Origin of the sequence: Pseudomonas sp. Pse79 (assembly GCF_024519615.1) — a bacterium.
Lineage (GTDB): Bacteria > Pseudomonadota > Gammaproteobacteria > Pseudomonadales > Pseudomonadaceae > Aquipseudomonas > Aquipseudomonas veronii.
On record NZ_JALJRR010000013.1, the window covers coordinates 56536 to 170993 of the forward strand.

Annotated in this window: 107 protein-coding genes (1 of these 107 running past the window's edge); 61 read left to right on the forward strand and 46 right to left on the reverse strand. The window is 61.2% G+C overall.

Annotated elements, in window-relative coordinates:
* Positions 1-307: 307 nt before the first annotated feature.
* The 23 genes from rpsB to ispD all read left to right on the forward strand — a co-directional run bounded on the left by rpsB (position 308) and on the right by ispD (position 26460).
* Positions 308-1045 (forward strand): 30S ribosomal protein S2, encoded by a 738-nt coding sequence (gene rpsB / locus NR164_RS17520; RefSeq protein WP_017844740.1) that lies wholly within the window; start codon positions 308-310, stop codon positions 1043-1045.
* A 191-nt stretch (positions 1046-1236) separates the two neighbouring features.
* Positions 1237-2100 (forward strand): translation elongation factor Ts, encoded by an 864-nt coding sequence (tsf, locus tag NR164_RS17525; protein ID WP_046384467.1) that lies wholly within the window; start codon positions 1237-1239, stop codon positions 2098-2100.
* A 210-nt stretch (positions 2101-2310) separates the two neighbouring features.
* Positions 2311-3054 (forward strand): UMP kinase, encoded by a 744-nt coding sequence (pyrH, locus tag NR164_RS17530; protein WP_003172271.1) that lies wholly within the window; start codon positions 2311-2313, stop codon positions 3052-3054.
* Positions 3051-3608 (forward strand): ribosome recycling factor, encoded by a 558-nt coding sequence (frr, locus tag NR164_RS17535; protein WP_046384466.1) that lies wholly within the window; start codon positions 3051-3053, stop codon positions 3606-3608. Before pyrH ends, frr begins: the two co-directional genes overlap by 4 nt.
* Before the next feature lie 16 nt (positions 3609-3624).
* Positions 3625-4380, forward strand: coding sequence for a polyprenyl diphosphate synthase (gene uppS / locus NR164_RS17540; protein WP_017844743.1), 756 nt, complete (start codon positions 3625-3627; stop codon positions 4378-4380).
* The gene (locus NR164_RS17545) at positions 4380-5186 is read left to right on the forward strand and encodes a phosphatidate cytidylyltransferase (RefSeq protein ID WP_193039390.1); all 807 of its coding nucleotides are present in this window, start codon (positions 4380-4382) and stop codon (positions 5184-5186) included. Before uppS ends, NR164_RS17545 begins: the two co-directional genes overlap by 1 nt.
* Positions 5183-6373, forward strand: a complete 1191-nt coding sequence (gene ispC / locus NR164_RS17550; protein WP_017844745.1) for a 1-deoxy-D-xylulose-5-phosphate reductoisomerase — start codon at positions 5183-5185, stop codon at positions 6371-6373. Before NR164_RS17545 ends, ispC begins: the two co-directional genes overlap by 4 nt.
* A 53-nt stretch (positions 6374-6426) precedes the next feature.
* The gene (gene rseP, locus NR164_RS17555) at positions 6427-7779 is read left to right on the forward strand and encodes a sigma E protease regulator RseP (protein WP_256823033.1); all 1353 of its coding nucleotides are present in this window, start codon (positions 6427-6429) and stop codon (positions 7777-7779) included.
* 74 nt (positions 7780-7853) lie between these two features.
* Positions 7854-10241 carry an outer membrane protein assembly factor BamA gene (gene bamA / locus NR164_RS17560; RefSeq protein WP_046384464.1) on the forward strand — a complete coding sequence of 796 codons (2388 nt, stop codon included), beginning with the start codon at positions 7854-7856 and terminating at the stop codon, positions 10239-10241.
* 44 nt (positions 10242-10285) lie between these two features.
* Positions 10286-10789, forward strand: a complete 504-nt coding sequence (locus NR164_RS17565) for an OmpH family outer membrane protein (RefSeq protein WP_003172279.1) — start codon at positions 10286-10288, stop codon at positions 10787-10789.
* Positions 10790-10792: 3 nt separating this feature from the next.
* Positions 10793-11848 (forward strand): UDP-3-O-(3-hydroxymyristoyl)glucosamine N-acyltransferase, encoded by a 1056-nt coding sequence (lpxD, locus tag NR164_RS17570; protein ID WP_017844748.1) that lies wholly within the window; start codon positions 10793-10795, stop codon positions 11846-11848.
* A 110-nt stretch (positions 11849-11958) separates the two neighbouring features.
* Complete coding sequence (gene fabZ, locus NR164_RS17575; RefSeq protein WP_003172281.1) at positions 11959-12399, forward strand: 3-hydroxyacyl-ACP dehydratase FabZ; 441 nt, start codon at positions 11959-11961, stop codon at positions 12397-12399.
* The gene (lpxA, locus tag NR164_RS17580; RefSeq protein WP_046384462.1) at positions 12396-13172 is read left to right on the forward strand and encodes an acyl-ACP--UDP-N-acetylglucosamine O-acyltransferase; all 777 of its coding nucleotides are present in this window, start codon (positions 12396-12398) and stop codon (positions 13170-13172) included. Before fabZ ends, lpxA begins: the two co-directional genes overlap by 4 nt.
* A 2-nt stretch (positions 13173-13174) precedes the next feature.
* Complete coding sequence (gene lpxB, locus NR164_RS17585; RefSeq protein WP_017844750.1) at positions 13175-14314, forward strand: lipid-A-disaccharide synthase; 1140 nt, start codon at positions 13175-13177, stop codon at positions 14312-14314.
* Positions 14311-14943, forward strand: a complete 633-nt coding sequence (gene rnhB / locus NR164_RS17590; RefSeq protein ID WP_256823034.1) for a ribonuclease HII — start codon at positions 14311-14313, stop codon at positions 14941-14943. The genes lpxB and rnhB overlap by 4 nt, the downstream gene beginning before the upstream one ends.
* Positions 14944-15019: 76 nt before the next feature.
* Positions 15020-18541 carry a DNA polymerase III subunit alpha gene (dnaE, locus tag NR164_RS17595; RefSeq protein ID WP_046384461.1) on the forward strand — a complete coding sequence of 1174 codons (3522 nt, stop codon included), beginning with the start codon at positions 15020-15022 and terminating at the stop codon, positions 18539-18541.
* Between the two features lie 138 nt (positions 18542-18679).
* On the forward strand, positions 18680-19627 hold the full coding sequence (locus NR164_RS17600) for an acetyl-CoA carboxylase carboxyltransferase subunit alpha (RefSeq protein ID WP_017844753.1): 948 nt from the start codon (positions 18680-18682) through the stop codon (positions 19625-19627).
* Between the two features lie 161 nt (positions 19628-19788).
* Positions 19789-21108, forward strand: coding sequence for a tRNA lysidine(34) synthetase TilS (tilS, locus tag NR164_RS17605; RefSeq protein ID WP_256823035.1), 1320 nt, complete (start codon positions 19789-19791; stop codon positions 21106-21108).
* Between the two features lie 273 nt (positions 21109-21381).
* Positions 21382-23013 (forward strand): CTP synthase, encoded by a 1632-nt coding sequence (locus NR164_RS17610; RefSeq protein ID WP_026139768.1) that lies wholly within the window; start codon positions 21382-21384, stop codon positions 23011-23013.
* 5 nt (positions 23014-23018) lie between these two features.
* On the forward strand, positions 23019-23864 hold the full coding sequence (gene kdsA / locus NR164_RS17615) for a 3-deoxy-8-phosphooctulonate synthase (RefSeq protein WP_010563535.1): 846 nt from the start codon (positions 23019-23021) through the stop codon (positions 23862-23864).
* A gap of 152 nt (positions 23865-24016) precedes the next feature.
* The gene (gene eno, locus NR164_RS17620; protein ID WP_017844757.1) at positions 24017-25306 is read left to right on the forward strand and encodes a phosphopyruvate hydratase; all 1290 of its coding nucleotides are present in this window, start codon (positions 24017-24019) and stop codon (positions 25304-25306) included.
* 171 nt (positions 25307-25477) lie between these two features.
* Positions 25478-25756: a cell division protein FtsB gene (ftsB, locus tag NR164_RS17625; protein ID WP_003172294.1), complete on the forward strand. Its 279-nt coding sequence runs from the start codon at positions 25478-25480 to the stop codon at positions 25754-25756.
* Positions 25753-26460: a 2-C-methyl-D-erythritol 4-phosphate cytidylyltransferase gene (gene ispD, locus NR164_RS17630; protein WP_017844759.1), complete on the forward strand. Its 708-nt coding sequence runs from the start codon at positions 25753-25755 to the stop codon at positions 26458-26460. The genes ftsB and ispD overlap by 4 nt, the downstream gene beginning before the upstream one ends.
* A gap of 111 nt (positions 26461-26571) precedes the next feature.
* Here ispD and NR164_RS17635 read toward each other — a convergent pair whose 3' ends face one another.
* On the reverse strand, positions 26572-27474 hold the full coding sequence (locus NR164_RS17635) for a LysR substrate-binding domain-containing protein (RefSeq protein ID WP_046384458.1): 903 nt from the start codon (positions 27472-27474) through the stop codon (positions 26572-26574).
* A gap of 109 nt (positions 27475-27583) precedes the next feature.
* Between NR164_RS17635 and NR164_RS17640 the strand changes: the two genes are divergently transcribed.
* From NR164_RS17640 to rpoS, 8 genes are all read left to right on the forward strand, one after another.
* Positions 27584-28696 (forward strand): S-(hydroxymethyl)glutathione dehydrogenase/class III alcohol dehydrogenase, encoded by a 1113-nt coding sequence (locus NR164_RS17640; RefSeq protein WP_057004721.1) that lies wholly within the window; start codon positions 27584-27586, stop codon positions 28694-28696.
* Between the two features lie 8 nt (positions 28697-28704).
* Positions 28705-29550, forward strand: coding sequence for an S-formylglutathione hydrolase (fghA, locus tag NR164_RS17645; RefSeq protein WP_017844762.1), 846 nt, complete (start codon positions 28705-28707; stop codon positions 29548-29550).
* Between the two features lie 54 nt (positions 29551-29604).
* A complete protein-coding gene (gene ispF / locus NR164_RS17650; RefSeq protein WP_017844763.1) occupies positions 29605-30078 on the forward strand; it encodes a 2-C-methyl-D-erythritol 2,4-cyclodiphosphate synthase in 474 nt (157 codons plus the stop codon).
* The gene (gene truD, locus NR164_RS17655) at positions 30075-31133 is read left to right on the forward strand and encodes a tRNA pseudouridine(13) synthase TruD (RefSeq protein WP_256823036.1); all 1059 of its coding nucleotides are present in this window, start codon (positions 30075-30077) and stop codon (positions 31131-31133) included. Before ispF ends, truD begins: the two co-directional genes overlap by 4 nt.
* The gene (gene surE, locus NR164_RS17660; protein ID WP_017844765.1) at positions 31121-31870 is read left to right on the forward strand and encodes a 5'/3'-nucleotidase SurE; all 750 of its coding nucleotides are present in this window, start codon (positions 31121-31123) and stop codon (positions 31868-31870) included. The genes truD and surE overlap by 13 nt, the downstream gene beginning before the upstream one ends.
* Positions 31871-31911: 41 nt before the next feature.
* Positions 31912-32547: a protein-L-isoaspartate(D-aspartate) O-methyltransferase gene (locus NR164_RS17665; protein WP_169850588.1), complete on the forward strand. Its 636-nt coding sequence runs from the start codon at positions 31912-31914 to the stop codon at positions 32545-32547.
* 209 nt (positions 32548-32756) lie between these two features.
* Positions 32757-33593 (forward strand): peptidoglycan DD-metalloendopeptidase family protein, encoded by an 837-nt coding sequence (locus tag NR164_RS17670; protein ID WP_026139769.1) that lies wholly within the window; start codon positions 32757-32759, stop codon positions 33591-33593.
* Between the two features lie 105 nt (positions 33594-33698).
* The gene (rpoS, locus tag NR164_RS17675; protein ID WP_017844767.1) at positions 33699-34703 is read left to right on the forward strand and encodes an RNA polymerase sigma factor RpoS; all 1005 of its coding nucleotides are present in this window, start codon (positions 33699-33701) and stop codon (positions 34701-34703) included.
* Between the two features lie 190 nt (positions 34704-34893).
* Here rpoS and NR164_RS17680 read toward each other — a convergent pair whose 3' ends face one another.
* Positions 34894-35103 (reverse strand): cold-shock protein, encoded by a 210-nt coding sequence (locus NR164_RS17680; RefSeq protein ID WP_002554837.1) that lies wholly within the window; start codon positions 35101-35103, stop codon positions 34894-34896.
* Between the two features lie 399 nt (positions 35104-35502).
* Here NR164_RS17680 and dcd point away from each other — a divergent pair, with 399 nt between their 5' ends.
* Positions 35503-36069, forward strand: a complete 567-nt coding sequence (gene dcd / locus NR164_RS17685) for a dCTP deaminase (protein ID WP_017844768.1) — start codon at positions 35503-35505, stop codon at positions 36067-36069.
* Positions 36070-36176: 107 nt separating this feature from the next.
* Entirely contained in the window at positions 36177-36383 is a 207-nt protein-coding gene (locus NR164_RS17690) for a hypothetical protein (protein WP_017844769.1), read from the forward strand.
* A 232-nt stretch (positions 36384-36615) separates the two neighbouring features.
* On the opposite strand, the gene NR164_RS17695 is transcribed toward NR164_RS17690, so the two are convergent.
* From NR164_RS17695 to NR164_RS17740, 10 genes are all read right to left on the reverse strand, one after another.
* Positions 36616-37380: an ABC transporter ATP-binding protein gene (locus NR164_RS17695; RefSeq protein WP_177031366.1), complete on the reverse strand. Its 765-nt coding sequence runs from the start codon at positions 37378-37380 to the stop codon at positions 36616-36618.
* Positions 37381-37393: 13 nt separating this feature from the next.
* Positions 37394-38512, reverse strand: a complete 1119-nt coding sequence (locus tag NR164_RS17700; RefSeq protein ID WP_256823037.1) for a succinylglutamate desuccinylase/aspartoacylase family protein — start codon at positions 38510-38512, stop codon at positions 37394-37396.
* Between the two features lie 9 nt (positions 38513-38521).
* On the reverse strand, positions 38522-39232 hold the full coding sequence (locus tag NR164_RS17705; protein ID WP_017844772.1) for an ABC transporter permease: 711 nt from the start codon (positions 39230-39232) through the stop codon (positions 38522-38524).
* On the reverse strand, positions 39229-39957 hold the full coding sequence (locus tag NR164_RS17710) for an ABC transporter permease (protein WP_079442994.1): 729 nt from the start codon (positions 39955-39957) through the stop codon (positions 39229-39231). The genes NR164_RS17705 and NR164_RS17710 overlap by 4 nt, the downstream gene beginning before the upstream one ends.
* Before the next feature lie 57 nt (positions 39958-40014).
* Entirely contained in the window at positions 40015-40794 is a 780-nt protein-coding gene (locus NR164_RS17715; protein WP_046384451.1) for a transporter substrate-binding domain-containing protein, read from the reverse strand.
* Between the two features lie 263 nt (positions 40795-41057).
* Positions 41058-43499 (reverse strand): penicillin acylase family protein, encoded by a 2442-nt coding sequence (locus NR164_RS17720; RefSeq protein ID WP_256823038.1) that lies wholly within the window; start codon positions 43497-43499, stop codon positions 41058-41060.
* A gap of 102 nt (positions 43500-43601) precedes the next feature.
* Positions 43602-43802 carry an SEC-C metal-binding domain-containing protein gene (locus NR164_RS17725; protein WP_003189235.1) on the reverse strand — a complete coding sequence of 67 codons (201 nt, stop codon included), beginning with the start codon at positions 43800-43802 and terminating at the stop codon, positions 43602-43604.
* A complete protein-coding gene (locus NR164_RS17730) occupies positions 43799-44281 on the reverse strand; it encodes an LEA type 2 family protein (protein WP_046384449.1) in 483 nt (160 codons plus the stop codon). Before NR164_RS17730 ends, NR164_RS17725 begins: the two co-directional genes overlap by 4 nt.
* A 21-nt stretch (positions 44282-44302) precedes the next feature.
* A complete protein-coding gene (locus tag NR164_RS17735; protein ID WP_017844777.1) occupies positions 44303-44773 on the reverse strand; it encodes a YchJ family protein in 471 nt (156 codons plus the stop codon).
* Between the two features lie 4 nt (positions 44774-44777).
* Complete coding sequence (locus NR164_RS17740; protein ID WP_256823039.1) at positions 44778-45275, reverse strand: DUF6231 family protein; 498 nt, start codon at positions 45273-45275, stop codon at positions 44778-44780.
* Between the two features lie 191 nt (positions 45276-45466).
* Here NR164_RS17740 and NR164_RS17745 point away from each other — a divergent pair, with 191 nt between their 5' ends.
* Positions 45467-46162, forward strand: a complete 696-nt coding sequence (locus NR164_RS17745) for an OmpA family protein (RefSeq protein ID WP_026139770.1) — start codon at positions 45467-45469, stop codon at positions 46160-46162.
* 171 nt (positions 46163-46333) lie between these two features.
* Positions 46334-47092, forward strand: coding sequence for a hypothetical protein (locus NR164_RS17750; RefSeq protein ID WP_046384447.1), 759 nt, complete (start codon positions 46334-46336; stop codon positions 47090-47092).
* A gap of 102 nt (positions 47093-47194) precedes the next feature.
* Here NR164_RS17750 and NR164_RS17755 read toward each other — a convergent pair whose 3' ends face one another.
* Positions 47195-47659, reverse strand: coding sequence for a CopD family protein (locus tag NR164_RS17755; protein ID WP_079442997.1), 465 nt, complete (start codon positions 47657-47659; stop codon positions 47195-47197).
* Between the two features lie 99 nt (positions 47660-47758).
* Here NR164_RS17755 and dinG point away from each other — a divergent pair, with 99 nt between their 5' ends.
* From dinG to pdxH, 5 genes are all read left to right on the forward strand, one after another.
* On the forward strand, positions 47759-49903 hold the full coding sequence (gene dinG / locus NR164_RS17760) for an ATP-dependent DNA helicase DinG (RefSeq protein WP_017844782.1): 2145 nt from the start codon (positions 47759-47761) through the stop codon (positions 49901-49903).
* 98 nt (positions 49904-50001) lie between these two features.
* On the forward strand, positions 50002-52299 hold the full coding sequence (locus NR164_RS17765) for a beta-galactosidase (protein ID WP_256823040.1): 2298 nt from the start codon (positions 50002-50004) through the stop codon (positions 52297-52299).
* Positions 52300-52381: 82 nt separating this feature from the next.
* Positions 52382-53527: an EstA family serine hydrolase gene (locus NR164_RS17770; protein WP_017844784.1), complete on the forward strand. Its 1146-nt coding sequence runs from the start codon at positions 52382-52384 to the stop codon at positions 53525-53527.
* Between the two features lie 142 nt (positions 53528-53669).
* Complete coding sequence (locus NR164_RS17775; protein ID WP_256823041.1) at positions 53670-54914, forward strand: OmpA family protein; 1245 nt, start codon at positions 53670-53672, stop codon at positions 54912-54914.
* Between the two features lie 27 nt (positions 54915-54941).
* Positions 54942-55589 carry a pyridoxamine 5'-phosphate oxidase gene (pdxH, locus tag NR164_RS17780; RefSeq protein WP_046384443.1) on the forward strand — a complete coding sequence of 216 codons (648 nt, stop codon included), beginning with the start codon at positions 54942-54944 and terminating at the stop codon, positions 55587-55589.
* Positions 55590-55643: 54 nt separating this feature from the next.
* Here pdxH and NR164_RS17785 read toward each other — a convergent pair whose 3' ends face one another.
* Complete coding sequence (locus tag NR164_RS17785; protein ID WP_017844787.1) at positions 55644-55886, reverse strand: hypothetical protein; 243 nt, start codon at positions 55884-55886, stop codon at positions 55644-55646.
* 157 nt (positions 55887-56043) lie between these two features.
* Between NR164_RS17785 and NR164_RS17790 the strand changes: the two genes are divergently transcribed.
* The gene (locus NR164_RS17790) at positions 56044-56508 is read left to right on the forward strand and encodes a glycine zipper 2TM domain-containing protein (protein ID WP_003189251.1); all 465 of its coding nucleotides are present in this window, start codon (positions 56044-56046) and stop codon (positions 56506-56508) included.
* A gap of 76 nt (positions 56509-56584) precedes the next feature.
* On the opposite strand, the gene nhaA is transcribed toward NR164_RS17790, so the two are convergent.
* The gene (gene nhaA, locus NR164_RS17795; protein WP_057004729.1) at positions 56585-57760 is read right to left on the reverse strand and encodes a Na+/H+ antiporter NhaA; all 1176 of its coding nucleotides are present in this window, start codon (positions 57758-57760) and stop codon (positions 56585-56587) included.
* A 215-nt stretch (positions 57761-57975) separates the two neighbouring features.
* Between nhaA and NR164_RS17800 the strand changes: the two genes are divergently transcribed.
* Positions 57976-59070 carry a PLP-dependent cysteine synthase family protein gene (locus NR164_RS17800; protein WP_177031361.1) on the forward strand — a complete coding sequence of 365 codons (1095 nt, stop codon included), beginning with the start codon at positions 57976-57978 and terminating at the stop codon, positions 59068-59070.
* Between the two features lie 58 nt (positions 59071-59128).
* Here NR164_RS17800 and NR164_RS17805 read toward each other — a convergent pair whose 3' ends face one another.
* From NR164_RS17805 to NR164_RS17815, 3 genes are all read right to left on the reverse strand, one after another.
* Positions 59129-60742: an NAD(P)/FAD-dependent oxidoreductase gene (locus NR164_RS17805; RefSeq protein ID WP_256823042.1), complete on the reverse strand. Its 1614-nt coding sequence runs from the start codon at positions 60740-60742 to the stop codon at positions 59129-59131.
* Between the two features lie 106 nt (positions 60743-60848).
* Positions 60849-61520, reverse strand: coding sequence for a COG3650 family protein (locus tag NR164_RS17810; protein ID WP_017844791.1), 672 nt, complete (start codon positions 61518-61520; stop codon positions 60849-60851).
* A gap of 96 nt (positions 61521-61616) precedes the next feature.
* Positions 61617-62216, reverse strand: coding sequence for a short chain dehydrogenase (locus NR164_RS17815; protein WP_256823043.1), 600 nt, complete (start codon positions 62214-62216; stop codon positions 61617-61619).
* Between the two features lie 104 nt (positions 62217-62320).
* On the opposite strand from NR164_RS17815, the gene NR164_RS17820 reads away from it, so the two are divergent.
* The gene (locus tag NR164_RS17820; protein ID WP_079443003.1) at positions 62321-63229 is read left to right on the forward strand and encodes a LysR family transcriptional regulator; all 909 of its coding nucleotides are present in this window, start codon (positions 62321-62323) and stop codon (positions 63227-63229) included.
* On the opposite strand, the gene NR164_RS17825 is transcribed toward NR164_RS17820, so the two are convergent.
* The 9 genes from NR164_RS17825 to NR164_RS17865 form a co-directional block, all read right to left on the reverse strand.
* Positions 63226-63711: a DoxX family protein gene (locus NR164_RS17825; protein ID WP_046384439.1), complete on the reverse strand. Its 486-nt coding sequence runs from the start codon at positions 63709-63711 to the stop codon at positions 63226-63228. The two genes, NR164_RS17820 and NR164_RS17825, sit on opposite strands and share 4 nt — an antisense overlap.
* The gene (locus tag NR164_RS17830) at positions 63708-64484 is read right to left on the reverse strand and encodes a DUF2063 domain-containing protein (RefSeq protein WP_256823044.1); all 777 of its coding nucleotides are present in this window, start codon (positions 64482-64484) and stop codon (positions 63708-63710) included. The genes NR164_RS17825 and NR164_RS17830 overlap by 4 nt, the downstream gene beginning before the upstream one ends.
* On the reverse strand, positions 64481-65359 hold the full coding sequence (locus NR164_RS17835) for a DUF692 domain-containing protein (RefSeq protein WP_046384437.1): 879 nt from the start codon (positions 65357-65359) through the stop codon (positions 64481-64483). Before NR164_RS17835 ends, NR164_RS17830 begins: the two co-directional genes overlap by 4 nt.
* 23 nt (positions 65360-65382) lie before the next feature.
* Positions 65383-65688, reverse strand: a complete 306-nt coding sequence (locus NR164_RS17840; protein WP_017844797.1) for a DUF2282 domain-containing protein — start codon at positions 65686-65688, stop codon at positions 65383-65385.
* A 226-nt stretch (positions 65689-65914) separates the two neighbouring features.
* Complete coding sequence (locus tag NR164_RS17845) at positions 65915-66616, reverse strand: ABC transporter ATP-binding protein (RefSeq protein WP_017844798.1); 702 nt, start codon at positions 66614-66616, stop codon at positions 65915-65917.
* A gap of 1 nt (position 66617) precedes the next feature.
* Positions 66618-67385: a high-affinity branched-chain amino acid ABC transporter ATP-binding protein LivG gene (gene livG / locus NR164_RS17850; protein ID WP_012722652.1), complete on the reverse strand. Its 768-nt coding sequence runs from the start codon at positions 67383-67385 to the stop codon at positions 66618-66620.
* Positions 67382-68635: a high-affinity branched-chain amino acid ABC transporter permease LivM gene (locus NR164_RS17855; RefSeq protein WP_017844800.1), complete on the reverse strand. Its 1254-nt coding sequence runs from the start codon at positions 68633-68635 to the stop codon at positions 67382-67384. The genes livG and NR164_RS17855 overlap by 4 nt, the downstream gene beginning before the upstream one ends.
* On the reverse strand, positions 68632-69555 hold the full coding sequence (gene livH / locus NR164_RS17860) for a high-affinity branched-chain amino acid ABC transporter permease LivH (RefSeq protein ID WP_003231100.1): 924 nt from the start codon (positions 69553-69555) through the stop codon (positions 68632-68634). Before livH ends, NR164_RS17855 begins: the two co-directional genes overlap by 4 nt.
* A gap of 228 nt (positions 69556-69783) precedes the next feature.
* Complete coding sequence (locus NR164_RS17865) at positions 69784-70911, reverse strand: branched-chain amino acid ABC transporter substrate-binding protein (protein ID WP_017844801.1); 1128 nt, start codon at positions 70909-70911, stop codon at positions 69784-69786.
* Between the two features lie 341 nt (positions 70912-71252).
* On the opposite strand from NR164_RS17865, the gene NR164_RS17870 reads away from it, so the two are divergent.
* The gene (locus NR164_RS17870; protein WP_017844802.1) at positions 71253-71555 is read left to right on the forward strand and encodes a DUF2288 domain-containing protein; all 303 of its coding nucleotides are present in this window, start codon (positions 71253-71255) and stop codon (positions 71553-71555) included.
* Between the two features lie 221 nt (positions 71556-71776).
* On the opposite strand, the gene NR164_RS17875 is transcribed toward NR164_RS17870, so the two are convergent.
* The 3 genes from NR164_RS17875 to NR164_RS17885 all read right to left on the reverse strand — a co-directional run bounded on the left by NR164_RS17875 (position 71777) and on the right by NR164_RS17885 (position 76926).
* Entirely contained in the window at positions 71777-73954 is a 2178-nt protein-coding gene (locus NR164_RS17875) for a hypothetical protein (protein WP_057004734.1), read from the reverse strand.
* 205 nt (positions 73955-74159) lie between these two features.
* Positions 74160-76424 (reverse strand): bifunctional diguanylate cyclase/phosphodiesterase, encoded by a 2265-nt coding sequence (locus NR164_RS17880; protein WP_256823045.1) that lies wholly within the window; start codon positions 76422-76424, stop codon positions 74160-74162.
* A gap of 133 nt (positions 76425-76557) precedes the next feature.
* Complete coding sequence (locus NR164_RS17885; RefSeq protein WP_057004735.1) at positions 76558-76926, reverse strand: YkgJ family cysteine cluster protein; 369 nt, start codon at positions 76924-76926, stop codon at positions 76558-76560.
* Between the two features lie 253 nt (positions 76927-77179).
* Here NR164_RS17885 and NR164_RS17890 point away from each other — a divergent pair, with 253 nt between their 5' ends.
* Positions 77180-78532 (forward strand): MFS transporter, encoded by a 1353-nt coding sequence (locus tag NR164_RS17890; protein WP_017844805.1) that lies wholly within the window; start codon positions 77180-77182, stop codon positions 78530-78532.
* 167 nt (positions 78533-78699) lie between these two features.
* On the opposite strand, the gene rapA is transcribed toward NR164_RS17890, so the two are convergent.
* Entirely contained in the window at positions 78700-81546 is a 2847-nt protein-coding gene (rapA, locus tag NR164_RS17895; RefSeq protein WP_057004737.1) for an RNA polymerase-associated protein RapA, read from the reverse strand.
* 218 nt (positions 81547-81764) lie between these two features.
* On the opposite strand from rapA, the gene NR164_RS17900 reads away from it, so the two are divergent.
* Positions 81765-82106 carry a hypothetical protein gene (locus NR164_RS17900; RefSeq protein ID WP_046384432.1) on the forward strand — a complete coding sequence of 114 codons (342 nt, stop codon included), beginning with the start codon at positions 81765-81767 and terminating at the stop codon, positions 82104-82106.
* Here NR164_RS17900 and NR164_RS17905 read toward each other — a convergent pair.
* The 3 genes from NR164_RS17905 to NR164_RS17915 all read right to left on the reverse strand — a co-directional run bounded on the left by NR164_RS17905 (position 82103) and on the right by NR164_RS17915 (position 84518).
* Complete coding sequence (locus NR164_RS17905; protein ID WP_256823046.1) at positions 82103-83284, reverse strand: aminotransferase class V-fold PLP-dependent enzyme; 1182 nt, start codon at positions 83282-83284, stop codon at positions 82103-82105. The two genes, NR164_RS17900 and NR164_RS17905, sit on opposite strands and share 4 nt — an antisense overlap.
* The gene (locus NR164_RS17910; RefSeq protein ID WP_079443008.1) at positions 83281-83556 is read right to left on the reverse strand and encodes a RidA family protein; all 276 of its coding nucleotides are present in this window, start codon (positions 83554-83556) and stop codon (positions 83281-83283) included. The genes NR164_RS17905 and NR164_RS17910 overlap by 4 nt, the downstream gene beginning before the upstream one ends.
* A gap of 89 nt (positions 83557-83645) precedes the next feature.
* The gene (locus NR164_RS17915; RefSeq protein WP_046384429.1) at positions 83646-84518 is read right to left on the reverse strand and encodes a LysR substrate-binding domain-containing protein; all 873 of its coding nucleotides are present in this window, start codon (positions 84516-84518) and stop codon (positions 83646-83648) included.
* Between the two features lie 132 nt (positions 84519-84650).
* Between NR164_RS17915 and NR164_RS17920 the strand changes: the two genes are divergently transcribed.
* Entirely contained in the window at positions 84651-84812 is a 162-nt protein-coding gene (locus NR164_RS17920) for a hypothetical protein (RefSeq protein ID WP_017844811.1), read from the forward strand.
* A 143-nt stretch (positions 84813-84955) separates the two neighbouring features.
* Positions 84956-85072 carry a cytochrome c oxidase subunit CcoM gene (gene ccoM / locus NR164_RS30400; protein WP_017844812.1) on the forward strand — a complete coding sequence of 39 codons (117 nt, stop codon included), beginning with the start codon at positions 84956-84958 and terminating at the stop codon, positions 85070-85072.
* Between the two features lie 176 nt (positions 85073-85248).
* On the opposite strand, the gene NR164_RS17930 is transcribed toward ccoM, so the two are convergent.
* Together NR164_RS17930 and NR164_RS17935 are read right to left on the reverse strand one after the other, a co-directional pair.
* Positions 85249-86724 (reverse strand): inorganic phosphate transporter, encoded by a 1476-nt coding sequence (locus tag NR164_RS17930; protein WP_017844813.1) that lies wholly within the window; start codon positions 86722-86724, stop codon positions 85249-85251.
* Between the two features lie 333 nt (positions 86725-87057).
* The gene (locus NR164_RS17935) at positions 87058-87258 is read right to left on the reverse strand and encodes a hypothetical protein (RefSeq protein WP_003189295.1); all 201 of its coding nucleotides are present in this window, start codon (positions 87256-87258) and stop codon (positions 87058-87060) included.
* A gap of 541 nt (positions 87259-87799) precedes the next feature.
* Here NR164_RS17935 and pcaR point away from each other — a divergent pair.
* The 11 genes from pcaR (at position 87800) to pcaC (ending at position 98488) form a co-directional block, all read left to right on the forward strand.
* Positions 87800-88642 carry a pca regulon transcriptional regulator PcaR gene (gene pcaR / locus NR164_RS17940; protein WP_017844814.1) on the forward strand — a complete coding sequence of 281 codons (843 nt, stop codon included), beginning with the start codon at positions 87800-87802 and terminating at the stop codon, positions 88640-88642.
* A 144-nt stretch (positions 88643-88786) separates the two neighbouring features.
* Complete coding sequence (locus NR164_RS17945) at positions 88787-90127, forward strand: MFS transporter (protein WP_046384428.1); 1341 nt, start codon at positions 88787-88789, stop codon at positions 90125-90127.
* A 171-nt stretch (positions 90128-90298) separates the two neighbouring features.
* On the forward strand, positions 90299-91156 hold the full coding sequence (locus tag NR164_RS17950; protein ID WP_256823047.1) for a CoA transferase subunit A: 858 nt from the start codon (positions 90299-90301) through the stop codon (positions 91154-91156).
* Positions 91156-91935 carry a CoA-transferase subunit beta gene (locus NR164_RS17955; RefSeq protein WP_256823048.1) on the forward strand — a complete coding sequence of 260 codons (780 nt, stop codon included), beginning with the start codon at positions 91156-91158 and terminating at the stop codon, positions 91933-91935. The genes NR164_RS17950 and NR164_RS17955 overlap by 1 nt, the downstream gene beginning before the upstream one ends.
* Complete coding sequence (gene pcaF, locus NR164_RS17960; protein WP_177031383.1) at positions 91932-93137, forward strand: 3-oxoadipyl-CoA thiolase; 1206 nt, start codon at positions 91932-91934, stop codon at positions 93135-93137. Before NR164_RS17955 ends, pcaF begins: the two co-directional genes overlap by 4 nt.
* Positions 93138-93154: 17 nt before the next feature.
* Complete coding sequence (gene pcaH, locus NR164_RS17965) at positions 93155-93859, forward strand: protocatechuate 3,4-dioxygenase subunit beta (RefSeq protein ID WP_017844819.1); 705 nt, start codon at positions 93155-93157, stop codon at positions 93857-93859.
* A 1-nt stretch (position 93860) separates the two neighbouring features.
* A complete protein-coding gene (gene pcaG, locus NR164_RS17970; RefSeq protein WP_046384425.1) occupies positions 93861-94427 on the forward strand; it encodes a protocatechuate 3,4-dioxygenase subunit alpha in 567 nt (188 codons plus the stop codon).
* Between the two features lie 185 nt (positions 94428-94612).
* Positions 94613-95908, forward strand: a complete 1296-nt coding sequence (locus tag NR164_RS17975) for an MFS family transporter (protein WP_017844821.1) — start codon at positions 94613-94615, stop codon at positions 95906-95908.
* Between the two features lie 10 nt (positions 95909-95918).
* A complete protein-coding gene (locus tag NR164_RS17980) occupies positions 95919-97283 on the forward strand; it encodes a 3-carboxy-cis,cis-muconate cycloisomerase (protein WP_256823049.1) in 1365 nt (454 codons plus the stop codon).
* 10 nt (positions 97284-97293) lie between these two features.
* Entirely contained in the window at positions 97294-98085 is a 792-nt protein-coding gene (gene pcaD, locus NR164_RS17985; RefSeq protein ID WP_046384423.1) for a 3-oxoadipate enol-lactonase, read from the forward strand.
* A 10-nt stretch (positions 98086-98095) separates the two neighbouring features.
* Positions 98096-98488: a 4-carboxymuconolactone decarboxylase gene (gene pcaC / locus NR164_RS17990; RefSeq protein WP_017844824.1), complete on the forward strand. Its 393-nt coding sequence runs from the start codon at positions 98096-98098 to the stop codon at positions 98486-98488.
* 88 nt (positions 98489-98576) lie between these two features.
* On the opposite strand, the gene NR164_RS17995 is transcribed toward pcaC, so the two are convergent.
* The 7 genes from NR164_RS17995 to NR164_RS18025 form a co-directional block, all read right to left on the reverse strand.
* Positions 98577-100043, reverse strand: coding sequence for a M91 family zinc metallopeptidase (locus NR164_RS17995; protein WP_256823050.1), 1467 nt, complete (start codon positions 100041-100043; stop codon positions 98577-98579).
* A 137-nt stretch (positions 100044-100180) separates the two neighbouring features.
* Complete coding sequence (locus NR164_RS18000) at positions 100181-101080, reverse strand: polysaccharide deacetylase family protein (protein WP_256823051.1); 900 nt, start codon at positions 101078-101080, stop codon at positions 100181-100183.
* A 111-nt stretch (positions 101081-101191) separates the two neighbouring features.
* Positions 101192-102733: a M91 family zinc metallopeptidase gene (locus tag NR164_RS18005; protein WP_256823052.1), complete on the reverse strand. Its 1542-nt coding sequence runs from the start codon at positions 102731-102733 to the stop codon at positions 101192-101194.
* 91 nt (positions 102734-102824) lie between these two features.
* On the reverse strand, positions 102825-104075 hold the full coding sequence (locus NR164_RS18010) for an OprD family porin (RefSeq protein ID WP_079443014.1): 1251 nt from the start codon (positions 104073-104075) through the stop codon (positions 102825-102827).
* 192 nt (positions 104076-104267) lie between these two features.
* Entirely contained in the window at positions 104268-105725 is a 1458-nt protein-coding gene (gene adeC / locus NR164_RS18015; protein WP_057004745.1) for an AdeC/AdeK/OprM family multidrug efflux complex outer membrane factor, read from the reverse strand.
* The gene (locus NR164_RS18020) at positions 105722-108883 is read right to left on the reverse strand and encodes an efflux RND transporter permease subunit (RefSeq protein ID WP_256823053.1); all 3162 of its coding nucleotides are present in this window, start codon (positions 108881-108883) and stop codon (positions 105722-105724) included. Before NR164_RS18020 ends, adeC begins: the two co-directional genes overlap by 4 nt.
* Positions 108884-108886: 3 nt before the next feature.
* Entirely contained in the window at positions 108887-110035 is a 1149-nt protein-coding gene (locus NR164_RS18025) for an efflux RND transporter periplasmic adaptor subunit (protein ID WP_017844834.1), read from the reverse strand.
* Positions 110036-110321: 286 nt separating this feature from the next.
* Here NR164_RS18025 and NR164_RS18030 point away from each other — a divergent pair, with 286 nt between their 5' ends.
* Positions 110322-110954 carry a TetR family transcriptional regulator gene (locus NR164_RS18030; RefSeq protein ID WP_046384415.1) on the forward strand — a complete coding sequence of 211 codons (633 nt, stop codon included), beginning with the start codon at positions 110322-110324 and terminating at the stop codon, positions 110952-110954.
* Positions 110955-111250: 296 nt separating this feature from the next.
* Here NR164_RS18030 and NR164_RS18035 read toward each other — a convergent pair whose 3' ends face one another.
* The 3 genes from NR164_RS18035 to NR164_RS18045 are packed head-to-tail and all read right to left on the reverse strand — an operon-like array spanning position 111251 to position 113840.
* Complete coding sequence (locus NR164_RS18035) at positions 111251-112306, reverse strand: alkene reductase (protein ID WP_017844836.1); 1056 nt, start codon at positions 112304-112306, stop codon at positions 111251-111253.
* A gap of 27 nt (positions 112307-112333) precedes the next feature.
* Positions 112334-113500, reverse strand: a complete 1167-nt coding sequence (locus tag NR164_RS18040) for an MFS transporter (RefSeq protein ID WP_256823054.1) — start codon at positions 113498-113500, stop codon at positions 112334-112336.
* 13 nt (positions 113501-113513) lie between these two features.
* Positions 113514-113840 (reverse strand): helix-turn-helix transcriptional regulator, encoded by a 327-nt coding sequence (locus NR164_RS18045; protein WP_017844838.1) that lies wholly within the window; start codon positions 113838-113840, stop codon positions 113514-113516.
* Positions 113841-113994: 154 nt separating this feature from the next.
* Between NR164_RS18045 and NR164_RS18050 the strand changes: the two genes are divergently transcribed.
* On the forward strand, positions 113995-114458 hold the 5' portion of the coding sequence (locus tag NR164_RS18050) for an ACP phosphodiesterase (RefSeq protein WP_046384414.1). 121 nt of this gene lie beyond the right edge of the window; the window shows 464 of its 585 coding nt (coding positions 1-464); it begins with the start codon at positions 113995-113997; its stop codon lies beyond the right edge, outside the window.

A 114458-nucleotide genomic window follows, 5' to 3' on the forward strand; every position in this document is an offset into this window, starting at 1 on the left:
CCTGAAAAACGCGATTCTACCAGACGCGGGCGGCAAACCATGAGCGTCTGGCCATCGGTTATCTCTATAAGGTGGGGCTATAGTGGCGCGATTCAAAGGGTTGCGCAAAAGTCGTTGGCGGCAAATGTGATTGCGGGTTTCGTTTTTTCCCTTCGTGTGGTATAAAATGCGCCGCTTTCCGGGGATACCCCGCGAAGCTTAAATCCACACACGTGTCGACACGATGACCTGGGTGCCGGAGGCCTTGATGCCGCTGGTTGGTCATTGGGATGCGTGGAGGCCAAACCCGACTTATTAAGGAACTATCATGTCCCAAGTCAACATGCGCGATATGCTGAAGGCCGGTGTGCACTTCGGTCACCAGACCCGTTACTGGAACCCGAAAATGGGTAAATACATTTTCGGCGCGCGTAACAAGATCCACATCATCAACCTTGAAAAAACCCTGCCAATGTTCAACGAAGCTCTGACTTTCGTAGAGCGTCTGGCCCAGGGCAAAAACAAGATTCTGTTCGTCGGCACCAAGCGTTCCGCTGGCAAGATCGTTGCTGAAGAAGCAGCACGTTGCGGTTCGCCGTACGTCGATCACCGCTGGTTGGGCGGCATGCTCACCAACTTCAAAACCATCCGTGCTTCCATCAAGCGTCTGCGTGACCTTGAAGTGCAAGCCGAAGACGGTACTTTCGCCAAGCTGACCAAGAAAGAGGCGCTGATGCGTACTCGCGACCTGGAAAAGCTCGATCGTTCCCTGGGTGGTATCAAGGACATGGGCGGGCTGCCTGACGCACTGTTCGTTATCGACGTTGATCACGAGCGCATTGCGATCACCGAAGCCAACAAGCTGGGCATCCCTGTTATCGGCGTAGTCGATACCAACAGCAGCCCAGAAGGCGTTGACTACATCATCCCAGGCAACGATGACGCCATCCGCGCTATCCAGCTGTACATGGGTTCGATGGCTGACGCTGTCATCCGCGGTCGCAACCACGTTGCTGGTGGTACCGAGCAGTTCGCTGAAGAAGCTCCGGTAGCCGCAGCTGAGTAATTGACGCCCTGGCGTTGACTCAGTAAGCAAAAAGGGGGCTTGGCCCCCTTTTTGCCCCCTCGAAAACCATTTGTCGGCAGCGCAGCTACAACATCTGTAACGTGCAGCGGCCTACAAGGGTGATTCGGGAAGAATTGATCGCCCGTTTGATCGGGTGGAATGGTTGAAAACCTATCCAAGAGGATTTTGAAATGGCAGAGATTACTGCAGCGTTGGTTAAAGAACTGCGTGAGCGTACCGGCGAAGGCATGATGGATTGCAAAAAGGCCTTGACCAAGGCTGGCGGCGACATCGAAAAAGCCATTGATGACATGCGTGCTTCGGGCGCCATCAAGGCTGCCAAGAAAGCAGGCAACGTTGCTGCTGAAGGCGCCATCGCGCTGAAGGAAGACGGTAAATCCGCAGTTCTGCTGGAAGTGAACTCGCAGACCGACTTCCTGGCTCTGCAGGACGACTTCAAGGCATTTGTTGCTGCCAGCATTGAGAAAGCGTTCGCTGACAAGCTGACTGACGCCGCTCCGCTGATCGCCGCTCAAGAAGCTGATCGCCTGGTACTGGTCGGCAAGGTTGGCGAAAACGTCAACATCCGTCGCCTGGCTCGCGTTGAAGGTGATGTTGTCGGTGGTTACCTGCACGGCAACAAGATCGGCGTTGTGGTTGCCCTTAAAGGCGGCAGCGTTGAGCTGGCCAAAGACATCGCTATGCACGTAGCGGCCAGCAACCCTGAATTCCTGCTGCCATCGGAAGTGTCCGCTGAAGCCATCGAACGCGAAAAAGCCGTGTTCCTGAGCCTCAACGCTGACAAGATCGCGGGCAAGCCAGAAAACATCGTTGAAAACATGATCAAAGGCCGTATCAGCAAGTTCCTGGCTGAAGCGAGCTTGGTTGAGCAGGCGTTCGTCAAGAACCCTGAAATCAAGGTTGGCGAACTGGCCAAGAAAGCCGGTGCTGAAATCGTTTCCTTCACTTACTACAAAGTAGGCGAAGGCATCGAGAAGCCGGTCGACAACTTCGCTGAAGAAGTTGCTGCCCAGCTGGCTGCCGCCAAGCAATAAGACGGTTTTCAACTGTCGCCCGAAAGAGGCTGCCCGCTCACGCGCGCAGCCTCTTTTCAAATGGGAAGGCTAATTTTATTTGGCTTCCCTTCGGAACTGGCTTACAAAGCCGTGTTCCGATGGCGCTGTGATAGCGTCCAGCTAGAGTGAACGCAAGCCGTAAACGGCTCGCCAAGAATTTTTTAAAATACGCCGCAGGAGAGATTCGCAATGGCTCAGCAGGGCAGTGGTTATCAGGCTCGCTATAAACGCATTCTACTCAAGCTCAGCGGCGAGGCCCTGATGGGCTCGGAAGAGTTCGGGATCGATCCCAAGGTACTCGACCGCATGGCGCTGGAAGTTGGCCAATTGGTCGGCATCGGCGTGCAGGTCGGCCTGGTGATTGGCGGTGGCAACCTGTTCCGCGGTGCCGCACTGAGTGCGGCGGGCATGGACCGGGTCACCGGCGACCACATGGGCATGCTGGCCACTGTGATGAACGCCCTGGCCATGCGCGATGCCCTGGAGCGCGCCAACATCTCGGCGATCGTGATGTCGGCTATTTCCATGGTAGGCGTGACCGATCACTATGACCGTCGCAAAGCCATGCGCCACCTGAACGCCAAGGAAGTGGTCATCTTCGCCGCCGGTACCGGCAACCCGTTCTTCACCACCGACTCGGCCGCATGCCTGCGTGCGATTGAAATCGATGCTGACGTCGTGTTGAAAGCGACCAAAGTCGACGGCGTATACACTGCAGATCCATTCAAAGACCCGCATGCCGAGAAGTTCGATCATCTGACCTACGATGAAGTGCTGGATCGCAAGCTGGGCGTGATGGACCTGACGGCAATTTGCCTGTGCCGCGACCACAAGATGCCGCTGCGCGTATTTAACATGAACAAGCCCGGCGCCCTGCTGAACATCGTACACGGCGGCGCGGAAGGCACTCTGATCGAGGAAGGCCAACAATGATCAACGAAATCAAGAAAGACGCCCAAGCGCGTATGCACAAATCCCTGGAGTCTCTGGCCCATGCATTCGGCCAGATTCGTACAGGCAAGGCGCACCCCAGCATTCTGGGTAGCGTGATGGTGCCGTACTACGGTGCGGACACCTCCATCACCCAAGTGGCCAATATCACCGTAAAAGACTCGCGCACCCTGCAAGTCGTTGCCTTCGAGCGCAACATGCTCGCGGCGGTCGACAAGGCGATCCAGAGCGCCGGCCTGAACCTCAACCCGACCAACCTGGGCGAGTTGCTGCTGATTTCCATGCCTGCCCTGACTGAAGAAACCCGCAAGGGCTTCACCAAGCAGGCGCGCAGCGCAGCAGAAGATGCACGTGTTGCCGTGCGCAACATCCGTCGCGATGCCCTGGGCGAGCTGAAGAAGCTGGTCAAGGACAAGGAAATCAGCGAAGACGAAGAGCGCCGTGCGGCGGCTGACATCCAGAAGCTGACCGACAAGGCCGAAGCTGATATCGATGCGGCCACCAAGCAAAAAGAAGCGGACTTGATGGCCGTATAAGGGTCAGGGCGCTTTCATGGAAAAGACCAAGCAGACTGTGCCCTCCGTGGTGCCGCGCCATGTCGCGATCATCATGGATGGGAATAATCGCTGGGCGAAAAAACGCTTCCTGCCTGGCGTCGCCGGGCACAAAGCGGGTGTCGATGCGGTACGGGCAGTGATCGAGGTGTGCGCCGAGGCCAAGGTCGAAGTGTTGACCTTGTTCGCGTTTTCCAGTGAAAACTGGCAGCGCCCGGCCGAGGAAGTCAGTGCCTTGATGGATCTGTTCTTCAGGGCCCTGCGTCGTGAGGCCAAGCGCCTCAACGACAACAACATCACGCTGCGCATCATTGGTGATCGCTCGCGGTTCCACCCGGAGCTGCAAGCGGCCATGCGTGAGGCTGAAGCCATTACCGCCGGCAGTAACCGTTTTGTGCTGCAGATTGCCGCCAACTACGGTGGCCAGTGGGACATCGCCCAGGCTGCGCAACGGCTTGCCCGCGAAGTGCAGGCCGGCCACCTGCAGCCGGACGAAATCACGCCCGAACTGTTGCAGACCTGCCTGGTTACCGGCGACCTGCCGCTGCCGGACTTGTGCATCCGTACCGGTGGCGAGCACCGCATCAGTAATTTCCTGTTGTGGCAGTTGGCCTATACCGAGCTGTATTTCTCCGACCTGTTCTGGCCGGACTTCAAACACGATGCCATGCGTAAAGCGCTGGCCGATTTCGCTTCCCGTCAGCGTCGCTTCGGTAAAACGAGCGAGCAGATCGAAGCTGGAGCCCGGGTTTAATGCTTAAACAACGAATCATCACTGCACTGATCCTGCTGCCGATTGCCTTGTGTGGCTTTTTTCTGCTCGACGGATCCGGCTTTGCGCTGTTCATCGGCCTGGTCGTGACGCTCGGTGCCTGGGAATGGGCGCGCCTGGCCGGCTTCAGTGCGCAGTTGCCGCGGGTGGTGTATGCCGCCATCGTGGCGCTGTTGCTGTTCCTGATGTACATCCTCCCGGATCTCGCTCCTTGGGTGTTGGGTGCGGCAGTGCTGTGGTGGGCGTTGGCGACCTTCCTGGTGTTGACTTATCCGCGCACCAGCAGCCAGTGGTCCAGTGTTGCCTGCAAGCTGGTGATCGGCTTGTTGATTCTGCTGCCGGCCTGGCAAGGGCTGGTGGAGATCAAGCGTTTTCCGATCGGCAATGAGTTGATCCTGGCGGTGATGGTGTTGGTCTGGGGTGCCGATATCGGTGCCTACTTCTCCGGTCGGGCCTTCGGCAAGCGCAAGCTGGCGCCGGCGGTCAGCCCGGGCAAGAGCTGGGAGGGCGTGTACGGCGGCCTGGCCTTGACCTTGGTGATCACGCTCGTGGTCGGTGTTGTGCGTGGCTGGTCGGTGAAAGAGGTGTGCCTGGCCTTGCTGGGCGCGGCCATCGTCGTATTGATCTCGGTCGTGGGCGACCTCACCGAGAGCATGTTCAAGCGCCAGGCCGGGATCAAGGACAGCAGTAATCTGTTGCCGGGCCATGGCGGCGTGCTGGACCGTATCGACAGTCTGACCGCTGCGATCCCGATCTTTGCCGTGCTGTTGTGGATGGCTGCGTCGTGAGCCGCCTGCAACAGGTCACCGTGCTGGGCGCGACCGGCTCGGTAGGGTTGAGCGCCCTGGATGTGATCGCGCGCCACCCGGAACGCTATCAAGTTTTCGCATTGACCGGCTTCTCTCGCCTGACTGAGCTGCTGGCGCTGTGCGTGCGCCATGCGCCACGTTTTGCCGTCGTGCCTGGGGTCGCCGCCGCGCGAGGCTTGCAGGATGACCTGCGCGCCGCCGGCCTGGCTACTCAGGTGCTGGTGGGCGAGGAAGGGTTGTGCCAGGTGTCGGCCGATGCCGAGGTGGATGCCGTGGTGGCGGCCATCGTCGGCGCCGCTGGCTTGCGCCCGACCCTGGCCGCCGTCGATGCGGGCAAGAAGATCCTGTTGGCTAATAAAGAAGCGCTGGTCATGTCCGGCACACTCTTTATGCAGGCGGTGCGCAAGAGCGGGGCGGTATTGCTGCCGCTCGACAGTGAGCACAACGCGATTTTCCAGTGCATGCCCGGCGATTTTGCCCGCGGCCTGAGCCAGGTCGGTGTACGCCGGATTTTGCTGACAGCATCCGGTGGGCCTTTTCGCAAAACTCCGCTGGCGGACCTGGAGCATGTGTCTCCGGATCAGGCGTGCGCCCATCCGAACTGGTCCATGGGGCGCAAGATCTCCGTGGATTCGGCCAGCATGATGAACAAGGGGCTGGAGTTGATCGAGGCCTGTTGGTTGTTCGATGCGCGGCCCGATCAGGTCGAGGTGGTGATTCATCCGCAAAGTGTGATTCATTCCCTGGTCGACTATGTGGATGGCTCGGTGCTGGCGCAGTTGGGTAACCCCGACATGCGGACGCCGATCGCCAATGCCCTGGCCTGGCCTGAGCGGATCGATTCTGGTGTTGCACCGTTGGACCTGTTCGCGATTGCACGCCTGGACTTCGAGGCGCCGGACGAGCAGCGCTTTCCATGCCTGCGCCTGGCGCGGCAAGCTGCGGAGGCGGGCAACAGCGCGCCAGCGATGCTCAATGCGGCTAACGAGGTGGCGGTGGCGGCGTTTCTCGAACAGCGCATCCGCTTTCCGCAGATCGCGAGTATCATCGAGGATGTCCTGAGTCTTGAACCCGTGGTGGCTGTGAATGATCTGGGGGCAGTGTTCGAGGCGGATGCCAAGGCCCGCGCCCTGGCCGAACAATGGTTGAACCGCAACGCGCGTTAGTCTTTGGGCGTGTTTGCGTCTTCAGGCACTGGATTGGAATGCGGAGAAATTAGATGAGTGCGCTTTACATGATTGTCGGCACCCTGGTTGCTCTGGGTGTGCTGGTTACCTTCCACGAATTCGGCCACTTCTGGGTGGCGCGTCGTTGCGGCGTCAAGGTACTGCGCTTTTCCGTTGGTTTCGGCATGCCGTTGCTGCGTTGGCACGACCGCCGCGGCACCGAGTTCGTGATCGCGGCCATCCCCTTGGGCGGCTACGTCAAGATGCTCGATGAGCGCGAAGGCGAAGTGCCGGCGGATCAACTGGATCAGTCCTTCAATCGCAAGACCGTTCGTCAGCGCATCGCTATTGTCGCCGCCGGCCCGATCGCCAATTTCCTGTTGGCCATGGTGTTCTTCTGGTTCCTGGCCATGCTCGGCAGCGAACAGATACGCCCGGTGATCGGAGCGGTTGAAGCGGACAGCATGGCGGCGAAGGCGGGATTGGTCGCCGGGCAGGAAATTGTTTCCATTGATGGCGAACCAACCACCGGTTGGGGCGCGGTCAATTTGCAGTTGGTACGTCGCCTGGGCGAAAGCGGCACCGTCAAGGTGGTGGTGCGCGAGCAGGACTCTTCCGCCGAGCCCCCGCGTGAACTGGCCCTCGACCATTGGCTCAAGGGGGCCGATGAGCCGGACCCGATCAAGTCCCTGGGCATTCGCCCATGGCGCCCGGCCTTGCCGCCGGTGCTCGCCGAGCTCGACCCGAAAGGCCCGGCCCAGGCCGCAGGTCTGAAAACCGGCGACCGCCTGCTGGCCCTCGATGGCCAGGCGCTGGGCGACTGGCAGCAAGTGGTCGACCTGGTGCGTGTACGGCCTGATACCAAAATTGTGCTGAAAGTTGAGCGCGATGGTGCTCAAATCGACGTCCCCGTAACCCTGGCGGTTCGCGGGGAAGCCAAGGCGGCCGGGGGTTACCTCGGTGCCGGCGTGAAAAGCCCGGAGTGGCCGCCGTCGATGATGCGCGAAGTCAGTTTCGGGCCGTTGGCGGCAATTGGCGAGGGTGCGAAACGCACTTGGACCATGAGCGTGCTGACTCTCGAATCGCTCAAGAAAATGTTGTTCGGCGAGCTCTCGGTAAAAAACTTGAGTGGGCCGATAACCATTGCTAAAGTGGCGGGCGCTTCTGCCCAGTCGGGTGTCGCGGATTTCCTGAATTTCCTGGCTTATCTGAGTATTAGCCTGGGTGTTCTGAATTTGTTGCCCATTCCAGTATTGGATGGGGGGCATCTGTTGTTTTATCTGGTCGAGTGGGTGCGTGGTCGCCCCTTGTCGGATCGGGTGCAGGGTTGGGGGATACAGATCGGTATCAGTTTGGTGGTCGGGGTGATGTTGTTAGCCTTGGTCAACGATCTGGGACGACTGTAACGCTTCGCTGAATTGCGAATCTGCCGCATTTTGCGGCAGTTTGTTTATTGCCAGTTGGAATAAGAAAGGACTTCATGAAACGTCTGCTGCTAACTGCGGTTCTCACCGTATTGATGATCGCCGAAGTTCACGCCGAGTCCTTCACTATCTCCGATATTCGCGTCAACGGCCTCCAGCGGGTTTCCGCGGGTAGCGTCTTTGGTGCCTTGCCGTTGAACGTCGGGGAACAGGCTGATGACCGTCGCCTGGTGGAATCCACTCGTGCGCTGTTCAAAACGGGGTTCTTTCAAGATATCCAACTGGGTCGCGAAGGTAACGTCCTGGTCATCACCGTCGTCGAGCGACCTTCAGTCGCCAGTATCGAGATCGAGGGTAACAAGGCGATCTCCACTGAAGACCTGATGAAGGGCCTCAAGCAATCCGGCCTGGCCGAGGGCGAGATCTTCCAGCGCGCCACCCTCGAGGGTGTGCGTAACGAGCTGCAACGCCAGTACGTTGCCCAGGGCCGCTACTCCGCGACCGTGGAAACGGAAGTGGTCCCGCAGCCTCGTAACCGTGTCGGCCTCAAGGTCAACATCAACGAAGGCACCGTGGCGGCCATTCAGCACATCAACGTGGTGGGCAACACCAAGTTCCCTGATGAAGACCTGATCGGCCTGTTCGAACTCAAGACCACCAACTGGCTGTCGTTCTTCAAGAACGACGACAAGTACGCCCGTGAAAAACTCTCCGGTGACCTGGAGCGCTTGCGTTCCTACTACCTGGACCGTGGCTATATCAACATGGATATCGCTTCGACCCAGGTGTCCATCACCCCTGACAAGAAGCACGTGTACATCACCGTCAACGTCAACGAGGGTGAGAAGTACAAGGTCCGCGACGTCAAGCTCAGCGGCGACTTGAAAGTGCCTGAAGACCAGGTCAAGGCCCTGTTGCTGGTGCAGAAAGACCAGGTGTTCTCGCGCAAGCTGATGACCACCACGTCCGAACTGATCACCCGTCGCCTGGGTAACGAAGGCTATACCTTCGCCAACGTCAACGGCGTGCCGACCCCGCACGATGACGACCACACCGTGGACATCACCTTCGTGGTCGACCCGGGCAAGCGTGCCTACGTGAACCGCATCAACTTCCGTGGCAACACCAAGTCTGCGGACGAAGTGCTGCGTCGTGAAATGCGTCAGATGGAAGGTGGCTGGGCGTCGACCTACTTGATCGACCAGTCCAAGACCCGTCTTGAACGCCTGGGCTTCTTCAAGGAAGTCAACGTCGAAACCCCGGCCGTACCGGGTGTGGACGACCAGGTTGACGTGAACTACGCCGTTGAAGAACAAGCCTCGGGCTCGATCACCGCCAGCGTCGGTTTCGCACAGAGTGCCGGCCTGATTCTCGGTGGTTCGATCACCCAGAACAACTTCCTCGGTACCGGTAACAAGGTTTCCATCGGCCTGACCCGCAGCGAATACCAGAGCCGCTATAACTTCGGTTATGTCGACCCCTACTGGACCGCTGACGGTGTGAGCCTGGGCTACAACGCCTTCTATCGCACCACCGACTACAAAGACCTCGACGTTAACGTTGCCAGCTATGCGATCGACAGCCTGGGTGCCGGCGTCAACATCGGTTACCCGATCAGTGAGACCTCGCGTCTGACCTTCGGCCTGACCGCGCAGCAGGATGAGATCAAGACCGGTGTGTACACCGTGGATGAGATCTTCGACTTCACCCGTCGCGAAGGCGACAAGTTCCTGAACTTCAAGGCGTCTGCCGGCTGGTCCGAGTCGACCCTGAACAAAGGCGTACTGGCCACTCGCGGTCACTCCCAGAGCGTGACCCTGGAAGCCACCACGCCGGGCAGCGACCTGTCGTTCTTCAAGCTCGACTACCGTGGCCAGTTGTTCCAGCCTTTGAGCGACAACTACACCATGCGCCTGCACACTGAACTGGGCTATGGCGACGGTTATGGTTCGACCAACGGCTTGCCGTTCTATGAGAACTACTATGCAGGTGGTTTCAACTCGGTTCGCGGCTTCAAGGACAGCACCTTGGGTCCTCGTGGTACCCCTAGCCGTGGCGCTGGCGTGACCGGTAACACCGGTACCGTGGCGGATACGGACACTAGCGCACTGCCATTCGGTGGTAACGTGCTGATCCAGGGTGGTGCCGAGATCCTGTTCCCACTGCCGTTCGTGAAAGATCAGCGGTCCCTGCGTACTTCGGTTTTCTGGGATGTGGGTAACGTATTCGACTCCAAGTGCGATCAGGTCACCAACCCGACTGGCGTGAAGTCCAATACCCAGTGTAACGAAGTAAGCCTCAGCAACCTGGCGAGCTCCGTAGGTGTTGGCGTGACGTGGGTGACTGCGCTTGGTCCGTTGAGCTTTGCTCTGGCTATGCCAATCAAGAAACCGGATAACGCTGAAACCCAGATTTTCCAATTCTCCCTCGGCCAGACGTTCTAAGCGTCTGACCCAAGATAACGACAACGGATCTGTAGGAGTACATCGTGCGTAAGTTGACTCAATTGGTTCTGCTGGCCACTGTGCTGGTAACCACCCCGGCCTTCGCCGAGATGAAAATCGCTGTCCTGAACTATCAGATGGCCCTGCTGGAATCCGACGCGGCCAAGAAGTACGCGGTGGATGCCGAGAAGAAGTTCGGTCCGCAACTGACCAAGCTCAAAACGTTGGAAAGCAGTGCCAAGGGCATCCAGGATCGTCTGGTAGCCGGTGGCGACAAGATGCAGCAAGGCGAGCGCGAGCGCCTGGAGCTTGAATTCAAGCAAAAGGCCCGTGACTACCAGTTCCAGTCCAAGGAGCTGAACGAAGCCAAGGCTGTTGCCGACCGCGAAATGCTCAAGCAGCTCAAGCCGAAACTCGACAGCGCTGTGGAAGAAGTCATCAAGAAAGGTGCCTTTGACCTGGTGTTCGAGCGCGGCGCCGTGATTGACGTCAAGCCTCAATACGACATCACCCGCCAGGTGATCGAGCGCATGAACCAGCTGAAGTAAGCCATGACCGCGACTATCAAGCTCGGCGAGTTGGCCGAGTTCCTGGGAGCCACCTTGCGTGGTTCCCCGGAGAAAGAAATCACTGGGCTAGCCACCTTGCAGGAGGCTGGCCCATCTCAGTTGAGCTTCCTCGCAAATCCCCAATACCGTAAATACCTGGCCGATAGCCAAGCCGCAGCCCTGCTGCTGAAGGCTGCTGACGCCGAGGGTTACGCCGGGGATGCGCTGGTGGTGCCTGATCCGTACCTCGCTTATGCGCGGGTATCCCACCTGTTCGATCCGAAACCCAAGGCGGCTGGAGGGATTCACCCGACGGCGGTGATCGCCGATGATGCCCAGGTTGATCCTGCGGCGAGCATTGGCGCCTTTGCCGTGATCGAAAGTGGCGCGCGCATTGGCGCCGGTGTCACCGTGGGCGCTCAGTGCTTTATCGGCGCACGCTGTGAAATCGGTGCCGATGGCTGGTTGGCGCCCCGCGTGACCCTGTACCACGATGTGCGTATCGGGCAGCGGGTGGTCATTCAGTCGGGCGCGGTGATCGGTGGCGAAGGCTTCGGTTTTGCCAATTCGAAAGGTGTTTGGCACAAGATTGCCCAGGTCGGCGGCGTATTGATCGGCGACGATGTGGAAATCGGCGTCAATACCGCTGTTGATCGCGGGGCTTTGGCCGATACCGTGATCGGTAATGGCGTGAAGCTCGATAACCAGATCCAGATTGCCCACAACGTACAGATTGGCGATCACACCGCCATGGCGGCCTGCGTAGGCATATCCGGCAGCACCAAGATCGGCAAGCATTGCATGCTCGCCGGTGGCGTAGGGCTGGTTGGGCACATCGATATTTGCGACAACGTCTTCATCACCGGCATGACCATGGTCACCCACTCGATTACCGAGCCCGGTGCCTATTCGTCCGGTACCGCCATGCAGCCTGCGGCTGAATGGCGCAAGAGTGCGGCGCGTTTGAGGCACATCGACGACATGGCTCGACGTCTCAAACAGCTGGAAAAGCGTGTTGGGGACGTGACCCCTGGCGGTAATGCTTCATCAGAAGGCTGATACCATTTCCATATCAAGTGTGCACAGCCGCTAGACTGCCTCCTTGATTTGCTAGCGGGGCGTGCGTTTAGTCGCCCGCCCCCAATCTTTATTACAGGCTTCCCCCCGAAATGATGGACATCAACGAGATTCGCGAATACCTGCCTCACCGTTACCCGTTCCTGCTGGTGGACCGTGTAGTGGACCTCAATGTTGAGGAAAAGCGCATTCGTGCCTACAAGAATGTCAGCATCAACGAACCGTTCTTCAATGGTCACTTTCCCGCGCATCCGATCATGCCGGGCGTGTTGATCATCGAAGCAATGGCCCAGGCTGCCGGTATCCTTGGTTTCAAAATGCTCGACCTCAAGCCTGCCGACGGCACGCTTTATTATTTCGTGGGCTCCGACAAGTTGCGTTTCCGCAACCCGGTCACCCCGGGTGACCAGTTGATCCTGGAAGCCAAGTTCATCAGCTGCAAGCGCCAGATCTGGAAGTTCGAATGCCAGGCCTCGGTGGATGGCAAGCCGGTGTGCTCCGCCGAAATCATCTGCGCGGAACGCAAACTATGAGTTTGATTGACCCTCGCGCAATCATCGATCCGTCGGCCGTACTGGCCGCCGACGTTGAGGTCGGCCCTTGGTCGATCGTCGGCGCAGGTGTGGAAATCGGCGAGGGGACTGTCATCGGGCCGCACGTGATCCTCAAGGGACCGACCCGCATTGGCAGGCACAATCGCATCTATCAGTTTTCCTCGATAGGCGAAGACACCCCCGACATGAAGTACAAGGGGGAAGAAACACGCCTGGTAATCGGTGATCACAACATCATTCGTGAAGGCGTGACCATTCACCGTGGCACCGTGCAGGACCGTGCCGAGACCACGTTGGGTGATCACAACCTGGTCATGGCTTACGCGCATATCGGCCACGACAGTGTGATCGGCAACCACTGCATCCTGGTCAACAACACCGCGTTGGCAGGCCATGTACACGTTGACGATTGGGCGATCCTGTCCGGTTTCACCCTGGTGCATCAGTACTGCCACATCGGCGCCCATAGTTTTTCCGGCATGGGCACGGCTATCGGCAAGGATGTCCCGGCGTTCGTCACGGTGTTCGGCAACCCTGCCGAAGCCCGCAGCATGAACTTCGAAGGCATGCGCCGTCGGGGTTTCAGCGACGATGCGATCCACGCCCTGCGTCGCGCCTACAAGGTGGTTTACCGCCAGGGCCTGACGGTTGAGCAGGCATTGGCTGAACTGACCGAGCCGGCAATGTTGTTCCCGGAAGTCGCGGTGTTCCGTGACTCGATCCAGGCGTCGACCCGCGGCATCACGCGCTGATCATGGCCAATCTGCGTATCGCATTGGTCGCCGGGGAAGCTTCCGGCGATATCCTGGGCGCGGGGCTGATGCGGGCGCTCAAGGCCCAGCATCCGGCGGTCGAGTTCATTGGCGTGGGCGGCCCGTTGATGCAGGCTGAAGGCCTCACCTCCTACTTCCCCATGGAGCGCTTGTCGGTCATGGGGTTGGTGGAAGTGCTGGGCCGTCTGCGTGAGCTGCTGGCACGGCGCAAGCTGCTGATTCAGACCCTGATCCAAGAAAAACCTGACGTGTTCATCGGAATCGACGCGCCGGATTTCACCCTCAATATCGAACTCAAGTTGCGTCAGGCCGGGATCAAGACCGTGCATTACGTCAGCCCATCCGTGTGGGCGTGGCGGCAGAAGCGCGTGCTGAAGATCCGCGAAGGCTGTGATTTGATGCTGACCTTGCTGCCGTTCGAAGCCCGTTTCTACGAAGAGAAGGGCGTGCCGGTGCGGTTTGTCGGGCACACGCTGGCCGACACCATCCCGCTGCACGCCGATCGTGCTGCGGCGCGTGCCGAACTGGGCTTGCCGGACGGCCCGCTGGTCGCGCTGATGCCGGGCAGTCGGGGTGGCGAAGTGGGCCGCCTGGGCGCGCTGTTTTTTGATGCCGCCGAGCGCCTGCTGATCATGAAGCCTGGCGTGCGCTTTGTGTTGCCGTGTGCGAGCCCGCAACGTCGCGCACAGATCGAAACCTTGCTGCAAGGGCGCAACCTGCCGTTGACCCTGCTCGATGGTCAGTCGCACCTGGCCCTGGCGGCGTGCGACGCGGTGCTGATCGCTTCGGGTACCGCGACCCTGGAGGCGTTGCTGTACAAGCGTCCGATGGTCGTGGCTTACCGCCTGGCGCCGCTGACCTTCTGGATTCTCAAGCGCATGGTTAAAAGCCCCTACATCTCCTTGCCCAATCTGCTGGCCCAGCGCCTGTTGGTGCCGGAATTGTTGCAGGACGATGCAACGCCCGCAGCCCTGGCGCAGACGCTACTCCCCTTGATCGACGGCGGCGAAGAGCAGACCCGCGGCTTTGACGAGATCCACCGCACCCTGCGGCGCGATGCGTCAAACCAGGCGGCGGATGCCGTGTTGACCTTGATCGGCCATAAACAGGAAGCCCTATGACGACGCAAATGGGGCTGGATTTCAGCCTGGTCGCGCAAGCCCACGAACTGGTGGCCGGCGTGGATGAAGTCGGGCGCGGCCCGCTCTGTGGTGCCGTGGTGACGGCGGCGGTGATTCTTGACCCGAACCGGCCGATCCTCGGCCTCAACGACTCGAAGAAACTCACCGAAGCGCGTCGGGAAAAACTCTTCGACGAGATCTGTGAAAAAGCCCTGAGCTGGCATATCGCCCGGGCCGAAGTCGAAGAAATCGACGAGTTGAATATCCTCCACGCCACCATGCTTGCCATGCAGCGCGCCGTCGAGGGCCTGCATATCACCCCGAAACTGGCGATGATCGATGGCAATCGCTGCCCGAAACTGGCGATGCCGGCTGAAGCGGTGGTCAAGGGTGATAGCAAGGTGCCCGCCATCGCGGCCGCCTCGATTCTGGCCAAGGTCAGCCGTGACCGTGAAATGGCTGCGTTCGAATTGATCTACCCCGGCTACGGCATTGCGGGCCATAAAGGCTACCCGACGCCCGTTCATCTGGAAGCGCTGGCCCGTCTCGGCCCGACGCCGATCCACCGCCGCTCGTTCGGCCCGGTGCGCCTGGCTTACGAACAGCGCGAGAGCCTCAGCGAGGTTTAGTCGCGAGGCTGATGTTTTTGCCCAGGCCCGGTACAATCCCGGGCCTTGTTGTTTCTACGTTTAAGACAGGATCACTATGCCGGCTTCATTCGTTCACCTACGCCTGCACACTGAATACTCCCTGGTCGACGGCCTGGTACGGATCAAACCGCTGGTCAAAACCCTGGTGGGCATGAACATGCCTGCCGTCGCGGTCACCGATCAGAACAACATGTGTTCCCTGGTCAAGTTCTACAAGAACGCCATGGGCGCCGGCATCAAGCCGATCTGCGGCGCCGACCTGTGGCTGTCGAACAAAGACCCGGATAACCCTCTGAGCCGCATCAGCCTGTTGGCGATGAACGGCGTCGGTTATCGCAACCTCACCGAACTGATTTCCCGTGGCTTCATCGACGGCCAGCGCAACGGCGCGGTGATCATCGAGCGTGAGTGGGTGGCCGAGGCCAGCGAGGGCGTGATCATGCTCTCGGCGGCCAAAGAGGGTGAGATCGGGATCGCGCTGCTGGGCGGCAACCCGCAGGAAGCCGAAGTGCTGGCCCGCGAGTGGATGGCCGTGTTCCCTGACCGCTTCTACCTGGAAGTCCAGCGCACCAACCGCCCCAACGATGAAGAACATCTGCACGCCGCCGTGGCCCTGGCCGACAAGCTGGGCGCGCCGCTGGTGGCGACCAACGATGTGCGCTTCATCAAGAAAGAAGATTTCGAAGCCCACGAAACCCGCGTGTGCATCGGCGAAGGGCGGGCCCTGGATGACCCGCGCCGCTCGAAAAACTACAGCGAAGAGCAATACCTCAAAAGCGCCGAGGAAATGGCCGAGCTGTTCAGCGACCTGCCCGAGGCCCTGGAAAACTCCGTCGAGATCGCCAAGCGCTGCAATATCGAAGTGAAGCTGGGCAAGCACTTCCTGCCCAACTTCCCGATTCCCGAAGGCATGACCATCGATGAGTATTTCCGCAAGGTATCGTTCGATGGCCTGGAGGAACGCCTCTCGGTCCTGCTGCCCAAGGACACCACCGAAGATTACGAAGCCAAGCGCCAGGTCTACGTCGATCGGCTGAATTTCGAGCTGGATATCATCATCCAGATGGGGTTCCCCGGTTACTTCCTGATCGTGATGGACTTTATCCAGTGGGCCAAGAGTAACGGCGTGCCGGTCGGTCCAGGCCGGGGCTCGGGTGCCGGCTCGCTGGTTGCCTATGTGCAGAAGATCACCGACCTCGACCCGCTGGAATATGACCTGCTGTTCGAACGCTTCCTTAACCCGGAACGGGTCTCCATGCCCGACTTCGACGTCGACTTCTGCATGGACGGTCGCGACCGCGTGATCGAATACGTGGCCGATAAGTATGGCCGCAACGCCGTGAGCCAGATCATCACGTTCGGTTCCATGGCGGCCAAGGCGGTAATCCGCGACGTGGCCCGGGTGCAGGGCAAGTCCTACGGGCTGGCGGATCGCCTGTCGAAGATGATCCCGTTCGAAGTCGGCATGACCCTGGAAAAGGCCTACGAGCAGGAAGAAATCCTGCGCGACTTCATCAAGGTCGACGAAGAAGCCGCCGAAATCTGGGAGATGGCGCGCAAGCTCGAAGGCGTGGTGCGTAACGTCGGTAAACACGCCGGTGGCGTGGTGATCGCGCCGACCAAGCTCACCGACTTTTCGCCGATCTATTGCGACGAAGAAGGCGATGGCCTGGTGACCCAGTTCGACAAGGACGACGTGGAGGCGGCCGGCCTGGTGAAGTTCGACTTCCTCGGCCTGCGGACTCTGACGATCATCGACTGGGCGCTCAAGACGATCAACCGCGACCGTGCCAAGGTCGGCGAAGCACCGCTGGACATCGCGTTTATCCCGCTGGATGACAAGCCGACCTACAGCCTGCTGCAAAAAGCCGAAACCACGGCGGTGTTCCAGCTGGAATCCCGCGGCATGAAAGAGCTGATCAAAAAGCTCAAGCCCGACTGCCTGGAAGACTTGATCGCACTGGTCGCCCTGTTCCGTCCGGGCCCGCTGCAATCGGGCATGGTGGATGACTTCATCAACCGTAAGCACGGTCGCGCCGAACTGGCCTACCCGCACTCGGACTACCAATACGAAGGCCTCAAGCCGGTGCTGGCACCGACCTACGGCATCATCCTGTACCAGGAACAGGTGATGCAGATCGCCCAGGTCATGGCCGGTTACACCCTCGGTGGTGCGGACATGCTGCGTCGCGCCATGGGTAAGAAAAAGCCCGAGGAAATGGCCAAGCAGCGCGGCGGTTTCATCGAGGGTTGCGCCACCAACAATATCGACGCCGACCTTGCCGGTAACATTTTCGACCTGGTGGAAAAATTCGCCGGTTATGGCTTCAACAAATCCCACTCCGCTGCCTACGGCCTGGTGTCGTACCAGACCGCCTGGCTGAAGGCCCACTACCCGGCGCCGTTCATGGCCGCGGTACTCTCGGCGGATATGCACAACACCGACAAGGTCGTGACCTTGATCGAGGAAGTGCGAACCATGAAGCTGCGCCTCGACGCGCCGGACGTGAACGCCTCGGAGTTCAAGTTCACCGTGAACGACGAAGGCCGCATCATCTATGGCCTGGGGGCGATCAAGGGGGTGGGCGAGGGCCCGGTGGAAGCGATCACCGAGGCGCGCCAAAACGGCCCGTTCAAGGATCTGTTCGATTTCTGCGCGCGGGTCGACCTCAAGCGCATCAACAAACGTACCCTCGATGGCTTGATCCGCAGCGGCGCCCTCGACCGTCTCGGCCCGTATTTCCATGATGAGCCGAAGGCCTACCAGGCGAATATCGACCGCAATCGCGCGGTGCTGCTGACCGCCATGGAAGAAGCGATCAAGGCCGCCGAACAGACCGCCCGCACCCACGACAGCGGTCACGCCGACCTGTTTGGCGGGTTGTTCGTCGAAGAAGACGCGGATGTCTACGCCAACCATCGCAAGGCCAAGGAGCTGACCCTCAAGGAACGCCTCAAAGGTGAGAAAGACACCCTGGGCCTGTACCTGACCGGTCATCCGATTGACGAATACGAAGGGGAAATCCGTCGTTTCGCCCGTCAGCGCATCATCGACCTGAAACCGGCGCGCGACACCCAGACCGTCGCCGGCATGATTATCGCCCTGCGGGTGATGAAAAACAAAAAGGGCGACAAGATGGGCTTTATCACCCTCGACGACCGCTCCGGCCGGATCGAGGCGTCGCTGTTTGCCGATGCGTTCCATTCGGCGCAGTCGCTGTTGCAGACCGACGCCATGGTGGTGGTGGAGGGGGAGGTCAGCAACGACGACTTCTCCGGCGGCCTGCGCCTGCGGATCAAGCGCGTGATGAGCATGGAAGACGCGCGCACCAACCTGGCCGAAAGCCTGCGCTTGAAGGTCAAGACCGAGGCGCTCAAGGGCGATCAGCTGCGCTGGTTGGGGGACTTGCTCAAACGCCACCGTGGCGCATGCCCGGTGACCATGGAATACACCGGTAACGACGCCAAGGCCATGCTGCAGTTCGGCGAGACCTGGCGAATTGATCCCGCTGATGGCTTGATTCAAGCATTGCGTGACCAGTTCGGTCGTGACAACGTCTTCCTCCAATACCGTTGACGATCAGGTGATGGCAAATAGCCTGATCTCGACCAAACATTTAATCTCGACCTAGACGCGCCTCTCCCTTAAGGTAGGGCGCGAATAGACAACCGGCTGGCCAGGCACTCCTTGGCCGTCGACCCAAGACGGACGCTTATGAACCCGAATTTTCTTGATTTCGAACAGCCGATCGCTGACCTGCAAGCCAAGATCGAAGAACTGCGCCTGGTCGGCAATGACAACTCGCTGAATATCGGCGATGAAATCGCTCGCCTGCAAGACAAGAGCAGCTCGCTCACCGAAGACATCTTCGGCAAGTTGACCAGCTGGCAGATTGCGCGCCTGGCCCGCCATCCGCGCCGTCCGTACACCCTGGACTACATTCAGCACATCTTCACCGAGTTCGACGAGCTGCACGGCGACCGCCACTTCTCCGACGACGCCGCCATCGTGGGCGGTATCGCTCGCCTGGACGACCAGCCGGTGATGGTGATCGGTCACCAGAAAGGCCGTGAAGTGCGCGAGAAAGTCCGCCGTAACTTCGGCATGCCGCGTCCGGAAGGCTACCGCAAGGCTTGCCGCCTGATGGAAATGGCCGAGCGCTTCAAGATGCCGATCCTGACGTTCATCGACACCCCGGGCGCGTACCCGGGTATCGACGCCGAAGAGCGCAACCAGAGCGAAGCGATCGCCTGGAACCTGCGCGTCATGTCCCGCCTGAAAACCCCGATCATTGCCACCGTGATTGGTGAAGGTGGTTCCGGCGGTGCGTTGGCCATTGGTGTCTGCGACCAACTGAACATGTTGCAATATTCGACCTACGCGGTGATCTCGCCAGAAGGTTGCGCCTCGATCCTGTGGAAAACCGCCGAGAAAGCGCCGGACGCTGCCGAAGCGATGGGCATCACCGCCGATCGCCTCAAGGGCCTGGGTATCGTGGATAAAGTCATCGCCGAACCATTGGGCGGCGCCCACCGCGATCCGGCCGCCGCTGCCGCGACCATCCGTGCCGAACTGGGTTCGCAACTGGCGATGCTCAAGAAGCTGGATACCGAAGCACTGTTGGCCCGGCGTTACGAGCGCCTGATGAGCTACGGTCTCTAAACCGCAGCCGTAAAAAATGTGGGAGGGGGCTTGCTCCCGATTGCCGAGTGTCAGTCAATGCATCTGGTGACTGACCTGCCGCAATCGGGAGCAAGCCCCCTCCCACATTTGCTTTGTGTATGCTTGGCCAACGTATTCCAGGTTTGCGGCGGTAACATCTGATGAAACCATTACTCTCCGCCAAACTCCTGCAAACCCTGGCGCCCTGGCGCAACGCTCCGGTCTGGCATATCGCTTTTTCCGGCGGGCTTGATTCCACCGTCCTGCTGCACCTTCTGGCAAATCTCGCCAAAACTGAGAAGCTTCCTACGCTCGGCGCTATTCATGTCCACCATGGCCTGCAAGCTGCGGCCGATGCCTGGCCCGCTCATTGTCAGTCGGTCTGTGACGCCCTTGGCGTGCCGTTGCGGGTGATGCGCGTGCAGGTGCGGGCTGGCGCAAGCCTGGAGCGTGCGGCCCGTGATGCGCGCTATCAGGCATTCAGTGAGGTGGTCGGGGCAGGGGAAGTGTTGCTCATCGGCCAGCACCGCGACGATCAGGCCGAAACCTTGCTGTTTCGTCTGTTGCGCGGCGCGGGGGTGCAAGGGTTGGCGGCCATGCCGATGCAGCGTGCGCTGGCGGGCGGTCATCTGCTGCGGCCGTTGCTGCGCAGTTCACGCGCGCAGCTGCAGGCCTACGCCGAGGAGCACCAGTTGACGTGGATCGAAGACCCTTCCAACGCCGATCCCCGCTTTTCGCGCAATTACCTGCGCCATCGTGTATTCCCGCGCCTGACCGAGCGCTGGCCCCAGGCCGTGGCCAACCTGGCCCGCGCCGCTGAACATTTGAGCGAAGCCCAAGGCCTGTTGGACGAGTTGGCGCACATCGACCTGCAAACCGCCGAGCAGCCTTCGCCTTTTCCGTGGCTGCCCTTGCCGTCCTTGGCCCTGGCGCCGCTGTGTGAGCTTTCCGACGCGCGTCAACGCAACGCCCTGCGCCATTGGCTGAGCCCGCTGACGCGTTTACCCGACAGCGACCACTGGGCCGGCTGGCATTCCCTGCGCGACGCCAAGCTCGATGCACAACCCCTGTGGCGCTTGGCCAACGGCGATCTGCACCGTTGCGGCGAGCGCATCTGGTGGCTGCCCTCCAGTTGGTCGGAGTTTTCCGACGCATCGGTGAGCTGGGCGCAGCCGCAAAACCCGCTAGAGTTACCGGGTAATGGCCAACTCCGGTTGATCGGTCGGGTTCCCGAGGGCGTGTTGCAGGTTCGCTATCGCCAGGGCGGCGAAATCATCGACATTCCGGGGCGCGGTCGGCGCGATTTGAAGCGTCTGCTCAACGAAAGTGGGCTGCCGGGTTTTGTCCGTGGCAGATTGCCGCTGCTGTATCGGGGCGAGCAATTGCTGGCTGTGCCCAGCCTTGCAGGGCTTTGGAAGACGTCGAATGACGGCTGGCAATTACATTGGATGCCACAGACCTGCGATCAAGGTTTGAGCTGATAGCGCCTTTCCGGTAGACTACGCTCCCTTCTTGATACAACTTCTGTGGATTCGCCTGAATCGCAGCAGTTGCCGATTACCAAGCAGTCTTTGCTGGGCGATTCCAAAAAATGTGTAGCGATCAACGTACCGGTGTTTCATTGCTGGTCTGTCACCACGCGGCGGTTTTTTTGAAAGGTGCACTGTGATTAATGCAGGTGATCGGGGGCTTCGGCCTTCCTTCGCTTTCCCCGGCGGCTCGGACCGCTTTAACGCAGACTTCTAGGGTTTTTCATGACGCGCTACATATTCGTCACGGGCGGTGTTGTTTCTTCATTGGGGAAAGGCATTGCCTCCGCTTCATTGGCGGCCATCCTGGAGGCGCGGGGACTTAAGGTCACCATGCTCAAGCTGGACCCGTACATCAACGTTGACCCGGGCACCATGAGCCCGTTCCAGCACGGTGAAGTGTTCGTCACCCACGACGGCGCCGAGACCGACCTGGACCTGGGCCACTACGAGCGGTTCATCCGCACGACCATGACCCAGAACAACAACTTCACCACCGGCCGTGTCTACGAACACGTGCTGCGCAAGGAGCGTCGTGGTGACTACCTGGGTGCAACCATCCAGGTGATCCCGCACATCACCGACGAAATCAAGCGCCGCATCATCAAGGGCGCGGGCGATGCCGACGTGGCGATGGTCGAGATCGGTGGCACCGTGGGTGACATCGAATCCCAACCGTTCCTCGAAGCCATCCGCCAGTTGCGTTTCGAAGTCGGCGCCAAGCGCGCGATGCTGATGCACCTGACACTGGTGCCCTACATCGCCACCGCCGGCGAAACCAAAACCAAGCCAACCCAGCACTCGGTCAAGGAACTGCGTTCCATCGGCCTGCAGCCGGACGTGCTGGTGTGCCGTTCCGATCACCCGATCGATATTTCCTCGCGTCGCAAGATCGCGCAGTTCACCAACGTTGAAGAGCGTGCGGTGATTGCCCTGGAAGACGCCGACACCATCTACAAGATCCCGGGCATCCTGCATTCCCAGGGCCTGGACGATTTTGTGGTCGAGCGTTTCGGCCTGCAATGCGGCGGCGCGGATCTGTCCGAGTGGGAAGCCGTGGTCGACGCCAAGCTCAACCCTGAGCACGAAGTCACCATCGCCATGGTCGGCAAGTACATGGAGCTTTTGGACGCGTACAAGTCGCTGATCGAAGCGATGAGCCACGCCGGCATCAGCAACCGTACCAAGGTCAACCTGCGCTATATCGATTCCGAAGACATCGAGAACCAAGGCACCGCGCTGCTCGAAGGCGTCGACGCGATCCTCGTTCCAGGCGGTTTCGGCCTGCGTGGCGTGGAAGGCAAGATCACCGCCGTGCAGTACGCTCGTGAGCACAAGGTGCCGTACCTGGGGATCTGCCTGGGCATGCAAGTGGCCGTTATCGAGTTCGCTCGTAACGTGCTGGGTTGGAAAGACGCCAACTCCACCGAGTTCGATCATTCCAGCGGCCACCCGGTCGTAGGCCTGATCACCGAGTGGGAAGACGCCACCGGCGCCGTTGAAACCCGTACCGAATCGTCTGACCTGGGCGGCACCATGCGCCTCGGTGCGCAAGACTGCCTGCTGGAGCCGGGTTCGCTGGTCCACGACTGCTATGGCAAGGACGTGATCGTCGAGCGTCACCGTCACCGCTACGAAGTGAACAACAACCTGCTGCCGCAGATCAAAGCAGCCGGCCTGAAAGTCTCCGGTCGCTCCGGTGACGGCAAGCTGGTCGAAGTGGTCGAGGCGCCGGATCATCCATGGTTCGTGGCCTGCCAGTTCCACCCTGAGTTCACCTCGACGCCGCGCGACGGTCACCCGTTGTTCAGCGGTTTCGTTAAAGCAGCACTGACGCAACATCAGAAGAAGGCGTGAAGCTGATGGCCCAGAAGATCATTCGCGTAGGCGACATCGAGATTGCCAACGACAAGCCCATGGTGCTGTTCGGCGGCATGAACGTGCTGGAAAGCCGCGACATGGCGATGCAGGTCTGTGAAGAGTACGTCAAGGTTACCCAGAAACTGGGTATCCCTTATGTGTTCAAGGCCAGCTTCGACAAGGCCAACCGTTCGTCCGTGACCTCCTATCGCGGCCCGGGCCTTGAAGAAGGCATGCGGATCTTCCAGGACATCAAGCAAGCCTTCGGCGTGCCGATCATCACCGACGTTCACGAGCCTGAACAGGCTGCCGTGGTCGCCGAGGTGTGCGACATCATCCAGTTGCCGGCCTTCCTGTCGCGCCAGACCGACCTCGTGGTCGCCATGGCCAAGACCGGTGCGGTGATCAATATCAAGAAAGCCCAGTTCCTCGCGCCCCAGGAAATGAAGCACATCCTGAACAAGTGCGTGGAAGCGGGTAACGACCAGTTGATCCTCTGCGAGCGCGGTTCGAGCTTCGGCTACAACAACCTCGTGGTGGACATGCTCGGTTTCGGCATCATGAAACAGTTCGAATACCCGGTGTTCTTCGACGTGACCCACGCGCTGCAAATGCCGGGTGGCCGCGCCGACTCCGCTGGCGGGCGTCGTGCCCAGGTATTGGACCTGGCCAAGGCCGGCATCAGCCAGTCCCTGGCCGGCCTGTTCCTGGAAGCCCACCCGGACCCGGACAACGCCAAATGCGACGGTCCTTGCGCCCTGCGCCTGGACAAACTGGAGCCATTCCTGGCCCAGCTCAAGCAGTTGGACGAACTGGTCAAGAGTTTTCCGACGGTAGAGACCGCGTAAGCGCCATTTCTCCGTGTAGGAGCCGAGCTTGCTCGCGATGAGGCCCGAGAGGGCACTATTACTGGCAAGTTCGTTCCAAATATTGCAATGTGCGCGACAAGTTAAATCGAGCGGTATAGAGCATTTTCGTCAACTTTGGAGTGTTTACAACAATGGCAAAAATCGTCGACATCAAAGGTCGTGAAGTTCTCGACTCCCGTGGCAACCCCACCGTCGAAGCCGACGTGCTTCTCGATAACGGCATCATCGGCAGCGCTTGCGCGCCGTCCGGTGCTTCCACAGGTTCCCGCGAAGCGCTGGAACTGCGTGATGGCGACAAGAGCCGTTACCTGGGCAAGGGTGTCCTCAAGGCGGTAGCCAACATCAACGGTCCGATTCGCGACCTGTTGCTGGGCAAAGACCCGCTGGACCAGAAAGCCCTGGACCACGCGATGATCAAACTCGACGGCACTGAAAACAAAGGCAGCCTGGGTGCCAACGCCATCCTCGCCGTGTCCCTGGCCGCCGCCAAGGCCGCCGCGCAGGACCAGGACCTGCCGCTGTACGCCCACATCGCCAACCTCAACGGCACTCCGGGTGTGTACTCGATGCCGGTGCCGATGATGAACATCATCAACGGCGGCGAGCACGCCGATAACAACGTCGACATCCAGGAATTCATGGTGCAGCCGGTTGGCGCCAAGACCTTCTCCGAAGGCCTGCGCATGGGCACCGAGATTTTCCATCACCTCAAGGCTGTGCTGAAGGCCCGTGGCCTGAGCACCGCCGTGGGTGACGAAGGTGGTTTCGCGCCGAACCTGGCGTCCAACGAAGATGCACTGAAAGTCATCTCCGAAGCCGTGGCCAACGCCGGTTACACCCTGGGCACCGACGTGACCCTGGCCCTGGACTGCGCCGCCAGCGAATTCTACGAAGACGGTAAGTACAACCTGTCCGGCGAAGGCCAGGTGTTCAACTCCGAAGGGTTTGCCGAGTACCTCAAGGGCCTGACCCAGCGCTACCCGATCATCTCGATCGAAGACGGCCTGGACGAGTCCGACTGGGACGGCTGGAAAATCCTCACCGACAAGATCGGCGAAAAAATCCAGCTGGTGGGCGACGACCTGTTCGTGACCAACACCAAGATCCTGAAAGAAGGCATCGACAAGAAGATCGCCAACTCGATCCTGATCAAGTTCAACCAGATCGGCACCCTGACCGAAACCCTGGAAGCCATCCAGATGGCCAAGGCTGCGGGCTACACCGCCGTGATCTCGCACCGCTCCGGCGAAACCGAAGACTCGACCATTGCCGACCTGGCCGTGGGCACGTCGGCGGGCCAGATCAAGACCGGCTCGCTGTGCCGTTCCGATCGCGTGTCCAAGTACAACCAATTGCTGCGTATCGAAGAGCAACTGGCGGGTAAAGCCAAGTACAACGGTCGCAGCGAGTTTCGCGGCTGATCAGTAAATGGTAAAAAGTCGGCAGATTGTGTCGGAAAAATCACGAGAGTGTGAAATTCGACGCTAATCTGATGACGATCAAGCACAAGCCTGGGTCTTCCAGGCTTCGTGCTATCCGTTGCTGCAAAAGTTTTGTATGGCGGTCTTTTTTCACTGGATACCCGATATTCGATGCGCAGTCCCAATTGGTTGTTCCTCGTCTTGCTCTTGTTGCTGGCTGGCCTGCAGTACCGCCTATGGGTGGGTAATGGCAGCTTTGCGCAGGTAAAAGACCTGACCCAGCAAATTGCCGACCAGCACGCCGAAAACGAACGCCTGCTGGAGCGCAATCGCGTTCTCGATGCCGAGGTGCTTGAGCTGAAAAAAGGCACGGAGACCGTCGAAGAGCGGGCTCGCCATGAGTTGGGCATGGTCAAGGAGGGCGAAACCCTCTACCAGTTGGCCCAATGAATCACCGTTTGCCGGCCTTCTGGGCCGTGATTCCTGCCGCGGGCATCGGTGCCCGTATGGCTGCGGACCGTCCCAAGCAGTACTTGCAACTGGGCGGGCGCACTATTCTCGAACACAGCCTTGGCTGTTTTCTCGACCACCCCTCGCTCAAGGGCCTGGTGGTCAGTCTTGCTGTTGATGACCCTTACTGGCCTCACCTCGCGTGTGCCGCTGACCCGCGTATCCAGCGGGCGGACGGTGGCTCGGAGCGTTCGGGCTCGGTACTCAATGCGTTGCTGCAGCTCAATGCCCTGGGTGCCAGCGATGATGATTGGGTCTTGGTGCATGATGCGGCGCGGCCTAACCTGAGTCGTGACGATCTCGACAAACTGCTCGCCGAACTCGCGGACGATCCGGTGGGTGGCCTGCTGGCTGTGCCGGCCCGCGATACCCTCAAGCGTGTAGACAAGCATGGTCGCGTCATCGAGACCGTTGACCGCAGCTTGATCTGGCAGGCCTACACGCCGCAGATGTTCCGCCTGGGTGCGCTGCACCGTGCGCTGGCCGACAGCCTTGTGGCCGATGCGGTCATTACCGACGAAGCGTCGGCCATGGAATGGTCTGGCCAGGCGCCGCGCCTGATCGAAGGGCGCTCGGACAATATCAAGGTGACCCGGCCCGAGGACCTGGAATGGCTGCGACTACGCTGGGCCAATCGGCTGTAGGAGCGAGCTTGCTCGCGAAAAACGTCAACGATAACGCGGACAATCTGGATTGAAGCGGCGCTCTCAAGTTTTTCGCGAGCAAGCTCGCTCCTACATAAACGATAAACGCCATCAATGCTCAGTACCGTACTCCGGCCGTTCGGCCAACCCTGCCTTTAAATAATCCACCAGCTTCCTGACCTTCGGCGACAAATGCCGCTGCTGCGGATACAACGCCCACACCGCCGTATTCGGCGGCTGATGCGCTTCCAGTAACGACACCAGCGCGCCACTGTGCAAATGCTCGAGCACGTAATAGTCCGGCAACTGACACAAGCCCACCCCTTGCAACGCCGCGTCCAACACCGCCTGCCCACTGTTGCAGCGCCAGTTGCCCTGCACCCTTTGGGAAAATTCGCGCCCGTCCTGGGCCAGTTGCCAGATGTCCGAGCTGCCGATCAGGCAGTTGTGCCGAGTCAATTCCGACAAACTGTGCGGCCGCCCATACCGCGCCAGGTAGGACGGCGACGCGCACAAGTACATGCGGCGCGGCGCCAGGCGGCTGGCGACCATGCGCGAGTCTTGCAGGCGTCCCAGGCGAATCGCCAGGTCGAGGCCTTCGTGTACCAAGTCCAACTGACGATTGCTCAGTTCGATGTCCACCCGCAGTTGCGGGTAAAGCCCCATGAACCGCGTCACCAGCGGCACGATGAATCGTTCGCCATACGCCACGGCGCAGGTCATGCGCAGCATGCCCTTGGGCTCGCTGGCGAGGTCGCCGACGGCGCGCAGGGCCTCTTCGCGGCCATCCTGCAGGCGCTGGCAGTGTTGCAGAAAGGTCTGGCCGGCTTCGGTCAGGGTCACCTTGCGCGTACTGCGATACAGCAAGCGCGTTTGCAGCCGTTCTTCCAGGCGAGCCACTTGCCGGCTGATGTGCGACGAAGACACCCCAAGGCGTTCCGCCGCCGCGGTGAATTGGCTGCATTCAGCGACGGCGACGAACTCATCGATGCCTTCCCAGCGGTTTTCCAGCATGGCGATTATCCCTGTACAGCAATAAAGTTTTGCTTTTGCCTGGATTATTAATCAGCGGGGCATGTTTTACACTCGCCGTCTTAGTTTTTAACTCCCAGGAGAAACCCGGATGATCAAGTCCCGCGCCGCCGTAGCCTTCGAAGCCAAGAAGCCCCTCGAGATCGTAGAAGTGGATGTCGCCATGCCCAAGGCCGGCGAAGTGCTGTTGCGCGTGGTTGCGTCCGGCGTGTGCCATACCGACGCCTACACGTTGTCGGGCGCCGACCCGGAAGGCATCTTCCCGTCGATTCTCGGCCATGAAGGCGGTGCGGTGGTTGAGGCGATCGGCGAGGGCGTGACCTCGGTTGCGGTCGGCGACCATGTGATCCCGCTCTACACCCCGGAGTGCGGCAAGTGCAAATTCTGCCTGTCGGGCAAGACCAACCTGTGCCAGGCGATTCGTGCCACCCAGGGCAAAGGCCTGATGCCCGATGGCACCACGCGTTTCTCCTACAAGGGTCAGCCGATTTTCCACTACATGGGCACCTCGACCTTTTCCGAGTACACCGTGCTGCCGGAAATTTCCGTGGCGAAGATTCCTAAAGACGCGCCGCTGGAAAAAGTCTGCCTGCTCGGCTGTGGCGTCACCACCGGCATCGGTGCGGTGATCAACACTGCCAAGGTCAAGCCCGGCGATACCGTCGCCATCTTCGGCTTGGGCGGTATCGGCCTGTCGGCGGTGATCGGCGCGGTAAAAGCCAAGGCCGGTCGCATCATCGCCATCGACATCAACCCGGCCAAGTTCGAAATCGCCAAGCAACTGGGCGCCACCGACTGCATCAACCCGAAAGACTACGATCGCCCGATCCAGGACGTGATTGTCGATTTGACTGACGGCGGCGTGGACTTTTCCTTCGAGTGCATCGGCAACGTGCAACTGATGCGCGCCGCCCTCGAGTGCTGCCACAAAGGCTGGGGCGAATCGGTGATCATCGGCGTTGCCGGTGCTGGTCAGGAAATTTCCACCCGTCCATTCCAGCTGGTGACCGGCCGCGTCTGGCGCGGTTCGGCCTTTGGCGGCGTGCGTGGTCGCAGCGAGCTGCCCAGCTACGTGGAAATGGCCCAGAACGGCGAGATCCCGTTGGACACCTTCATCACCCACACCATGGGCCTGGAAGACATCAACAAAGCGTTTGATCTGATGCATGAAGGCAAGAGCATTCGTACCGTCATTCACTTTTGAGGTCGGCCATGAGTCTGGAAAACCTGTCGTGCCAGAAGAGCTTCGGCGGCTGGCATAAACGCTACAAGCATCATTCCGAGGTGCTCGGTTGCGACATGACCTTCGCCGTCTACCTGCCGCCGCAAGCGGAGCAGGGCGGCAAGCTGCCGGTGGTGTACTGGCTGTCCGGGTTGACCTGCACCGATGAAAACTTCATGCAGAAAGCCGGCGCCCAGCGCATGGCGGCCGAACTGGGGCTGATCATTGTTGCGCCGGACACCAGCCCGCGTGGTCCTGGGGTGCCGGGCGATCCGGACAACGCCTGGGATTTCGGCCTGGGGGCCGGTTTCTATCTGAATGCCACCCAGGAACCCTGGGCCAAGCACTATCGGATGCATGACTACGTGGTGCAGGAATTGCCGGCGTTGGTTGAGGCGCATTTCCCGGCTTCGCAGAAGCGCGGTATCAGCGGCCACTCCATGGGCGGCCACGGTGCGCTGGTATGTGCATTGCGCAACCCCGGGCGTTACCTATCGGTGTCGGCGTTTTCGCCGATCAACAACCCGATGGATTGCCCATGGGGCCAGAAAGCCTTCTCCCGTTACCTGGGCGAAGAGCGCTCGAAGTGGCGCGAGTGGGATGCTTGCGTGCTGATCAGCGAAGCCGCGGAAAAGCTGCCGTTGCTGGTGGACCAGGGCGACCGCGACGACTTCCTCGCGGTGCAGCTCAAGCCCGAAGCCCTGCAGCAAGCGGCGAAAGCGGCCAACCATCCGCTCGAACTGCGCCTGCAACCGGGCTACGACCACAGCTACTTCTTTATCGCCAGCTTCATCGAAGATCATTTGCGACATCATGGCCGTGCTTTGCTCGGTTAATATGCGACAAAAGTAGGTAGAATCACGCCCTGAATTAAATCGGGGCGTTTTTTTATGCGTATTGGCCACGGCTACGATGTGCACCGTTTCGCTGAAGGCGATTTCATCACCCTGGGCGGCGTGCGGATCGCGCACCACCATGGGTTGCTGGCTCATTCCGACGGCGATGTCCTGCTGCACGCGTTGAGCGACGCCTTGCTCGGCGCCGCGGCGCTCGGCGATATCGGCAAGCACTTTCCGGACACCGACCCGACCTTCAAGGGCGCGGACAGCCGGGTATTGCTGCGCCATGTGGTCGGCCTGATCCACGCCAAAGGCTGGAAGGTCGGCAACGTCGATAACACCATCGTGGCCCAGGCGCCGAAAATGGCCCCCCACATCGAGTCGATGCGCGCGCTGATCGCGGCGGATCTGCACATTGAATTGGATCAAGTGAACGTGAAAGCCACCACCACCGAAAAGCTCGGGTTTACCGGTCGTGAAGAGGGCATCGCGGTACATTCCGTCGCTTTGTTGCTGCGCGCATGAACGACTTGCAACTGCTGGGCCCGCGGGCCTATGGCGAGGCCTTGGGCAGCGCCGTGCTGAAGGCTACCGCGGAAGATTTCCAGGTCGACGAAGTGCTCGATATCCCGCTGAGCGGTGAGGGTGAGCACCTGTGGCTGTGGGTGGAAAAGCGTGGCCTCAACACCGAAGAAGCCGCGCGCCGGATCGCCAAGGCCGCCGGCGTGCCGTTGCGCACCGTCAGCTATGCCGGGCTCAAGGATCGCCAGGCGTTGACCCGCCAGTGGTTCAGTGTGCAACTGCCGGGCAAGGCCGATCCGGACCTGAGCGGCGCGGAAAACGACACCCTCAAGATCCTCAAGACCGGCCGCCACAAGCGCAAGCTGCAACGCGGTGCTCATTCGGCCAACGGTTTTACCTTGCGCCTGACGCAACTGGCGGGGGATCACGCGGCCATCGAAGCGCGCTTGCAACTGATCGCCCAGCACGGCATTCCCAATTATTTCGGCACCCAGCGCTTTGGCCACAACGGCGGCAATGTGGTGGATGCGCGTGAGTGGGCGGCCCGCAAGGCCTTGCCGGAGCAGCGCAACGTGCGTTCGCGGTTGCTGTCGACGGCGCGCAGTTACCTCTTCAACAAAGTGTTGGCGGCCCGTGTCGCGGACGGTTCCTGGCAGCGTGCGCAGGTCGGCGATCTGCTGGCCTTCACCGACAGCCGCAGTTTTTTCCCGGCGGGGGAGGCTGAATGCAGCGATCCGCGCCTGGCGATCCTCGATCTGCACCCCACCGGACCGCAGTGGGGCGAAGGCGATTCGCCAGCCAGCGGTGCAACCCATGCGCTGGAGCAGGCGGTTGCCGCCAGTGAGGCCGACCTGCGCGATTGGCTGGTGAATGCCGGCATGAGCCAGGAACGTCGCATTCTGCGACTGCCCATTGGCGGGTTGACGTGGCATTATCCCGGGCCTGACATTCTGCAATTGGAATTCGTCCTGCCGGCCGGATGCTTCGCCACTGTCTTGGTGCGCGAGCTTGTTGATCTGGTGCCGGTGGGGCAGACGGACAGCCCATGCGTATTCTGATATCAAATGACGACGGTGCCACCGCACCCGGCCTCGCCGCGCTTCATGCTGCGCTGGCGGATTACGCCGAGTGCGTGGTGGTTGCCCCCGACCAGGACAAGAGCGGCGCCAGCAGTTCGCTGACGCTCGACCGTCCGCTGCACGTGCACGTTCTGGCCAATGGCTATATCAGCGTGAACGGCACCCCCACCGACTGCGTACACCTGGCGATCAACAGTTTGTTGGATCAGGAGCCGGACCTGGTGGTGTCGGGCATCAACCTCGGCGCCAACCTGGGGGATGACGTGCTGTATTCCGGCACGGTGGCGGCGGCCCTGGAAGGGCGTTTCCTGGGGCGGACCTCGTTTGCCTTTTCGTTGACCTCGCGTCAATTGGACAACCTGCCGACGGCCGCGCATTTCGCGCGCAAGCTGGTGGAGGCCCACGGTTCCCTCGATCTGCCGCCCCGGACGGTGCTTAACGTCAATATCCCCAACTTGCCCCTCGAGCATATTCGCGGTATCCAGCTCACGCGCCTGGGCCATCGCGCCCGCGCGGCGGCGCCGTTGAAGGTGGTCGACCCGCGTGGCAAGGAAGGTTATTGGATCGCCGCTGCGGGCGATGCCGAAGACGGTGGGCCGGGCACTGACTTTCATGCGGTGATGCAAGGCTATGTATCGATTACCCCGTTGCAGCTCGATCGCACCTTCAGTGATGCCTTCAGTAGTCTCGATGGCTGGCTGGAGGACTTGCGCTGATGGCTCGTGAACAAGACGACCTGTTGCGTCGCGGCATCGGGATGACCTCCCAGCGCACCCGCGAGCGTCTGATCCAGCGCCTGTACGAAGAGGGCCTGTCCAACGCCCAGGTACTGGAAGTGATCCGGCGCACGCCCCGGCACCTGTTTGTCGATGAGGCCCTGGCCCATCGCGCCTACGAAGACACGGCGTTGCCGATCGGGCATAACCAGACCATTTCCCAGCCGTATATGGTTGCGCGCATGAGCGAGCTGCTGCTGGCGGCGGGCCCGTTGGACAAGGTGCTGGAGATCGGCACCGGTTCCGGCTACCAGACTGCCGTGCTGTCGCAGTTGGTGGAGCGCGTGTTCTCGGTGGAGCGCATCAAGGTGCTGCAGGATCGCGCCAAGGAACGCCTGGTGGAACTGAACCTGCGCAACGTGGTGTTCCGCTGGGGCGATGGCTGGGAAGGCTGGCCGGCGCTGGCGCCGTATAACGGCATCATCGTCACCGCGGTCGCCACCGATGTACCGCAGGCGTTGCTCGATCAACTGGCCCCCGGCGGTCGGCTGGTGATCCCGGTGGGTTCCGGCGAAGTGCAACAATTGATGCTCATTATCCGTGAAGACGAAGGCTTTTCCCGGCATGTGCTCGGCGCCGTGCGCTTCGTGCCGTTGCTCAATGGCCCGCTGGCCTGATCATTTATTCGCGAGCAGTGAATTCTGTTGGCGGCGATGTGTCTTACGGCGGGGTCTATAGAGTCAACATGATCGGTCGTTGGTTTTAAACGCGATGAATCTTTCGTTTCAGTCGTGTGCCAGTAAAAAGCCAATGCCCAGTTATACTTACGACATATTTCAAGCCTGATACAGGCATTCATGTTCAGCCACCACAAAGGGAGCGGCGGGTGAGTCTCACAGGTCTTGCGCAGCGTATGAGTAAAACAAGCTTTCAGCGACTGGTGCTTGGCCTTGTCTTGAGTTCCTTATTGGCGGCTTGTTCGAGCACGCCTTCCGGGGGCGCGAGGGTGGTTGATCGCACGAATGCCGCGCCGCAGAAGCCGACCGTGACCACGGGGCAGTATGTGGTGCGCAAGGGCGATACGCTGTTTTCGATTGCCTTCCGCTATGGCTGGGACTACAAGGCGCTCGCCGCGCGCAACAATATTCCGGTGCCCTACACGATACATCCGGGTCAGACGATTCGCTTCGATGGACGCACCGGTTCAACACCGACGTCAGTGGTGACAAACACCACATCTTCGCCCTCGTCCTCGAGCAAAACCACGATCATCACGCGGCCTGCAGGCAGCGCCGCGCCTGCGGTTGCGAGCAAACCGGCAGCCGCGCCGCTGCCGCCTGCGGGGCCTGCGCCGACCGGCTGGGGATGGCCGTCGAACGGCGTATTGATTGGAAAATTCTCTTCAAACGGTAGTTTGAATAAAGGCATTGATATCGCCGGGGATTTGGGACAGCCTGTTTTAGCTGCATCTGATGGGACAGTGGTGTACGCCGGGAGTGGTTTGCGGGGCTACGGCGAGCTGGTCATCATCAAACACAGCGATACCTACGTCAGTGCTTACGGCCACAACCGTAGGCTGTTGGTTCGGGAGGGGCAGCAGGTCAAAGTCGGACAGACAATTGCCGAAATGGGGTCAACTGGTACAGACCGGGTGAAACTGCACTTTGAGATTCGCCGCCAAGGGAAACCTGTAGATCCTCTGCAATTCCTACCCCGTCGTTGATGTGTTGCCAGCCTGTTCCCTCACGTAGAAGGAACAGGCTCCAGCGTTGCCAAGGATAAAGGCGTCGCTTGAGCTTGAGGTCGAACTCACCAAAGGACTATAACAATGGCTCTCAGTAAAGAAGCGCCGGAGTTTGACATCGACGATGAGGTTCTCCTTACGGAGACCGGCATCGCTATGGAATCGATGTCGAATGAGGGAATGGCTGTACCTTCAGTTCGCACCAAATCCAAGAACTCCACTGCGTTAAAGCAACATAAGTACATTGACTACACGCGGGCGCTCGATGCGACCCAGCTGTACCTCAATGAAATCGGCTTTTCCCCTCTGCTGACTCCCGAAGAAGAAGTCCATTTTGCGCGCTTGTCGCAAAAGGGTGATCCGGCTGGGCGCAAGCGCATGATTGAAAGCAACCTGCGCCTGGTGGTGAAAATCGCCCGACGCTACGTCAATCGCGGGCTGTCCCTGTTGGACCTGATCGAGGAGGGCAACCTGGGCTTGATCCGGGCGGTGGAGAAGTTCGACCCCGAACGCGGCTTCCGCTTCTCGACCTATGCCACCTGGTGGATTCGTCAGACCATCGAACGGGCGATCATGAATCAAACCCGCACGATCCGGTTGCCGATCCATGTGGTCAAGGAGCTCAACGTCTACCTGCGGGCGGCGCGTGAGCTGACACAAAAACTCGATCATGAACCCTCTCCCGAAGAAATCGCCAACCTGCTGGAAAAGCCGGTGGGCGAGGTCAAGCGCATGCTCGGTCTTAACGAGCGCGTGTCTTCGGTCGACGTCTCGCTGGGCCCGGATTCGGACAAAACCCTGCTGGACACCCTGACGGATGATCGCCCGACAGACCCTTGCGAGCTGTTGCAGGACGATGATCTTTCCCAAAGCATTGACCAGTGGTTGTCGGAGCTTACGGACAAGCAGCGCGAGGTGGTGATTCGCCGCTTCGGCCTGCGCGGTCATGAGAGCAGCACCCTGGAGGATGTAGGCCTGGAGATCGGCTTGACCCGTGAGCGGGTGCGGCAGATCCAGGTAGAAGGGCTCAAGCGCTTGCGTGAGATCCTGGAGAAGAACGGCTTGTCGAGCGAGTCGTTGTTTCAGTAACGACGCAGTCTGAATGTGGGAGGGGGCTTGCTCCCGATGGCAGTGGATCAGTCACTGGATGTATTGACTGACCCACTGCCATCGGGAGTAAGCCCCCTCCCATATTTTTTGCGCTCATGCATGCCCAAATCCCAGGCATAAAAAAACCCCGCTTTTAAGGGCGGGGTTCTTTCGACTGAGTCAGTACAAGTTAGATAACTTGAACTTCTTCAGCTTGCATGCCTTTCTGACCGCGGGTAGCGATGAAAGAAACCTGTTGGCCTTCTTTCAGGCTTTTGAAGCCGTCGGATTGGATAGCTTTGAAGTGAACGAACAGGTCGTCACCGGATTGTGGAGTGATGAAGCCGAAGCCTTTTTCATCGTTGAACCACTTAACGGTACCAGTTTGGCGATTAGACATGGTGTATCTCCTTGGACAAAGTTAACTGCGACTCAGGAAAAGCCCTGGCCGAGACTGAGTGCAAAGAGCAGGAAAAATTCTTGGAGATGGTTGGATCGAAATTCAACATATCGTGTAGAGATTCTCAGTGACACAAGCAGCACAGTGGCGCCACCTTAACCCTTTTTCCGGAACGTGCCAATGGTATTTCCGAAGGTTTCTCTAATTTCGTGACTGGCGGTGGTATTTACGTCCGTCGTGCACGCCGATTCGGGTCCCGGCCCCAATGGGCGCGGCTTGTACAAGGCGGGCATTGATCAACACATTCGTCAACAAAAGCCCCACGCCCTTTGAACCCCAACGCCTGCCCCGGTAAGATGCCCAACAGAATTTTTCCACCTCGCTATCAGGACACCCGCCATGAGCATCAAATCGGACAAGTGGATTCGCCGCATGGCGCAAGAGCACGGCATGATCGAACCGTTCGTTGAGCGCCAGATCCGTGGTGACGACGCCGATCGCGTGATTTCGTATGGTGTTTCCAGCTACGGCTACGACGTGCGTTGTGCCGATGAGTTCAAGGTGTTCACCAATATCAACTCGGCGATCGTCGATCCGAAGAACTTCGACGAAAAGAGCTTCGTCGACGTCAAGAGCGACGTGTGCATCATCCCGCCCAACTCCTTCGCCCTGGCGCGCACCGTGGAGTTCTTCCGTATTCCCCGCGACGTGCTGACCATCTGCCTGGGTAAAAGCACTTACGCGCGCTGCGGCATCATCGTCAACGTGACGCCGCTTGAGCCTGAGTGGGAAGGTCACGTCACCCTGGAATTCTCCAACACCACCACCCTGCCAGCGAAGATCTACGCCAACGAAGGCGTGGCGCAGATGCTGTTCCTGCAGTCCGATGAGGCCTGTGAAGTGTCCTACAAGGACCGTGCTGGCAAGTACCAGGGCCAGCGCGGCGTCACCTTGCCACGCGCTTGATCGAAAGCTCCTACGCGTAAAGGGAATTAGTCTGCGGAAAGTGACTCTATTGGGTGTACTGCTTCGGTGCGTGCAATGCGCGCCGAGCCACGCTTGAGGAGTACCTTATGAAACTCGACCCGCGAATCAGCGCCGAACTCGCCCGGCTTGAACCCAACCAGATTGGTGTTCTGGCCTGGTCCCTGATGGCCGACCCTGCTTATGCGGGTGGTATCCCCGGTCAACCTGAGCCCGATTCCCCGTACCCTACCGAACCCGACGAACCTGGCGAACCGACCCTTCCGGACGAGCCGCCACCCGCGCCGATGGCCTGATGCCTGCAGATTGGAATGTGGTCAGTCCTTCCGCGGGCTGGCCATTTCTCCTGGCGGCCGATCACAAATATCCGCCGTGTTGCACTCAGTATCCCCAGCAAAGCCCCAAAACGCGGGCAGCGGGCTGCCTGCGCGCTTATCGTGGATTGCCGCGCTCAAGCGCATGGGCCGGCTGGGCGGGCTCTCAGAGCGCTTAGGCGGCGCTGGGGCGTGTGGGAAGATCAGCGAAGGCTTACTTCAGATTGCCACTCAGGAACTGTTGCAGGCGCTCACTTTTCGGGTTGCCCAGCACATCCTCCGGCGTGCCTTGCTCTTCCACCAGGCCCTTGTGCAGGAACAGCACCTGGCTCGACACCTTGCGCGCAAAGCTCATCTCGTGGGTCACCATGATCATGGTGCGGCCTTCCTCGGCCAGGCCCTGGATCACCTTCAGCACTTCGCCCACCAGCTCCGGGTCGAGGGCCGAGGTGGGTTCGTCGAACAGCATCACTTCCGGTTCCATCGCCAGGGCGCGGGCGATGGCCACGCGTTGCTGCTGGCCGCCGGAGAGAAATGCCGGGTATTGATCGGCCACGCGGGCCGGCAGTCCGACTTTGTCCAGGTAGCGACGGGCACGCTCTTCGGCGTCTTTCTTACTGCAGCCCAGCACCCGGCGCGGGGCCATGGTGATGTTTTCCAGCACGCTCATGTGGCTCCACAGGTTGAAGTGCTGGAACACCATCGCCAGGCGTGTGCGCAGGCGCTGCAGCTCGTCATCGTCGGCCACACGCATGCCGTGGCGGTCGCTGACCATGCGGATCGGCTTGTCATCCAGGGTCATCGCGCCGTCGTTGGGGGTTTCCAGAAAGTTGATGCAGCGCAGGAAGGTGCTCTTGCCCGAGCCGCTGGCGCCGATCAGGCTGATCACGTCACCGGTCTTGGCCTTGAGCGAGACGCCTTTGAGCACTTCATTGTCGCCATAGCTTTTATGCAGGCCTTCAACGGTCAGTTTGTACATGGGGCGTGCATCCTCAAGGCGAAAGTAGGTAGCCGCTGCGGTAGGCCTCTGAGCCTGCGACATGGCCGATGACCATCCCCGCAGTGGCCATGCGCCGTAGCGAACGGGCGTAAAGCAGGCCGGCGTTTTGACAATGCACAGGCGTTACGCGGTCAGTAATGGGGTCGATGATTTCGGCGATCAGTTGCCCGGCTTCGAGGTACTCGCCGGGCAAGGCGCTGAACACCAGCAGGCCGCCGACCGGCGTCGCCACCGGTTCGACTCCCGCCAGCGGGGTGGCCGGGTAGGGCAGGGCGGGCAGCGGTGCCACGTCGCCGGCAATCGCGCCGAAGTGAATCAGGTAGTCGATGATCGCCTGGCAGTCGAGGCCGGCCAGGCCGTGGTTGACGTCACCCTGGCCGCGCAGCTCGACGGTCACCGAAAAGCTGCCCACGGGGATCGGGAAGCGCTCGCCGAAGCGTTGCTGCAATTGCCACCACACCAGGCTGAAGCACTCATCGAAAGATTGCCCGCCGGAATCGGTGGCCAGCAAGTTGGCCTCCGAGCCGATATAGCGCGCCAACGGCTCCACCTGCGGCCAGGCCTCGGGCGTGGTGTACAGGTGCGCCACGGCTTCGAAATCGCAATGCAGGTCGAGCACCATGTCGGCATCGCAAGCCAGGCGTTGCAGCACCAGGCGCTGGGACTGCAACTGCGTCGCGGCGGTTTGTGTGGCCAGCGCGGTGGACAGTGCCGTGCGGATCAATTCGACGTTGCGCTGGGGATCATCCCCGAGCACATCCTCGACCCGATCGCCCACCTCTTCACTGAGGTCGACAAACAGGCGATTGAAGTTCTGCCCGCTTTCCAGCTCATAGCGGCCCAGCGGGATGTCCATCAACACTTGTTCGAGGCCCGCCGGGTTGGCGATCGGCACCAGCACGATCTCGCTGCGCAAGCGCCCGGCGGCGGCCAGTTGCGCCAGGCGCGCCTTGAGGTGCCAGGCCACCAGCATGCCCGGCAATTCATCGGCATGCAGTGACGACTGGATGTAGACCTTGCGTTCGGCCAGCTCCGGGCCGAAGTGGAAACTGTGAATCTGCCGTGCCGTGCCAGGCACGGGCGCGATCAGTTCATGAACCTGATGACGCATGAAGGCTCCTTAGTGGCTCGGCCCGAGGAAGGCCAGCCAGCGGCGCTCCGCCAGACGAAACAGACCGACCAGGGCAAAGGTCACGGTCAGGTAGATCAGCGCAGCGATGCCGAACGATTGAAAGGTGAGGAACGTGGCCGAGTTGGCGTCCCGGGCCACTTTGAGAATGTCCGGGATCGTCGCGGTAAACGCCACTGTCGTCGAGTGCAGCATCAAAATCACTTCGTTGCTGTAGTACGGCAATGAACGGCGCAGGGCCGACGGCATGATGACATAGGCGTACAGCTTCCAGCCGCTGAGGCCGTAGGCTTTGGCCGCTTCGACTTCGCCGTGGGCCATGCTGCGGATCGCCCCGGCGAAAATCTCCGTGGTGTAGGCGCAGGTGTTGAGGGCAAACGCCAGGACTGTGCAGTTCATCGCATCGCGAAAGAACGCATCCAGCACCGGTTGGGCGCGCACGGCGGCGATGCTGTAGATACCGGTGTAACAGATCAGCAATTGGATATAGAGCGGCGTGCCGCGAAACAGGTAGGTGTAGAACTGCACCGGCCAGCGCACCAAGGGATTGCGCGACACCCGGGCGATGGACAGCGGAATCGACACCAGGAAGCCGATCACCAGCGAGGCGCTGAGCAACCACATGGTCATGGCCAGGCCGGTGATGTGCTGGCCATCGCTGTAAAGGAATGGGCGCCAGTATTCCTGCAAGAGTTCGATCATCGCACGGCCTCCCGCGAGCCTGCCGAATAGCGACGTTCAAGACGGCGCAGGACAAAGTTGGACGCACTGGTGATCAGCAGGTAGATCAATGCGGCGATCACCAGGAAGTAAAACAGCTGATAGGTGCTCTTGCCGGCGTCCTGCGCGGCCTTGACCAGATCCGCGAGGCCGATGATCGACACCAGTGCGGTGGCCTTGAGCATCACCATCCAGTTGTTGCCGATGCCCGGCAGGGCAAAGCGCATCATTTGCGGGAAGGTCACGTAGCGAAACCGCTGCCCGCGCTTGAGGCCGTAAGCCGTGGCGGCTTCCAGTTGACCACGGGGCACCGCGAGGATCGCGCCGCGAAAGGTTTCGGTGAAGTACGCACCGTAAATAAAGCCCAGGGTGATCACCCCGGCGCTGAATGGGTCGATTTCGATGTATTCCCATTCCATGAAGTCGGTAAGACCGGTCAGCCAGGTTTGCAGGCTGTAGAAAATCAGCAGCATCAGCACCAGGTCGGGCACGCCACGAATCAACGTGGTGTAGAGCTGGGCGGGAATGCGCAGGAACGGCAGGCTGGACAGTTTGGCGCTGGCGCCGAGCAGGCCCAGCAACACGCTGACGGCCAGGGACAGCACCGACAACTTGAGGGTCATCCAGGTGCCTTGCAGCAACAGCGGGCCGAAACCCTTCAAACTGAACGCGCTCAGCCCGAGGGTTTGCAACAGTTCTTCGAACATAAATCAGGACCTATGGCGATAAAACAGCGCCCCTCCCGGGAAGGGGCGCCCCAGGCATTATTTGCCGCTGTACAGGTTCAGATCGCCAAAGTGTTTCTTCTGGATGCTGGCGTAGGTGCCATCATCGTGTAACGCTTTGATACCTTTATCCAAAAGGGCCTTCAGCTCAGTGTTACCTTTTTTGATACCGACCGCGGTTTTCGACGGCAGCAATGGGTCGTCGATGGCCGCGCTGACTTCGTAACCGGCACCGGCCGGCGACTTCAGGAAGCCCAGTTCGGCTTGCAGCATGTCCTGCACGGAGGCGTCGAGACGGCCGGAGGTCAGGTCAGCGTAGACCTGGTCCTGGTTGGCGTAGGCCTTGGTGGTTACACCGGCTTTATCCAATACGGCCTTGGCATAGGCTTCCTGGATGGTGCCTTGCTCGTAGCCCACGGTTTTGCCCTTGAGCGACTCAGGTGTGGAGTAGCCGGCGCCCTTCTTGAATACCAGCGAAGTCGGGCCGGAGAACAGCTCGTTGGAGAAGTCGATGGCCTTCATACGGGCTTCGGTGACGGTCATGGACGAAATCACACCGTCGAATTTGTTGGCTTTGAGGCCTGGAATCATGCCGTCGAAGTCGCTTTCGACCCACTTGCACTTGACCTTCAGCTCGGCGCAGATCGCATTGCCCAGGTCGATGTCGAAGCCCACCAGGCTGCCGTCAGCGGCTTTGGACTCGAACGGCGCGTAGGAAGGATCGACACCAAAACGCAATTCCTTGTATTCCTTGGCCAAGGCGGAACCAGCGGCCATGCACAGAGCCAGTGCAGAAAGGGTCAGCAATGCTTTTTTCATTATGTAATCCCTGGAAACCAAGATAAGCGCTTGTGGCGCGTTTAGGACTGTTACTGAACGGTGTCAGACGGATCACAAGTAGCAATTTCTGCACCATAGTTCCGAATGCAGCTCCGAATGATCGTTTTAAAAGGTGGGAAGAGGGAGCTATGAGTATAGGAGGTGCCCGAAAATGGGCATGAAAAATAGGCTGCACTATTTTGGATCGAGCGCAGATTAAAAAATGTGGGAGCAGTCTTGCCTGCTCCCACCTGTTGGTACGGTTATTTGCCGGGCGTGAGGGTCAGCCTGGCTTTCCCATACACCTTGTCAAAGTTCTGCGGCTGCATCGGGAAGCTCAGGTATTGCGCCTTGAGCGACGGATCGATGCCATTGGCATAGTTCGGGCTGACCGGGTTGCCGGACTGGCCGATACCGCCCTGGCCCGTCATCGGTTCTGCCTGGCCGAAGTCGACAATCATGCGCAGTGCCGGCACTTGGGTGGTGTCGAAACTCTCTCCCCAGTTGTACGGCGCCGGGTTCAGGGTGTTGTGGTCGCCGCCGCTGGCCAGCGGGCCGCGGATCACCTGGCCATTGCGGTTCTTCCAGGTGGTGCTGTGCAGTTTGCCCCACTGCCAGGCCTTGTGATCGGTACCCAGTTGGCTGTCGCCGGCAGTGATCGCAGCGGCCAGGCTGCGGGCGAGGATCGTCGGCTTGTCTTCTTTCTGCGCGGTGCGGACATCGTCCCAGAACGGGCTGTCTTCACGGCCCAGCAGGTGGTCGGCCTGGGCGGCGTAGGACAGGCTCGCGTTGCTGACAAAGGCTTTCCAGCTGGCGCTGTTTTGCGGGCCGAGTTCGTCGAGGAAGATCTGCTTGCTGCTTTCCTGCAGGAACAGCTCATACATCGCTGCGTCGGCGGACGTCGGCGCCAGGCGGCCGTCAAACGCCATCAGACGATTCAACGCTTCACGGGCCTTGGTCTGTTCGGCCGCGGGCAGCGCAGCGATCGCCTGTTTCAGCGGCTGTGCCATGCCCGGCGCCTGGAACATGTTCTTGAGCTTGGCGGCGAACGTGGTGGTCTGGTCGTATTGCATGGCGATCATGCTGCGGCTGTCATGCTTGCCGGCATTGGCCAATTGCGCCAGGCGCTCGCTGCGCTCCGGAGCGTCCCAGGAGTTGGACAGTTGCATGCCATAACCGCGCGGCGCGGTACGTTGGTTGGCGGTGCCGATCCAGCCTTGGGCCGGGTCCTGGTCATAAGGGTGCAGCATCGCGTCGGCGTAACCGTCCCAGTCGAAGCGCGCATCCCAGCCCGGCGAGGGCAGCAGGCCTTCGCCTTCGCGGCGGTTGGGGAAGCGCCCGGTAACCTGCCAGCCGATGTTGCTGGCATCGGCGAACACCATGTTCAAGGCGATGGCGCGGATTTCCCGGGTCGCATCCGAGGCCTTGGCGGCGTTTTGCGCGCGGGACAGGTCGAAGAACGCATCAAGGCTCTTGTCGTCCTTGAAGTCCGCCGTTTGCAGGGCCAGGCCCAGCCCGCTGGTCAGCGCCTGGCTGCTGTTGAGCAGGGCGCCGTGGCGGGTTTCGTACACCACCTCACGAATCGAGCGTTGGCCTTTGATGAAAAAGGTCTCGTTGCGCACAGCGGCCGGTAGCCATTTACCGTTGTTCTCGTAGTACAGCGCGCTGCCCTGGCGTTTGACCTTTTCCAGGAACAGGTCCTGGGTGTCGCCCTTGACCGTGCTCATGCTCCACGCCACTTTGCCGTTGAAGCCGGACAACAGGGTCGGCAGGCCGGCGATCGAGGCGCCGACGGCCTGGTATTTCGGTGCGCGGATCTGCACGTAGTTCCATGGCGACGGGGCTTGCGGCTGGGCGGCGAGGTCGTTGGCCAGCAGGCTCTTGCCGCTGCGGCTGCGTTGCGGGCCGATGGCCCAGTTGCTCGAAGTGGTCACCGCCAGTGAGTTGAGGCTGCTCAGTTGCTGGCTGACCGTGTCCAGCCCGGCCAGGCCGGTGATCTGGCTCAGGTTCACGCCCTTGAGCTTGTCGGCTTCGGCCAGGGGGATCGGCTCGTCCGGCGCGCTTGGGGTGAGCCAGGCGAGTTTGTCGACACCGACCTTTTGCGCCAGCACCAGCGATGACAATTCTTCCTGCAGGTTGGCCGACTCGCTGAAATTCAGCAGGCAGAACAACAGCGCCGAATCTTCCGGCTTCCAGTACTCGGGTTTGTAGCCGGTCTGGGCCAGGTCCGGCGGCAGCTTGTCGCGGTAGCGGAACAGGTAGGCGTTGACGCCGCGGGCATACACTTCAAAGAAGCGCTTGAGGCGCGGCGACGAGGCGTTGTAGAGCTCGCCGGCGCTTTTTTTCAGGTTGACCGCGCGCATGAAACGGTCGACATCCAGCACCTCGGGGCCGGACATTTCCGCCAGACGGCCCTGGGCCAGCAGGCGCAACGTGACCATCTGCGTGATGCGGTCGCTGGCATGCACATAGCCGAGGCTGAACAGCGCGTCGTGGAAGGTATTGCTTTCAATCAGCGGCATGCCCTGGGCATTGCGGCGTATCGAAACATTCTGCGCGAGGCCCTTGATCGGCTGGACGCCGGTAACGGGGGGCAGGGTGTCCTGGGTGCTCTGGAGCTGGCAACCGGCCAGGCTTAATGCACTGGCCACTGCCGCGGCAACGCCGAACCGGGGAAGAAAATGTGAAAGGGCTGGCGAGGCCATGGCAAAGCTCCTGCGGGGGGTAGCGTCAGTAAAGGCGCTACGTTAGTGAGCGCGGTGAAACGACGCAAGCAGGAGCTAAAGCTTATTTTCAGTAGCCAGGTTTCAAGCGCCGTGGCACTTCTTGAATTTCTTCTCGCTGCCGCACGGGCATGGATCGTTGCGGCCAACGTCTTTCAGGGCGTTGCGCACCGGCTCCTGGTGAGCGTGGCCGCAGTTCGGGCCGTGGACATGGCCGTGGTCGTGATCATGGTGATCGTGATCGTGGTTGCAGTCAGGACCATGGACATGGGGTTGCTGAGTCATCGATGTCGCTCCGGAATAAAATCGCCGGGGATTATCTCGCCATTGTGGTCCACGCGCACGTCATTACCGATGAATAATCCGGTTTTCAGCTCGCCTTCCAGCCGATAAGGCACGGGCCGGTCGGGGTTTTTCAGCATCTGCACGACGTCACGGATCTGCGGCCAGAGGTTGGTGCGTACCGAGATCTTGAAAAAGGCGTGGCCACGCGGCGGCACGGTGAGCCATTCGTTGGATTCGCCTTCGGTCAGCAGCAAGCGACCCAGGGTGACCTTGTAGATCAGGCCGCGCACCGTGAGGTCGGCGTCGTCGCGGTTATCCACGCGGAAATACAGCTTGAACTTCTGTTCGAGCAACTTGGCCCGCACCACTTCGACCTTCACCAGGGCGACGTGGGGCGGTGGGGCGTCGTCCTCGAACCATGAGGCGCAGCCACTCAAGCCAAGGGTCAACGCCAGCAACAAGCTGTAAGTGCGGAGCATGGCGCGATCCCTGTGAGGTGGTTAGAGGTAGCTGGAGCAACACTTCTTGAACTTCTGCCCACTCCCGCAGACGCATGCATCGTTGCGTCCGGCCTTCACTTCCACGGTGGGGTCGATGAAGTACCAGTGTCCCTCATTCTGTACGAAAGAGGACTGTTCGCGGTGGCTGTGTTCGCCGGTGCTGTCATGCCAGCGCGCGGTAAACGTCACGAACGCATGTTCCGGCTGGCCGCCGAACACCTCGGAGCTTTCCACTTCCAGGCCGAGCCAGGTGCTCTGGGCGCTCCAGGTGGCGATGGCATCACGGTCCAGGCCGGCCTGCTGCGCAGGCAACGTGGTAGCCACCAGGTAGTCCACCAGGCCCAGTACGTAGGCGCTGTAGCGCGAGCGCATCAGCGCGGTGGCGCACGGCGCCGGGTGGCCGGCGTGATAATGGCCGCAGCACGCGTCCAGCAGGTTGCCGCTGCCACAGGGGCAAATGGATGTACTCATCGGGTTACCACCAATACTTTCCGAAGTTTTCCGGGTTGGCCCAGAAGCGGGCGTTGAGCCAGTCCGGCACCTGTTTATAGTCAAGCAGATCATAGGTAAACAGCGTCAGTACCTGCTCATCGCGCTGGAAGCGCTCGCCGGCCTGCAGGGCCAGGGAGAAGAAGTCAGTGTCTTTCCAGTCGCAGGCAGCCAAGTCGACCAGCACCGCAATGCGGCTGGCATTGAGGTTGCGGATGCCGCCCAGCAGGGTCAGGCCTTGTGGTTTTGACAGGTGCTCCAGGCAATCGACCACCAGCGCCAGGTCAAAACGCTGCGCCGCGAGGTCCGCCGGCAGCGCGCCAGGCCTCGCGACGGACACCTGAGTCTCAGGGTGCGCCTTTTGAAAGGCCTCCAGCGCCGGGAACTGGCTGGCACCCAACAGCAACAGGCGTTTGGGCTGGTGCAAATCGAGCAAGGCAGCCAGGGCTTGCTGGGGTGTACGGGAAGAAATACCAGCGGTCATCAGAGATCCTCACATCAGGACCCTAGAGACTAGCGCGGCTGAGCGTGCGGGCCTAGAGCGGGTGGTTGCGAAAAGTCCTTCAAGTGCGCCCATCCTCAATGAATCCGGGGGGTGTGGCGTACTGGCGCAGTTGAAAGGAGCGGTCTTTACTCCACCCATCGGCCCCTGCCGATCCCCTCAGGAGAAATCAAATGAGCATCATGCGGACAGCTCTACCCTTGGTTCTGCTCACCGGAGTATTGACAGGTTGTGCAGGTTTGCAAAAAACCGATTGGCCCACCTGCGCCGCCGTGGGCGGCGTGACCGGTGCGGCGATCGGTGCGACGGAAAGCTCAGCCTATGCCGGCTACGGCGCGTTGTTGATCGGCGGCATGGCCGGCGCCTATTGCTGGGTACACGGCGATGGTGACGAAGACGGCGACGGCGTGCCGGACAGCCGCGACAAGTGCCCCGGCACGCCGAAAGGCGTACAGGTCGATGCCAATGGTTGCCCACCTGCGCCACCCGCGGCGGTGGTTGAAGAGGTGGTTGTGGTCAAGGAAGAAACCATCGTGATTCGCGATGTCCACTTCCAGTTCGACTCGGCGAAGCTGACGGCGGCGGATAAAACCGCGCTCGACACCATCGCCACCCGCCTGAAACGCGAAGCCCCGAGCGCCCAGTTGCGGGTCAGCGGGCATACCGACAGCGTCGGCAAGGACGCCTACAACCAGACACTCTCGGAAAAACGCGCACATTCGGTGACGGACTACCTGATCGGCGCCGGTGTGCCTCGCAGTAACTTCGTGTCGGTGACCGGTGCGGGCGAAAGTCATCCGGTGGCTGACAACAAAACCGCTGAAGGCCGTGCCCTGAACCGCCGCGTAGAAATCCAGATCAACCGCTGACAGGCCTTGCCCCTGTGGGATTCCACAGGGGCATCGTTGGCGATCCTCGCTGAAACCGCCGCCTTCTCAAGTTTTTTGATCCTTCACTGGCAAATCGCCTGTAGAAGTCGTTACTGTGCGCTCAAAGAAAAATTTGAAATAACAAATTCCCCATCACTCAGGAGCCCCATGATGCGTAAGGTTTTTCTGTTGGCCCTGTTGGTCAGCCCCGTTGCCCTGGCCCAGAGCGTGAGTGTTGAAACCAACTCGTTGATGCGCTTGCCCAGCAGTACCAGCGTATTGCAGTTGGAACGCCTGGACGTCGCGGACTACGGCACGTTGCTCATCCCGGCCACGATCAGCCAGGTCTCGGTGGATGAGTTGCACCTGGGCCGCGAAGCACGCATCGCCATCGCTCCTGGGAGCACCGGGCTGCAATTGCAGGCGCGGCATGCGCAACTGGAACATGGCAGCCAGATCACCTCGCGTGGCGCTCCCGGTACCCACGAAAAACCAGCCAGGGCCGGACGTGACCTGACCTTGCGCATCAATGCCCTGACGGCGCAGGAACTGTCGGTGGATGCCCGTGGTGGCGCTGGCGCCCAAGGTTATGCCGGGCTGGACGGCGCCAACGGCGAAGACCCGGGTTGCACTTGGGGCTCCGCTGGGCGCGGCGCCAACGGTGATAACGGTGGCGACGGGTTGCCTGGCGCGGCGGGTGCGCAGGTGCGGGTCGAACTGCCGCAGGACTTCCCAAGCGACAAGATCAAGGTCTGGGTCGATGGCGGCGCGGGCGGTTTGGCGGGGACGGCGGGCAAGCCTGGGCGTGGCGGGCAATCCAAGGGTTGCCTGGTGTACCGCGCCGATGGTGGCGAGAAAGGCCGGCCAGGGGTGGAAGGGCAGCCGGGGCCGGCCGGGCCTGCGGGAACTGTGACCATTCAGCGACTTTGAGTCGTTCGATCTGACGTCATCGGGAGCACGCCCCCTCCCACATTTGGAATGCATTTCAAATGTGGGAGGGGGCGTGCTCCCGATGGCCGTTTAAGGCACGTCTCAGAACATCGGCCGCGCCGAAGCAATCGCGACCAGCACCAACCCAACGAGCAGGTTAATGCCCACCAGCTTGCGGATCTGCCCCAGCACCGCCGCCCCGGCCGGCCAGTTTTCAGCCGCCACCGCTGCGCGCAATTCGGGGAACTTCAACGCCTGGATGCGGATGAACAGCGCCGTCATCACCACATACAAGCCCATCATCACCTGCACGTAACGCGGTGCGGTTTCAAACCCGCTGAAGCGCAGTTGCAGCAGGCCGACACCGCTGATCGGCAAAACCAGCACCGCCACCCAAACCCACACGAAAAAACGTTGAAACACATTCGCCCACAGCTTGAGCCGGGCAGGGCCCTCGAGGGCCGCCACAGCGGCCGGGCGCAGGATCATCCAGGCGAAAAACATGCCGCCGACCCAGATCAGGGCGGCCAATACATGCAGGGTGTAAACGAGGCTGAACACGGTCATTGCGGTACTCCGTTCTGCGCGGGATTAATTAGCGGGGTATGATAGCGGTCGATCCGAACCACTGAAAATTTATCCAGCGTTTTTTGCGCCCGACTATCCATGATCAGCACTGAACTCAAAACCACGATCCAGGGCGCCTATTCGCGTTTTCTCGAAGCCAAGAGCTTGAAACCGCGCTACGGCCAACGCCTGATGATCGCCGAAGTGGCCAAGGTCCTCGGGGATATCGACACCGACGACGAAGGCCGGCGCAGCGGTGACCCCGCGGTCGTGGCCGTCGAGGCCGGCACCGGTACCGGCAAGACCGTGGCCTACAGCCTGGCGGCGATTCCCACCGCCAAGGCCGCTGGCAAGCGCCTGGTGATCGCCACCGCCACCGTCGCCCTGCAGGAGCAGATCGTCTACAAAGACCTGCCCGACCTGATGCGCAACAGCGGCCTGAACTTCACCTTCGCCCTGGCCAAGGGCCGTGGCCGCTATATGTGCCTGTCCAAGCTCGACGTGCTGCTGCAGGAAGGCCACGCGCAAACCGCCACGGCCTCCTTGTTCGAAGAAGAAGGCTTCAAGATCGAAGTCGATGAAGTCAGCCAGAAGCTGTTTACCAGCATGATCGAAAAACTGGCCGGGAATAAATGGGACGGCGACCGCGACAGCTGGCCCACCGCCCTGGAAGACGCCGATTGGGCGCGCCTGACCACCGACCACAGCCAATGCACCAACCGGCATTGCCCCAACTTCGGCCAGTGCGCCTTCTATAAAGCGCGCGAAGGCATGGGCAAGGTCGACGTGATCGTCACCAACCACGACATGGTCCTCGCCGACCTGGCCCTGGGCGGCGGCGCCGTGCTGCCGGACCCGCGCGACACGCTCTACGTATTCGACGAAGGCCACCACCTGCCTGACAAGGCCATCGGCCACTTCGCCCATTACACGCGCCTGCGCTCCACCGCCGACTGGCTGGAGGCCACCGCCAAGAACCTCACCAAACTGCTGGCCCAGCACCCGCTGCCCGGCGACCTGGGCAAGCTGATCGAACAGGTGCCGGAACTGGCGCGGGAGATCAAGACCCAGCAGCAGTTCATGTTCAGCGCCTGCGAGCAGGTCGCCGACTTCAAGCCCGGCGAAGACGTCGAGGGCCGCGAGCGCCCGCGCCATCGCTTTGTCGGTGGGCTGATCCCCGAGCACATGCGTGAAATGGGCGTCGAACTGAAGAAGGGTTTTTCGCGCCTGACCGACCTGTTCACCCGCCTGACCGACCTGCTCAAGGAAGGCATGGACGGCGAGGTCAACATCGGCATCGCCAGCAACCAGGCCGAGGAATGGTACCCACTGTTCGGCAGCCTGTTGTCCCGCGCCCAGGGCAACTGGGAGTTGTGGACGGCCTTCACCGTCGAAGACCCGGAAGACAACCCGCCCATGGCCCGTTGGCTGACCCTGTCGGAAAGCGGTGCGCTGTTCGATATCGAGGTCAACGCCAGCCCGATCCTTGCGGCGGAAATGCTGCGGCGCAACCTGTGGAACGTGGCGTATGGCTGCCTGGTCACCTCGGCCACGCTGACCGCCCTGGGCACCTTCGACCGCTTCCGCATGCGCGCCGGCCTGCCGAAAAAAGCCGTCACCGCCGTGGTGCCGAGCCCGTTCCATCACGCTAACGCCGGTGTGCTGCGCGTGCCAGACCTCAAGGCCGACCCTCGGGATGCGCCGGCCCACACCGCCGCGATCATCCGTGACTTGCCGGAGCTGGTCGAAGGTTCACGCGGCACCCTGGTGCTGTTCTCGTCGCGCAAACAGATGCAGGACGTGTTCGACGGCCTCGACCGTGACTGGCGCAAGCAGGTGTTTATCCAGGGCAACCTGTCCAAGCAGGAAACCCTGAACAAGCACAAGGCGCGGGTCGATGGCGGCGATTCCAGCGTGCTGTTCGGCCTGGCGAGCTTTGCCGAAGGCGTGGACTTGCCCGGTGCCTACTGCGAACACGTGGTGATCGCCAAGATCCCGTTCTCGGTGCCGGATGACCCGGTCGAGGCCGCGTTGGCCGAGTGGATCGAGGCCCGTGGCGGCAACCCGTTCATGGAAATCTCGGTGCCGGATGCGTCCCTGAAGCTGGTGCAGGCCTGCGGGCGCTTGCTGCGGACCGAAGAAGACCGGGGCACCATCACCTTGCTGGACCGCCGTCTGGTCACGCAGCGCTATGGCAAGGCCATCCTGAATGCCTTGCCGCCGTTCCGGCGCGAAATTTCTTAAGCCACAGTGGGCAAAATCGCCCACTTCGTGGTCTATCTCACTGCCATCGCATTATGTCATCAGGCCATTTATCGGCCGTTTGGGAGAACCTTGCTCGTATGATTCGCACGCTGCCCGCCCTTTTTGCCCTGCTGTTCGCTGCGCCACTGCTGGCCGCGCCCGCCGGGCAACAAACGTTGTTCAACTTCGTCCGACCTGCCGATGTGGTCAAAGTGGCGACCCAGGACGCCAGCCTGCCGCAATACAACGCCGAACAAACCCCTGAAGGCGAGGTGCTGCGCCGCATCACCTTCAACCCGGCCGCCGAACCGAGCCTGGTGCTCAGCCCGCAGACCGGCGCCTGGGACTGGTCGCAATCCAGCGCCATCAGCCTGCGTATCCAGAGTGCCATGGACTGGGCGCTGACCTTGTACGTCAAGGTGCAGAGCAACGACGGCAAGACCCTGGTCAGCCGCATCGACCTGCCGGCCGGTCCGGCCCAGACCCTGCTGATCCCGCTGCAAGCCAACTCGCCATTGAGCCAGGGCATGAAGGCCGGCCCGCCGATGCCGATCAGCGTCGACGGCCAGCGCGTGTTACTGGCCAGCAGCGCCGGAGACATCGACCGCAGCCAGGTGGTGTCGGTGACCCTGTCGATGATCAAACCGAATGTCGCCCAAAGTATTCTGCTGGAGCGCTTTGGCGTGCAGGACAGCGAGCCGGTGCTGAAGGCGGCCTACAGCGAACTGGTGGATGCCTATGGCCAGTCCACCCGCGCGCGCTGGCCGGAAAAGGTCAGCAGCGACGAGCAACTCAAGGCCGCCGCCACCAAGGAGCAGCAACAGCTCAAGGCTTGGCTGGCCGAGCGGGATAAATCCTCCCTGGACCAGTACGGCGGTTGGAACAAAGGCCCGGCGTTCGACGCCAGCGGCTTTTTCCGCACCGAGAAGCGCGATGGTCGTTGGTATCTGGTGACGCCGGAGGGGCATCCGTTCTATTCCCTGGGCGTCAACACCGTGGCTTCGGATAACAACCAGACCTACGTGGCGGGCCGTGAATGGATGTTCGCGGCGCTGCCCAAGGCCGGGGAACCCTTTGACAAGTACTACGGCAGCGGCGACAACCGCACCGGTAACGGCGCCGGCGAAGGGCGTAGCTTTGGCGCCGGGCGTTGGTACGACTTCTACCGCGCCAACCTGCAGCGCACGTATGACACTGACGGTTTCGACCAGAAGCGCTGGGTCAGCCACACCCTCGACCGCCTGCAGGCCTGGGGTTTCAACACCGTCGGCAACTGGAGCGCTGCGCAACTGGCCAGCGCGGACCGCGTGCCGTACACCTTGCCGCTGTCGATCGTCGGCGATTACGCCAGCATCAGCACCGGCACCGACTGGTGGGGCGGCATGCCCGACCCGTTCGACCCGCGTTTCGCCATGGCCACCGAGCGCGCCGTGGCCATCGCCGCCCGCGATCATCGCGACGATCCTTGGCTGATCGGTTTTTTTGCCGATAACGAACTGGCCTGGGCCGGTCCCGGTGACGATGCAAAATCCCGTTACGCCCTGGCCTATGGCACCCTGCGCATGACCACCGATGTACCGGCCAAGCGCGCGTTCCTCAAGCAACTGCGCGACAAATACCGCAACGAAGAAGGCCTGTCGAAAGCCTGGGGCATCCACCTGGCGGGCTGGGAACTGATGGAAGACCCGGGCTTCGAACCGCCGATGCCCAATCCTGAGCACCCGGAAATCGAAGCCGACTTCAAACACTTCCAGAAGACCTTCGCCGATACGTACTTCAAGACCATCGCCGATGCACTCAAATGGCACGCGCCCAACCAGTTGCTGCTGGGCGGGCGTTACGCGGTGAGTACTCCGGAGGCGGTGGCGTCCTGTGCGCAGTATTGCGACGTGTTGAGCTTCAACATGTACACGCTCAAACCCCAGGACGGCTATGACTTCGCCGCCTTGCGCGCGTTGGACAAGCCGGTGTTGATCACCGAATTCAACTTCGGCTCGGCAGACCGCGGCCCGTTCTGGGGCGGTGTGACCCAGTTGGCCAAGGAAGAAGATCGCGGCGCCGCGTATGCCAACTTCCTCAAGCAGGCCATGGCCGAGCCGTCGATTGTCGGCGTTCACTGGTTCCAGTACCTGGACCAGCCCGTGACCGGGCGTCTGCTGGACGGCGAAAACGGCCACTTCGGTCTGGTCGGCATTACCGATGTGCCGTTCCAGGGCTTTGTCGACAGCGTGCGTCGAAGCAACCTGGCGGCGGTCGACCAACTGGGCAAGGAGGCCGAAAAGGCCAAGGCGGCCCGCGCGGTTCGCGAGCATGAAGGCAGCAAGCCCGGGCATGACGGTAAAGGTGCGGGGCAGGGCGCCGGACACACCGGTGGGCATGCCGGAAATGGTCATTGATTGAGTGTTGACGGGTTCACAAATCCTACAAGGGCTGGAACAATGTCGGCCACTTTTTACAGCGTTTTCCGAGGGGGCTTAGGTGCAGGTTCAGGGGCATTACGAACTCCAGTTCGAAGCGGTACGTGAAGCGTTCGCCACGTTGTTCGATGACCCGCAGGAACGTGGTGCGGCGCTGTGCATCCAGATCGGCGGGGAAACCGTGGTCGACCTGTGGGCCGGCACCGCCGACAAGGACGGGGCACAGGCCTGGCACAGCGACACCATCGTCAACCTGTTCTCCTGCACCAAGACTTTCACCGCCGTTGCGGCCCTGCAATTGGTGGCCGAAGGCAAGCTGCAACTGGATGCGCCAGTGGCCAACTACTGGCCGGCATTTGCCGCGGCCGGTAAAGAAGCGATCACCTTGCGCCAGTTGCTCTGCCACCAGGCCGGGTTGCCGGCGATCCGCGAGATGCTGCCCACCGAAGCGCTGTACGACTGGTCGTTGATGGTCGACACCTTGGCCGCCGAAGCGCCGTGGTGGACGCCGGGCCAAGGCCACGGCTACGAAGCGATCACCTATGGCTGGCTGGTCGGGGAATTGCTGCGCCGTGCCGACGGGCGTGGGCCGGGCGAGTCTATCGTGGCGCGGGTTGCACGCCCGTTGGGGCTGGATTTTCATGTGGGCCTGGCGGACGAAGAATTTTATCGCGTGGCCCATGTAGCGCGCGGCAAAGGCAACATGGGCGATGAAGCCGCGCAACGTTTACTGCAAGTAATGATGCGTGAACCCACGGCCATGACGACGCGGGCATTTGCCAATCCGCCGTCTATTCTGACCAGCACTAATAAACCCGAATGGCGGCGTATGCAGCAGCCAGCGGCAAACGGTCACGGTAATGCGCGTAGCCTGGCGGGTTTTTATAGTGGTTTATTGGACGGTAGTTTGCTGGAAAGCGACATGCTCGAACAATTGACCCGTGAACACAGTATCGGGCCCGATAAAACCTTATTGACCCAAACCCGTTTCGGCCTGGGCTGCATGTTGGATCAACCGCAATTGCCGAACGCGACCTTCGGCCTTGGCCCGCGTGCATTTGGACATCCTGGTGCGGGCGGTTCGCTGGGGTTTGCCGACCCCGAACATGATGTAGCGTTCGGTTTTGTGACTAATACGCTGGGGCCCTACGTACTTATGGACCCACGTGCACAGAAGTTGGTCAGAATATTGGCCGGTTGTCTGTAAACCCCTTGCTGTTTCACGTTTTTTTGTTACAAATGCAAGTATAAGAAGACGCTGAGCAAAATATTGTAACTTTAATGTTCTGGACGCGTCTGTTTAACGGGTCATTCAGGCCCTCGGTTTTTTCTCATTTTGTGGATATCTCATGTTATCGAACAAGTCCTTGGCACTGGCGCTGTGCCTATCTATTACTGGCTGCGCACAAACACCACAAAATGATGCCGAAGGCGGGCATTGGTGGTCATTTGGATCTGACAAGGCTGCTACCAAGGACGCAGTGAGCCAAACCGACGCCAAGCCGGACGCCAAACCGGACGCCAAACCCGCCGCGGGCGCCAAACCTGCCGCACCGGTAGCGGCTGCTGCCAGCGCCAAGCCGGCTGTACCGGTAGCTGCCGCAGCTGGCGCCAAGCCTGCCGCACCGGTAGCCGCCGCTCCTGCGCCAGCCCCGGTGGCCAAAGCGGATACCGGCTCCAGCTGGTGGCCGTTCTCCTCCAAGAGCGCCGACGAAAAGGCCGCCGATGCCAAGGCTGACCTGAAGGCCGACCTCAAGGCCGCCACCCCGGCGCCAGCCGCTGCTCCTGCCGCCCCCGCCGTGGCCAAGAGCGACTCCGAGACTCACTGGTGGTGGCCGTTCGAAAGCACGTCCAAGCCTAAGCCATTGGCCAAGGTCGACGTGACCAACGTGCCGATGCCCGACCCGAAAATCACCCAGGCCTGGCTGGACGACTATGAGCCGCGCCTGCGCGCCGCGATCAAGGACAGCAACCTGCAACTGGAACGTCGCGACAACGTACTGGTGGTGATTGCCCCGGTAGACGGTTCCTACAACCCGAAACGCCCGGCGATGTTGCTGCCGGTCACCCTGGGCCCGTTCACTCGCGTCGCCAAGGCTGTTGAAGCCGACCCGAAGACCGCCGTACTGGTCCTTGGTCACGTTGATGCCACCGGCGCGGCCCCGGCGAGCCAGGCGCTGACCAAAGAACGCGCGCAATCCATCGCATCGATTTTCAGCCTCAGCGGCCTCAAGCAGGACCGTCTGATGCTGCGTGGCATGGGCGACATGATGCCGCGTGCTGCCAACGACAGCACCCAAGGCCGTGCGCTGAACCGTCGCATGGAAATTATGTTTACTCAGCGTACAACTATGTTGGCCTTGCTGAGCAAGTACAACTCGGGCAAGACCCTGCCTGTGGCTGAAATGGTTGCCGTGCAGGACGTTCCCGCGCCGGCACCGGTCGCAAAAGCCCCGGCGAAAAAGGCTGGCGCGAAGAAATCCGCCGCCAAGCCAGCCGCGAAAAAGGCCCCGGCCAAGGCAGCTGCCAAGAAACCCGCAGCGGCCAAAGCCAAGGCCGCTGCACCGGCTGCGAACGACCAGGCAAAAAACTGATCCGCTGAACCAGAAGGATAAAGTCGCATGACCCAGGCATTGGCTGATATGCGCCGTGACTACACACGGGATGGTTTGAGCGAGGCCCAGGCCCCGAGCGAGCCGTTTGCCTTGTTCCATCAGTGGTTCGGCGATGCGGTGAAAACCGAGCAGCCGCCGGTGGAGGCCAATGCCATGACCCTGGCCACGGTCGACGAGGACGGTCGCCCGCACTGTCGCATCCTGCTGCTCAAGGGCCTGGATGCACAGGGCTTTACCTTCTTCACCAACTATGAGAGCGCCAAGGGCGATCAGCTTGCGGCGCGGCCCTTCGCGGCCATGACCTTTTTCTGGCCGACCCTGGAGCGTCAGGTACGCATCGAGGGTCGGGTGGTCAAGGTCACGCCGGAAGAGTCGGATGCCTATTTCCAGGTGCGCCCCTTGGGCAGCCGCCTGGGTGCCTGGGCTTCCCCGCAGAGCAAGGTGATCCGTGACCGCGAAGAGTTGCACGACTTGCTCAAGGTCACCGAACAGCGGTTCAGCGACACTCAGCCGCACTGCCCCGAGCACTGGGGCGGCTATCGCTTGTTGCCCGAGCGCATCGAGTTCTGGCAAGGCCGCGCCAGCCGCCTGCATGACCGCCTGAACTACCGCTTGCACGGGGCCGACTGGACCCGTGAGCGCCTGGCGCCCTGATCGTCGTCTTGCGTCACCCTTTCTGACTGTTGCCCGTCACCCCGAAGCCTCTGTTCAAGAGGCCTCGGGCGTGTACTGCTGCGCCGCGTTTTTCAACCAGTCCGGCAGCTCGCGGCGGTTGATCTTCAGGGTTCGGGCTTTTTCCAGTTGTTGCAGCATGAAGGCCCGCTTGTGCAGGTCGTTGCCCGCCAGGGATAGCGCCAGGTCGCGGTCGATCCAGCGGCGGATGCGCAGGTATAACCAGCCATGGAAATACAAGCCGGCTACGGTCGTGACTATAATGATGAAATAATCCATGAGCGTCCTGTTTACGAGATGAGAGCTACCGTTTGTCGTCTGTTTTGGTGCTGGCACTCTGTACTAGGGCTGAATGAAAGCAATTTTCTGCGGAGCTTGCCGTGACAGGCGTCAAGCGGCCGCGTCTAATGAACACCTGTCCTTTGGAGTTGATGCTATGCGTAAGTCCGTTTTACTAGTTGCCTGCTTTACTACCCTGTCGTTGTTGTTGGGTGGCTGCGCCTCGAGTCTGACCGGCGACTCATACTCCCGTGACGAAGCGCGTCGCGTGCAGACCGTTCGCATGGGGACCATTGAATCCCTGCGTCCGGTGAAAATCGAAGGCACCAAGACCCCAATCGGCGGTGCGGCCGGTGCCGTCATTGGCGGTGTGGGCGGCAGCGCCATCGGTGGCGGCCGTGGCAGTATCGTGACCGCCGTGATCGGCGCTGTCGCCGGCGGCCTGTTGGGTTCGGCCACCGAAGAAGGCCTGACCCGCACCCAGGGCGTGGAAATCACCGTTCGCGAAGACGACGGCAGCATGCGCGCCTACGTGCAGGCCGTGCAGGAAAATGAAATCTTCCGCATCGGTGATCGCGTTCGCATCATGACCGTTGATGGTACCAGCCGCGTGACTCGCTAAGCGTTAAGCCGCGAGCAAAGAAAAACCCCAGCCGGGTGACCGGCTGGGGTTTTTTGTGCGCGGTGTTTTGTGCGAGTCAGGCTTTCTTGCGACTCGCCATCGCCGTCACCGCATAACCGATACACGCCGCGAGTATCGACCCGGTCAGAATCCCCATTCGATCTTCCCCGGCAAATTCGCTGGCGCCCGGCACGAACGCCAGGGAGCCGACAAACAGGCTCATGGTGAAGCCGATGCCGCACAGGATCGCCACGCCGAACACCTGGCCCCAGCTGGCGCCGCTGGGCAGCGCGGCGAGGCCGGTCTTGATGGCGAGCCAGGTCAGACCGAACACGCCGATGGTCTTGCCGATCAGCAGGCCGAGGGCGATGCCCAGCGGTACGTGGTGGGTGAAGCTCTCGAGGCTGACCCCGCTCAGGGACACGCCGGCGTTGGCGAACGCGAACAGCGGCAGGATGCCATAGGCCACCCATGGATGCAGGGCATGTTCGAGCGTCAACAGCGGCGAGGGTTCGGCGTTTTTGGTACGCATCGGGATGCAGAACGCTAGCGTCACGCCGGCCAAGGTGGCATGCACGCCACTTTTCAGTACGCAGACCCACAGGATCAGGCCGATGATCAGGTACGGCCCGAGCTTGATCACGCCCAGGCGGTTCATGGCAATCAAGGCGATCAAGCAGGCGCCCGCGCCCGCCAGGGCGGCACCGGACAGGTCGCTGGAATAGAACACGGCGATCACGATGATCGCGCCCAGGTCATCGATGATGGCCAGGGTCATCAGGAACAGTTTCAGCGACACCGGCACGCGTTTGCCGAGCAGCGCCAGGACGCCCAATGCGAAGGCGATATCGGTGGCCATGGGGATCGCCCAGCCGGAAAGCGCCGCCGGGTAATCCTTGTTGATTGCCCAGTAGATCAATGCCGGCACGACCATACCGCCGATCGCCGCGGCGCCTGGCAGGACGACTTGCGAAGGCTTGGACAGGTGGCCGTCGAGCAGCTCGCGCTTGACCTCCAGGCCGATCAGCAGAAAGAACAGGGCCATCAGGCCATCGTTGATCCACAACAACGCGGGCTTGGCGATCTTCAGCGCGCCAATCTGCGCTACCACGGGCACGTCGAGGAACGCGCTGTAGAGGTGCGACAACGGTGAGTTGTTGACGATCAGCGCCAACGCGGCTGCGGCGATCAACAACAGACCGCTGGCGGCTTCCAGCTGGAAGAAACGGGTGAACGTGCTACGCAGAGCCAAGGGGTGCTCTCCAATCCAGATTCAATAGATGCCTACCCTAACCCGTACCGTTAGTTGTTAAAACAAAAGTTATATTCTTATTTGTTATAAGAAGGGGGCGCGCTCGGAGTTGGGGCGGAGCCTAGCAATTGTGTGTCCGATTGAGTCGTTACTGTATCTGTGTGTGGCGTAGGAAACATCCTAAGATTCAGGCTGAAATCCTTAGAGATCCTCTCATGAGCGACCACCGTCCCTGGGCCCGCGAAGCCATTCGTATCATTGAAGCAGACTTCCAGCGCAGCGCCGACACCCACCTGATCCCTTTGGCGCTGCCCGGCTTGCCGGGTATCGAGTTGTACTTCAAGGATGAGTCCAGCCACCCCACCGGCAGCCTCAAACACCGGCTGGCGCGCTCGCTGTTCCTGTATGCGCTGTGCAATGGCTGGCTGAAGCCGGGAGCGCCGGTGATCGAAGCCTCCAGCGGTTCGACGGCGATCTCCGAAGCCTACTTCGCACGCTTGCTCGGCCTGCCGTTTATCGCCGTGATGCCGGCCACCACCTCCCAGGAAAAGATCGCCCAGATCGGCTTCTATGGCGGCAAGAGCCATCTGGTACAAGATCCGACGCAGATCTACGCCGAATCCGAACGCCTGGCGCAGGAAAGCGGTGGTCACTTCATGGACCAGTTCACCTACGCCGAACGCGCCACCGACTGGCGGGCGAACAACAATATCGCCGAGTCGATCTTTCAGCAGATGCGCTTCGAGCGTCATCCGGAGCCGAGCTGGCTGATTTCCAGCCCCGGCACGGGCGGCACCACCGCGACCCTGGGACGCTATGTGCGTTATCGCCAGCATTGCACCCGCGTGTTGTGTGCCGATGCCGAGCGCTCGGTGTTCTTTGACTACTACCTGAGCGGCGATGCCGGCTTGCGCCTGGAGTGCGGCTCGCGGATTGAAGGTATTGGCCGACCGCGGGTCGAAGCGTCGTTTTTGCCCAAGGTCATCGATGCGATGGTCAAGGTGCCGGACGCGCTGTCGCTGGCGGCCATGCATTACCTGGCCGAGCGGTTGGGGCGGCGGGTCGGCGGCTCCAGCGGGACCAACCTGATCGGTGCCCTGATGGCGGCGCAGCAGATGAAAGCGGCGGGGGAGTCGGGGTCGATCGTGGCGATCTTGTGTGACGGGGGCGAGCGGTATGCCACTACCTATTACGATCAGGCGTGGCTGGTGGGGCAGGGGTATGAACTGCAGGGCTTGATAGCCGCGGTGGCGGCCAGCGTCGAGCGCGGTGAGCCACTGCCCGACGACGTCCTGCGCGCGAATATCTGACACGCTACAAAAACCAATGTGGGAGCGGCCGCGCTCCCACCTTTGGACGGCGCTGTTTTCAGGCCTCGATACCCAACATATCCCGCGCCAACGCTTCGGCAATCCGAATGCCGTCGACGCCCGCCGACAGAATCCCACCGGCATAACCCGCGCCTTCGCCGGCCGGGAACAGGCCTTTGACGTTCAGGCTCTGCATCGATTCGTTACGGGTAATCCGCAACGGCGATGAGGTGCGCGTTTCGATCCCGGTCAAGACGGCATCGTGCAACGAGTAGCCCTTGATCTGCTTCTCGAACGCCGGCAAGGCTTCACGGATCGCTTCGATGGCGAAGTCCGGCAGTGCCAGGGCCAGATCGCCCATGGACACCCCAGGTTTGTAGGACGGTTCCACGCTGCCGATGGCCGTGGACGGCTTGCCGGCGATGAAATCGCCGACCAGTTGCGCCGGGGCTTCGTAATTGCTGCCGCCGAGGATGTAGGCGTGGGATTCCAGGCGCTCCTGCAGCTCGATGCCGGCCAGCGGACCGCCTGGGTAATCGACCTCAGGCGTGATGCCGACGACGATGCCGGAGTTGGCGTTGCGCTCGTTGCGCGAGTACTGGCTCATGCCGTTGGTCACCACGCGATGCGGCTCGGACGTCGCGGCCACCACGGTGCCACCGGGGCACATGCAGAAGCTGTAGACCGAACGGCCATTCTTGGCGTGGTGTACCAGTTTGTAGTCGGCCGCGCCGAGTTTCGGATGCCCGGCGTATTTGCCCAGGCGCGCGGCGTCGATCAGCGACTGTGGGTGTTCGATACGGAAACCCACGGAAAACGGCTTGGCTTCCATGTACACGCCACGGCCGTGGAGCATGCGGAAGGTGTCGCGGGCGCTGTGGCCGAGGGCGAGGATCACGTGCTTGGAGAGGATCTGCTCGCCGCCGTCGATGACCACGCCGTTCAGTTGTCCGTCTTCGATCAATACGTCGGTCACCCGTTGCTCGAAGCGCACTTCACCGCCCAGGGCAAGGATTTGCTCGCGCATGTTTTCCACCACGCCGGTCAGGCGGAACGTACCGATGTGCGGCTTGCTGACGTAGAGGATTTCTTCCGGCGCGCCGGCCTTGACGAACTCGTGCAGCACTTTGCGCCCGTGGAATTTCGGGTCTTTGATCTGGCTGTAGAGCTTGCCATCGGAAAAGGTCCCGGCGCCGCCCTCACCGAACTGCACGTTGGACTCCGGGTTGAGCACGCTTTTGCGCCACAGGCCCCAGGTGTCCTTGGTGCGCTGGCGCACTTCCTTGCCGCGTTCGAGGATGATCGGCTTGAAACCCATCTGCGCCAGCAGCAGCCCGGCGAAAATCCCGCACGGGCCAAAACCGACGACGATCGGACGTTCAACCAGATCCGCGGGCGCCTGGCCCACCACCTTGTAGCTGACGTCCGGCGCCGGGTTGATGTTGCGGTCGTCGGCAAACTTGAGCAGCAGGGCGGCTTCACCCTTCACGTTCACGTCGACGGTGTAGATGAAGCACAGCTCCGACGATTTCTTGCGGGCGTCGTAGCTGCGCTTGAACAGGGTGAAATCGAGCAGGTCATCACTGGCGATGCCCAGGCGCTGCACGATGGCGGGCCGCAGGTCTTCTTCGGGATGGTCGATGGGCAGCTTGAGTTCGGTGATTCGTAACATGACAGGGTCCGGTGTGCGGCGTTTGGTGGGGCCGGCGGTTTTGCAAACCGGCGATTATAAGCCCCAACGGCAGGTTCCCGTCATGTTAAAACAGCGCGGGCCCGAATCAATCGTCGCGCGAACCGCCGAAAGCCGCGCAGCCACGCTGGACTTGACCGTTGACCCGCAACTCGGCGGTCATGTGTTGCAGGCTGCCGCTGGCACTGTCGACACAGCGCTGGGGGGCCACCCACAGTTCGATGTGCTGGTTATTGGCTTCGGTCATCAGGTTGAAACGCCCGTCACCCAGTTGTTCCTCGACATAGGGAACCGGCAGCGGCGGCTGGCCTTCGCGCTCCAGCACCATGCCCTTGGCGGTGACGTTCAGCGCCCAGGCCGGCTTGTGGCCGTTGGCACGCAGGATCATGCGCTTGAAGTCGGGATCATCGCAGGCCGAGGTCGAGCGCTCGACGCGGTACAGCTGTTGCAGCTCCACTTCGCCCTGGGTGCCGGCGGCGACGCCGGAGAACTTGCCGCGCAGGTCGGCAAACAGTGCGCCTTGCTGGCCGGCCAGGGACGCGGCTTCCTGCAGGATGCTGGTGCCGCCGGTGTCCTTGACCACGTAGTTGCGCTGGTCGTGGCACGGTTGGAACAACAGCTTGCCGGCGACTGCCGTGAGCTCGCCCTGCATGCGGGTCAGCCCGGCGGTGGACGGTTTGGCCGGCTCGCTTTCGAACAACTGGCAGGCGGTGAACAAGGGGAGCAAGGCAAACAGCATGAGGGTACGGGCGGCACGCATTATCGGGTCTCCTGACAAGTGCCGCCACGTTACGCAGGCTGGCGGTGCATCACAAGCCCACGCGCCAGCTTCAGGCATTTCTTACAGCTTTGGCGTTCAACCTACGATAAAGGTTTGGCCGGTCTGCAAGCCCTCGACGCTTTTCGCGTAGGCCAGCGCCACATCGGCGCCCGCAGCCGGTTTGTACCCGCGAAAGTACGGTGCATAGCTGTCCATGGCTTCCAGCAGCACTGTCGGGCTTACGGAATTGACGCGCAGGCCCCGTGGCAATTCGATTGCCGCGGCTTTCACAAATGCATCCAGTGCGCCATTGACCAGTGCGGCCGAGGCGCCGGTGCGAATCGGGTCGCGGTTGAGGATGCCGCTGGTAAAGGTGAACGAGGCGCCGTCGTTGGCGTACTCGCGGCCGATCAGCAGCAGGTTGACCTGGCCCATCAGTTTGTCGCGCAGGCCCAGTTCGAAATCGGTTTCGCTCATCTCACCCAGCGCGACGAAATTCACACTGCCTGCGGCGCAGACCAAGGCATCGAACCGGCCGGTCTGCTCGAACAACCGACGGATCGAGGCGCTGTCGCTGATATCCACCTGGAAGTCGCCGCTGCTGCGACCAATGCTGATCACCTCGTGACGCTGCGCCAGTTCCGCCTTGACCGCCGAGCCCACGGTGCCGCTGGCACCAATCAATAGGATTTTCATCGTGCTGTTTCTCCAGTGGGTAAGTGAGGGTTCAGTCTAGTGTGGCTTTTCAAGTGGATAAACGCGCTAATAGGCAACCTTTGGTTTTCAAATGGAAACAATCCATGAGCGAGATGGATGACCTGGCGGCGTTTGCCGTACTGATCGAGGCCGGCAGTTTCACCGTGGCGGCTGAACAACTGGGTTGCAGCAAAGGGCAACTGTCCAAGCGCATCAGCCAGCTGGAGACGGGGTACTCGGTGGTGTTGCTGCATCGCACCACGCGCAAGCTCAGCCTGACCGCGGCCGGCGCTGCGTTGTTGCCCCAGGCGCAGGCGTTGGTGGCGCAGGTCGAACGGGCACGTCAGGCGCTGGCGCGGCTCAAGGACGACTTGGCCGGGCCGGTGCGTATGACGGTTCCGGTGTCGTTGGGCGAAACCTTCTTCGACGGCTTGTTGCTGGAGTTTTCCGAGCACTACCCGCAGGTGCAGATCGAACTGGAGCTGAACAACAGCTACCGCGACCTGGCGCGGGATGGCTTCGACCTGGGGGTACGCTCGGGCGCCATCGAAAATCAGCGCCTGGTGGCCAAGCCGCTGTTGGCCTGGCACGAGATGACCTGTGCCAGCCCGGCCTACCTGGAGCAGCACGGCGAACCGCTGACCCCGGCCGATCTGGCGTCCCACACCTGCCTGCTGAACAGCCACTACAGCGGCCGCGAAGAGTGGCTGTACCACCAGCAGCACGAGCTGCTGCGCGTGCGGGTGAGCGGGACCTTCGCTTCCAATCACTACAACCTGTTGAAAAAGGCCGCCCTGGTGGGCGCCGGTATTGCGCGGCTGCCTTCCTACGTTTTACCGGCGGAACTGGCTGACGGCCGATTGCGCTGGCTGCTGCGGGATTATCAGACGCGGAGCCTGCCGATGTACCTGGTGCATCCCTATCAGGGCGGCTTGCCGCGACGCACCCAGGTGTTGGCCGACTACCTGGTGGACTGGTTCAAGCGCAGCGGCGAAGCCCTCGACCGACTCTAGCGATAGCGGCGGGCGATCAGGTGGTCGACGGAGAGGCGCCCCGGGCCTTTGGCCACTAACAGCAGTAGGACGGCCAGCCAGGTGCCGTGGGTCGGGTAGGCATCGGGGTACACGAACAGTTGAATGGTCAGGGTCATGCCGATCAACGCCAGGGCCGAGAAGCGTGTGGCCAAGCCCAGCAGGATCAGCACCGGGAAGAAGTGTTCGGCAAATGCCGCCATGTGCGCGGCCACTTCCGGTGACAGCCAGGGCAGCTTGTATTCGCTGCGAAACAGCGGCAGCGTCGAGGCGGCGAGGCGCGGCTCGCCCAGTTGGAAGGTGCCGCTGATCAAGTCGATGGCAAAGCCTTCGACTTTGGTTTGCCCGGACTTCCAGAACACCGCCGCGATGGAGAAGCGTGCGAGAAAGGCGATCAAGCTGTAGGGGATTTTTTCGAAAAGCTGGATGGCCCGGTTGATCAGGCACGTTGATCGAGGGTTCATGGCGATACCTTGTGTTCCAGAGACAGATGAGTGATGGCGGCTTGGTTGATCAGCAGCGCCAGGCATTGGTGCAGGTCGAACTCGGCTGAGGCCTCGAGTGCGTGCGCGAGCGCCTTCTCCAGCACCGCGCCCTGGTTCAGGCTGTCGATAAACGCCACCGAGCCGCTGTCGATGGCGAACACCTTGACCTCCAGGCCCCGGCGCAACACGAGGGCGCCCTGGGCATGCCAGGGATTCAACGTGGCAATCGCGCCCTCGGTCTGGTGCGCCGCCCACACCGCGACGACGGCGTAGCGCGAGTCCAGCGTGGCCACGGATGGGTGCAGTTGCAGGTGCAATGTGCCCAGCTCGGTGTGCGTTTGCAGTTGCTGCAGAACAGCCTGCGGCTCCAGCGCGAGGGCATCCGCCGCGTGATAGGCACGGACCCGCAAGCGTTCCAGGCGTGCTACATCCGCCAGGTAAGGCACGCTCGCGGCCGGTTCAAAGCCCTGGATAAAACCGGAAAATGTCGCGCCGTATTCGCTGATCAATGGGCTGCCGGGCGGGCATGCCTGTACGTAGCAGCCGGCCATGGCGCGGAAAAACTCATCGCCCACCAGTTGCAACGTCACCGGGTAAGCGGTCGCCAGCGCGTTGATCAACGAGCCGTGGACATTGTTGCGATACACCGCAAAACGGCTGGCCGGGTCGGCGCCGTTGCTGCTGAACAGGCCGGCCGGGCAGGCTTGGTCCGGCGCCAGCAGGGCGGCGGCAAAGTCTTCGAGAAGGCTCATGGGCGGCCCCGCGACAAGTGCCGTTCGGCCTGCTGTGCCTCGGCCAGCAGCACGCTGAAGGCCGGTACCTGGTTATCCCTTTCGATCAGCGTGGCCACCGGGCCGGTACGCGCGAGCACGTGTTCGTACAACTGCCAGACGGCGTTATCGATGGGCGCGCCGTGATCATCGATCAGCAGGCGCTCGCCCAGGCTGTCGGTGTCTTCGGCAAAGCCTGCCAGATGAATCTCAGCCACGGCGTGCAAGGGCAGCGCGTCGATGTAGGTCAACGGATCGCGCTGATGATTGATGCACGACACATAGACGTTATTCACGTCCAGCAGCAGGCCGCAGCCGGTGCGGCGGATGATTTCGCCGATGAAGTCCGTTTCGTCGAGCGTCGAGCGCTGGAACTGCAGGTAGGTCGATGGGTTCTCCAGCAGCATTGGCCGCTTGAGGGTGCTCTGAACCTGATCAACGTGTTCGCACACTCGATTGAGGGCGGCGACATCGTAGGCCAGGGGCAGCAAGTCGTTGAAAAACACCGGGCCGTGGGTCGACCAGGCCAGGTGCTCGGAAAAGGCCTGGGGTTGATAGCGCTCGATCAGTGTTGCCAGCCGTGCCAGGTGCTCACGGTTCAGCGGGTTTTCGCCGCCGATGGACAGGCCCACGCCGTGCAGCGACAGCGGGTACTGCGCGCGAATCAAACCCAGGTAGTGATGAAACGGGCCGCCGGCCACCATGTAGTTTTCGGCATGCACTTCAAAAAAACCGATATCGGGGCAGGTGTCGAGCACTTCGGTGAAGTGCTCGTTTTTCAGCCCCAGCCCGGCCCGCAGGGGGAGGCCGGGCACCTGAGCCGCTGAGGGCGTTTGCAGGAACGAAAGCGTCATCATCAGTACTCAGGCTGCGGGCTGCTTCAGGACTTGGCGGTAAAGGCCGCTTCCTGGCCGAAGCCAGTCGACGAGGTGGTGCTTGGGGTTTGGGTGCAGGTGCCGGCCGGGACCAGTTTCCAGGCGTTGGCCTGATCCTTGGTTTTGGAGGTGCCGGCGCAGGAAGTGCCGGCGCCGGCGGCGCAATCGTTCTTGCCGGCTTCGGCGACGCCGAAGCATTTCTGCATGTCGTCGGCCGCGTGGGCGCTGGTGCTCAAGGCGGACAGGCTCAGGGCGGAACTCAGGGCGAGGACGAGGGAAGCAGCGGACAGCGAACGGTGTTTAACGGTCATGGTGTATCTCCAGCAGTGGGATGAGTCGGCGGGCATGATTGCCTGCTTGTACCACTAGAGGCTGGACGCTGGAATTCGTTACAAGCCGTTTGAAAAAAATTTCAGGGATCACCCGAAACAAATGTGGGAGGGGGCTTGCCCCCGATGACGGTACATCAGTCACATATTCTGTGCCTGACATGGCGCCATCGGGGGCAAGCCCCCTCCCACATTTAGCAACCGGGTGTTAACCGCCGAGGTACGCCTCACGCACCTTCGGATCGGTCAGCAACTGTTCACCCGTGCCCTGCATCACCACCCGGCCGTTTTCCAGCACATAGGCACGGTCGGCGATTTTCAGCGCCTGGTTGGCGTTCTGTTCGACCAGGAACACCGTCACACCGTCCTTGCGCAGCTGTTCGATGATGTCGAAGATCTGCTGGATGATGATCGGCGCCAGGCCCAGGGAAGGTTCGTCGAGCAGCAACAGCTTGGGCTTGCTCATCAGCGCGCGACCGATGGCGAGCATTTGCTGCTCGCCGCCGGACATGGTGCCGCCGCGCTGGCTGAAGCGTTCCTTGAGCCTGGGGAACAGGTGCAGCACCTTGTCCATTTGCTCCTGGTAGTCGCCCTTGTCGGTGAAGAACCCGCCCATGGCCAGGTTCTCTTCGACGGTCAGGCGCGAAAACACCCGTCGGCCTTCCGGCACCACGGCAATGCTTTTACGCATGATGTGCGACGACTGCTGGCCCACCAGCTCTTCACCCATGTAGCGGATGCTGCCGCTGTGGGCCTGCGGCGAACCGCACAAGGTCATCAGCAAGGTCGACTTGCCGGCACCGTTGGCGCCGATCAGCGTGACGATCTCACCCTGGCGCACTTCGACGTTGACGCTGTGCAGGGCCTGGATCTTTCCGTAGAAAGTGGAAACGTTTTCGAATTGCAGCATTTTACGCTTCCCCCAGATAGGCTTTGATCACTTCAGGATTGTCGCGGATCTGCTCCGGCGTACCGTCGGCCAGGGGCGTGCCCTGGTTGATCACCACGATGTGGTCGGAAATGCTCATGACCAGTTTCATGTCGTGTTCGATCAACAGCACGGTGGCGTTGTTTTCCTCACGCAACACGCCGATCAGCGCCTTGAGGTCTTCGGTTTCCTTGGGGTTCAAGCCGGCGGCCGGTTCGTCGAGCATCAGGATCCGCGGGCGGGTCATCATGCAGCGGGCGATTTCCAGGCGACGTTGCTGCCCATAGGCCAGGGTGCCGGCGGGGCGGTTGGCGAACTCGGTGAGGTTGACCTTGTCCAGCCAATACTCCGCGTATTCCATGGCCTCGCGCTCGCTCTTGCGGAACGCCGGGGTCTTGAACAAGCCAGCGAAGAAGTTGGTGTTCAAGTGACGGTGCTGAGCGATCAGCAGGTTCTCGACCGCCGTCATGTCCTTGAACAACCGCACGTTCTGGAAGGTCCGCACCACGCCTTTGCGGGCGATCTCGTGACCGGCCAGGCCCTGGATCGGCTGGCCGTCGAGCAGGATGCTGCCACCGCTTGGCTTGTAGAAACCGGTGAGGCAGTTGAACACCGTGGTCTTGCCGGCGCCGTTGGGGCCGATCAGCGCAACCACTTGTTTTTCCTTCACGGTCAGGGCCACGCCATTGACCGCCAGCAAGCCGCCGAAGCGCATGCTCAAGTTTTCGACTTTCAGGATCTCGCGGCTCATTTGCGCAGCTCCATGTGTGGACGTTGCATGGGCAGCAGGCCTTGAGGACGCCAGATCATCATCAGCACCATCATGGCGCCGAACATCAACATGCGGTATTCGCTGAACTCACGCATCATTTCCGGCAGCAGGATCATCACGATCGCCGCGAGAATCACGCCCAACTGCGAGCCCATGCCACCCAGTACCACGATGGCGAGGATGATCGCCGACTCGATAAAGGTGAACGACTCCGGCGTCACCAGGCCTTGGCGAGCGGCGAAGAAGCTACCGGCAAAACCGGCGAACGCGGCGCCCAGGGTGAACGCGGACAGCTTGATGATGGTCGGGTTCAGGCCCAGGGCCCGGCAGGCGATTTCATCTTCGCGCAGCGCTTCCCACGCACGGCCGATCGGCATGCGCAGCAGGCGGTTGATCACGAACAGTGCGGCCAGGGCCAGCAACAGCGCCACCAGGTACAGGAACACCACTTTGCTCACCGGGTTGTAGGCAATCCCGAAGTACTCGTGGAAGGTCTGCATGCCTTCGGCCGCAGAGCGCTCGAACGACAGCCCGAAGAACGTCGGCTTGGGAATGCTGCTGATGCCGTTGGGACCACCGGTGATGTCGGTCAGGTTACGCAGGAACAGTCGGATGATTTCCCCGAAGCCCAAGGTCACGATGGCCAGGTAGTCACCGCGCAGACGCAGCACCGGGAAGCCCAGCAGGAAGCCGAACGTCGCCGCCGCCATGCCGGCCAGGGGCAGGCAGATCCAGAAGCTCCAGCCCAGGTAGTGCGAGAGCAGCGCATAGGTGTAGGCGCCCACGGCGTAGAAACCCACATAACCCAGGTCGAGCAGGCCGGCCAGACCGACCACGATGTTCAGGCCCAGGCCCAGCAACACGTAGATCAGGATCAGGGTGGCGATGTCGACCGCACCGCGCGAGCCGAAGAACGGCCAGATCAGCGCGGCCACGATCAGGCCGATGATGATGTAGCGCTGGGTGCGCGGCAGGGTCAGGAATTGGCTGACCTTGGGCGATACCAGCGGGCCACGGTTACCCTTGAACAACGCGCCGACCTGCCGGGTGAACAGCACGCGCAGGAACATCAGCACCGAACACAGGGCAATGATGGTCAGGGTCACGGGACCGGTGCCATGCACTTCCAGGTTGATGCCGACAATGCTCAGCTTGAGGCCGAGTACCGGGAACGCCACGGCCCACACCAACAGGGCGCTGAAAAACGCCGATTTAAGATATCTGCTCATACTTTCTCAACCTCCGGACGGCCCAGGATGCCGGTCGGACGGAACAACAGCACCAGAACCAACAGGCCGAACGCCACGACGTCCTTGTACTGGTCGCCGAAGATATCGGCGCCAAACGCTTCGGCCACCCCCAGCACCAGCCCGCCGAGCATCGCGCCCGGAATGCTGCCGATGCCGCCCAATACCGCCGCGGTAAAGGCCTTCAGGCCGACCAGGAAACCGGCGTTGGGGTTGATCACGCCGTACTGCATGCTCAGCAACACGGCGGCGACGGCCGCCAGCGCGGCACCGATGACGAAGGTCAGGGCGATGATGTTGTTGGTGTTGATGCCCAGCAGGTTGGCCATCTTGATGTCTTCGGCGCAGGCCCGGCAGGCGCGCCCCAGACGGGAGCGGGAAATGAACAGGGTCAGGCCCAGCATGGCCACCAGGGTGACGACGAAGACCAGGATCTGCATGTACGAAATCAGCACTTCTTGTGCGCCGCCCGGGCCGAAGGAGAAGCTCCCCGGGATCAGGTTGGGAATGGACTTGTCCTTGGAGTCCTGGGACAGCAATACGGTGTTCTGCAGGAAAATCGACATGCCGATGGCGGAAATCAGCGGGATCAAACGGTTGCTGCCACGCAAGGGACGATAGGCAACCCGTTCGATACTGTAGCCATAGGCACTGGTTACGACGATCGACGCCAGGAACGCGGCGGTCATCAACAACGGCAGGGAGTGGATCCCCATCATGGCCAGCCCGGCAAGGGCAATGAAGGCCACGTAGGAACCAATCATGTAGACCTCGCCATGGGCGAAGTTGATCATTCCAATGATGCCGTAAACCATTGTGTAGCCAATGGCTATCAAGGCATAGGTGCTGCCAATGGTCAGGCCATTAACCAGCTGTTGGAAAAAATGATAGATCTCAGGCATTACAACGCTCCTAAAAACCCGATACGCATTTCACTGGTGGAGTCATGTTCCGGCCCTGCGCTGTGTTCTGTGAGCACATTTGCGCAAAGCGTTTGCCAGCGAACCGCTGGTGACGGTTTTAAGATTTTCAGGTGAGCCAGCGCCCGGATCGCGGGTGACAGGCCCATAAACCTCGTAAAACAAAGCCCACTGCTCTCACAGTGGGCTTGTTGACCAGTAACGCCTGGCTTACTGAGGGGAAACTTCGGTTTTCGGTTTGCCGAAGTGCCACTCGTAGACCACGAACTTGAAGTCCTTCAGGTCGCCCTTGGCGTCGAAGCTCAGATCGCCGGTAGGGGTCTTGAAGGTGCCCGCGTGGATGGCTTCGGCCACTTTGGCGGTGTCTTCGCTTTTCGCGGCTTTGATACCACCGGCGATGACTTCAATGGCCGAGTAGGCCGGGAACACGAACGGACCGGTTGGGTCCTGCTTGTTCTTGGCGAACTCTTCAACGATGGCTTTGTTGGCCGGGTCGGTGTCGAAGGATTTCGGCAGGGTCACCAGCAGGCCTTCGGAAGCGCCCTGGGCGATTTGCGAGATGGAGTCGTTGCCGACGCCTTCTGGGCCCATGAACTTGGCGTTCAGGCCTTTTTCCTTGGCTTGGCGCAGGATCAGGCCCAGCTCAGGGTGGTAGCCGCCGTAGTAGACGAAGTCGACGTTGGCTTGCTTGAGTTTCTGGATGATCGAGGAGAAGTCCTTGTCACCGGCGTTCAGGCCTTCGAAGACGGCAACCTTGGTGCCTTTCTTCTCGAGGGTCTGTTTAACGGCAGTGGCGATGCCTTCACCGTATTGTTGCTTGTCGTGCAGCACGGCAACGATCTTCGGTTTCACGTGGTCGGCGATGTAGTTGCCGGCCGCCGGGCCTTGGGCGCTGTCCAGGCCGATGGTGCGGAAAATCAGCTTGTAGCCACGGGCGGTGATTTCCGGGCTGGTGGCTGCCGGGGTAATCATGATCACGCCTTCGTCTTCATAAATGTCGGACGCGGGCTGAGTGGAGCTGGAGCACAGGTGACCGACCACGAACTTGACGCCGTCGTTGACCACTTTGTTGGCGACGGCCACGGCTTGCTTGGGATCGCAGGCGTCGTCGTATTCCTTGGCTTCGAGCATTTTGCCATCGACGCCGCCTTTGGCGTTGATGTCGGCGATCGCTTGCTTGGCACCCATGAACTGCATGTCGCCATATTGTGTGACAGGACCGGTTTTAGGCCCGGCGATGCCGATCTTGATGGTGTCGGCTGCGAACGAATGGCTGGCAACCCCGGCCAGGACCATAGCGGCAAACAGTTTGGAAATCTGCTTAGTAGCCTTATTCATAGTGCTCCACTCTTACTGTTGTCTTTTTTATAGTTCTAGCGGCCTTGTGAGCTGCAGAACCGGATCAGATATCTTGAATATCCCCCCGGCAGTGCCCTGGCAACTGTACCGGTACAGTGTAGAGCGCCGGTTGATCGCTTGAAAAGCTGGCTGCTGGGGGCAATACCCGGGCGTGTCGCTTAAATGAAAGAAAAAGACAGAATTGCGCCGGGACGCTGCCGCAGTGGCGGACAATCCGTGGCTTTCCTGACGCTTTCAATCGTTCACTCATTTGCAACTGGGTTTTTCTACGAGAGACACGACGTTATGATTGCGCCGATTTTTTCCCAAGGTGAATCCCCATGACGCAAGAACCTAGCACCCTCTATGCCAAGCTGCTCGGTGAAACCGCCGAAATCTCCTGGAAGGAGCTCGAACCGTTCTTTGCCAAGGGTGCCCTATTGTGGGTCGACGCCGGCCTGGATTTGATCGAGGCGGCCGAAGGCATGGCCGAGGATCAGCGCGATAAAGTCGCTGCCTGGCTGGCCTCGGGGAGCCTGGGCGAAGTGTCTGCGACGCGGGCATTGGACCTGCTGGAGCGTGATCCGAGCCTGTGGGCGGTGGTGGTTTCGCCGTGGATTCTGATCCAGGAAAGGGCAGCGTAAGAAAAGCCTGCACGAAAATGGTGCGCAGTTTGCGCCGCTGCAAGTGTGTAGCGGAGTAACCGCTGATGCGGTGATGGCATCTTGCCGTGGAGAAAGGTCACAGCTGAGGGTGACGTGCGCGTCACGGGAACAGTTTTGCCGACGGCGAAATGCCCGGGGAATTGTTTCTTGGTGTTAGCAGATCGCTGTGGCGAGGGAGCGTGCTCCCTCACCACAGACAACTAGGCGGTTTTGCCGGTATGGTTGTTCAACGAAATAATCTTTGTCTTGCCGATCCGATGACGGTAAATCTCACGCAAGTACTTGATCGCCTTCTTCACGCAATCCCGTGACAGGCGAATGTCATTGATCGAGACAAACTTATCTTTGTCATTGATCAACTCACGGTACTTCTTCTCATACATCGGCTTGATCGCGTACCAGTTGGTGTCGAGGATCTTCGCCGGGTTTTCAAACTCATTGAGCAGTTCGTCGATACGCTCTTCGTCGAAATCCTCGTGGATGATGAAGTCCAGGATCGAGTTGTCCAGCGTGTCGTCGAAACGGTACGGGTTGCGCGCAAAGCAGCGTTTGATGAACGCCACGATCAGCGTCAGGAAATCATCCGACAGACACGGGCTCTTGGCGATCAGGGTGGTCAACGACAGGTTGGCCGACGCGCCGATCACCAGGGCGTAGCGCTTGAGCGTGGTGTTGGGGAACAGGCTGTTGAGGTGGGTCTTGAGGCGGTTCAGGTCCATGTAGGACAGTTTGTAGTCCTTGGGCAGCGACACGATCGACACCACCGACGAGCAGTTCTTGAAGAAGTGCAGGTCGTGCAGCGCCGCCGCGTCATAGCCGGAGTTCTTGTACTGTTCCAGGGAGGCCTTGTAGCGCTTGGACTCGATCGGCAGCAGGCTGATGCCTTCGATGGCCTGGGTGACTTTGTTGAAGTGCGGCAGGTCGATGGAGCGGAAGAACAGGTCGTCGATGTTCAGGCGCTGCGGCTCTTTGTCGAACACCTTGAACTTGTCACCCGACGGCGCCGGGGTTTCCGGGACCACCGATTCGGCGTAGGCAATCGCCACCGGGCCGGCCAGGCTCATGAACAGGTCGTTGGCATCCAGGCGGATGGTTTCGCCGATGTCGATACCGGCGCGACGGAAGTAGTTCTGGTCGTAGTCGGTGGTGACCGCCTGGGCGGTAAGAATGTTGAAGATCTGTTGCGAGATATACTGGTTGGCGTGCTTTTCCATGGCATTGACATCAATGTTCTGGATATTGCCGTCATCGCTCTCTTCGGCGTAACGCATGATGTCGTTGGAGATCAGCATCATCGCGTTCCACGGGCGGATACGGCCCTTGACGCTGGCTTCGCTGCTGTCTTCATTGGCGAAGTTGTACGAGAAATCCCATTCTTCCGACAGATACTTGCAGAGCAGCCGCCCGGCGTTGATGTGCAGCGCCTCGGACATTTCGCTGCGGTGGTCGGAGATGTTCGGCAGCACGCAGATGCCGCTGGTGAAGATCGGTTCGAAAACGAAGGCGTGGCCGCTTTTGCTGTCGTGCTCGTCGGCCGGTTTGGTGTCGAACGTCTTGTTCATGTACGAGTGCTGTTGGGCCAGGCCGAACTCCGACGCCATGCCCGAGCCGGTGCCGCCGCCGGCGCTGAAGATCGAGAAATACAGGCGCGACTGGTTGGCCTTGATGCCGCAGGAGTCGATCAGGTACGAATGGATCATCTTCCAGTCGGGGCTGGAAAAACGCTGGGTGTCTTTATTGAGGATGATCTTGGCCAGGTACTGGCCGAGGATCGGCGCGTTACCGGCGCCACCGGCATGGACTTCCGAGAGGTCCATGATTTTCATCTTGCTGTAATCGCGCAGGAAGCCGCTTTTTTCGCCCTTGCGCGAGAATCGGATGCGCCCGGCGATGTCTTTGTCCAGGTCGCCCAGCATCACCAGCGGCTCCACCAGGAACACCGGTTTGCTGGCCTTGCCGACGCCCAGGCGCAGGTTGTTGCGAATCCATTGGGCGGGGCTGTAGCCCTTGTCTGTCGACTTGTCTTCGGTACTGAATTCGTTGAGGTAGAACTTGCGTGCGTTATAGACCAGCTCGGCCACGTCCAGCGCAATGTTCGAACCGCAGCGGCCCAGGCCGATCAGGCACACCGAGGGGAATTCCTGTTCGCTGCGCGGCTCGCCATCGACTTCCTGATGGGGCAGGCGCGGGAACACCATGTCGCGCAGGCCGTCGAGGTTGTCGAGGATGCGGTCGGTATTGGTCTCGGTGAAGTACAGGTATTGCTGGGTCGCCAGTGGAGGGGGGCTGCTCAATGACTTCGAACCTGAAGGTTTTTCCGCAGGAGCTGTCGGCAACACATCGGAGACCACGGTGGCAGAGTTATTTTTAGAAGTCATTGTGCGCCATGTACCTGGGCGGATGGCTGTGAAATGTTAAAAAGCCATCACTGAGTGGGAGTTCGCGACTTTACAGTGCGTTCGGGTCCGGGGCGATAGGTTTAACCCTAGCGTTTCAAGGGGAAATCCCGGCCCGACTCTGATGAATCGGCCGTTTACCGGCGTTCTTTAGATAATTGATGGCGAAATGCCAAAGATTTAGACGTCAGCGAATTGGCCTGATGATCGAGGCGGGACAGCTTCGGTCTGGTCGAAGCTCGTTTGGCGACAGCGCTTCCTTGGCCGCCGCCACGTTGACCGGCGGCAGGAGGGGGCGCCGATCGATGCCCTGGATCACGCTGATGACCTCGTCGACGGGCACTGCCGGGCTCAACAGGTAGCCCTGAACGAAGTCACAGCCATGTTTAAGCAGCAGCTCGAACTGGGCCTGGGTTTCCACGCCTTCGATTACCGCCTGCAAGTGCAGGGTGTGGGCCATGCCGACAATCGCCTCGACGATCTCGATGTCGGCGCTCGACTGGGAAATGTCCTGGATAAACGAGCGATTGATCTTCAGTGTGTTGAGCGGCAGGCGCTTGAGGTAGGCGAGGGAGGAGTAGCCGGTGCCGAAGTCATCGATCGCCAGCGACACGCCCAGCGCGCGGATCTGCCGCAGCTTCGCCAAAGTGCTGCTGATATTGCCCATCAGCGCGTTTTCGGTGACTTCAAGCTCCAGGCGGTTGGCCCCAATCCCACTGGATCGCAGGGCGTCTTCGATCTCATCGACCAGCTCGTCGCGGCCCAGGTTCAACGTCGAACAGTTCACGGCCATGGTCAATTCGCCGTAGCCCTTGTCGGACAGCAGGCTCAAGTCATGACAGGCCTGGCGCAATACCCAGTGGTCCAGTTCGGCGATCAATCCGTTGCTTTCGGCAATGCCGATAAAACGGTCGGGCGCGAGCAAGCCATGGTGCGGATGCTGCCAGCGCACCATGGCTTCCAGGCGGGTGATCCTGCCTCGCTTCATATCGAAGATCGGCTGATAGAACAACACCAGTTCGTTACGGGCGCGCAGGGCCATGCGCAGTTCCTCTTCCAGTTGCAGCTCCATGAACGCGCGGGTTTTCAGGTTGGAGCTGAAGAAGTTGAGGCTGTTACGCCCCGTATCCTTGGACTGGTACAGCGCCAGGTCGGCGGTCTTCAGCAATTCTTCGCAGGTCAGGCCGTCTTCGGGAAACAGGCTGATGCCGATGCTGGTGGTCATCACCATGCGGCGCCCGGCCAGTTCGATCGGGGTTTTCATTTTTTGCATGATGCGCTGGGCCAAATGCCGCGCTTCATCGCGGTGGTGGATGCTGATCAGGATGCAGAACTCATCGCCGCCAAAACGCGCGACCACGTCTTCATGGCTGCGCACCGAGCCCTTGATATGCCCGGCCAACACGGTGAGCAGCTGGTCGCCGGCGTCATGCCCGAGGCTGTCGTTGATACGCTTGAAATGGTCGATATCGAGGAAAATCGCCGCCATCATGCCGTTGCTTCGGGTTTTTTCTGCGATTTTCTCTGCGAAAATCAGATTGAAACCACGGCGATTGAGCAAGCTGGTCAAGGCGTCGTAATGCGCCACCTGTTGCAGCGAGGCGCGGGCCTGGTCCAGCTCGCCGAGCAGGGCGTTGACCCGGCGAAGGTCGCGCTCCTTGTGTTGTAACTTCTTGTCTGCGAGGGCGGCGCTGATGCTGCTGGCGATCACCAGCAGGGTGATGATCGCCACCGACAGCCCCAGTTGGATGGGGTGGTTTTCCTGCGGCAATAACAGATCAGCGCCGGCGGTCACCACCAGTTGCATGGCGGCCATGCCGGTGAAGTGCATGCTCAGAATCCCTGCACCCAGTACCAGGCTGGCGGCGTATTTGAGCAATTGGTGAAACACGCCCGCGCCTTTGCGCAGGGCGATCGACAGCCACAATGCCGCCAGGCTGGCGCCGATGGCGATCGCAACCGAGGCCATGAACAGTTGCGAGTCGAAGTACGCCTGGGCCTGGGAGCGCATGGCCGACATGCCGACGTAATGCATCAGCGCGATGCCCAGGCCCATCCACACCGCCGCCGCCAGGCACTGGCGCACCCGCGGGTGGGGATGACTGAGGGTTTGCATGGCGAACCACGCGGCGGCCAGAGCGATCAGCAGCGACACGAGCGTCATGATCCATTCGTAGTGAATGACGACCGGTGCTTCGAAAGCCAGCACGCTGATGTAGTGAGTCGACCAGATACCGCCTGCCAGGCAAACGGCACCCAGCCAGCGCCAGTGACGGCGGGCGGTGGGGTCCTCGACATGGCCGACGCGTTCGGCCATGTCCAATGTGCCGAACCCCGCCGCACACGCAACCAGGTAGGCGAGTAGCACCAGAAAGGGGTTATGACTGCAGTTGAGTAACAAGTGCCCATTCTCGGGGAGGTCAGAAAAAAAATGCAGACCCAGCAATTCCATTGCATGCCCCGTCATTACGTCACTGCTTCCGGCGGTGACCTATGAGGTCGAGTATAGAAGCCTCGCGGGTTTCGCCAGGACGAATGGTAGGTTGCTCGCTATGATTTTGGCATCTTGCCTATAGCGATTGATGCTAAGCGCTGATCGGCAGGTCCAGCTCGAAAGGCGGTGGCTCCAGCGGCGTCAGACCAAATGCTGCGCGCGCGGCATCGCAATCGGTGTTTTGCACACCGTGGCTCCAGGAGGCGTCGAACTCGCGGCACACGCTGGAGCGCTGCTCATAGATCGTGCAATGAGTGCCTTTGCCCACTTCGCCCTCAAGGCTGCAGCAGCGCGCGGGTTTCTGGTCGGTCCCGATCATCGCCACGCGTGTGGGGTTGATCTGCACCACCAGGTCATCGGGCACCGTGCCCCCCGCCGAGGCGCACTCACCCCAGAAGAAAGACACACGGAAGTGTGAACAGCAGGCACCGCAATTCAGACACGGACTGGCTTCGGACATGGGCGTCTTCGATAAGGAAAGTAAGAGGGGTTGTGACAGGAAGGCTCGCCATTCTAATCGCGCCATGGCCGTTGGGAAGAGGAGAGCACACTTATATTTTTCGTAGGGAAAGTCCCGTAGTTTCGGGTGAAATCATGCCCTATCAGCGTTACGAATCATTACAGACAAGCGTCGCCGGCCTGACTATGTTGCAGATACCTGAGCAGGATGCATCGGGCATCGCAGCTCTCATAACAATAAAAGAGACGGACCCATGCAGAACTCGACCCAAGCGGCGAATGCCTGGCGCATTCTGTTCCTGCTGTTCCTCGCCAACCTGTTCAACTTTTTCGACCGCACCATTCCGGCGATCATCATCGAGCCGATCCGCATGGAATGGCACCTGAGCGACTTTCAGCTGGGCATCATCGGCACCGCCTTCACCATCGTCTACGCCATTGCCGGCCTGCCGCTCGGGCGCCTGGCCGATACCGGTTCGCGCAGCAAACTCATGGGGTGGGGCCTGTTCGCGTGGAGCGGGTTGACGGCGATCAACGGCATGGTCGGCAGTTTCTGGACGTTCCTGTTGGTGCGTATGGGCATCGGCATCGGCGAAGCCAGCTACGCCCCGGCGGCCAACTCGCTGATTGGCGACCTGTTCCCGGCCCACCGCCGTGCGCGGGCCATGGGCATTTTCATGCTGGGCCTGCCATTGGGCCTGTTACTGGCGTTCTTTACCATTGGCGCGATGGTCAAGGCGTTCGACAGCTGGCGCGCGCCGTTCTTTATCGCGGCCGTGCCGGGGCTGATCCTCGCGGTCTTCATGTTCTTTATCAAAGAACCCAAGCGCGGCGCGGCAGAAACCGTGCAAGTCTCCCAGGAACGCGTCGACCGCCCGATCCGCCGCGTGCTGGCGGTGCCGACCTTTCTCTGGTTGGTGCTGGCCGGGCTGTGCTTCAACTTCGCAACCTATGCGTGTAACTCGTTCCTGGTGCCGATGCTGCAGCGCTATTTCCTGATGCCGTTGCAGGACGCGGCGGTTGCCACCGGGGTGATCGTCGGGTTGACCGGGCTGGTCGGCCTGACGTTGGGCGGCTGGGTTGCCGACAAGATCCATCAACGGGTTGCCAATGGCCGCCTGTTGTTTGCCGCGTTCAGCCTGATCATTTCCACCGTCACCACCGCCTGGGCCTTGCACGCCGGGCGTATCGAGATCGGTGTGTTTGTCGCGCTGTTCAGTGTGGGCTGGTTGTTTGCCTACAACTTCTACACCTGTGTGTACACGGCGATCCAGGACGTGGTCGAGCCGCGCCTGCGGGCCACGGCGATGGCGCTGTTCTTTGCCGGCCTGTACTTGCTGGGTGGCGGCATGGGGCCGGTGGTGGTGGGGGGCTTGTCCGATCACTTTGCCCATTCGGCGATGTATGCCGCCGGGGCGGAGCAGATGACCGAGGCTTATAAAGCGGTGGGGTTGCATGACGCCATGTACCTGATTCCGGTGGCGCTGTTCTTGACCATGCTGTTTCTGTTTCAGGCGTCGCGCAGTTTTGTGCGGGATGCCAAGCGGATGAAAGACGGGCTGGTGGCGGTGGAGGTGGCGGTGCCGGCTGCTGCTGCGACGGCTTGAGATCGCGTTGACGCCATCGGGAGCAAGCTCCCTCCCACACTGCAACTGCATTCCAAGTGTGGGAGGGGGCTTGCTCCCGATGAGGCCATGACTGGCGAAGACCTTCTTCAGTGAATAAAAAAGGCCCGCATTGCGCGGGCCTTCTTTTTAGCTGAGCAACGCAGCAATCAACCCGCCACCAACACCCGGATCGCTTCCAGGCGCAGCGCGGCCTTGTCGAGCATGGCCAGGCCTTGCTCGCGCTGTTGGCGCAGGGCAACCAGTTCGCTGTCGCGCACGGTCGGGTTGACCGCTTGCAACGCGGTCAGGCGCGCCAGTTCTTCGTCGGTGTCGGCTGCCAGGCGACGCTTGGCCTCGGCCACGCGCTCGGCGTGGCGCGGGGTGATCTTCTCTTCGCCGGCGTTGATGCGTGGCGTCAGCTGGTCGCGCTGGGCCTGGACGAACTTGTTGGCGCTGGCCCGTGGCACGCTTTCCAGCTGGTCGTTCAAGGTTTCGAACGACACGCGGCCGGACAGGTCGTTGCCGTTGGCGTCCAGCAGGCAGCGCAGGGCGGCCGGCGGCAGGTAGCGGCCCAGTTGCAGCGAGCGCGGGGCAACCACTTCGCTGACGTAGAGCAGCTCCAGCAACACGGTGCCGGGCTTGAGCGCCTTGTTCTTGATCAGCGCGACGGCGGTGTTGCCCATGGAACCGGACAGCACCAGGTCCATGCCGCCCTGCACCATCGGGTGTTCCCAGGTGATGAACTGCATGTCTTCACGCGACAGCGCCTGGTTACGGTCGTAGGTGATGGTCACCCCTTCGTCGTCGCCCAGGGGGAAGCTGGCGTCGAGCATTTTTTCGCTGGGCTTGAGGATCAGCGCGTTTTCCGAATGGTCTTCGCTGTCGATACCAAACGCATCGAACAGGGTTTCCATATAGATCGGCAGGGCGAACTGGTCGTCTTGCTCGAGGATGTCTTCCACCAGCGCATCGCCTTCGCCCGCGCCGCCGGAGTTGAGTTCCAGCAAACGGTCGCGGCCGGTGTGCAGTTCCTGTTCCAGGCGCTCGCGCTCGGCACGGGCTTCGTCGATCAGGGCTTGCCACTCGCCGTCGTCGGCGTTTTCCAGCAGCGGCAGCAGGCGTGGGCCGAACTGATGCTGCAAGGCGTTGCCGGTCGGGCAGGTGTTGAGGAACGCATTCAGCGCTTCGTGGTACCACTGGAACAGGCGCTCTTGCGGGCTGGTTTCCAGGTACGGCACGTGCAGTTCGATCACATGTTTCTGGCCGATCCGGTCCAGACGGCCGATCCGCTGTTCCAGCAGGTCGGGGTGGGACGGCAGGTCGAACAGCACCAGGTGGTGGGAGAACTGGAAGTTGCGGCCTTCGCTGCCGATTTCCGAACAGATCAGCACCTGGGCGCCGAATTCTTCATCGGCGAAGTAGGCGGCGGCGCGGTCACGTTCGAGGATGTTCATGCCTTCGTGGAACACCGTGGCCGGGATGCCGGAGCGCACGCGCAGGGCGTCTTCGAGGTCCATCGCGGTTTCGGCGTGGGCGCAGATCACCAGGACCTTGGTGCGCTTGAGCATTTTCAGCTGGTCGATCAGCCATTCAACCCGTGGGTCGAAGCGCCACCAGCGATTGTCTTCCTCAATGTCCGGCTGCGACTGGAAGCTGACTTCCGGGTACAGCTCGGCATGTTCGCCCAGCGGCAATTCGAGGTATTCGTCCGGGTTCGGCAGCGGGTAGGCGTGCAGCTTGCGCTCCGGGAAGCCCTGCACCGCGGCGCGGGTGTTGCGGAACAGTACGCGGCCGGTGCCGTGGCGGTCGAGCAGCTCGCGCACCAGGCGCGCGCTGGCTTCGGTGTCGCCATCGTTGACGGCGGTGAGCAGCGCTTCACCTTCGTTGCCGAGGAAACCCTGGATGGTGGTGTGCGCGGCCGGGGAGAGACGGCCCTTGTCCAGCAGTTCCTGCACCGCTTCGGCCACCGGGCGATAGTTCTCGCTTTCGGCGCGGAACGCTTGCAGATCGTGGAAACGGTTCGGGTCCAGCAGGCGCAGGCGTGCGAAGTGGCTGTCCTGGCCCAGTTGTTCCGGGGTAGCGGTGAGCAGCAGCACGCCAGGGATGACCTCGGCCAGCTGTTCGACCAGCGAGTACTCGGCGCTGGCGTTGTCTTCATGCCAGACCAGGTGGTGGGCTTCGTCGACCACCATCAGGTCCCAGCCGGCGGCGAACAGTGCGTCCTGGGCCTTCTCGTCGTCCACCAGCCACTCCAGGGCCACCAGGGCCAGCTGGGTGTCTTCGAACGGGTTGGCGGCATCGCTTTCGATGAAGCGTTCTTCGTCGAACAGCGCCACTTGCAGGTTGAAGCGCCGGCGCATTTCCACCAGCCATTGGTGTTGCAGGTTTTCCGGAACCAGGATCAGCACGCGGTTGGCGCGCCCGGACAGCAGCTGGCGATGGATCACCAGGCCGGCTTCGATGGTCTTGCCCAGGCCCACTTCGTCGGCCAGCAATACCCGTGGCGCGATACGGTCGGCGACTTCACGGGCGATGTGCAACTGGTGGGCAATCGGTTGCGCCCGCACGCCGCCCAGGCCCCACAGCGAAGATTGCAACTGGCGGCTGGTGTGTTCCAGGGTGTGATAGCGCAGCGAGAACCAGGCCAGCGGGTCGATCTGCCCGGCGAACAGACGGTCGCTGGCCAGGCGGAACTGGATGAAGTTCGACAGTTGGGTTTCCGGCAGGGTGACCTGCTCGTTCTGCCCATTGAGGCCGTGGTAGACCAGCAGGCCGTCGACGTCGTCGACTTCTTGCACGGTCATTTTCCAGCCTTCGAAATGGGTGATGCTGTCGCCCGGCGAGAACCTCACGCGGGTGAGGGGCGCATTCCGTAGCGCATACTGGCGCGTGTCGCCAGTGGCCGGATAGAGCACGGTCAGCAAGCGGCCGTCCTGTGCCAGAACGGTGCCTAAACCCAGCTCTGCTTCGCTGTCACTAATCCAGCGTTGCCCCGGTTGATACTGCTGCGCCATGCTGCCTGACTCCCGCCGTGAAAAAGCCGACTATCTTAACGGAACAAGGCCCTCATCCAAAGGACTCTGACAAAAACTACGCGGTTTGCGCCGTGCATCGAATGTTGAGTCGACAGATGGCGGGCACTTGTGAGTGTCGACTGGGTCACAGGTTGGCAAGCCTGCGCTCAAGTCCGCCCGCCGCCCGCCGACAGCCTGCTGACAGGAGAACAACTATTATGCTGCCACCTATGCTGCCCGTCAGCGTTGTGCCGGTCACGTCGCAACTCGACCCGGTGCGTCAAAAACCCGATATTCCGCCCGTGGTGCCCGTACAAGCGAGTTCCAACGAGAGCACGATCGACCTGAAAAATGGCGATGCCGAGCAGTCGACGTTTTTGCTGCGCGAGGAGCAACGTCGCCAGCAGGAGCAGCAGAAACGCCGGCGTGAAGCCGATGACGACCCGGAGGCGCACTTGGCGATCCCGGGCGACGAGCTCAACGCCGATAACACCGTGCCCGTGGCGCCGCTGATCGAAGACGCGCCGCGCCAAGGGTTGTGGGTGGACGTCGAGGTTTAATCGCGCAGTTCGCGCAAGGCCGCCATCAGCCGTTCAATGTCCTGATCGGTGTTGAGCGGGCTGACGGAGATTCGCGCAATGCTGGCCAGGCCTCGTGCCTGCATATCCAGTGGGGTATATGCCACATCGTTGGCGCCGATATTGATGCGCTTGAGCTCCAGGCGACGCTTGAGCTCGAAGGCGTCCCAGCCGGCGAGGTTGAAGGCGATCAAGCCTGATTGGCTGTTGCCCAAGTCATGCAGGGAGATTCCCGGGGTCTGACGCAACGTTTCGCGGATTCGCTCGCTGGTCTGCCGGACCCGGTCCCACACCCGCTCAATCCCCAGTTGATTGAGTTCCTGCAACGCATTGCCCAAACCTGCGAATAAGGCGTAGGACGTTTCGCTGGTTTCAAAGCGTCGGGCATCGTTGCGCAGGCCGAACCCCTGGGCGCTCCACGGCGCTGAAAACACATCGCGCTGCGCAGGGTTCAACCGCGCCAGAAAGTCCGGCCGCACGTACAGCAGCGCCGTGCCCCGCGGCCCGCGCAGGTGCTTGCGGCCCGCCGACTTGAGCACGTCGCAGTGCAGCGCCTGCACATCCACCGGCACCTGGCCGACCGCCTGGCCGGCATCGATGAAGTAGGGGATGCCATGCCGCCTGGCCACTTCACCAATCGCCTGGGCGGGGTTGATCAGGCCGCCATTGGCGGGGAGCCAGGTCAGGTCGATCAGTTTCACGCTTGCGTCGATCATCGCTTCCAGGGCTACCGGGCAGACTGCACCGGTTTCATCGCAGGGGATTACCTCGATTCGCGCACCGGCCTGCACCGCCAGTTCCATACTCGCCAGGTTGCCGCCCCATTCGTGGCGCCCCACCAGAATCCTGTCGCCCGGCTGCCACCGGCCCAGCGCCTGGAACGCCAGGCTCCAGGCGGTCGAGCCGCTGCCGGCAAAGGCAATCGACGCGGTGGGTGCATTGAGCAACTGGCCGGCGGCGCGGCGGGCTTTTTCCACCAGGATGGCGCCATGCTCGCAGGCCTCCATCGGGCCGTCGCACGCTTCGCGTTGCAGTTGCTCGATGATGGTGTCGAGGGTCGCCTGGCTCGGCAATGCAGCACCGGCCGTGTTGAAGTGTACGAGACCGGACCGGCAACCCGGCGTGGCCTCGCGCAGGCGCTGGACGTCGAGCGGGCTCATGGCTGCAGCTCGAACATGGCGTCGACTTCCACCGCCACGCCCCCCGGCAGGCTGGACACGCCGACAGCGGTGCGTACATGCCGGCCTTTGTCGCCGAGGGATTCGCCCAGGCGGCCGACATAGGCCGGTTTGCCGTCCAGCAATGGGATTTTCCCGGAGATAAACAACTGATTCCGGCTGATCACATGGTTGATGTAATTGGCAATCGGCTGGCTGGGCGTCGGCAGCGTGAGGCCGAGGGCCTGCACGCGTTGGCGGATGGAATCGCGCATGTTGAATCCTCTGGGTTGAGAGGTTTCAGCATGTTGATCAAGGTGATGGACGGCAAACGCATAGATATCATCCGACGTATCGAAATAACTCACGCGTCGGCGCAGGCAGCCTTCAACCACGCGCTGAAACATTCGGCCGCCGCGCTGGCGGGGCCTTGGGGCGCGATCAGCCAGTAGCCGATTTCGCTGCGATACGGCGGCCAGTCGAAGGCTTCTACCAGGCTGCCGTCCTGGAGCCGACGCTCGATCAAGCGGTGACGGCCCATGGCGATACCTTGGCCGGCCACGGCGGCTTCGACCACGATGTTGTAGTCATGCAGCACCACGCGCGGATGCGGGCTGAGGTCGACTTGATAATGGCCGGACCAATCCGTCCATTCGAACGGGCGGTGCGAGGTGGCCATCAGCAGTGCGCCGTTGTGCTGCCGGCTGGCCTTGAACGCCGGGCTGCACACGGGGGAGAGCACTTCCGGCATCAGCCGCGTGGCCTGCACGTCAGGCCAGTCGCCCTTGCCATAGCGGATGGCCAGGTCGACCTCGGCCGCCGCGACGTTTGCCAGTTGAATCGCAGGCACCAACTCCACCTGGATCTGCGGGTAGCGTTGCAGAAAACCCGCCAGGCGCGGCGCCAGCCATAAGGTGGCAAAGGACGCGAGCAAGCCGATGCGCAACACCGTGACGCTGGACACCACCCGTTGGCTGCGGGTGGCAGCGGCGATCAGGTCGAGGGCAGGGCGGATTTGCTCGTAGTAGTGTTGGCCGTCTGCGGTCAGATCAATCGCGCGGGTGCGTCGGACAAATAGTGGTTTGCCCAGGTACTGTTCGAGCTTGTGTACCTGATGGCTGAGCGCACTCTGGGTCACTGACAACTCATGGGCCGCCTTGATAAAGCTCAAGTGCCGCGCCACGGCCTCGAAGGCGCGCAGGGCCAGCAACGGCGGAAGGTCCTTGTGCAGTGCCACCTGTGTGCGCCTCTTGGGTAAGGGGGAAGTGCCGATTTTGGGCGATGACCTGCATTTTGTCGCCCGCTGATTTGCTGTCGGGCAAGTGAGGCCGCATTATTAAGCGATCCCCGCCACGACGTAAGCCAAGCCATGAGTGATGACGACAAACTGATCGACCTGAACGCCGAACGCGCTAAACGGGTGCATGACCTCAACGATAAACGTCTGAATGAGGTTCGCCAGGCGTTTGAACAGGCGATGCCGCTCGGAAAAGTTAAGAAAAAACCGAAAAACAAACCGAAAAAGCGTTGAAACAGCCTGCATCTATTGATGCAGGTCAGTTATTTCCCTTCTTTACGCCCCGTCGTGGGCGACATTGATCCTCGTCAATTTCCCATCCCGCCTTCTCCTTTAACTTAGCCCTATCGCAACAAGGCAACAGCAGGAGGCCAGTCATGTTTTTCGATAATGTGGTATTTGCCGGAGTGCTGACAGTTGGCCTCATGGTGCTGTTCTTCGTAGGGTTTGGATTTTTTATCTGGAGAGACGCGAACAAGCGTAAAAAACCATAGGTTTTTCCAGGTTACATGAGCACGCAAGGCATTTTGGGCGACTTCGGTCGCCCTTTTTTTTGCCCGCGATTTAATCAACACCGCTCTCACTTCTGAACGGCGTTCGGCTTGAGATCGACCGCATAAAAAAAGGTGCGACCCTCGCGGATCGCACCTTTGTCATGGCCAGCGGGCTATCAGCTGCCCAGCGCCTTGGACGCCATCCAGAACAACCCGGCCGACAGGCCTACGGTCGCCGGCAGGGTCAATACCCAGGCCATCAGGATGGTCTTCACCGTGCCGCCTTGCAGGCCGCTCTTGTTGGCAACCATGGTGCCGGCAACACCGGACGACAGCACGTGGGTGGTCGATACCGGCAGGCTGAAGATGTTGGCCAGAGCGATCATGCTGGCGGTGGTGATTTGCGCTGACATGCCTTGGGCATAAGTCATGCCCTGCTTGCCGATCTTCTCGCCGATGGTCAGTACCACGCGCTTCCAGCCGACCATGGTGCCCAGGCCCAGGGCGAGTGCGACCGCGATAATCACCCAGAACGGTGCGTATTCGGTGGTGGCGGTCAGGTCTTTGCGCAGCTTGTCGAGGTCGGATTTCTCACGGGCGTCCAGGCCTGGCAGCTTGCCGACTTTCTTCGCGGTGTCGTCCAGGCACAGCAGGTAGCGGCGTACCTCAATGCGCTGGTCGGACGTCAACGAATGGTAGTCGGAAACACCTTTCAAGGTGTCGAGCAGCGCGTTGATGGTCGGTTCAGTCTGCTGTGGGTTGCAGCGGAACTTGCCCGGCAGGTCGTCCTTCACGCTTTTGCCCAGAGCCAGGAATTCGCCCAGGGTTACTTGATTGCGCTGGTAGAACTGGTTCAGGTGCAGGGTGGCGTCGCGGGTACGCTCGATCTGGTAAGTGGTGCTGCCCAGGTCGAGAACGAACTGCGCCGGCACGATACCGATCAGCACCAGCATGATCAGGCCGATACCTTTTTGCCCATCGTTGGAGCCGTGGACGAAACTCACGGCCATGGCGGAAATCACCAGAACCAAGCGGTTCCAGAACGGCGGGCGCTTCTTCTCGTCGACCTTGCGGCGCTCGTCCGGAGTTTTATGCATCTTGGACAGCGGACGCCACCACTTCAGGCTGATCAGCAACAGGGCTGCGACCAGAAAGCCGGCCATGGGCGAGAACACCAGGGACGCACCGATATCGATCGCCTTCTGCCAGTTCACCCCGTCAGCCAGGGGAATGTCGTTGATCAGCGCATTGGCCAGGCCGACGCCCAGGATCGAACCGATCAGGGTGTGCGAGCTGGAGGCGGGAATACCGAAGTACCAGGTGCCCAGGTTCCAGGTGATCGCCGCGGCCAATAATGAGAAGACCATCGCCAGACCATGGCCGGTGTTCACATTGATCAGCAATTCCACCGGCAGCAAATGCACGATGGCGTAGGCGACACCGACACCGCCGAGCAATACGCCGAGGAAGTTGAACAACCCGGAGAAGAACACGGCCAGATGCGGCGGCATGGCTTTGGTATAGATGACTGTGGCCACCGCGTTAGCGGTGTCATGAAAGCCATTGATGAACTCGAAGGCGAGGACAAAGGCCAGGGCGAGCAGCAGGCTCACGAGAACCCAAGCATCCAGTCCGCTGAATAAATCGATCATGAAGGTTTTCTGACCCGGTCGTAAGGGGGCGCGATTATGCCAGAAAACCTCGGTAATCGATGCACTAGCTGCTCATCGGTAACAATCTTCATTGAAAAAAAGCCGGGCAGCAGCGCGCATCCCAGGGTTTTCGGGGGCTCGGCAAGTCTTTGATTTACAAAGCGCGGCGTCGTAGAGGTGGGGTTTTGTCACCTAAACGTCATCTCTGAAACATTTGTACGAAATTTCGTTGGTCGCAGCAGGACGCTGAATAATTGACCCACGAGCGAGGTGCCCTCCGCCGGCGGTGAGCCGGCGGAGACAGCAGAACCCGTTGGACTCAAACCTCGATGCTTATGGCTCTTCGGTTTTGAGTTCCTGTTCAATCTTTTGGATCTCCTGGGCAAAGGCCTGATCGAGCAGACTCGCTCGTTTGCGCCATGGCTTGCGCTCTGGTTCAGGCTGAGCGGCGTAGGTGGTGACTTCCCCGCCGTATACGTCCTTGTAACGTTGCTCCTGGCGCTCAAGTTCCGCGCGCAGTTCATCTTTCGTCACAGTGTTACCTAATTTGAGTTGAGTTTAATTAACGTGCAGTGCTACACCCGAATATTGCCCTCGGCATGTTTTAAGTTGAGCAGGTGAACCCTTCAACTTTAGACGAATTGCCAGCGGTGACTTCCTTGAACCGGTATTTATAAACGGCAGCATAATCAACATACGATGCCGGGCGAGCTCCCATCCCGATATGGATATCGGGCTGACCTCTGCACAGGTTGCATTATAGCGGCGCATTTTAATAACACTATCATCATAAAGTTAAAAAGCGTCAACGTTGTGTGAGGCTTTTGTTACATGCACGCGTCAGTCTTGGTTGGGAAGTGGCCGGCATAAATGCCGGCGTAAGCCCAATGCTGTCATGCGATCCGGTTTTTATGATCGCGCCGGCAAAATTGCGATAATCGCATGATCGTCCGATAATCGCCCAACGTTGCTGGCTCAACCTTGTGTCTCCCGGTCGGGGCGGCTTTCAATAGCGAGCAACCTTCGCGGTTGCCGATAAGCGCCAGCGGTTGAAAATAATAAAGAGGACCTTGAAATGAACGATCAATTGCGCAACTCCTTCGCGTCAGCGGCGCCGCCGATCGTGGCTTCACCGGCCAAACGCATCCAGGCATTCACCGGTGATCCGGACTTCATGACCTCCCTGGCCCGTGGCTTGGCCGTGGTGCAGGCGTTCCAGGAACGCAAGCGTCACTTGACCATCGCCCAAATCAGCCACCGTACCGAAATCCCCCGCGCCGCCGTGCGCCGTTGCCTGCACACCTTGATCAAGCTCGGCTACGCCACCACTGACGGGCGCACCTATTCGCTGTTGCCCAAGGTGCTGACCCTCGGGCATGCCTATCTGTCCTCGACGCCGCTGGCGGTCTCCGCTCAACCGTACCTGGACCGCATGAGCGAGCAGCTTCACGAAGCCTGCAACATGGCCACCCTGGAAGGTGACGACATCCTCTATATCGCCCGGTCGGCCACCACACAGCGCCTGATTTCCGTGGACCTCTCGGTAGGCGGGCGCTTGCCGGCGTACTGCACTTCCATGGGCCGCATCCTGCTGGCGGCGCTGGACGATGCGTCGCTGCAGGACTACCTCGACCACGCCGACCTGCAAACCAAGACCAGCCGCACCCTTACCACGCCCGAAGCCTTGTTCGAGTGTCTGCAACACGTGCGCCAGCAGGGCTGGTGCATCGTCGATCAGGAGTTGGAACAAGGCCTGCGCTCCATTGCGGTGCCGGTGTATGACGCGTCCGGCCAGGTGCTGGCGGCGCTCAACGTGAGTACCCATGCCGGTCGTGTCAGCCGTAGCGAACTGGAGCAGCGCTTCCTGCCGAGCATGCTCAGCGCCAGCCGTGAGTTGAGTGCGCAACTGTTTGCCTAAGCTGTTCGGTGACCGCACAGATCCCGGTTCGATCAATTGACGTTGTTTCCCCTGGGTTATTACTGTGCGGCAGCGCTCTGAGCGCCGCCCAATAATAATGACGACCCCAGGTCGTTGGCCCGCCATCGGTGTGGAATAACAATAATGAATCAACCTTCTGTCGCTACCACCCTGGACGTGCAGTCCTTCATCAACGCCCAGCCACTGTCACGCTATCAGTGGCGTGTGGTGATCCTGTGTTTCCTGATTGTCTTTCTCGATGGCCTCGACACCGCCGCCATGGGCTTCATCGCGCCCGCGCTGTCCCAGGACTGGGGCATTGACCGCGCCAGCCTCGGCCCGGTGATGAGCGCCGCGCTGATCGGCATGGTATTCGGCGCCCTGGGTTCCGGCCCGCTGGCGGACCGTTTCGGGCGCAAAGTGGTATTGGTGAGTGCGGTGCTGGTGTTTGGCGCCTTCAGCCTGGCCTCGGCCTACAGCAGCAACGTCGATCAGTTGCTGGTGTTGCGCTTCCTCACCGGGCTGGGGTTGGGCGCCGGTATGCCGAATGCCACCACGCTGCTGTCCGAATACACCCCCGAACGCCATAAATCGCTGCTGGTGACCAGCATGTTCTGCGGTTTCAACCTGGGCATGGCCGGTGGCGGGTTTATCTCGGCCAAATTGATCCCGGCATTCGGCTGGCACAGCTTGCTGCTCATCGGCGGTATTTTGCCGTTGATCCTCGCGGTGGTGTTGTGGGGATGGCTGCCGGAATCTGCGCGCTACCTGGTGGTGCGCAACCGCGGCACCGACAAGGTGCGCAAAGCCTTGTCACCCATCGAGCCCGGCATCGTCGCCCAAGCCAGCGGTTTCAGCGTGCCCGAGCAAAAAACCGTGAAGGCGCGCAACGTATTCGCGGTGATCTTCTCCGGCACCTACAGCGCCGGCACCTTGTTGCTCTGGCTCACCTACTTCATGGGCCTGGTGATTGTGTACCTGCTGACCAGTTGGCTGCCCACGCTGATGCGCGACAGTGGCGCGAGCATGGAACAGGCCGCGTTCATCGGTGCGCTATTCCAGTTTGGTGGCGTGTTGAGTGCGGTCGGGGTGGGCTGGGCGATGGACCGGTTCAACCCGCACAAGGTCATCGGCACGTTCTACCTGCTGGCCGGGGTATTTGCCTACGCAGTGGGGCAGAGCCTGGGCAATATCACCGTGTTGGCGACCTTGGTGCTGATCGCCGGGATGTGCGTCAACGGTGCGCAATCGGCGATGCCGTCCCTGGCCGCACGCTTCTACCCGACCCAGGGCCGCGCCACCGGCGTGTCATGGATGCTCGGTATCGGCCGCTTCGGCGCGATCCTCGGCGCATGGATGGGCGCCACCTTGCTGGGCCTGGGCTGGAACTTCGAGCAGGTGCTCACCGCGCTGGTGATCCCCGCCGCATTGGCCACGGCCGCCGTGGTGATCAAAGGCATGGTCAGCCATGCCGACGCCACCTGAAGACACGCGCATTTCCTGTGGGTGCAAGAAAGATTAGCTAGACAACAATCGGTTCGATAATCGAACACTGTGTCGATTATCGGATTGTTTGGCTTTTTGCCCCGGCTTAATCTTCAAGCACTTCGGCGCCACCTTCGCGCCTTTTTCGATCCACACCGGGAGCCCGAACCCATGGCTGAAATTCTTGCGCTGCGTGACGCGGTGAAGCGATTTGTGAACGACGGCGATACTGTCGCACTGGAAGGCTTTACCCACCTGATCCCTACGGCGGCGGGTCATGAAATCATTCGTCAGGGCAAGAAAGACCTGACGCTGGTACGTATGACGCCTGACCTGATCTACGACCAGTTGATCGGCGCCGGCTGCGCCCGCAAGTTGATTTTTTCCTGGGGCGGCAACCCTGGCGTGGGTTCCCTGCATCGCCTGCGTGATGCGGTCGAGAAACACTGGCCGCAACCCCTGGAGATTGAGGAACACAGCCACGCCGACCTGGCCAATGCCTACGTCGCCGGTGCTTCCGGCTTGCCGTTCGCGGTGTTGCGTGCCTACGCTGGTTCCGATCTGCCCAAGGTCAACCCGCTGATCAAGACCGTCACCTGCCCATTCACCGGCGAAGTGCTGGCGGCGGTGCCGTCGGTACGTCCGGACGTCAGCGTGATCCACGCGCAAAAGGCCGACCGCAAGGGCAATGTGCTGCTCTGGGGCATTCTTGGCGTACAGAAGGAAGCGGCGCTGGCCGCCAAGCGTTGCATCGTCACCGTCGAAGAAATCGTCGACGACCTCAACGCGCCAATGAACAGCTGCGTGCTGCCGACCTGGGCGCTGACGGCTGTGTGCCATGTGCCTGGTGGCGCGCATCCGTCCTATGCCTATGGCTATAACCAACGCGATAACCGTTTCTACCAGGCCTGGGACCCGATCGCTCGCGACCGTGGGACGTTTACCGCCTGGATCGACGAATACATCCACGGCACTGCCGATTTCAGTGAATTCCAGGCCAAGCTGGCCGCCGCGCAGGAGGCCAAGTAATGGCTTACTCGACCAATGAAATGATGACCGTCGCCGCTGCACGCCGCCTGAAGAATGATTCGGTGTGTTTTGTCGGCATCGGCCTGCCGTCCAAGGCGGCCAACCTGGCGCGCCTGACGTCCTCGCCGGATGTGGTGCTGATCTACGAGTCCGGCCCGATTGGCGCCAAGCCCAGCGTATTGCCGCTGTCCATTGGTGACGGCGAGTTGGCGGAAACTGCCGACACTGTCGTCCCCACCGGTGAGATCTTTCGCTACTGGCTGCAGGGCGGGCGCATCGACGTCGGTTTTCTCGGCGCGGCCCAGGTCGACCGTTTCGGCAATATCAACACCACCGTGGTCGGCGATTATCACCAGCCCAAAGTGCGCCTGCCGGGTGCCGGTGGCGCGCCGGAGATTGCCGGCTCGGCCAAGAGCGTGCTGATCATTCTCAAGCAGTCGGCGCGTTCGTTTGTCGACAAGCTGGACTTCATCACCTCCGTCGGCCACGGCGAGGGCGGCGATTCACGCAAGCGCCTGGGCCTGCCCGGCGCCGGTCCTGTCGGGATTATTACCGACCTGTGCATCATGGAGCCGGAAGAGGGCACCCATGAGTTCGTGGTCACCGCACTGCACCCTGGCGTCACCCGCGAGCAAGTGGTCGCGGCCACCGGCTGGGCGATTCGCTTTGCCGATCAGGTCAGCACCACCGCGGAACCGACGGCAGTCGAGCTGACCGCCCTACGTGATCTCGAAGCCCGCACAGCGGCCGCCCACGGCCAAGCACCCGGAGAAGCCTGATGCGCGACGTATTTATCTGCGATGCAATTCGTACCCCCATCGGCCGTTTCGGCGGTGGCCTGTCCACGGTGCGCGCCGACGACCTGGCGGCACTGCCGATCAAGGCGTTGATCGAACGCAACCCTAGCGTGGATTGGCACGCCGTCGATGAAGTGTTCCTCGGCTGCGCCAACCAGGCCGGTGAAGACAACCGCAACGTCGCGCGTATGGCGCTGTTGTTGGCGGGCCTGCCTTCGAGCATTCCCGGCGTGACCCTCAACCGTTTGTGCGCTTCGGGCATGGACGCGATCGGCACCGCCTTTCGTGCGATTGCCAGCGGTGAAATGGAATTGGCGATTGCCGGCGGCGTCGAGTCGATGTCCCGCGCGCCGTTCGTGATGGGCAAGGCTGACACGGCGTTTTCGCGCAATATGAAGCTCGAAGACACCACCATCGGCTGGCGCTTCATCAACCCGCTGATGAAGGCCCAGTACGGCGTGGATGCGATGCCGCAGACCGCCGATAACGTCGCCGACGACTACCATGTGTCCCGCGCCGACCAGGACGCCTTCGCCCTGCGCAGCCAGCAACGCACCGCCGCCGCCCAGGCCGTCGGGTTCTTCGCCGAAGAAATCGTGCCGGTGCGGGTCGCCCATAAAAAAGGCGAAACCGTGGTGGAACACGATGAGCATCCACGGGCCGACACCACCCTGGAAACCCTGGCCCGGCTCAAACCGGTCAACGGCCCGGACAAGACCGTCACCGCCGGCAATGCGTCGGGTGTGAACGACGGGGCGGCGGCGCTGATTCTTGCGTCTGCCGAGGCCGTGAAAAAACATGGCCTGACCGCCCGTGCCCGAGTGCTGGGCATGGCCAGCGCCGGTGTCGCGCCACGGGTGATGGGCATCGGCCCGGTGCCGGCGGTTCGCAAGCTGGTGGAACGCCTGGGCCTGGCCGTCACCGATTTCGATGTGATCGAACTCAACGAGGCCTTCGCCAGCCAGGGCCTGGCGGTGTTGCGTGAATTGGGCATCGCCGACGATGCGCCCCAGGTCAACCCGAACGGCGGCGCCATCGCCCTCGGCCATCCTCTGGGCATGAGCGGTGCGCGACTGGTGCTGACGGCCCTGCATCAACTTGAAAAAACCGGCGGCCGCAAAGGTCTGGCGACCATGTGTGTTGGAGTGGGTCAGGGCCTGGCGCTGGCGATTGAACGCATCTAATAAGAGAGGACCGCTCCATGAGTGACAAGCCCGGTTACCGGCGCCCGCAAGCGGGCACTCAACCTGATTACCTGCACCCGGCCTACCAGTCGACGAACCTGCGTTCGCCGTCTCAGCCGTTGGTGTTCCTGCCCCATTCCCTGTCGGAAATCACCGGGCCGACCATCGGCGCCGAGCGCATCAACGAGAAGGACAACGACCTGACTGCGCAGCACGACGGCGAGCCGCAGGGCGAGCGCATCATCGTTCACGGGCGCGTGCTCGATGAAAACGGTCTGCCGGTGCCGGGCATCCTCGTGGAGATCTGGCAGGCCAACGCGGCCGGCCGCTACAACCACGCGCGCGATCTGCACGACGCGCCGCTCGACCCGAACTTCACCGGCACCGGGCGTACCGTCACCGACGCCGAGGGCTGGTACCAGTTCCAGACCATCAAGCCCGGCGCCTACCCGTGGGGCAACCACCACAATGCGTGGCGCCCGGCGCATATCCATTTTTCGCTGTTCGGCCCGAGCGTGCTGACGCGCCTGGTCACGCAGATGTATTTCCCCGGAGACCCGCTGCTCGAGTACGACCCGATCTACAACTGCGTACCGGACACCTCGGCCAAGCAACGCCTGATCGCCACGTTCGACCTGGAAAAAACCATTCCTTCCTATGCCCTCGGCTACCGCTGGGACATCGTCCTGCGCGGCCGCGACGCCACGCCGATGGAGAAATGAGATGAGCCTTTACGCGACCACGTCCCACACCGTCGGGCCGTATTACCACATCGGCCTGACCTGGCTGAACCGCGAAGCCCTGGCCAACGCCGCGACCCTTGGCGAACGCGTGGCGATCAGCGGGCAAGTGGTGGATGGCAACGGTGATGTCGTCAACGACGCCATGCTGGAAGTCTGGCAGGCCAATGCCGCCGGCAAGTACGACCACCCGGAGGACGACCAGGACAAAGCGCTGGACCCGAACTTCGAAGGCTTCGGCCGGGTGCCGGTGGATGCTGAAGGGCGCTTCCGCTTTACCACCGTCAAGCCGGGCAGCGTGCCGGGGCTGGCGGGCACGACCCAGGCGCCGCACCTGGTGGTGCTGGTATTTGCCCGTGGCCTGGTGAAACACTTGCTCACGCGGATTTATTTTGACGGTGAGGCGCTGAATGCGGATGACCCGTTGCTCGCGCGCGTGCCCACAGAGCGGCGCAGTACCTTGATTGCCAAGCGGGATGCGGACGGTGTGCATCAGTGGAATGTGGTGTTGCAGGGGACAGATAAGGAAACGGTGTTCTTTGATTACTGAGTTGGCTTGAGAACCTATCGGGGGCAAGCCCCCTCCCACCTTTGATGTGTGAATACATTCAAGTGTGGGAGGGGGCTTGCCCCCGATGAGGCCATTTCAGGCAACACCTATGTAAATGTCTACAAGCGGAACATGGCTGTTGCAAAGTGTGTCTAGGCTATAACCATTCCCACTGAGTGAAAAAAATGACAACAACAACCAGTCACTACACCGGAGAAGAGCGCAGCAAACGGATTTTTGCGATTGTCGGGGCATCCTCCGGCAACCTCGTCGAATGGTTCGACTTCTACGTCTATGCCTTCTGCGCCATTTACTTCGCTCCGGCGTTTTTCCCCTCGGACGACCCCACGGTCCAACTGCTCAACACTGCGGGCGTGTTCGCCGCCGGTTTCCTGATGCGCCCCATCGGTGGCTGGCTGTTCGGCCGGGTAGCCGACAAGCACGGGCGCAAGAACTCAATGATGATCTCGGTGCTGATGATGTGCGCCGGTTCCCTGGTCATCGCCTTCCTGCCCACCTACAAAGACATCGGCGCCTGGGCCCCGGCGTTACTGCTGGTGGCGCGGCTGTTCCAGGGCTTGTCGGTGGGCGGCGAATACGGCACCACCGCGACCTACATGAGTGAAGTGGCGCTCAAGGGCCAGCGTGGGTTCTTCGCCTCCTTCCAGTACGTGACCCTGATCGGCGGGCAACTGCTGGCGGTGTCGGTGGTGGTGGTCCTGCAACAGATCCTCAGCGAAGACGAACTGCGCGCCTGGGGCTGGCGGATTCCGTTCGTGATCGGCGCCATCGCGGCGGTGATCTCCCTGCTGCTGCGTCGCAGCCTGAAAGAAACCACCAGCAAGGAAATGCGCGAAGACAAGGACGCCGGCAGCATCGCCGCGCTGTTCCGTGACCATAAAGCGGCCTTTATCACCGTGCTCGGCTATACCGCCGGTGGCTCGCTGATTTTCTACACGTTCACCACCTACATGCAGAAGTACCTGGTGAACACCGCCGGGATGCACGCCAAGACCGCCAGCTACATCATGACCGGCGCGCTGTTCCTTTATATGTGCATGCAGCCGCTGTTCGGCATGCTGGCCGACAAGATCGGTCGCCGTAATTCGATGCTGTGGTTCGGCGCGCTGGGCACCTTGTTTACGGTGCCGATCCTGCTCAGCCTGAAAACCGTCAGCAGTCCGTTCCTGGCGTTTGTGCTGATCACGCTGGCGTTGGCCATTGTCAGTTTCTACACCTCCATCAGCGGCCTGGTGAAAGCGGAAATGTTCCCGCCCCAGGTGCGCGCCCTGGGTGTGGGCCTGGCTTATGCGGTGGCCAACGCAATCTTCGGCGGCTCGGCGGAATACGTGGCCTTGGGTTTGAAATCCTTGGGCATGGAGAACACCTTTTATTGGTACGTCACCGGCATGATGGCGGTGGCTTTCCTGTTCAGCCTGCGCCTGCCGAAACAGGCGGCGTACCTGCATCACGATTTATAAAGGAGGCGTTATGACGCTGCGCACGAGCAACCAACTGTTCGACGCTTACTTCAGCGCTGAGAGCATGGCCGAGGTGTTCTGCGACCAGGGGCGCCTGCAGGGCATGCTGGATTTCGAAGCCGCACTGGCACGGGCCGAGGCCCAGGTCGGGTTGATCCCGCAGGCGGCCGTCGCGCCGATTGCCCAGGCGTGCCTGGCGTCGCTGTATGACGTCGATGCCCTCGGCGTGGCGATTGCCTCGGCGGGCAATTCGGCGATTCCGCTGGTGAAGGCGCTGGGCAAGTGGGTGGCTGGCGAAGACCCGAGTGCCGAACGCTATGTGCATTTGGGCGCGACCAGCCAGGATGTGATGGACACCGGCCTGGTCCTGCAACTGCGGCGCGCGCTGGCGTTGATCGAAGCCGACCTGGCTCGCCTCGGCGATATTCTGGCAGCCCAGGCCCAGCGGTATGCGGCTGTACCGTTGGCCGGGCGGACGTGGTTGCAGCATGCCACGCCGGTCACCCTGGGCATGAAAATCGCCGGTTGGCTGGGCGCGGTGACCCGCAGCCGCCAGCGCTTGATCGAGCTGAAACCGCGCTTGCTGGTGCTGCAATTCGGCGGCGCCTCCGGCACGTTGGCTGCGCTTGGCGAACAGGCAATGCCCGTTGCCCAAGCGTTGGCGGCGCAGTTGCAACTGACCTTGCCCGAGCAACCCTGGCATACCCAGCGTGATCGCCTGGTGGAGTTCGCCAGCGTGTTGGGTCTGATCGCCGGCAGCCTTGGCAAGCTGGGCCGCGATATCAGCCTGCTGATGCAGACCGAGGCGGCGGAAGTATTCGAGCCGGCGGCGCCCGGCAAAGGCGGCTCGTCGACCATGCCGCACAAACGCAACCCGGTGGGCGCCGCCGTGCTGATCAGCGCCGCGACCCGCGTGCCCGGCCTGGTGGCGACACTGTTCAGCGCCATGCCCCAGGAACACGAACGCAGCCTGGGCCTGTGGCATGCCGAATGGGAAACCCTGCCGGAGATTTGCCGCTTGGTCTCTGGCGCATTGCAACAGGCGCTGCTGGTGAGCGCAGGGCTGGAAGTCGACCCCGAGCGCATGGCGCGCAACCTCGACCTGACCCAGGGCCTGGTGCTGGCCGAAGCCGTCAGCATCGTGCTCGCGCAGCGCCTGGGCCGCGACACCGCGCACGACCTGCTGGAGCAATGCTGCAAACGCGCGGTGGCCGAACAACGCCATCTGCGCGCCGTCCTCGCCGATGAGCCGCTCATTACCGCCGAGTTGTCGGCGACAGACCTGGACCGCCTGCTCGACCCGGCGCACTACCTGGGCCAGGCCCAAACCTGGGTCAGCCGCGCTGTAACCGAACACTTTGCACTGACTGCCTGAGGAGATTGCTGTGGCTTTTGTACAACTCGCCGAGGGCGAACTGCATTACCAACTGGATGGCCCCATCGATGCACCGGTGCTGGTGCTGTCCAATTCGCTGGGCACCGACCTGAATATGTGGGACACCCAGGTCCCGGCCTTTGCCGAGCACTTTCGCGTGCTGCGCTTCGATACCCGTGGCCACGGCCAATCCCTGGTGACCGAAGGCCCCTACAGCATCGAACAACTCGGCCGCGACGTGATTGCGCTGCTGGACGCGCTGGACATCCCGCGCGCGCATTTCTGCGGGCTGTCCATGGGCGGGCTGATCGGCCAATGGCTGGGGATTCACGCGGGGGATCGTTTGCAGCGCCTGGTGGTGTGCAACACTGCGGCCAAGATCGGTACATCAGACGTGTGGAACCCGCGTATCGAGATGGTCCTGCGCGACGGTGCGGCCGCGATGGTGGCGCTGCGCGACGCGTCGATTGCGCGCTGGTTCACCGCCGATTTCGCGGCGGCCAACCCGCAGCAGGCCAAGCGCATTACCGACATGCTCGCGGCCACCTCGCCCCAGGGCTACGCCGCCAATTGCGCAGCGGTGCGCGATGCAGACTTTAGCGAGCAACTGTCGGCGATCCACGTGCCGACCCTGGTGATCGCCGGCACTGAAGACGCTGTCACACCGCCCGCCGGCAGCCACTTTATCCAGCGCCAGGTACAGGGGGCCGAGTACGCCGAGTTCTACGCCGCCCACCTGTCCAACGTGCAAGCCGGTGCCGCGTTCAGCGACCGGGTCATTCAATTTCTGCTGGCCCGCTGAGGAGTCTTTTGTGGACGAGAAACAACGTTACGCCGACGGCCTGCAAGTGCGCCGCGAAGTGCTGGGCGACGCGCATGTCGACCGCAGCCTGAATGCCTTGACCGAGTTCAACAGCGAATTCCAGGACATGATCACCCGCCACGCCTGGGGCGATATCTGGACCCGCCCCGGCCTGCCCAGGCACACCCGCAGTTTGATCACCATCGCCATGCTGATCGGCATGAACCGCGGCGAAGAACTCAAACTGCACCTGCGCGCCGCCGCCAGCAATGGCGTGACCCGTGCCGAGATCAAGGAAGTGCTGATGCAAAGCGCGATCTACTGCGGGATTCCGGCGGCGAATGCGACGTTTCATCTGGCCGAATCGGTGTGGGATGAGTTGGGGGTCGAGTCGCGCGCTTAGTGCGACTCGGCACTGCACTCCTGGCGAGAGGCAACAGGTTGTCGAGGAGCGGTCGCTGACCGTCACGGGGCTGAGCGGTCAGGTCGACTCACAGGGAGCCGTAGCTTTTTCTCAGGGGCAGGCCCATTTCTTCTCGTAACGCGTTTTCGGTCAGTGGGTAAGGATTTGACGTGGTTGGCGCGGTTGCGGGGTCGTTGTCAAAGTCGAAGGGCGGACTGGCAGTTTCCAGGCCGACGACCTGGCGTTCATCATTGGGCTCCTGGGTGCGTGTGCCGTCCGGGCGGATAATTTCCGTATTGCCGAGAAATGTGCTGCCTGTGGCTGCGTTATAAGCGTGACCCAGTTCGTGGTACAGGGTCGTGGTGGTCGGCAGAAACACACGCGACTCGTCCGAGGCTTCTCTGGGGATGACCGGGTTATAGGTCACAAACGATTCTGTCGTGCCCGCGCCACGGACCCCATCGCGGATGATCGTGGGGTCCTGCCATTCTTCCAGGGGAACGCCCTCCGGCGGCACGACGATGTGAGCATCAGTGATATCTTGCATTATCGTGACTTTGGCTCCGCTGCGCTCTGCGGCGGCGTCCAGTTCATTCAACATGTGCTGGCTGTTGGGAGAGCCTCGGTAAAACTCCAGGTCATCCTCAACCCGTTGCTTGAATGCCGGGGAACCTTCGATATCAATCGCCTTGCGCCCTGCATTTTCGGGCAATGGCACGGTCTCGATAAACTTGAATCCGAATGGTAATCCCAGGTGATCGCTGCGTTTACCGTACACAACGTCGTCGCTTGAGTTGGAATAGACGCTGTCTTGACCTCTACCCGTGTAGATATGGCTTCGGCCATAAGCGTTTATCTGATCATCGCCTTTGCCGCCGTGCATGATGTTGTGGCCGCTTCCGCCGTGCATCAGGTCGTCATCGTTTCCTCCGTCCATGTAGCTGGTTTTGCTGTCAGGACCGTAACCCGCGTACATGCGGTCGTTGCCGTTCCCGCCGTACATGGTGTGATTGCCTGTGCCGCCCATCATGGTGTCATCGCCGTCGTCACCGCCGGCGTAACTGCTTGCGCTGCCCAGTTGGATGATGTCATTACCCGCGCCGCCGTAAACTTGGCTTTTACCACCCCCGGTCTGTATATGATCGTTACCTTCACCTCCATGGATTAGGGTGTAAGCCATCACATCAGGATCAATGCGAACGGTGTCGTCACCCTTGTTCGCCCTGATGGCTATCGCTGTCGCATCGCTGTTAGCAGCGGGCAGTAAATAACTTTTGCCATTTATCACGGCATTGAGTTGGCCGCGTTCGCCTTTGCTGATGTGAATGTCGTCCGCGCCATCGGCAGTATCGATTTTTAGAATCGTCACATTTTTTTTCCCGCTTTCCCCCTGATACGACGTGGTTGTCAGTGTGATATCGACATTTTTGTCACTGACAATCTTGCTGGTCTGGGGGGGAGGGCTGTTTACGAGTGCAGTGGCGCCTGGAGCTGGCGATCCGCCGGGGAGGGCATTAGGTTCGGGCGCTTTAGGCGCAACGGAAGAGGTTTGCATCGTCAATACTCTTTCTTGTGAACGTCGGTGACTTACCGCCGATCAGTGGTGAAAAAGTTGGAGGGGTTCCCGCATGACGATAACTACTTCATTACAGCATGCATGAAAAAAGACAATGCACCGCCCGATAACGCACATCACTTGGAATCGGCGTCCCACACCCAATTCCACACCCCCGGCAGATGCACTTCTTCACTCGCTTGCTTCACGGTACGCGCCAATGCCGCCCGCTCCAGCGCCGCGTGATCGGTGTAGAACGGCTCGGCGGCGGTCTTCAGGCCGTCGATCCGGGCGCTGTCCATCAGGATCTGCAGGTACTCTTGCAGATGCCGTGCGGTGTAGCGGTTGATGTCGTGGAAGGTCACCACCACCGGTATCACGCCGTCGACTGTCGGCAATTCCCCCAAGGCGATGCGTTCGCGCACCACCGACAGCTGGCGGATCAGGTTCTCGCGGCGGCGCGGGCTGGCGTTGAAGCCCCAGATCTTGCCGTCGTTGGCGCTCAGGTCGGTCAACAACACCTTCATGCCGTGGCGCTGGTAGGCGGCGAAGGTGCGCCGGTCGTAGTTCCAGAAGGGCGGGCGCACCAGCGTCGGCGACACGCCGGTGATCGCGGCGATATCCGCAGCGCCCTGGCTGAGGGTGCGTTCAAGCTCGGCGTCGCTCAACCAGCGATGGTTGGTATGAAAGGCTGTGGCCGTGTGGAACGCCAGCACATGCCCGGCCGCGAACTCACGTTCCATGGTCTTGCGGCCCCGTGAACTGCCGCCGGAGCGCGAGGCTTCGGTCTGCAGAAAGAACACCGCCTTGATGCCCGGCGATACCGGGTTGTTTGCCAGGTCGGCCATCACCGAGCGGGTCGGGTTGTTGTACCCCGAGGCGCTGGGACCGTCATCGAACGTCAGCAGAAAACGGATCGGCGCCTGGGCCTGCAGGCGTTGTTCAGTCTGCGGCGTCAGCGCGATGGGCGCGCTGATGCAGCCGCTGAGGCTCAAGGCCAGGGCAAGCAAGGCGGATGCGATGGCGAAAGATTTCATGGGTGCGCAGGCTCGAATAAAACCCGCTGCTGGATGGGTCAGCAGCGGCAGGCGCGCACGATACCGCAAGATGCTCGACGTGGGGTTAAAGGCTGACAAACGCGATCTGGTTTAACCTACGTATTGCGCTCGCAGTGGCCTACCCATTTCCTCGTTCAAAGCGTTTTCAGTGAAGGGCTTGGGGTTGGTGGTGATGGCTGGCGTGGCAGGATCGTTGTCAAAATCAAAGGCGGCTGCGCTGCTCTCAAGGCCGACGGCCTGGCGTTCACTGTTAGGTACTTCGTGCGCCTGCCCCTCGAATACTTCCTGCGTGGAACCCGTGAAGGCGGTGCCGTTGGCGGCGTTATAGGCGTGAGCCATTTCGTGGTAGAGCCCGATGATGGGCGGGTGAGTCGTGCCCGCCGAGGGGTTCAGTTGGGACCGGTTGTATTCAATGCGCGCGCGGTCAGCCCGAGACCCGGGTACTCCGTCGACCATGAACCCCCACTTGGGATCGTCGCCGACTACCGGCGCACGTTCGTCCTGCAGCAGGGCCTGGAGTTCCTGGCTGCCGTAGATGTACCCGCTGCCGTTCTCCTGCCGATCTTCCACAATCGTTACCGGGGCGCCGTTGCGATCGGCAGCCGCGTCCATCTCTGCGAGCATCTGCTGGCCTTGGGGAGAGTGGCGTAACAGCGCCAAATCGTCTTCGACCCGTTGGATGAACGCGGCAGATCCCTTGATCGCAAACCCCTTGATTGGGCCGGGGTGGGCAGGCACGGCGGTCAATAGCGAGCCATTGAGGTGGTTGATCGAGTCGCCGGGCTGGGCGTAGATCCGGTCGCCCGGTCGATTGGCGATGACGGTGTCATAACCGTCGCCGGTGTAGAAGGTGCTTCGGTCGTGGCCGATCAAGCGATCGTGCCCGGTGCCGCCATGCAACACCGTGTGGCCGGAGCCGGCGTACAGCCGGTCATTGCCGTTGCCGCCATCCAGATAGCTGGCTTTTCGGCGCGATCCCGCGCCCGCATAGAGGCGGTCATTGCCGTTGTTGCCATAGAGCACGCTGTCGCCGCTGCCGCCCATGAGCAGGTCGTCACCGTCATTGCCCTCGGCGTAGCCAAGGCCGCTGCCAAGGCGCACGACGTCGTTACCGTTGCCGCCGAATACGCGGGTGTCGCCACCGCCGGCCTGGATTCGGTCATTGCCGTCCCCCGCTTCAATCACGATGGGCTGCATGATGTTGGCATCAATGTGTACGTGGTCATTGCCGCCGTGGGTCTTCAGGTACAGGGTCAGCGGTTTGCCATCGTTATCGTGGCTGGCAAAACGATACAACCGGCCATTGAGGCGAATGTTCAACTGATCGTCAGAAGCCTGGCTGATGTGGACCTGGTCCGCGTCGTTGCCGGTTTCCAGGAGCAGGCTGTTGTTCAGGCTGAAGGAATAGCCGCGCTCCCATATCGACTGTCCGCTGGCTTTTAGATTGCCGTCATTCAGGAACGGGTGCAGATAGGTCTGGATCGATGTGCCTGGGAGGAACTGCAAATGGGCAGGTTTGGCCAGCCCGTAGTGACCAGTGTCGAACGTTGCTACTGGGCGCACTGCAGGTAAGGGCGGGACGCCATCGAGGAGGCGTGGGAGAAGGCGGGTACTACCGTTGAAAACATCCATGTGTGGTCCTTGTTTAAGCACCAGGTATCAGCCCTGGCGCTTAACAGTGACCACCCGCAGCAAATCGTTCCCGCCAAGGTGTAATACGGCTTTACAGCAGACTGATCGGGTAGCTGACGATCAAGCGGTTTTCATCGAACTCATTGTTGCTGAAGTCGCGGCGGATGCTGGAATTGCGCCAGCGCAACGTAAGGTTTTTCAGGGCGCCGCTCTGCAGCGTGTAGCCCAATTCGCTTTCGCGGCCCCACTCCTTGCCGTCGGTGATGGTGCCGGTATGCACGTTGCTGCCGCTGATATAGCGGTTCATCAAGGTCAGGCCCGGTACGCCGAGGGCGGCAAAGTTATAGTCGTGCCGCACTTGCCAGGATTTCTCCTGGGCGTTGTCGTAGCTGGAGTTGTAACTGTCGTTGGCCAGGGTGCCGCCGCTGGTGCCGTTGACGCGCATCCAGGCGCTGTTGCCGGTGAGTTTTTGCAGGCCGACGTAGAAGGTGTTGCCGCCGTACTTGGCCGAGAACAGGCCGGACCAGGTTTTGTTGTCCAGCTCGCCTGCGCGGGCGCTGCCGTCGTCCTTGCCGTAGAAGAACCCGAGGTTGGCGCCCAGGGTCCAGTCACCGAAGGGCTGGCTGTGGATCAGGTTGACGAACTGCTGGCTGTAGATGTCCTTGAGCTGGGCGTTCCACACGCCGATCTGCGTACGTTTGTCGTTGAAGGCGTATTCGCCGCCTTGGAAGTTGAAGCGGTCCGAGGTGAACGCGGTTTTGCCGACCATCGACATGTCCGACATGCTGCTGTCGTCGCGCGGGCTGTTGGCGCGGAACTGGCCGCCGTAGAGGGTCAGGCCGTCGATTTCCTTCGAGGTGATCTGCCCGCCGCGCAGGGTTTGCGGCAGGGAACGGCCGTCGTCGGCGCGCAGGATCGGCAGCGTCGGCATCCATTCGCCGACCTTCAGTTCGGTCTTCGAAATCCGCGCCTTGAACGCCACACCCAGGCGCCCGAAATCGTCGGCGGGGCGGCCGTCGTGGTCCAGCGGCAATAACTGTGAACCGCCAGTGCCGCGCCCGCCATCAAGCTTGAGCGAGTACAGCCCCAGTACATCCACGCCAAACCCCACGGTGCCCTGAGTGAAGCCGGACTTGGCGTCGAGGATGAAACTTTGCGTCCACTCCTGCGCGCCGCCCTGGGCTTTGGTCGGGTTGGTGAAGTTACGGTTGATGAAGAAATTGCGCAGGTTGAGGTTGGCGCTGGCGTCCTCCATAAAGCCGTGTTCTTCGGCGACGACGGGAAACGCGAGGCTGGCGACTGCGGTGGCCAGCAATAGCTGGCGAGGGTGAAAAGTGCTCATGGCATTGGGCCTGTTGTTATTGGGGTTATGCAGGTGGCGGCCATGGTGCGGGGCAGTGCGGGGGTGGTTCAATCGGGGGAGGGCGGGTTTTGGGCGATGATCGAACGCAACTTGTCCGCGCGCGGTGGGTACCGCTCAGGTATAAAAAAACCGCTTCCGGTGAGGGAAGCGGTTTGGTTTACAGCGCGACTATCAGAACAACTTCATCTTTGGCGCTTCTTCTTTCAGCGGCTGGTTACTCGCCGCCTGTTCATTCCAGCCACCGCCGAGGGCCTTGTACAGGTTGACCTCGCTGGTCAACTGCGCGAGGCGGTCGGTGATCAGCGATTGCTGGGCACTGAACAGCTGGCGCTGGGCGTCGAGGAACGTCAGGTTGCTGTCGACGCCGATGCGGTAGCGACGCTCGGCCAGGCGGTAGTAATCCTGGTTGGCGGCGACGAAACCACGCTGGGCCTCCAACTGCTCCTTGTAGGTCTCACGCGCGGCGAGGCCGTCGGAGACTTCCTGGAAGCCGGTCTGGATGGCCTTCTCGTAGTTTGCCACGTTGATCTCTTTCTGGATCTTCGAGTAGTCCAGGCTGGCGCGCAGGCTGCCGGCGTTGAAGATCGGGATGTTGATCTGCGGGGCGAACGACCAGGTGCCCGAGCCGCCTTTGAACAGACCGCCCAGGTCCGGGCTCATGGTCCCGGCGTTGGCTGTCAGGCTGATGCTCGGGAAGAACGCCGCACGGGCGGCGCCGATGTTGGCGTTGGCTGCCTTGAGGTTGTACTCGGCCTGCAGGATGTCGGGGCGACGCTGCAACAGGTCCGATGGCAACCCGGTCGGCACTTCGCTGAGCAGGTTATCCGACAGCGGCTTGCTGACGAGATTCGCCGGCAGGCCGGTGCCGAGTAGCAGGGTCAGGCTGTTTTCGTCCTGGGCCACCTGGCGGGTATAGCGTGCCAGGGCCACCCGGGCGTTTTCCACCGAGGTGCGCGCTTGGCTCAGGTCGAGGGCCGAGGACACGCCGACTTCGTTGCTGCGCGAGGTCAGCTTGTAGCTTTGCTCGTATGCGCCCAGGGTTTCCTGGGTCAGCTTGAGCAATTCCTTGTCGGCCTGCCAGGTCAGGTAGGCGGTGGCCACACTGGCCACCAGGCTGATCTGGGTGCTGCGCCGCGCTTCTTCGGTTGCGAAGTATTTCTGCAGCGCTTCCTCGCTCAGGCTGCGGACACGGCCGAACAGGTCCAGCTCATAGGAGCTGATGCCCAGGGTGGCCGAGTACGAACTGCTGATGCCTGCTTTACCGGTTTGCGACGAGCGTGCCGGTACGCGCTGGCGGCTGCCGCTGCCAGTGGCCGATACGGCCGGGAACAGGTCGGCGCGCTGGATGTTGTACTGCGCCGCGTAGGCATCGATGTTCAAGGCCGCGACGCGCAGGTCGCGGTTGTTCACCAGTGCGGTCTGGATCAGCTGTTGCAGGGCAGGGTCATGGAAAAACTGCTTCCAGCCCTGTTCGGCGGCGGCCTGGTTCGGAGCCTGGGCCGACGAATACGCCGGGCCCTGCGGGAACTGCGCGGCCACCGGCGCCTCGGGGCGCTGATAGTCAGGTATCAGCGAGCAGCCACTGAGCACGAATGCCGTGACGGCTAAGGAAAGTAGCGACTTGCTCATTGGCCAGCCTCTTTAGGAGTTTGCTTGGGTTCAGTCTTTTTGCGTTCGCCCATGGCGGACACGGTTGCGAAGAACAGGGGCACCCAGAATATCGCCAGGACCGTGGCGGTGATCATACCGCCGATAACGCCGGTACCGATCGCATGCTGGCTGCCTGAGCCGGCGCCCGAGGAGATCGCCAGCGGCAATACGCCGAGGATGAACGCCATGGAGGTCATGATGATCGGTCGCAGACGCATGCGCGACGCTTCGATCGCCGACTCGACAATGCCTTTGCCTTGTTCGTGAAGCTCTTTGGCGAATTCCACGATCAGGATGGCGTTCTTCGCCGCCAGGCCCACCGTCACCAGCAAGCCCACCTGGAAGAACACGTCGTTGGACAAGCCACGCAGGCTGGTGGCGATCAACGCACCCACCACACCCAGCGGCACGACGAGTACCACCGCGATCGGGATCGACCAGCTTTCGTACAGCGCCGCGAGGCAGAGGAACACCACCAGCAGCGACAGGGCGTACAGCGCAGGTGCCTGGGAGCCGGACAGGCGTTCTTCATACGACAGGCCCGTCCAGGCGTAGCCGACACCCGCCGGCAGTTGCTTGGCGATACGTTCGACTTCGGCCATGGCTTCACCGGTACTGTAGCCCGGTGCCGGGGTACCGAGGATTTCCATCGCCGCCACACCGTTGTAGCGCGAGAGTTTCGGCGAACCGAAGATCCACTTGCCCGAAGCGATGGCCGACAGCGGCACCATCTTCCCGGAGCTGCTGCGCACGAACCATTTGTTCAGGTCTTCAGGGGACATCCGGCTGGCGGCCTCACCCTGCACGTACACCTTCTTCACTCGACCACGGTCGATGAAGTCGTTGACGTAGCTGCCACCCAAGGCAATCGCCAGGGTCTGGTTGATGCTCGACAGCGTAATGCCCTGGGCGCTGGCCTTCTCGTCGTCGACGGTGAGCTCGTACTGCGGCTCATCGTTCACGCCGTTGGGGCGCACACCGGCGAGGATCTTGCTCTGGGCGGCCATGCCCAGGAACTGGTTGCGCGCAGCCATCAACTTGTCATGGCCGACGCCGCCCTGGTCCTGCAGGAACACGTCGAAACCGGTCGCGTTACCCAACTCCAGTACAGACGGTGGCACGATGGCAAACACCATGGCGTCCTGGAACGTCTGCATGAAGTAACCTTGGGCGCGCTTGGCGATCTCGAACACCGAGGTGGACGCGTCACGCTCATCCCACGGTTTGAGCATCACGAATGCCAGGCCCGAGCTTTGACCACGCCCCGCGAAGTTGAAGCCGTTCACGGTAAAGACCGATTTCACGCCCTTGCCTTCGCCGGGTTCGCCTTCCTTGTCGTTGAGCAGGAAGATACGCATGTCGTCGATGACTTTCTGCGTGCGCTCGGCCGTTGAGCCGACCGGCGTCTGCACCTGGGCAAAGATCACGCCCTGGTCTTCGTCGGGCAGGAACGCTGCCGGGATCCGCATGAACAACCAGATCATGCCGGCAAAGATCAGCACGTAAACGAGGAACGCCGGAATCTTGTGCCTGATCATGTTCCCCACGCCGCGCTCGTAGCTCAGTACGCTACGGTCGAAGGTGCGGTTGAACCAGCCGAAGAAACCACGCTTGGGTTGGCCGTGCGTCTCGGGGTCGATCGGCTTGAGCATGGTGGCGCACAAGGCCGGGGTGAAGATCAGCGCAACCAGTACCGACAACGCCATGGCCGAAACGATGGTGATGGAGAACTGTTTGTAGATCACACCGGTGGAGCCGCCGAAGAATGCCATCGGCAACAGTACCGCCGACAGCACCAGGGCAATACCCACCAGGGCGCCCTGGATCTGGCCCATGGACTTGACCGTCGCCTCTTTCGGCGACAGGTGCTCCTCGGCCATCACCCGCTCGACGTTCTCCACCACGACGATGGCGTCGTCCACCAGCAAGCCGATGGCCAGGATCATGCCGAACATGGTCAGGGTGTTGATGGTGAAGCCGAACGCGGCCAGGATCCCGAAGGTACCCAGCAATACCACCGGTACAGTCATGGTGGTGATGATGGTGGCGCGGAAGTTCTGCAGGAACAGGAACATCACCAGGAACACCAGCACGATCGCCTCGACCAGGGTGTGTACCACACCGGAAATCGATTCGGTCACCACTGGAGTGGTGTCATACGGCACCACCGCCTTCATGCCTGGCGGGAAGAACGGTTCCAGGGACGCGACCGTGGCACGGATGGCCTTGGCGGTGTCCAGGGCGTTGGCGCCGGAGGCCAGCTTGATCGCCATACCGGACGCCGGGTTGCCGTTGAACTGCGCGCTGATGCTGTAGGTCTGGCCGCCCAGCTCGATACGCGCGATGTCCTTCAAGCGAACCTGTGAACCGTCGGTGTTGACCTTCATCAGGATATTGCCGAACTGCTCAGTGGTCTGCAGGCGGGTCTTACCGATGATGGTCGCGTTCAATTGGGTGCCGGGCAGGGCAGGCAGGCCGCCCAATTGGCCGGTGGCCACTTGTACGTTCTGTGCCGAGATCGCGGTGCTGACGTCTACCGGGGTCAACTGATAGTTGTTCAGCTTGGCCGGATCGAGCCAGATACGCATGGCGTACTGCGAACCGAATACCTGGAAGTCACCTACACCCGCAGTACGGGAAATCGGGTCCTGGATGTTGGACACGATGTAGTTGGACAGGTCGTCCTTGGTCATGCTGCCGTCTTCCGACACCAGACCGATCACCATCAGGAAGTTCTTCACCGACTTGGTCACGCGGATACCCTGCTGCTGCACTTCTTGCGGCAGCAGCGGGGTCGCCAGGTTCAGTTTGTTCTGCACCTGGACCTGGGCGATGTCCGGGTTGGTACCCTGGTTGAACGTCACGGTGATGGTCATGCTGCCGTCGGAGTTACTGTCCGATGACACATAACGCAGGTTGTCGATACCGTTGAGCTGTTGTTCGATCACCTGCACCACGGTGTCCTGCACGGTTTGTGCGGATGCACCTGGGTAGGTCACCTGGATATCAATGGCGGTCGGCGCAATCGCCGGGTACTGGTTGATGGGCAACTTCAGGATCGACAGAGCCCCGACCAGCATGATCACCAGGGCAATCACCCAGGCGAAAATGGGACGGTCGATAAAAAATTTCGACATGGATTACTCCCCTTTGCCAGCAGCAGCGGCAGCAGGAGCGGCGGTACCGGCAGGCTGGGCGTTGTCGGCGTCCTTGACCTTGACCTGGACGCCCGGCTTGACGTACTGCAAGCCTTCGGTGATCACACGGTCACCGGCGTTCAAGCCTTTTTCCACCAGCCAGTAAGCGCCGGCGGTGCGGTTGGCGACCAGCACGCGCTGCTCAACTTTGTTGTCCGCGTTGACCACCAACGCCGTCGGGATACCCTTGAGGTCTCGGGTCACGCCTTGCTGCGGTGCCAGGATCGCCTTGCTGTTCACACCGGCTTGCAACTGGGCGTGTACGAACATGCCAGGCAGCAGGGTGTGGTCAGGGTTGGGGAACACGGCGCGCAGGGTGACCGAACCGGTGGTCTGGTCAACCGACACTTCGGAGAACTCCAGTTTGCCGTCCAGGCCATAGCTGCTGCCGTCTTCCAGGGTCAGCTTGACCTTGGCGGCATTGGCGCCGGCTTTCTCCAGTTGGCCGCTTTCCAGGTCGCGGCGCAGTTTCAGCATTTCAGCCGAAGACTGCGTGACGTCGACGTAGATCGGGTCCAGTTGTTGGATCACGGCCATGGCATCGGTCTGGCCATTGCTGACCAGCGCGCCTTCGGTGACCGAGGAACGCCCGATACGCCCGGAGATCGGCGCGAACACCTTGGTGTAGCGCACGTTGATCTGGGCGGTTTGAACGTTTGCTTCGGAAGTCATGCGGTTGGCGACGGCGGTGTCGTATTCCTGGCGGCTGACGGCCTGCTCGTCGACCAACTGCTTGTAGCGGTCGGCGATCGACTTGGTCTGGGACAGGCTGGCCTGTGCGCTTTTCAGGGTGGCGTCATAGACCGACGGATCGATCTGATAAAGCTGCTGGCCTTCTTTCACATCCCCGCCTTCCTTGAACAGGCGCTTGAGGATGATGCCATTGACCTGCGGACGGACTTCCGCGATGCGGTAGGCGGTGGTGCGGCCTGGCAGCTCGGACGTCAGGGTAAAGGCTTGCGGTTGAAGGGTGACCACGCCGACCAGAGGAGTTTGCGCGGGCGGAGCCGCCTCTTCCTTTTTGCATCCGCTGAGCAGCGATGCCAGGGCGACGGCAGTGACCAGAGCGGTAACAGCTGGCTTAAGTTGCATGAAGATCCTCGGGTCAGGCGCGCAGACTGCGCACAAGAAGGGTGGAAGGGTAAAAAACAAGCTGTGAGTAGATAAGTAGCTTGCTACGCAATATACTTACGTTCATGGTTGTTTGTAAACTCTTGACAGGCTTCGCGCGGTATTGACACAGCACCGCCCCGAGCCTCGATTTTAGTCCGTTCGGCGCCCATGAAGGTGTCGTCCCACAATTATTCAGATGCTCGTTAGCGCCTATTAAAGCAGCGTTACCGATAGTCCCACATGTTTTGATTGAGGTTTTATTGCCATGGTCCGTCGCACCAAAGAGGAAGCTCAGGAAACGCGCAGCCAGATTCTCGACGCTGCTGAGCAGGCCTTTTATGAGCGGGGTGTAGCGCGGACCACACTGGCGGACATCGCCGCGCTGGCCGGGGTAACGCGAGGCGCCATCTATTGGCACTTCAGCAATAAGTCCGACCTGTTGCAGGCATTGCTCGAGACCCTGCACGAACCCCTGGACGAGCTGGCCAGGGCCAGTGAAAGCGAGGATGAAGTCGACCCGCTGGGGTGTATGCGCAAGCTGCTGATTCATCTGTTCCATCAAGTGGTCCTGGACCCGAAAACCCGGCGCATCAACGAAATCCTGATTCATAAGTGCGAGTTCACCGATGAGATGTGCGACATGCGCCGTCAACGCCAGACCCACAGCCTGGAGTGCAACCTGCGTATCAGCCTGACCTTGCGTAACGCGGTCCATCGCGGGCAACTCCCGGAAAACCTCGACACCACGCGCGCAGCGGTGTGCATTCATGCCTACATCAATGGCTTGTTGGGCCAATGGCTGCTGGTGCCGGACAGTTTTGAGCTGCACCAGGAGGCTGAGCGTTGGGTCGATGCAGGGCTGGACATGCTGCGCTTGAGCCCTAGCCTGCGCAATTAAGTCAAAATATGTAATTGCATCCAATTGTTTCAACAGTAAAGCCTAAGGGCGGGCAATCGTCCTGCTGACTTATTGGTGGGATGACTTTATATACGGGCTGGCGGGTGGTTGAAAGATAGCCGCCTAAGTATTTTGTAGCGTTTTTGTTGCAAGGCTGTGAAGGAATGTTTCTCCGGACCGCTGAGATCAAATGTGGGAGGGAGCAAGCCCTCTCCCACATTTGATCCGGGGTGTTTTCCCGATCGGCGAAAAAAAGCCCCGGTTCTTGCGAGCCGGGGCTTTTTCGTTTCAACGCATCATAGCGCCAGGGTCGGGTAGTCGATGTAACCGACCGGGCCCTTGGCATAGAAGGTTTCCGGGTGCGCCTGGTTCAGCGGCGCATCGGCTTTCAGGCGTGCCGGCAGGTCCGGGTTGGCAATGAACGGTACGCCAAAGGCCACCGCATCCGCCTTGCCCGAGGCCAGCCAGGCGTTGGCGCTGTCCTTGGTAAAGCGTTCGTTGGCGATGTACACGCCGCCGAAGGCTTCTTTCAATTGCGGGCCGAGGCTGTCAGCGCCTTCTTTTTCACGCGAGCAGATAAAGGCGATGCCGCGTTTGCCCAGTTCGCGGGCGACGTAGGTGAAGGTTTCGGCCAGGTTGTCGTCACCCATGTCGTGGGAGTCGGCGCGCGGTGCCAGGTGGACGCCCACGCGGCCGGCGCCCCAGACTTCGATGGCGGCGTCGGTCACTTCCAGCAGCAGGCGCGCGCGGTTTTCCAGGGAGCCGCCGTAGTTGTCGGTGCGATGGTTGGTGCTGCTTTGCAGGAACTGGTCGAGCAGGTAGCCGTTGGCGCCGTGGATTTCCACGCCGTCGAAACCGGCGGCCTTGGCGTTCTCGGCACCGGTGCGGTAGGCGTCGACGATGTCGGCGATTTCAGCGGTTTCCAGGGCGCGAGGCGTTGGGTAGTCGGCCAGCGGGCGGACCAGGCTGACGTGGCCTTTAGGCTGGATCGCACTCGGCGCCACCGGGGTTTCACCGTTCAGGTAAGAAGGGTGGGAGATCCGGCCGACGTGCCACAGTTGCAGGAAGATCTTGCCGCCCGCGGCATGTACGGCCTTGGTCACATTGGCCCAGCCACGTACCTGATCGTTGGACCAGATGCCCGGGGTGTCCGGGTAGCCCACGCCCATCGGCGTCACGGACGTGGCTTCGCTGAGGATCAGCCCGGCGGAGGCGCGTTGTACGTAGTACTCGGCCATCAGCGCATTGGGCACGCGACCGGCGTCGGCACGGCAGCGGGTCAGCGGCGCCATGATGATGCGGTTCGACAGTTCCAGGTCGCCCAGTGTGATCGGATCGAAAATAGTCGTCATGGGATAACACCCTTCTCTTTAAGTTGATCAGTTGGTCGCAGGGGCCAGGTCGGCATCGCCGCCCTGACGGAAAGTGATCAGGGTCACCAGCAGCGCGAGGATCGCCAGGGCCGCGGCGGCCAGGGGCACGCTGGTCAGGCCGAAACCGTGGGCAATCACGCTGCCGCCGACCCAGGCGCCGAGGGCATTGCCGATGTTGAAGGCGCCGATGTTCAAGGTGGACACCAGGTTCGGCGCGGCCTTGCCGAAGGTCACCACGTTGATCTGCAGCGCGGGCACGGCGGCAAACGAGGCGGTGGCCCAGAGGAACAAGGTGATTTCGGTCGGGATCACCGCGATGCTGGTCCAGGTCAGCGCGGTGGAGACCACCGCCATGCTGATGAACACGCCGATCAGGGTGGCGGCCAGGCGTTTGTCCGCCAGCTTGCCGCCGATGATGTTGCCCACGGTGAGGCCCAGGCCGATCAGCAGCAGGGTCCAGGTCACGCCCTTGGGCGATACGCCGGTGACGTCGCCGAGCAGCGGCGCGACATACGTGAAGAGGGTGAACATGGACGCGGCGAACAGCGCAGTCATGGTCAGCGACAACCAGATGCCGGCGCCCTTGAGGGCGGCCAGTTCGGCGCGCATGTCGAGTTTTTCTTCATCGCGCTTGGCCGGCAGGAAGCGGATCAGGCCGATCAACGCGATCACGCCGATCACGGTCACCGCCCAGAAGGTTGAGCGCCAGCCGGCTTCCTGGCCCAGCGCCGTACCCAAAGGCACGCCCAGTACGTTGGCCAGGGTCAGGCCGGTGAACATCAAGGCCACGGCGGACGCACGCTTGTTGGCCGGCACCAGGTTGGCGGCGACCACCGAACCGATCCCGAAGAACGCACCGTGGCACAACGCAGTGACCACGCGGGCAAACATCAGCACGTTGTAGTCGCTGGCCAGGGCGCAGAGCAGGTTGCCGATAATGAAAATGCCCATCAACGCGACCAGCGCGGCCTTGCGTGGCAGCCTGGCGGTGGCCAGCGCCATGAACGGCGCGCCGATGGCCACGCCGAGGGCGTAGCCGGTCACCAGCCAGCCGGCGCCGGGAATCGACACGCCCAAGTCCGCCGCCACATCGGGCAGCAAGCCCATGATGACGAACTCGGTGGTGCCGATGGCGAAGGCGCTCAGGGCGAGGATGAGGAGCGAGAGGGGCATGTGCGTGTCCTTGTTACAGTGGTGCGCGGATTTCAGAACTGAGCTCAGTGATGAGCGCAGTGAGGAAGGCTTGGATCGTTTCCTCGTTGCGTTTGAAAAAGTGCCACTGCCCGGCCTTCTGGCTGCTGATCAATCCCGCCCGTTGCAAGGTCGCCAGGTGCGCCGACACGGTCGACTGGGACAAGCCGCAGCGCTGGTCGATCTGCCCGGCGCAGATGCCGTATTCGTGGTTGTGCAGTTGCTCGGGGAATTGCACTTTCGGGTCTTTCAGCCAAGTGAGGATGTCTCGCCGTACTGGGTGCGCCAGGGCTTTTATTATTTCGTCGAGGTCGATGGACATGGCGGTTGCTCGGTGTCGTAAAGCGTTATATCGCGATGAGGCGAACTTTAAATCGGTATATCCCGATATTCCAATATGATTTCGGTCTTAGGCCAGACTGAATCTGTATATCGGGTTATAACGATGCGTTGACGGCAGTGATAGACTGCACACCATGAATTATCTCGCACATCTGCACCTGGGCGGCCAACTTCCTGCGCAACTGCTGGGCAGCCTGTATGGCGACTTCGTCAAAGGCCGCCTGCAAGGCCAGTTCAGCCCGCCGATCGAAGCGGCCATCCAGTTGCATCGCTCAATCGACCGTTTCACCGACAGCCATCCGCAGGTCGGCGAAGCGTTGTCGCGCTTTAGCCTGACGCGCCGGCGTTATGCCGGGATCGTCCTCGATGTGTTTTTCGATCACTGCCTGGCGCGGGATTGGGCGCTGTATGCCGAGCAGCCCCTGGAACACTTCACCTCCCAGGTGTACCGCGTGCTGGCGGCCGAACCGCAGTTGCCGGGGCGGCTGGCGCAGATTGCGCCGTACATGGCGGCGGATGATTGGCTGGGCTCATACCGCGAGTTCGCGGTGATGGAGCCGGTATTGCGGGGGATCTCGCGGCGCCTGACGCAGCCTGA

Bases quoted from the DNA above. Each gene is read 5' to 3' on its own strand.
- NR164_RS18010 (WP_079443014.1), bottom strand. From the start codon at position 104,075: ATGAGCACTTTTCACCCTCGCCAGCTATTGCTGGCCACCGCAGTCGCC.
- rapA (WP_057004737.1), bottom strand. From the start codon at position 81,546: ATGGCGCAGCAGTATCAACCGGGGCAACGCTGGATTAGTGACAGCGAA.
- NR164_RS17955 (WP_256823048.1), top strand. From the start codon at position 91,156: ATGGCTTACTCGACCAATGAAATGATGACCGTCGCCGCTGCACGCCGC.
- NR164_RS18025 (WP_017844834.1), bottom strand. From the start codon at position 110,035: ATGCAACTTAAGCCAGCTGTTACCGCTCTGGTCACTGCCGTCGCCCTG.
- NR164_RS17870 (WP_017844802.1), top strand. From the start codon at position 71,253: ATGACGCAAGAACCTAGCACCCTCTATGCCAAGCTGCTCGGTGAAACC.
- NR164_RS17820 (WP_079443003.1), top strand. From the start codon at position 62,321: ATGAGCGAGATGGATGACCTGGCGGCGTTTGCCGTACTGATCGAGGCC.
- NR164_RS17805 (WP_256823042.1), bottom strand. From the start codon at position 60,742: ATGTTACGAATCACCGAACTCAAGCTGCCCATCGACCATCCCGAAGAA.
- NR164_RS17735 (WP_017844777.1), bottom strand. From the start codon at position 44,773: ATGAGTACATCCATTTGCCCCTGTGGCAGCGGCAACCTGCTGGACGCG.
- adeC (WP_057004745.1), bottom strand. From the start codon at position 105,725: ATGAGCAAGTCGCTACTTTCCTTAGCCGTCACGGCATTCGTGCTCAGT.
- pcaR (WP_017844814.1), top strand. From the start codon at position 87,800: ATGAACGATCAATTGCGCAACTCCTTCGCGTCAGCGGCGCCGCCGATC.
- NR164_RS17980 (WP_256823049.1), top strand. From the start codon at position 95,919: ATGACGCTGCGCACGAGCAACCAACTGTTCGACGCTTACTTCAGCGCT.
- NR164_RS17705 (WP_017844772.1), bottom strand. From the start codon at position 39,232: ATGATCGAACTCTTGCAGGAATACTGGCGCCCATTCCTTTACAGCGAT.
- lpxB (WP_017844750.1), top strand. From the start codon at position 13,175: ATGGCCAATCTGCGTATCGCATTGGTCGCCGGGGAAGCTTCCGGCGAT.
- NR164_RS17730 (WP_046384449.1), bottom strand. From the start codon at position 44,281: ATGCTCCGCACTTACAGCTTGTTGCTGGCGTTGACCCTTGGCTTGAGT.
- pcaG (WP_046384425.1), top strand. From the start codon at position 93,861: ATGAGCCTTTACGCGACCACGTCCCACACCGTCGGGCCGTATTACCAC.
- NR164_RS17755 (WP_079442997.1), bottom strand. From the start codon at position 47,659: ATGACCGTGTTCAGCCTCGTTTACACCCTGCATGTATTGGCCGCCCTG.
- kdsA (WP_010563535.1), top strand. From the start codon at position 23,019: ATGGCCCAGAAGATCATTCGCGTAGGCGACATCGAGATTGCCAACGAC.
- NR164_RS17865 (WP_017844801.1), bottom strand. From the start codon at position 70,911: ATGAATAAGGCTACTAAGCAGATTTCCAAACTGTTTGCCGCTATGGTC.
- tilS (WP_256823035.1), top strand. From the start codon at position 19,789: ATGAAACCATTACTCTCCGCCAAACTCCTGCAAACCCTGGCGCCCTGG.
- NR164_RS17910 (WP_079443008.1), bottom strand. From the start codon at position 83,556: ATGCGCGATTCCATCCGCCAACGCGTGCAGGCCCTCGGCCTCACGCTG.
- NR164_RS18045 (WP_017844838.1), bottom strand. From the start codon at position 113,840: ATGTCCATCGACCTCGACGAAATAATAAAAGCCCTGGCGCACCCAGTA.
- NR164_RS17930 (WP_017844813.1), bottom strand. From the start codon at position 86,724: ATGATCGATTTATTCAGCGGACTGGATGCTTGGGTTCTCGTGAGCCTG.
- NR164_RS17835 (WP_046384437.1), bottom strand. From the start codon at position 65,359: ATGATGACGCTTTCGTTCCTGCAAACGCCCTCAGCGGCTCAGGTGCCC.
- truD (WP_256823036.1), top strand. From the start codon at position 30,075: ATGAACGACTTGCAACTGCTGGGCCCGCGGGCCTATGGCGAGGCCTTG.
- NR164_RS18020 (WP_256823053.1), bottom strand. From the start codon at position 108,883: ATGTCGAAATTTTTTATCGACCGTCCCATTTTCGCCTGGGTGATTGCC.
- NR164_RS17995 (WP_256823050.1), bottom strand. From the start codon at position 100,043: ATGCAAACCTCTTCCGTTGCGCCTAAAGCGCCCGAACCTAATGCCCTC.
- NR164_RS17680 (WP_002554837.1), bottom strand. From the start codon at position 35,103: ATGTCTAATCGCCAAACTGGTACCGTTAAGTGGTTCAACGATGAAAAA.
- tsf (WP_046384467.1), top strand. From the start codon at position 1,237: ATGGCAGAGATTACTGCAGCGTTGGTTAAAGAACTGCGTGAGCGTACC.
- NR164_RS17975 (WP_017844821.1), top strand. From the start codon at position 94,613: ATGACAACAACAACCAGTCACTACACCGGAGAAGAGCGCAGCAAACGG.
- NR164_RS17635 (WP_046384458.1), bottom strand. From the start codon at position 27,474: ATGCTGGAAAACCGCTGGGAAGGCATCGATGAGTTCGTCGCCGTCGCT.
- NR164_RS17905 (WP_256823046.1), bottom strand. From the start codon at position 83,284: ATGAGCCCGCTCGACGTCCAGCGCCTGCGCGAGGCCACGCCGGGTTGC.
- ispF (WP_017844763.1), top strand. From the start codon at position 29,605: ATGCGTATTGGCCACGGCTACGATGTGCACCGTTTCGCTGAAGGCGAT.
- pcaH (WP_017844819.1), top strand. From the start codon at position 93,155: ATGAGTGACAAGCCCGGTTACCGGCGCCCGCAAGCGGGCACTCAACCT.
- NR164_RS17890 (WP_017844805.1), top strand. From the start codon at position 77,180: ATGCAGAACTCGACCCAAGCGGCGAATGCCTGGCGCATTCTGTTCCTG.
- NR164_RS17855 (WP_017844800.1), bottom strand. From the start codon at position 68,635: ATGAGCAGATATCTTAAATCGGCGTTTTTCAGCGCCCTGTTGGTGTGG.
- NR164_RS18000 (WP_256823051.1), bottom strand. From the start codon at position 101,080: ATGAAATCTTTCGCCATCGCATCCGCCTTGCTTGCCCTGGCCTTGAGC.
- NR164_RS17725 (WP_003189235.1), bottom strand. From the start codon at position 43,802: ATGACTCAGCAACCCCATGTCCATGGTCCTGACTGCAACCACGATCAC.
- NR164_RS17695 (WP_177031366.1), bottom strand. From the start codon at position 37,380: ATGTACAAACTGACCGTTGAAGGCCTGCATAAAAGCTATGGCGACAAT.
- pdxH (WP_046384443.1), top strand. From the start codon at position 54,942: ATGACCCAGGCATTGGCTGATATGCGCCGTGACTACACACGGGATGGT.
- bamA (WP_046384464.1), top strand. From the start codon at position 7,854: ATGAAACGTCTGCTGCTAACTGCGGTTCTCACCGTATTGATGATCGCC.
- ccoM (WP_017844812.1), top strand. From the start codon at position 84,956: ATGTTTTTCGATAATGTGGTATTTGCCGGAGTGCTGACAGTTGGCCTC.
- NR164_RS17740 (WP_256823039.1), bottom strand. From the start codon at position 45,275: ATGACCGCTGGTATTTCTTCCCGTACACCCCAGCAAGCCCTGGCTGCC.
- NR164_RS17775 (WP_256823041.1), top strand. From the start codon at position 53,670: ATGTTATCGAACAAGTCCTTGGCACTGGCGCTGTGCCTATCTATTACT.
- NR164_RS17710 (WP_079442994.1), bottom strand. From the start codon at position 39,957: ATGTTCGAAGAACTGTTGCAAACCCTCGGGCTGAGCGCGTTCAGTTTG.
- NR164_RS17700 (WP_256823037.1), bottom strand. From the start codon at position 38,512: ATGCGTCATCAGGTTCATGAACTGATCGCGCCCGTGCCTGGCACGGCA.
- NR164_RS17815 (WP_256823043.1), bottom strand. From the start codon at position 62,216: ATGAAAATCCTATTGATTGGTGCCAGCGGCACCGTGGGCTCGGCGGTC.
- NR164_RS17690 (WP_017844769.1), top strand. From the start codon at position 36,177: ATGAAACTCGACCCGCGAATCAGCGCCGAACTCGCCCGGCTTGAACCC.
- NR164_RS17720 (WP_256823038.1), bottom strand. From the start codon at position 43,499: ATGGCCTCGCCAGCCCTTTCACATTTTCTTCCCCGGTTCGGCGTTGCC.
- rseP (WP_256823033.1), top strand. From the start codon at position 6,427: ATGAGTGCGCTTTACATGATTGTCGGCACCCTGGTTGCTCTGGGTGTG.
- NR164_RS17875 (WP_057004734.1), bottom strand. From the start codon at position 73,954: ATGACTTCTAAAAATAACTCTGCCACCGTGGTCTCCGATGTGTTGCCG.
- pyrH (WP_003172271.1), top strand. From the start codon at position 2,311: ATGGCTCAGCAGGGCAGTGGTTATCAGGCTCGCTATAAACGCATTCTA.
- NR164_RS17750 (WP_046384447.1), top strand. From the start codon at position 46,334: ATGCGTAAGGTTTTTCTGTTGGCCCTGTTGGTCAGCCCCGTTGCCCTG.
- NR164_RS17745 (WP_026139770.1), top strand. From the start codon at position 45,467: ATGAGCATCATGCGGACAGCTCTACCCTTGGTTCTGCTCACCGGAGTA.
- surE (WP_017844765.1), top strand. From the start codon at position 31,121: ATGCGTATTCTGATATCAAATGACGACGGTGCCACCGCACCCGGCCTC.
- NR164_RS18035 (WP_017844836.1), bottom strand. From the start codon at position 112,306: ATGACGACTATTTTCGATCCGATCACACTGGGCGACCTGGAACTGTCG.
- NR164_RS18030 (WP_046384415.1), top strand. From the start codon at position 110,322: ATGGTCCGTCGCACCAAAGAGGAAGCTCAGGAAACGCGCAGCCAGATT.
- NR164_RS17800 (WP_177031361.1), top strand. From the start codon at position 57,976: ATGAGCGACCACCGTCCCTGGGCCCGCGAAGCCATTCGTATCATTGAA.
- NR164_RS17600 (WP_017844753.1), top strand. From the start codon at position 18,680: ATGAACCCGAATTTTCTTGATTTCGAACAGCCGATCGCTGACCTGCAA.
- NR164_RS17610 (WP_026139768.1), top strand. From the start codon at position 21,382: ATGACGCGCTACATATTCGTCACGGGCGGTGTTGTTTCTTCATTGGGG.
- NR164_RS17715 (WP_046384451.1), bottom strand. From the start codon at position 40,794: ATGAAAAAAGCATTGCTGACCCTTTCTGCACTGGCTCTGTGCATGGCC.
- NR164_RS17545 (WP_193039390.1), top strand. From the start codon at position 4,380: ATGCTTAAACAACGAATCATCACTGCACTGATCCTGCTGCCGATTGCC.
- ispD (WP_017844759.1), top strand. From the start codon at position 25,753: ATGAATCACCGTTTGCCGGCCTTCTGGGCCGTGATTCCTGCCGCGGGC.
- ftsB (WP_003172294.1), top strand. From the start codon at position 25,478: ATGCGCAGTCCCAATTGGTTGTTCCTCGTCTTGCTCTTGTTGCTGGCT.
- NR164_RS17945 (WP_046384428.1), top strand. From the start codon at position 88,787: ATGAATCAACCTTCTGTCGCTACCACCCTGGACGTGCAGTCCTTCATC.
- NR164_RS17840 (WP_017844797.1), bottom strand. From the start codon at position 65,688: ATGACCGTTAAACACCGTTCGCTGTCCGCTGCTTCCCTCGTCCTCGCC.
- rpoS (WP_017844767.1), top strand. From the start codon at position 33,699: ATGGCTCTCAGTAAAGAAGCGCCGGAGTTTGACATCGACGATGAGGTT.
- NR164_RS17825 (WP_046384439.1), bottom strand. From the start codon at position 63,711: ATGAACCCTCGATCAACGTGCCTGATCAACCGGGCCATCCAGCTTTTC.
- NR164_RS18040 (WP_256823054.1), bottom strand. From the start codon at position 113,500: ATGCCCCTCTCGCTCCTCATCCTCGCCCTGAGCGCCTTCGCCATCGGC.
- dcd (WP_017844768.1), top strand. From the start codon at position 35,503: ATGAGCATCAAATCGGACAAGTGGATTCGCCGCATGGCGCAAGAGCAC.
- livG (WP_012722652.1), bottom strand. From the start codon at position 67,385: ATGAGCCGCGAGATCCTGAAAGTCGAAAACTTGAGCATGCGCTTCGGC.
- NR164_RS17920 (WP_017844811.1), top strand. From the start codon at position 84,651: ATGAGTGATGACGACAAACTGATCGACCTGAACGCCGAACGCGCTAAA.
- NR164_RS17640 (WP_057004721.1), top strand. From the start codon at position 27,584: ATGATCAAGTCCCGCGCCGCCGTAGCCTTCGAAGCCAAGAAGCCCCTC.
- lpxD (WP_017844748.1), top strand. From the start codon at position 10,793: ATGACCGCGACTATCAAGCTCGGCGAGTTGGCCGAGTTCCTGGGAGCC.
- NR164_RS17765 (WP_256823040.1), top strand. From the start codon at position 50,002: ATGATTCGCACGCTGCCCGCCCTTTTTGCCCTGCTGTTCGCTGCGCCA.
- NR164_RS17830 (WP_256823044.1), bottom strand. From the start codon at position 64,484: ATGAGCCTTCTCGAAGACTTTGCCGCCGCCCTGCTGGCGCCGGACCAA.
- dnaE (WP_046384461.1), top strand. From the start codon at position 15,020: ATGCCGGCTTCATTCGTTCACCTACGCCTGCACACTGAATACTCCCTG.
- NR164_RS17900 (WP_046384432.1), top strand. From the start codon at position 81,765: ATGCTGCCACCTATGCTGCCCGTCAGCGTTGTGCCGGTCACGTCGCAA.
- rpsB (WP_017844740.1), top strand. From the start codon at position 308: ATGTCCCAAGTCAACATGCGCGATATGCTGAAGGCCGGTGTGCACTTC.
- rnhB (WP_256823034.1), top strand. From the start codon at position 14,311: ATGACGACGCAAATGGGGCTGGATTTCAGCCTGGTCGCGCAAGCCCAC.
- NR164_RS17665 (WP_169850588.1), top strand. From the start codon at position 31,912: ATGACCTCCCAGCGCACCCGCGAGCGTCTGATCCAGCGCCTGTACGAA.
- NR164_RS18005 (WP_256823052.1), bottom strand. From the start codon at position 102,733: ATGGATGTTTTCAACGGTAGTACCCGCCTTCTCCCACGCCTCCTCGAT.
- uppS (WP_017844743.1), top strand. From the start codon at position 3,625: ATGGAAAAGACCAAGCAGACTGTGCCCTCCGTGGTGCCGCGCCATGTC.
- NR164_RS17845 (WP_017844798.1), bottom strand. From the start codon at position 66,616: ATGCTGCAATTCGAAAACGTTTCCACTTTCTACGGAAAGATCCAGGCC.
- fghA (WP_017844762.1), top strand. From the start codon at position 28,705: ATGAGTCTGGAAAACCTGTCGTGCCAGAAGAGCTTCGGCGGCTGGCAT.
- NR164_RS17785 (WP_017844787.1), bottom strand. From the start codon at position 55,886: ATGGATTATTTCATCATTATAGTCACGACCGTAGCCGGCTTGTATTTC.
- NR164_RS17810 (WP_017844791.1), bottom strand. From the start codon at position 61,520: ATGCGTGCCGCCCGTACCCTCATGCTGTTTGCCTTGCTCCCCTTGTTC.
- livH (WP_003231100.1), bottom strand. From the start codon at position 69,555: ATGCCTGAGATCTATCATTTTTTCCAACAGCTGGTTAATGGCCTGACC.
- lpxA (WP_046384462.1), top strand. From the start codon at position 12,396: ATGAGTTTGATTGACCCTCGCGCAATCATCGATCCGTCGGCCGTACTG.
- NR164_RS17885 (WP_057004735.1), bottom strand. From the start codon at position 76,926: ATGTCCGAAGCCAGTCCGTGTCTGAATTGCGGTGCCTGCTGTTCACAC.
- frr (WP_046384466.1), top strand. From the start codon at position 3,051: ATGATCAACGAAATCAAGAAAGACGCCCAAGCGCGTATGCACAAATCC.
- NR164_RS17950 (WP_256823047.1), top strand. From the start codon at position 90,299: ATGGCTGAAATTCTTGCGCTGCGTGACGCGGTGAAGCGATTTGTGAAC.
- NR164_RS17880 (WP_256823045.1), bottom strand. From the start codon at position 76,424: ATGGAATTGCTGGGTCTGCATTTTTTTTCTGACCTCCCCGAGAATGGG.
- eno (WP_017844757.1), top strand. From the start codon at position 24,017: ATGGCAAAAATCGTCGACATCAAAGGTCGTGAAGTTCTCGACTCCCGT.
- fabZ (WP_003172281.1), top strand. From the start codon at position 11,959: ATGATGGACATCAACGAGATTCGCGAATACCTGCCTCACCGTTACCCG.
- dinG (WP_017844782.1), top strand. From the start codon at position 47,759: ATGATCAGCACTGAACTCAAAACCACGATCCAGGGCGCCTATTCGCGT.
- NR164_RS17790 (WP_003189251.1), top strand. From the start codon at position 56,044: ATGCGTAAGTCCGTTTTACTAGTTGCCTGCTTTACTACCCTGTCGTTG.